This window comes from Coxiella-like endosymbiont (assembly GCF_030643785.1).
Lineage (GTDB): Bacteria > Pseudomonadota > Gammaproteobacteria > Coxiellales > Coxiellaceae > Coxiella.
Genome location: NZ_CP094378.1, coordinates 288358 through 403700, shown reverse-complemented (window position 1 = coordinate 403700; position 115343 = coordinate 288358). Strand labels below are relative to the sequence as shown.

Sequence of the window (115343 nt, the reverse complement as noted above, 5' to 3'; positions counted from 1 at the left end):
CGATAAGCGTACTGGGCCGCTTTAATTACGGCTTGTTTCGCCACACGATAGATCCGACTGCGCGCACCATAATAGCCTTTTGCTTTACTCAATATTTTTTTATGACGGGCCCTTGCGGTAACACCTCGTTTTACCCTTGTCATGTTATCTCTCCAGTATAAAAATTCTTAAAAGCAAGTCAAACTCTCAGCATTTTCTCAATTGCCTTAACGTCGCTTTTAGTGACTTGATGCAACTTGCGCAACCGACGTTTCCGTTTTTGCGATTTTTTTGTTAAAATATGATTATGATTAGCCGCAGCTCGCTTAATAGCGACTCGACCCGTTGTTTTAAACCGTTTCGTAGCTCCACGATTAGTCTTTAATTTCGGCATCACTCTCACTCTTCGTTTTATTACTCTCACCTTTGCCTTTCATGACCACCATTGTCATTTGGCGACCTTCCAGCTTTGGCTCTTGTTCGATAAGAATACTTCCTAAATTGCGCTTGACGCGATTTAGCAGCTGCAACCCTAACTCTCGATGTTGCATTTCTCGTCCTCTAAAACGCAAACTCACTTTTACCTTATCCCCACGTTCTAAAAAAGTTGCAATTTTACGCAACTTAACCTGGTAATCCCACACATCTGTTGTGGGACGGAATTTCACTTCTTTAAGGTGAATTAACCGTTGCTTTTTCTTTTGAGCTGCTTTTCGTTTGCTTTGCTCAAACTGATACTTACCAAAATTCATAATACGGCAAACGGGTGGTTTAGCCGTCGGAGAAACTTCAACTAAATCCAATCCTGCTTCTTCAGCGAGGGTTAAAGCCTGATCAATTTTCACGATCCCAATTTGCTCGCCCTTCTTGTCAATCAATCGCACTTCCGGGACACGGATTTGCTTATTAACGCGTGTTCGTTTCGATCTGATATGTTATCTCCTCAAATAGTTAAGTTAATGCTTAGTTAATTCTACCGACGACTTTCTGCTACGCTGATTAATTTCTGCCTGCAATTGGGAAGCAAACTTTTCTAACGTGAGACCAGTCGGCTTTTCATCACGTTCCAATGCGCGTATTGCGAGGGTTTTATCGGCGACTTCGCGGTTACCAATGATAACCTGATAAGGTAAACGCGCAATAGTGTGTTCGCGGATTTTAAAGCTGATCTTCTCATTTCTCAAGTCCGATATAGCCCTAATGCCCAGATTTTGAAGATTTTCTACGATTTCCTTGACATAATCGGATTGCTGATCGGTAATATTCATGACTACCACTTGAACAGGAGCTAACCAGAGGGGCAGTTTTCCAGCATACTCTTCTAATAAAATCCCTAAAAAGCGCTCAAATGAGCCCAATATAGCGCGATGGACCATTACAGGAGTTCTTTTAGAGCCATCTTCGTCAATGTAATGTGCCCCCAATCGTTCCGGCATCGAAAAATCGACTTGCACGGTGCCGCATTGCCACATTCGCCCCAAGCAATCCCGCAAAGAAAATTCAACTTTCGGTCCATAGAAAGCCCCTTCTCCTGGCAAGATCTTCCAATTCACACTCTTTTCGTCCAATGCTTTTGCCAAAGCTTGCTCCGCCTTAGTCCATACTTCATCACTCCCAACTCGCTTTTCGGGCCGGGTAGATAATTTATAAATGACTTCATTAAAGCCGAAATCGGCATAGACTTGATGCAACTGATCGATAAAAGCCAACACCTCGCCTCGGATCTGTGCCTCCGTACAAAAAATATGCCCATCATCTTGAACAAAACCGCGCAACCGCATTAAAGCATGTAAAGTACCTGACGGCTCATTGCGGTGGCAGGCACCAAATTCGGAGTAACGAATGGGTAAATCACGATAGCTTTTGATTCCTTGATTAAATATCTGAACATGGGCCGGACAGCTCATTGGTTTAATAACATATTGCTGGGGTTCCATCGACAATCTAAAAATATCATCGCCGAATTTCTCTAAGTGACCCGATTTATCCCATAACTTTGCTTCCATGAGCTGCGGAGTATTGACTTCCTGATAACCGTACTTGTGGGCGAGATTGCGAATATATTCACGCATTTGAAGGATAATGCTCCACCCTTTCGGATGCCAAAATACATTCCCCGGCGATTCCGATTGAAAATGAAATAAATCCATTTTCCTCCCGAGTACCCGATGGTCACGCTTTTCAGCCTCTTCAAGACGATGCAAATAGCTTTTTAAGGCTTTAGTGTCAGCCCATGCCGTTCCATAAATTCGCTGCAACATTTCGTTTTTACTATCGCCTCGCCAGTATACCCCTGCTAATTTTATTAATTTAAAAGCTTTCAATAAACCCGTACGTGGTATATGAGGGCCACGACAAAGATCAATAAAATTACCTTGCTGATAAGCCGTTACTATTTCCTCTACAGGAATATCACGGATAATCTCAACCTTATATTTCTCATTCATCCCTTTAAAAAGGGCTAAAGCTTCTTCACGAGTTAATACTTTTCGTTCCACTCTTAAATTAGCCTCTACAATCTCATGCATTTTTTTCTCAATTTTTTCCAGATCCTCAGGGTTAAAAGAACGTTCAAAAGCAAAGTCGTAATAGAACCCATCTTCAATTACTGGGCCAATAGTGACTTGGGCCGTCGGAAATAATTCTTTAACGGCATGAGCTAAAAGATGCGCCGCAGAATGGCGGATAATCTCCAGCCCTTCGAGATCTTTATCAGTAATAATTTTAAGAGAGGCATCTTCTTGAAGAAGATAGGATGTATCCACCCAGCAATCATCGACTTTTGCTGCTAATGCCACCCTAGCAAGCCCAGCACCAATAGACTCGGCGACTTCTTGAACAGTCACAAGTTCAGAAAATTCTTTTATGCTTCCATCCGGAAGTTTGATCACTGGCATAATAAAATCCTTATGGGAAAGTACGCAAGATGTTAACATCCTGCTATTTTTTTGACAATTTAAGACTTCGTAAAGCGTTAACCCCTTCTTAAGGCATATTTTTCTTTTTCTCAATTTTGGTTGGTTTTTTCTCATTTTGGAGGTTTCTCATTGAAGAAGTTCATTTTTTAGCTAATTTAAAAAATAAAATTCTCCTCACATTCATCATTGAATCGGAAAATAAGTTAAATTTCACTAATTTCAAGTTTATACTAGGCGTCATTACATGCGACCCTACCACATGTTTACAGATATAAACTAATACTCTTACTCTGCAAGAACTAACAGAACAAGAAAGAGAAGCATGAAAGGCAGTTATTGTCTGATTACAACAGGCCCTTGACGAAGGAGACTTATTGGAACTTCATTTTAATCTTACTAAAAATGGAGGGAAGAGAAATAGTGAGAAAAATCTATCGGGTTGAAATAGAATGAAGAGTAGTATGAAAGGATACCTATCAAGAATAGTTACAAAGAATTATCCAGCTCAAAGTACTTCAGCAAAAAAAAGAAAGTTTTATTAGAATTTGTAAGAAAACATACATTCTCCCCAAGTCGTTGAAGTAGCGGACGAAGAATGGAGCGGTTTGCAGAGTCAATTCGAAGAAGCTTTTAGGACAAAAATTCAGACCTTCCCTCAAGAATTGGCAGAAAATCAGACCGACGTGCAAATTATCTAATCGATCCTAGAAAAAGAGTCATTAGAGTCTCGCTTCTTCGATGACTATTCTATAGGGCTCTCTAATAGAGGATTTCTATGACATCAAAAAACAAATTAATAGTCTTTTGATAGAAGCAGAGAAATATGAAAGTAGGACCAAAAAGATTTTGTTCTCTTTGGAAGATAAAATTTTCTCTATAGAGAGTAGAATCGGATCCATTAAACTTATTAAATATGCCTAAAATAATGCCTAAAATAGATATTTTTATTTTCGTCAAGAAAAAATAGAAAAAGAGTTTTCTCTATCCATACTAAAAATTTTGTACCACAGAAACGTTTTCACTAAAATAGCCATACCCTTCATTATCGCCCATCTTTTTTCACAAATAATCGAGAAGGTAACTCCATTAACTGACGAACAAAAACGTGCGGAAACGATTCGGATTAGACTTGCGAAAGAGACTATCGAATGGCACAATCCGAAGGAACTTCGTTTAACACTAGGATGTGATGTTTGTGCATACTGGAAATTTAACTTTCATGTACCACGAATGGAAAGATATTCCTAGTTATTAAAGATTGTAATTGAAGTTACACTATTACGCCGAAAAGAAATTATTCACAAAAAAGTAAAAAATAATTCTTCATTATCCAAAAAAATGGACGAACTAATTACAGAATTATATCAGCCAATTTCAATTCCCTGATTAATGGATCATGAATTTCGATTGATGATTCAAAAATATATCGAACAACGCTTAGAGAGAGAACGAATGAACGCACGGGGAAATTTGTTACAGGCTATCAACTTCCCTATAGCTCTTTTTAAAATTCAAAAGAAGTAAAGGGAACTTCTTATTCAAGCAGAAATTTATCAACACGAACAACAAAAAGGAGCTTACAACAAAGAAAAGGAAAATTATGGAAAGCGAAAATCTGACGGCACAAGAAATGACGATTGTATAACGTTTATGGAGAACGAAGCGAAATACATGTTGGAATATTATATACATAGTGTCGAAGTAAAGAAAATCCAGAATTAAGAGAAGCTCATTTAGAAATGGAGGTAACTGGAGCTAAAATAACCGAGATATCATAGATACCCTTAGATTAGTGTCTTATAAATAGAGAGGATACTGATCATCAAACAAAAACACAAACTTTATTCAAAAACACAAACCTTATTCGCATATGCCCTAGAGCAGTATTCTCAATTACCCGAAAGCAATCGAGAAGAAAAAAGAAAGAGCATTTTTTAGAGAAAAATTTTTCGGCTTCTGCTTGAACACGGAAGCCAAGTTCGACCTAAAGTATTGAAAGTAATGAAGTTAGACTAGCACTTACTAGATTTAATACTAGGTTTTATTTATAAGCCCACACTCTACATGACAGCCATGCGTAAATACTTGCGAACTTATGTTCAAGAAAGCCAAAAACAAATCATAAGCTGGGAATGGCGCTTAAAGCACAGTTTAGAAATATGGCGTTCAAATAAGCCTAGCTTAGAAATAAAAGAAGAGCGTCGCTAAACGATCTAAACGATCCAAAAAAGGCTTCTTCCTTTCCTCACCTTATTGATCCCACAGCAAAATTTAACTTCATTGCATCAAAACCTATCAGAAAAGATTTAGGAAGAAAAAAATTTGGCAACTCGATCTAAAAATTTATATTTATTGATGAAATTAGAGAAATTAGAAACGGCTCGAAGGAATGGGAAAATTCTTAGGTATCTGCTTCCCAGCGTAGACTGCTTAAAACGGATTCGGGTTCTCAAACAGAGTTAGGAGAGATAAGGAGAATCACCTATGCGAATCGGTCTTGATTCCAATTTAGTCCAGGAGTTTAGTGTTTTCGGTCTTCCTTTTGGATCTTCGTTAGAAGAAGTCAAGAAGGCCTATAAAAACTTTAACTCTCCAGAACACTCCCGATAAAGTCTCTCTAGAAAAAAGAAGAAACCACCAAAAAGATAGCAGAACTTATTGAAAGCTATCGAATACTAATTGCTCACTTTACTCACTTAAAAAGAAAAATTCCACTATCAAAAATTAACAGAAATAACCAGAAATGTTTGAGACTCTCTTTTCAGAGATTATAGAGAGAGTATAAATTCGAACTATAAAAAGTTCAACAATTCCTTCATATTTTAAATATCTATCAAAAAACTGAATTAAAAAAATTTTATAAAAATTTTATTGTAATCTCGAGGAAGTTCTGAAAGATTTTCCAAAAATTTTCACGCCCTCTTTCCCGGAAGCTACTGAAAATAAGCCATCCCAACTTAATTTCCCACTTTTTTGTACTAATCGCTCAAAAAGTTCCATAAATAGTCGAGTAATTTCACGGCAAAAAAATAAAGGTCCTTAGGAAATTTATTTGCCAAATTTTATAAGAAAGTCTCCCTGCATACTTCAGTTTCGATCTGAAAAAATAGCGTATTTCGAGAGAGAGTCTAATTACTATATTTTAATATTCGGCGAATTAGGGATAGAAGCTTCTTTATTATGACGAACAATGCAAAGAACAAGTTATTCCAATTATCGACATTCCCTGGTCTTATTGAACAATTAAAAAATTTTCCATATAATTTTAACGAATCTCATCAAAAATTATGAAGCAAAAAAACTGAGACTGCCGCCTTAGTATCTTCTTACCACCGCTCTCACTATTTTCGATTTTTTAGCTCCTGAAGTTTTTTTCTGATCGCTTTCCTTCAACGCCTCCTGAAAAAGATCGCTTTAAAAAATAAAATTTTTTGATGATTAACGTTATAAATTCTACTAAATCCACCATTACGAAGTGGTAGATCATTTATATAATATATAACACGACCAATGAATCCATAACTCATCTTTATATAAATCAATATCAACAACGCCTGCAAAACGCTGAACGGAATCATAGTCTTTATGATCTTAATCGAAGCAAGGTTTTTTATTTCTCGTGAGATGATAGTCTTACACTAGCGATAGTGTTGCCCAACATTAAACAGCAATCTCTGAAATTTAAAAACAAAATCTCAGTCGACTCATTATTTTCAACCCAGAAAATAATTCAATAAAGACTTTTTGACGTTTTGTTTACAATAGCTATGATATTTCGTACCATTAGGTATTCGACTTTGATCTCAACGTCAATCATGGTTGTTGGATATCCAATCCCAACGTGTATGAACCTTTGTTCCACTATTTTAAACTAATCGACACGTTTTTTGAAAGTGAAGTTAAAGAAAAATCGAGTCAATATCTCGATAATTTTTCCAAAGCTATTGATGCTTCAATTTACCGAGAAATTTATCAATTACAAAAGCAGTAAAAAACTAGATAAGGTAAAGCTAAATCAATTAAATACTTTCCTTGAAAATGCTGTCGCTTTCATTAAAGCTGCCCTAGGAAATTATTTTTCTGATGGGTTATATAATGACATATTTAATATTGTTGATCCAAATTATTTAAAAATACTAGTAGTAAAATGGCTCGATCATAAAAAAATTTTAGAAGCTTTACGGACCTCTTTACAGAGATATCTCGATGAAAACTTAAATACTAAAGTTTACAAAAATATTAAAGATGCACTTGAGTCACTAAAAGATCAATTTGAATACTAACCTTTCTAGAACGAAATTAGAAGAAGAGATAAATAAAGAAAATAATCTTATCTTCAAAGAAAAAGTGTGAAATATATTAAATCAAGTAGATGCTGTTAAAAACCTAATTATAAAGAGTGAACTGAGGCTCTACAGTTAACTTCCCAAACGATAAAAAATAAAAGTAATGCTAATACGGAAAAATTGATTGAGTATGGAAATAAATTTCATAAAAATTTTTTCGACCATTGAAGAGATTAGGTAGGTTGTTGGCAGTATTTAGCGGTATAATAATGTTATTTAGCACTTTAATTAAATATACTTCAATAATCTTTCCTATTTTGATTCCTCCAATAGGTTTTTGATTAGGCTCTAGAATAGTGCTATAAGGCTTGGGCAGTTTAAGGCAGTTTAATATCAGCTGCTGGTCTTTTTTGCTCGATTTATAGATCTTTTCACCGAAAAGGTTTGTCAAAAGCCATTCTTGAGTTCGGAGAAGACATAAAAAACAAATGATGAGATCAGGTCTTTAATTATGACAGGTTTTTAATAAAAACCTGTCATAATTAAAGACCTGATCTCATCACATCACTTTACATAGAAAACAAACCCGCATTATTCTACGGTGTTTCTTGAATATTCTAACAGCTGCCCGGTCACACACTGAGTAAGTGGTTAGCCTTTAATCCAACTCAACAATATCTCCGTTGTTGATTATTGAATTAGTTTCGCCTTGAGTATTGCGGTACATGGAGGTCACCCCTGACATTTCATTTGCATACCAACAAAATTGCCAATAGGCGGTGCTGTCATAGCATTATTATTTATTTCTTTAGATTTGAAAAAATAAATTGATCGATTAGTGAGGCTCTGGATTTTGCAGGAAACCGCAAATAAATCCACGTACCATACTGTTCCTTTTTAACTAAAAATACGTTCTATATTTTCGTTCTATATTTTGATTCCCTGCCTTAACTACTAAAGGAAAAGCTATAAATGTAATTACGTATACAGAAATAAATAAAACGCATACAAATAGTATTATCCTACCGTTTATACCTATCGCAACGTTTAAAATAACACCCCGATACCGTCTATTTCTCTATATCCTTGTTAATTAATGCGTTTTTTAAAGCCTCAGCTTTAGTAAGTGTCTCTTCATATTCTGAAAGAGCATCCGAATCTAGAACAATTGCTCCACCCACTTGAAATGTAACTATTTGATCTTTAATAACATAAGTTCGAATAAGAATTGAAGTATCCATATTACCATCAAACCCAATATACCCCACACTGCCGCAATAAGGTCCTCGTCGTGTAGGCTCTAATTCTTCAATTATTTCCATAGCTCTTATTTTAGGAGCGCCTGAAATAGAACCTCCCGGAAAAGCCGTTCGTAATAAATCGACAGCCTGATACTGATTTTTTAGTTTTCCTTCAATAACTGATACCAAATGATGGACTGTCTCATAACTCTCTATCTGACAATACGCGGGAACATGAATCGAATTAGAAAAACAAACCTTCGATAAATCATTTCGCATTAAATCCACAATCATCGTATTCTCGGCACGATCTTTGATGTTCGTCGCTAGTTGCTGAGCTAATACCTTATCTTCCTTTGCATCATGCGAACGCTTAATAGTTCCTTTAATCGGCCTTGTTTCCACTAAACGATCTTGCATTTTTAAAAACCGTTCGGGAGAACTGGAAACAATAGCTGTGTCATCAAAACGAACAAAAGCTCCAAAAGGCGCAGGATTTATTGCACGAATTCGTTGATAAAGCGAAAATTCTGAATTATCTGGAAAAATACACTGGAATCTTTGTGACAAATTCACCTCAAAGATATCGCCGTCCAAAATATAATGACGACATTTCTCTACTGCTTCCATATATGTTTTTTTAGTAAAGTACCCACGAATATTATTTTCCATCACTGATGGTTCGTCAATTAATTGTCGAGTTTTAACATTTTCCAATTCCTGCAAACACCAAAAAAGACGTAACTGCGAACGACGTTTTCTTTTTTCATTATTTTTTTCAGGCAATCCGGAAGAAATAACCCATGCTTGTCGTTTAACATGATCAAAGGAAATGATTAAATCATAAAATCCTACTGCCAAGCGTGGATAACGCATGTCGTCCACAGCATAATCTGGTAAATTTTCCAAATTCCTTATTAAATCATAGCTAAAAAACCCCACCACCCCTCCTTGAAAAGGAGGCAACTCAGGGTTTAACGAGAGTGATAATGATTTTAATTTATTATTCAGAAACATAAAAATATTTTCTGTCGCAACCACCTCATTATTAAAATAAATTCTATCATCCCGATAAATAAGCGTAGCGAATGGATCTATAGCAATATAACTGTATCTTCCCAGTTTCGGATCAAATTTCATGCTATCTAAAAAGACAAAATAATTTAATTTGTGGAAAATCACAGCGTATTCAAATGGATCTCGATAAGGGATAGAAGCCCAACAAGGCTGCTCTGTATTCGACATTTTCTTTACCCTTGCTATAGTATAAATCACTAAAACCCACGAACCTTCGCTGGGAGCGGTGCAGCTAATTTGTTTTGTCTCTCGTATTGTGTAAAATCTTTCACACTATGATTCTGCTCATCGATAATTATGATTCCTTCGTCTATAACTTAGGTCGATATTTTGAGATCTTAGGCCATCCGATATTAATATATCGTCATGATAAAATCACCCTCACCGAAATAGAAACGCTTAAGCTCTCTCATATCGTAATCTCCCCGGGCCCTGGGGGCCCACTCAAACCGGCATTTCCCTTGATGTTATCAAACACTTCTCCCCTCATATTCCTCTTTTAGGAGTATGTCTGGGACATCAAGCTATCGGATATGCCTTTGGCGCACAGGTATGCCGTGCTCATTACCCCATGCATGGGAAAGCCAGTCAGATCTACCACAATCAACAATCTCTTTTTTTTAAAATTCCTAATCCTTTTTCCGCAGGTCGCTATCATTCGCTCATCATAAGCAAAAATCAGATCCCTGATTGCTTGGAAATTATGGCAGAAAGTCAAGAAGGCGAGATTATGGCGATTCGCCATCGTGTTTATCCCACATTCGGCGTACAATTTCATCCAGAATCTATTTTGACAGAACAAGGGCTCCAATTAATCGATAATTTCATTACTCTATCTTAATGAAGATTCTAATAAACAGCAATGTTGCCTCAATGGATTCACCAGTCATTCATAGTGATGACCGAGGATTTTTATTGGGAGATGGTTTATTTGAGACTATTAAAGTTGAAAAAGGGCATTTACTTTTCTTTCAGGAACATTACCATCGGCTGGCAGCTTCCGCTTTAAAATTAGAAATTTTTTTAAATTCTCCCTAATCGAACTGAAAAACCAATGCAAACAACTGTTAGAAATTAATCGAATATCGACAGCAGCTTCTCTTCGAATCACCTTGAGTCGAGGCCCTTCGCCAAGAGGGATTCAAGCACCTCTTAATCCATACCCTACCTTATTGATCACCGTTACACTTTCTAGCTCATCCCGTCCAATTTCGCCTACACTGTACGTTACAGATATTAAGCGAAATGAAGCTTCTCTTTTAACCCAATTAAAGAGCTTAAATTGTTTAGAACTCATATTAGCAAGACAAGAAGCTATTAAAGCAGGATATCACGAAGGTTTAATGCTTAATACGAAAGGTGCTATCACTGAAACAAGCATTGGAAATTTATTTGCTTTGATTAATCAAAAAATATTCACTCCTCGAATTGAGGACGGTCTTTTGCCTGGAATTACCCGAGATACAATTATCAAAATTGCCGCTCAAATAGGAAAACCGATAACTGAGAAAACCCTATATCCCGAGGATCTTTTAAAGGCCACTGAAATATTTCAAACCAATAGTCTTATTGAAATTCAATCCTTTTCCAAAATTAATGAACATCCACTTTTAACTAAGGAAAAGGCAACTATAGCCAATTTCTTTTTCGAACAGTATGAAGCCTATAAAGATAGGCATATGAAAATTAATCAAATTGAAAGCTAAGAAATTAGCTATCGCTAACTATCGCTAAATCGCCTTTTAGCCTTCCCAAAGGCTAATATAGCAAATGCTAAAATAACAATAAACAGTATTGTCCATTACAAGCAGATTTTTTCTTAGTAGCAGAGTTAACACGAATACCGTTACTAAGGTGATACTCATTGTTATAAAACTCATAATGGCCGATCCAATAGCTTTGTCTTCGTAACCAACTAACGCCATCACGCTCACACTACTGTAGGTCATTGGTAAACCCACCATAATAAAAAAAATGGAAATCATGAAGTTAAATACATTCATCCAATGAAACAAAAAACAAATAAACATTAATAGACTTTCAAAAATAGTACTTCCATAATCCAATGACATGACTTTATAAGTAGATAGTCGTTGACTGATTTTCCACCGAATAAGGTACCAAATGAATTACCTATACTGTACGGAATAAGCAGCAGCATCCCATAATGGGCCACAGGGTTAATCCAATTTCATCGATACCTATAAAGAGAGCGCGACTTGGCCACAATATAAATAAAAGTCGTCATTAGTCCATAAATAATTTAAAATAAAGCTACATGCCACGTAGTCAACGCTTGAAAATAACTACAAAATAGAGTTTTAATCTTAGAACCACGTGATTCCGGGTTATCAACGTTTCTGGTAACCGCGTAGTAATAAAAAAATAATAATACTGTAGCAAATCAAATAAAAATAGAAAAAACCAACCCAGATATATGTGTTTTAATAAAATCACCCAATGTGATAGCAAATGCGCGCATAAATGCATATACTAATACGATATAACTTACCATTGGACGAGTTTTTTCAGGAAAATAAAAATCATTAATAATCGTAAAATTAATAATCATTTTCTAAAATACGTTACGATTTTAAAACCAAATCAATTAACAAAAAGTGAATAGATGAATTATCTTAACACATATCCAATCACAAAAATAGTAATAAATTTCTGATTATAGCCATTTGAGACATGAAAACAATCACTAATATATAGCAATGCAGAACTAGTCAATACTGCTAATACAGAAGGAAAGCTAATCAATAAAATTAGAAATAGTAAATGGGGATTTTTTATATTTAACAGATATTTCATCAAGATACTCCAAATGACTATTAGCTGATAGTTTCACAAGAGAATAAATAAATTAAAATGATAATATAATTCTATAGTATTTTTCAATAGATAGAGAATTACTGAATCTTAGGGATTATAATAATCTAACAGGAATCTTTTTACATCCGAATTTTTGTGCTGGTAGAGGCTTACTTTCCAATACTATAAATACAGTTTCCTCGGTTCCTGATAGAGCAAAATAACATGGATAAAACATCTATCCCAGTTGATTCTTCCGATGATATTTTTTTAAAAAATTTTAATAAAATTTTAATCTTTATATCTTTCTTGTCTCAGGCGATGCCTAATCAAATGATGAGTGTAAAAAACCTCAGATCGGAACATATTTTTGATCTGATTATTTCGCTCAACACATAGGAGTATTGAGGGAAAAGAAATTATCTGTAAAAGGAGTTAGCTTCCACTATACGATAACGATCGTAACTTTGAATTAATTATAATTTAAGAAGATGAAGCAGTTATGAGTAGCCCCTCACCGAAGATGATTCTCAAAATTAATCGATTTTATAACGGATTGATACTTTATATTGCTATCAAACTCTTTTAATTAACTCTTCAACCAATAACGTCGTAGTATTTTATTTCAAGGTTTGGAAATGAACATCGTAAATTTCCATCACTATCTAAATAAAACTTCTTACGACAAAACTAGAAGACAAGATCAAAAACCCTCTTATTTAACTAAACGAGAAAAAAGTTATCTTTTTCTTTCTGGCCAATTTAAGTAGTCAAGAGATTGCGGATATACTTTACAAGCTTAAAGAAATAAAAATTTCTAAAAGCACTATCGACAGTATGTTTAATGATGAATTATATCCTAAATTCAATGTCCATAAGCCACCCTACTCTATATAAAATTTTACAAGAGATGGGCTATTAAAATAAAATCCCGAAGGAACTTTTAACCAGTTATTTGGTAAGTTTAAATATCTCAAAACCCTATTAAATACTTTGTTGTCTCAAGGTAAAAAATTCTAAAAAAATAAAAACCTACAGAACGATACAGAACGATAAAAATGTTGGGAGGCGAAATAATTTAATCTTTATGAGATGAAACTTTTAATCCTACTAAGCTGAAGTTTTATCCAATTTACTTTTAAATATTTATCTAATTCGAAAGGAGAAATAATAATTTTTATATGTTCTAATTTACTTTCTTTTATAAAGAAAGGTTGACTAACATGGTAGCTCAAATATGGATTCTCTAATTCATCTGGATTAATCCTGTGACACCCAATATCATCTCGAAGAAGCCATGACTGCTCCCTTAATAAAATCGTTTTAAATCGCATCCTCTATATTTCTTATTGGTATGAAATCGGTGATACATCAATCGAAAATTTAGAAGTTCTAAAAAATACACTGATTTTGCAATTAAATAAATCAAAAGCATATCCTTGAGATCCCGTATTATAATGACTTGACTGAAATTTTCATCTTATTTTTTCCATTAATTCACTTCTATTAACAATTTTTATTTCTTTAGATAGGACAATTTTTTCTTGAAAAATTTTTTCAATAATATTGAGATTACAATAGATAAAATGGGAATCAATCTATTCTGATCAAATTGTTTGACATCTTACCAAAAGATTATCAACTAACTAATTAAAAAAGCAGGCGACATCTTTCCGCAAATACATTAGAAGAAAAAATCTGTATCCGGAAGCAGCTTAGTGATGCCATCAAGTTTCCCAAGCAATCTTGTTGCTTCATTATTTTTTTAGAATAGGTAGACCGAACTTAAAGCCCTTTTTCAAGGGAAAGGGTGAGAAATAAATGCCTTAAAGGCTTGTGGCTGAGGAGACACATTGCTCCGATTGCTACAGTGCTCATAAAATTTGTTTTGCCTTTTATTCAGTAAAGAAAAATATATGAGTTTATTTATATATTATCTCAACAAAGGGTAAGCAAACTTTTATTAGACTCTTTTGAGAGGGAGTTACCGAGAGTCCTGCACCAAGATTCTATATCTTATTGATTTTTTTTTAAATTATAGGATGCTTCGGGCTAAACTGGTAGGCACGATTGGTATCGAACCAACGACCCCCACCATGTCAAGGTGGTGCTCTACCACTGAGCTACGTGCCTACATTGGAGGAATGTAACTTAGCATCAGATACAAATTCGTACAATACTATCTTCCCACGGAAACGCGAGAGATATAAGCTATGATGGAACAACCATTGTGGAGACCATCTTAAGAAGCTCTGACGCAGAGCCAAATAATGCACTTCATCTCTTTTATTAATACACGATTTTCTCTAAAAATTGAATATTATCCATAGCTCTATCGTTGGTTAATTGAATATCCAACTCTTTTTTGGCAGTCAGTTTAAGAATTTATTTCGAGAATTTTATAAAGTAAAAGCATCGCAAAAACCTAATGAAATACTAAAAAAGCGGCCCAGATGCAAGATACGAAATAATTTTTAGGAGCAAAACTCAATTTTTCTGAAAATTTATTATCTCTTTATTATCTCTAAGGGACCACCATCCCATCTTAATCTTTATTTCAGAGCAAGGCAATTTTGAAACTCTTGCTTACAATAAGCTTTTTAACAAGCTTTTTACGAAGTCGCTTATTGCTACTTTTCTACACCAAAGCCAGGTTAAACCAGGTGACCGTGTCGTTGGCTTTATGTCTAATCGGATTGAAACTGTTGTCGCTATGCTCTGGCGACTATCAGCATTGGCGCTATTTAGTCGGTCTGCTCCCCAGATTTTGGTTTGGAAGGATCGATCAATCATTGCGAGCAAACCGAACCAAAAGTATTGTTCGCCGTAGAAAGCCCTTCTTATAAGGATAAGACCTATCATCATTTAAAAAATTCGCCAATTACAAAATTCTCTACCTTCACTAATCCAGACTATTATTGTGTCTCAACCAGCGAAGAAAAATCAGCTCCTAAATCACTAAAATGGTGAATTTTATCCTAATTGCTTAAAAAATAATTACAAGAACTTTTTATTTTGAATAATTACCCTTTAATCGTGTGATTTGTATTATTTATTCTTCAGGATACCACTGGAAAACCTAAATGTATGGTACACAGTGCTGGCAGCACGTTAATTGAACATGTGAAAGAATTAATTTTACATACTGACTTACACGCTGAAAATCGCATTTTCTTTTATACCACGTGCCGTACCTTGGCTGGGATGTGGAATTGATTAGTCAGTAGTCTTTCTGTCGAGGCCACAGTCATTCTATATGATGGAGAGCTTTTTCATCTCACTCCTACAAACCCTTTTTGATTTAATCGACAAAATAACTATTTCTATTTTAAACATTGGAGCAAAAATTATAGAATCTGCTGAGAAATTAAATTTAAAATCTAAAAAACGAACCTTTTATCGAATTTAAAGACAATTTTAACTACGGGTTCGCCTTTATTACCGAAAATTTTGATTATGTGTATCGAGAAGTAAAAACAAATGTACAACTGTCATCGATTTCTGGGGTAGCGATATTATCTCTTGTTTCGCTTTGGGCAATCCTCTACTGCCGGTTTAGCAGGATGAATTGCAATATATTGGTCTCAGAATGAATGTAAAGATTTTTATGAAGAAGGCAAACCCGTTATCAACAAAAAAAGCGAATTGGTTTGTACAGCACCCTGTCCTGCAATGCCTATTTATTTTTGAAATGATCCATATAGAAAAAATATCAAAAAACTTATTTTGACAAATATTCCGACGTTTTGGCACACGAAGACGCTCAAATCACCAAACACAATGGAATGATTATTTATGGCTATTCCAACACAATCCCTCAATCCCGGTGGTGTTCGGATTGTTACAGCAGAAATTTAGAGTTGAAAAATTTGATGAAATCATCGATTGATTGGGAACTAGTCAGGATTGGCAAGGTGATGAACATATTATTTTATTCGTAGTTCTTCGTAAAAATAATTCTCTCACTGATGAACTGAAAGAAAAAATTCGAACAGTAATCTACAAAAATCTAACACCCTGACATATGTTCTAAAAAAAATTGTGAATGTTCTCGACCTATCTCGAATAAAAATCGGAAAAATAGTGGAATTATTAATTAAGAAAATTATTAATAGCTATTCAATTAATCTAGCCGCTCTCGAAAATTCAGAAATATTAAAATACTTCCAAAATCTTCTAGAATTGAATGAATAAAATTTCGGATAATTTATAGCATCTACGTAAAATCTAAGTTGTATTTTTTTATTTTTCATCCTCTCGTAAAGTCCGACGCAAGATTTTTCCAACTTTGGTCTTTGGCAACTGCTCATCTCAAAATTCAATTACTTTAGGAACTTTATAAATTGTCAGTTGATTACGAAAAAATTTTAGAACATCTTCTTCCATTAAGGATTCATCCTTCTTTACAATAAAAGTCTTAATTTTTGCGGATTTTTTACTAGGCACACTAATGACAGCTACTTCACGAATGATGGGAGAAGAAGACAGTACCTCTTCAATTTCATTAGGATACACATTAAATCGGGAAACAATAATCGTATCTTTTTTACGATCCAATAAATAAATGAAATAATTTTCATCCATTCGAACAATATCACCTGTAAAGAGTCATCCTTCTTTGTGAATCACTTTTTCGGTTTCATCTGATTCTTTCCAATAGCCTTTCATTACTTGCGGTCCACGTACACAAAAATCACCTTCCTCATCAAGGGATACTGCTTTATTTGTATCATTCCAAATGGACACATCTGTATTTGGAACCGGGAAACCAATACTATCGTTAAAAGATAAGTTTATGATCACTACGGGACTTACTTCAGTTAGGTCATAACCTTCTATAACTAATTGTGCCTGTTTTTTCAAACCACCTATCAGAAACTGATTTTTTGCACAGCTGTCCCACCGCCGATGATCACTTAATTTGGTTAAATCAACTCGAGAAAAATAAGAGTGATTTTAATAATGCATTAAAAATGCGTATTAATACGAACGAAAACCGTTCATGATCTCTTTTCTAATGTTTTAATGAAATCTTTAATATCCTGCGGATTGTAATCAATAAACATTTAGCACCCAAGCCCATAAAACAAAAAATAACAAACAGTCAACAAAAAATATGATTATAGTGATGAGAGTGTCGTTAAAGCAGTTTCTTGTTCTACAAACAAAGTCGTATTTACCCATACCAATGACTGAGCAACATTGGCCAGGATATTACGGTGAGTTAATATCCCCTCCTTTGGGAACGCCAGTTGTTCCTCCGGTATATTGTAAAAAAGCAATATTATTTCCCTTTGAACATCAGCTTTATCTAAGGATAGCTAAGCACTTTTTTATTGCTTCTTTGAAAAAAATTGCTCCGTCAATTTGCCATGATGGTACCATTTTCTTTATATAATTTTCTTTATATATTTTAAAACTAAATAGCAATAGGGCCTTTCTAGACAAAGCAATCACCCATTTTCATCACAATAATATGTTTGACATCTGCTTTTTCTAAAGCAGAAAAAAGAACATTCGCGAAATTTTCTAGCACAATAAGTTCCGTCACATTAGCGTCTTTTGATTGAAAAGCAAATTCTCGTGCAGTATAAAGTGGATTACAATTAACAACAACCAGTCCCGCCGCCCAGCGCGCCAAATATAGCAATTAGAAATTTCAACACACTAGGCAATATAATTGAAAAACGTTCACCTTTCTTTCATTTTAAGGTATTTTTGTAAGTAAGCAGCAAAATCTTGGTTTAAATTATCTAATTAATTGTAAGTTAAGGATACATTGAAATTTATAAAAGCGGTTTGGCTTCCAAATTGTATATAATAATCTTCCGATAACTCGTTGAATGAGCGATAATTTTTAACCTTTATGGTTTCGGGTACCCCAACAGAATAGGTTTTTAATTACTTTTTACCCATTAGTCTCTCCTTTGCTCCAAATCTGGATATTAATTCGTCCGACGCGAAATCATCAACGGCAATAATGCATAAGCTCATTGCATAAGCTCATTGCATAAGCTTCCTGCAACTATTTCGCTTCATCAGCTCTAATTATTGTTTTTTATTCTGCCATATCGGGTATTACAAAACTGCACTGCATTTTTATTTTTCTTTAAAAATAAATTTAATTCTTTTTGGATATTCTCATCTTCTTTCTGCTTTGTAGTTAAGATTTTACTTATTTGTAAAAACCATCATCTCCTCCTGAAAAACCACTTGCCCCACGTATTGAGGCGCAGGGCCTGTTCCATACATTAAAACCAATAGTAACTACAATGGACACTGAGATTTAAAAGCGCTTTAATAAATAAAAGCGCTTTAATAAATAAAAGCCCTTTAATAAATATAATAGCAAAAGCGCTTTAACTTTAATAAATATAATAGCGTCGAACCGATTTTTCGGGTAAAGTGTGTGTTTTTCCTTCTTCTTAGTATTTTAAGGTCTTGTTGGCAACACCCATTTTTTGGCAAATTCTCTCGAGATAATTGGGTCATTTCCCTCACAGCTTGGACACGCTTTGCTGGAGCTTAGCTGCTTATCCTTCACCTTTTCCATGATTGACTCCTCGGCTTCTACCCTCTTCCCTGTAAGGTAAGAAATATCTCACATAAGAAATAGTAAATATCTGTATGTACACCATTTGTACCAAATTTGGTTCAATATCGGAGACAAAACAAAAAAACTAATATACTTTTAATAAAAGCATTGATTGACCTCAAAAAAGGTTTGAGAGAACAGCTCACACAGGCACTGCCCTCAGACATGTACGGAGATGTTTACCACACATCACTTGACATATGTTTAGTATACTGCTTGTTGTCGCCTCATTTTTTAGGCGGTAATTGTTATCACGGAGGATAGGGATGATGCTACTTTTTCAGAAATTATAAAAAACCAGTTGCAAAAACTCCATATTCTACTCACTCGTAGAAGATAATTCGCTTATGCAGAAAATCCATCTTTCGTTCCTTAAAAATTTAAATTATACAGTGCGATTGGCCAAAGACGGCAAAACAGCCTTAGCTCTTTATCGAGACAATTACGACCTTATTTTTTAGACATTCAGTTAACCGATATGAATGGAATCGAAGTTTGTGAAATCATTCGACGGAAATTATAGCGCACATCGATTATCACATTAACGTCGGAAAGTGACCCAATTAAACAACGGTGCCTACCTCGTAGCTGGTATGAATGATTTCATTTCTAAACCAACCAATAAAGAAATATTAAAAAGAAAGCGCTTTCCTTTTGGATACCAAATTACTTAGCTTAATTTACAAAGAATTTCAGCCAGGTAACTTTCGGAGCTTAGGCGAATTTAGATAATTAATTTTTAATAATCGATAGCTGGGAGAATCCGCCATTTTTGGCAGATCTAACGCACGGTAAGCTTGGACTATAATCACCAAGCCTTTGATCGCCTCTGGCGAATCTTGAAAATGTTGTACTACGTACGTAGCGCGATTAGCAGCTGCTACATAAGCATGGCGTTTCAGGTAAAATTGGGCAATCATAATTTCGCGTTGGGCCATTAAATTATGAATATATTTCATACGTATCAACGCATCAGGAACATAAGGGCTTTGGGGAAACATATCTACAAGTGTAGCAAAAGCTCTATAAGATTCCTGCAAAGTACTTATATCGCGCGACGCAGGATTTACACCCGCTAATTTTTGTATCCAAGATAATCTTAAATCAAATCCAATAATCCCTCGCATGTAATAAGCATAATCCACATGATAGCCTCGGGGATATAACCGAATATAACGATCGGCTGCAACGATGGCTGAACCAATATCTCCATTTTTATAATAAGCATAAATAATATCGAGCTGAGCCTGTTGGGCGTGGGGACCAAACGGATAAATGGCATCCAACGCTTCAAAATTTTTGACGGCTTCTGAATAATTTTTTTCGCCAGAGCTTTTTCAGCAGCCGTAAATAATTCGATCGAGGTTTTCCCACGATACGCTTCGTAAGGAGAAGGATCGACGTCTTTTCCTGCACAACTCGTTAAAATGCAGAGATAAAGAAAAGTAAGAATAAAAAATAACTTTTTCATAAGTCCTTCTTCTTGTGCTGGCAATTATACAAACCCAGCCATTATAGAGCAACTCATTCTAGAACAAAACCGTAGTTTTTATATCTCTCATCTCACGAAGAATGATATGAGAAAGTAGATGAGGGTCAAGGCTTACTAGAATTTGATATCATCCGTCCATGAATTCCCAAAAAATTTCTTTAAAAGGCATCATTCCTACTGAATTAGTGGGAGTACGTTTTGACCAAGCTCTGGTTAAGTTATTTCCCGATTATTCTCGCTCCCAACTACAAAATTGGATTCGAGCCGGACACGTTCGCGTCGATGGCACTCAAAAAATGCTTACACGGGAAAAGGTACAAGTTGATCAACTAATTGAAATAACCGCATACCTTTCCCCCAGTGAACGATGGGTTGCTCAGGCACTGCCTTTAAACATCCTTTACAAGGATGAAGCATTACTTATTATTAATAAACCCGCAGGGCTGGTGGTCCAGCCTGGGGCCGGTATTATCAACCGCACATTAATCAACGCCCTACTTCATTATGATCCCCAATTAGCTATTCTCCCTCGCGCAGGAATCATTCATCGATTGGATAAAGACACTTCAGGGCTACTTGTAATCGCTCGTAATTTAACTTCCCATCATGCATTAACCAAAGCCATGAAAGCACGAAAAATTACTCGAGAATATGAAGCTATTGTAAAAGGCATACTTATTTCTGGTCGAACCATCAGTGCTCCAATTGGACGTCATTCGATACATCGCACTCGTATGGCCGTCCTCGACAATGGCCGAGAAGCAATCACTCATTTTCGCATTATTCAACGCTATCGAGCACACACGCACATTCGAATTCGGTTAGAAACGGGCCGCACCCATCAAATCCGTGTCCATATGGCCCATATTCATTATCCCCTCGTCGGAGATCCCGTCTATAGCAGTCACATCGGTGTTCCCGCTTTCCTTTCCAACTCACTCAAAGCCACTCTAAAAGCTTTTCATCGTCAAGCGCTTCATGCAACCACTTTGCAGCTATCTCATCCTTTGACCCAGAAAACGATGGAGTGGCACGCTCCTCTACCCAAAGATATGCTGAATTTATTAAAATCTTTAGCACAAGACAATGCCCATACTACCTAACTTTAATCTTTCCCGATTGGCCAGAACCCCCTTCCCCTCATACTAAAGCTGCCACTACTACTAAAGGTCTGCCACTACTACACCCATCAGAGGCAGGCAATTTAGCTCTTCATGTAAATGATAATCCCGTAATCGTCCAAGCGCGCCAACCGACAAAATTAATCCAATCCTTACAATTGCTCGCTGCCCTCGTGTGGCTTAATCAAATCCATAGCAACTAAATTATTTCTCTTAATCAACTACCTAATTCCCCTCCCACAGCCGATGCCGCTTACTGCAACGTTCCTTAACAAGTTTGTACTATTCTAACGGCTGATTGCTTACCAATTTTGATCACCGATACTAAAAGCTGTGAAGTTGCAGCTGTCCATGCGGGTTAGCGAGGTTTAGTGGCAGGAATAATTAACCATACCTTTTTAGTGTTTGAAGCTCTACCCAATGATTTGCTGGTATGGCTCTGGCCCGCTATCGGCCCCTGGGCTTTTGAAGTTGAAGAGGAGGTTCGGCAAGCTTTTCTTAATCGTCATACGGATTATCAAAGGGCCTTTACCGCCCATAAAGACGACCGCTGGTTAGCTAACATTTATCAGTTAGCTACCATCAATCTCAATCATTTAGGCATCTACCGTATTTACGGAGGTCAATTTTATATCTATTTCGATCACGAGCTTTTTTATTCTTATCGTCGAGAAAAAGGAGAAACCGCTCGAATAGCAACGGTTATATGGATCAATACTTAAGAAAGCCGTAAACTATAGCCCATTGAAATTCCCTAGTATCTTAAAAAAGTGGTGAGTGAGTATGAAAAAGTTAGTATGCGTTATTCTCAGTAGTATTGTCCTGGCACTTTCTCTTTTTCCTTTCAGTAGTTATGCACATTTAGCTCCCGACTTCAATAGCAACAAAGTAGTGTCCAGCCTTTCGTCTATGTTGAGTAAAGCTACTCCCAGCGTCGTTAATATCGCTGTGGAAAAACTCATTCCAAAACCAGTTAACCCATTCCAACCGGAAACTGATCAAGATTTAACTCCTACAAAAGTTCTGGGCGTTGGCTCTGGCGTCATTATTGATGCCAAAAAAGGTTACATTATTACCAATGCTCACATGATAAAAGACCAAAAAATTATGTTAGTAACTCTTAAAGACGGCCGTCGCTATCGAGCTAAAATAATCGGAAAAGACGAAGGATTTGATCTCGCTGTGATTCAAATTAATACAAGACATTTAACCCAACTTCCCTTTGGTAATTCCAACCAACTGAAAGTAGGGGATTTCGTGGTAGCTATCGGTAGCCCATTTGGGTTAACTCAAACGGTGACTTCTGGTGTCGTCAGTGCTTTAGACCGCCAAGAACCTCGTATTGATAGCTTTCAAAGTTTTATCCAAACGGATGCCCCCATCAACCCCGGTAACTCAGGAGGTGCGTTAATTGATTTACAAGGTCGGTTAGTGGGTATCAATACAGCGATTATCACACCCTCTGCCGGAAATATCGGCATCGGCTTTTCCATCCCTAGTAATATGGTCAAAAACGTCGCCGAACAATTAATTAAATATGGAAAAGTGGAGCGAGGTATGCTCGGAGTGACTGCCCAAAATATCACTCCTGAACTGGCTGATGCCCTCAATTTAAAACACAGCGACGGCGCTTTGGTGACTAAGGTCGTTGCTGGTAGTTCCGCTGAGAAAGCTGGTCTTCAAGTACAAGACATCATTGAATCCGTCAACCAGAGTCCTATTCATACTTCTGAAGAATTACACAATATACTCGGATTAGTACGACCGGGAACGACCATCCATTTAAGCGTACTGCGCAACCACAAAACCGAAAAATTAACAGCCACAGTAGCTGATCCTAAAGATGTACTCCTGGAACGTAAAATTCCATTTTTGGGAGGAATGCGGTTGCAGAAATTTAGTGATCTCGAACTAGATAGTACATTTTTAAGCGGTGTTTTGGTCACCAACATCGATGATGACAGTAACGGCGCATTATCTGGTTTACAGCCGGGGGATATTATTTTGAGCGCTAACAATCAATCAACTCCCACGGTAAGCGAATTAATGAATATTGCAGAGAAAAAACCTAAGCAATTACTACTAAAGGTAGCGCGAGGTTCCGGACAATTATTTTTAGTGATTCAGCCAACGCAGTAGCAGTAATTGATGAAAAGACGTACGAAACTTTTATGTGCCTTAGGTGCAGCGATTTGCGTGATTGTCGCTGTGAAGTTTTTGTATTTTCACATAAAAAACTAGCCGCCGCCGTCAGTTTGTCTCCCGTTTTGGTTAAATTAAGTAAAGTCCTTTAGAGATAACCAATATGCCTCTTACAGCCACAGAGACCGAGACTTTAAATGGCAAATAATCAGACAGACATCAGTCTCCTAAAAGTGGGGGGATATGTTACTAAAATAGCTTTCACACCAGGCACATTCATCAAAACCGGCTCGATCTTAAACAATAAGATGACGTAGCGGCTGCAGTATAGCGGCTGCACAGGCAGATTTAGAATTAAGTCAGTTGCAATTTCAACGCGTAAGCTCTAAAACAAGGTTTAATTCTGCAAGCCACGGCTCTACAATGACAAAGTTCCTCTAGACAAAGTCAGGCTCTTCTTAAAACCGATCAAATAGCTTTACAAGATATGACTACTCTAACGGCGCCTTTTAGTATGGCTATATTAGTGTAGGGCTATAATTGGAGCCAAATAATTTAGTTTAGGCGATTATGTGAGCCCTGGACAAAAACTCATAACATTGGTTGATCAACAAGAATTAAATCTTTTTTACAATTTACCAAGCCGATTTGCTCAGCAAATAAAATTGGATCAGTCGGTTTTAATCACGGCGGACTTTCTTTCAGGTCAAAGTTTCAAGGCTAAAATCTCAATTACGTCACTCCTTTTGTCAATACCAATTCTCAAATTGTCGATACCAATTCTCAAACCGTTGAAACTCATGCTTTGTTAAATAACGAAAAAGGAATTTTAAAACCGGGTCAATTTGTCACTGTTTCACAAACTTTAGGCATTTTAAAATTCTATCTTAATCCCAGAAAATAGTTTATTCTCGAGCCTAAAATGGCTACTACGTCTTCGAAGTTAAAAAAACAAAGCGGTTTCAGTACGGGTAAAAGTAGGCGCACACCTTTATGGAAAGGTGCAAATCATTTAAGGGTTAAAAAAGGCGACCAATTAACAACGGGGAAAAAGTGAAGATTGTCCAATAAATCTCTCCGAAATCTGTATTAAACGAACCGATCTTCACGTTAGTGTTAAATCTTGTCCTCATTGTAATTGGGATAATGGGATTTTAATAGTCTCAACATCCGCTTTTTTCCCAAATTCGAAAAAAATATTATCAAAATATTATCAATATTAAGACCTTTTACCCGGGCGCTAGTGCAAAATTAGTTGAATCGAGCATCACCACTCACTCCCCCTGGAAGAAGGGATTAGTGGCGTTCAAGGTATTGATAATTTGTTGTTATCCATTGGATTAGTGGTCAATGATACTATTATGTTAGAAAATATTTATCGCCATATTGAGAATAGTGAAAAACCCCTACTTCTATAATATAGCAGTGATTAAAAGAAGCAAAGAGATTACTTGCGCGGTGATGATCGCTATGACAATTACTCTCGCTGTCATCTATGTGTCTATTAGACTTATGCACAATCAAATCGCGAGTATTTTTCGTTCTTTTACCTTTATTCTGGCAGGCGCCGCCGTAATAATCTCCAGATTTATTACGCTTACTTTTTCACCGATGATGTGTTCTCGCTTTTTGAAAGTCGAAAACGCAGATCCTAAAGGCTATAGCATTTTTATTGAGAAATTCTATGAACGAATAGCGAACGGATATCAAAAAATACTCGGCAAATACTCGGCGCTATTTTAAATAAACGCGTCTTCGTGATCTTAGCTGCTGTTTTATTCTTGTGAGTAGCTTTTTCTTAATGAAAAAACCTATGTGGCCTTTATTCCTCCCGAATATATGGGGTTTGTCGTGGCGTAGGTAAGCCTCTACGTCTAGCGGCTCCAGCATCGATACGATAAATAATGAATTGTAGCAAGTAGCCGAAATTTTTGGTCAGTCGCCAGAAGTAACTTCAGTAGCAACAGTCGCTGACATAAAAGCAAAAGCGTTTAATTCTGTCTTTTTTTACCATGCTTAAGCCTTTTAAAGATCTCCACCGCAGCGTAGCGCAAGTAGCTACTATTTATCCAATCAAAAAATCCATCAAATTCTGGAAGTAAATTCTACCGCCTTCGCGCCTTCTTTTGGAGATTCGATGCAGCATCAACTTGAATTTGCCATTATGGGAGGAACCTATAAAGACCTCTATGCGTTCTCTCAAAAAATTATTAATTAAATTGCAAAATTACCCTGGATTCTAGACCGTCAAAGCAATATGCGATTTGACGGCTAACAATATGGATATGGCAGTTAATCGCGATCTCGCAGCCCAATTGCAAGTAAACTTCAAAGACATCGCCAATACGATGGCGGCTCTTTATGGGGGAAATAAAGTTTCAATCTTCGATACAAATGGCAAAACTTATAATGTTTATATGAAAGCACAAGAAAATGATTTACATAAGCCTATTTAGAGCATTGATAAATTTTATGTGAACAATTTACAAAATCATCTGATACCGCTCAGTAATTTAATTTCAATTCAGCCTATTCTCTCACAAGTCGCGTTACTGCATTACAATCGTCTCCGCTCTACTTAATTGTCCGCTCAACTTGCTCCTGACTACGATATGGGGACCCGTCAGAGAATTTTGCCTCAGGTTTTTTCAGAAGGCATTAAATACGCATATTTACGGGTCAAGCCCAAGATTTATTATGGGGCTTTTATTTTCTTACTCACTATCATATTCATTTATTTAGCACTTGCCGCCCAATTTGAAAGTTTCATTGATCCTTTTATCATTTTACTTACTGTCCCCACTCAGTATTGTGGGCACTATATCGCCTATTTGAAACTCATTTTTGGAACTTTAAATATTTATACCGACATTGAACTTGTTACTTTAATTGGCTTAATTTCCAAACACGGTATTTTAATCATCCAGTTTGCCAATCGGCTTTAGGAAAGAAGGCCTTGCTATGGAAATGGATCTCAGTCAGCGGCATCATCGGTTTGATTCTTTCTTTTGCCATTTGGACCGCGAGCTGGGCCAGATATTATACTTGGATAATAGGATTATTCGTGGATATCAATTTAATTTTCTTTGGGGTCTGCCTGAACATTGTTCGCTTCACGAGCTCAAGGAAAACAAAATGTTTAAGAATTTTTATTCTGAAATAATTAGTATAGCCTGATTACTCACCCTTATTACTTTAATTATTACTATTTTTATTTACCTTCTTTCACCTTTTTCGCAGATGGCACATTTGCTTTTTCTTTGCTATGAAACGTGTTAGCCGTTGTTTTTTTAACGCTAACTTATAACGCTAACTTATAAATCTCCGCGCGTGGGATTTTTACTTACTGTATTTTGTATTCTTACAGTAATTCGAATTCTAGGAATAAATAATTTATTTATTGCAGCCCACACCCCAATCCTCCTTATTTTTTGCTTCTAATAATTTTTTATATCGCCTATTAAAATGTCATTTATTTCGAAGTAAGCCAGAGGTTTCCTTACGGCATTCCCCGTCCGACTTAATGTCTTTGAATGGCATTTGACTTTTGTTCAGATCTATATTGGTTACGATTTAATTGATTATTTTGCAGAAAAATTATTTGCTGGATCGATCTCGTTTCGTGGAGATATAAAAGCTTTCATTGAACTAGAAATCGTAGATCCTAATTTTATTGTAACTTTAGCAAGGCCTTGCGAGCTCAGAGACGCTATAGCCATCGGACTCGGATTTTTCACTCGTCTTGGTTCCTTCGGAATTACTCTTTACCTCCTAATCGCAACTGTTTTAGGAAAACACTTTCATCATATGTAGAACATATTACTATTAAGTTTCGTTATAGCTGTACTAGGGGGCGTCGGGAAAATACCCTATTGACACAGACTGACGCAGCGTTTCAACAAAGATTTACATTACTGGCATGGATAAGAAAATTAATGGGGTTCCCTCAGGAACATCATCCCTCTTCAGTAAGAATTATTATAACTGTCCTCTTCGAACAGAACCTTCTGTCGCATACACATGGGAAGAAACGCGACGAATTTCTGCTCCCAATTGTGCTAGTTTTTCTTCAATACATTCATAGCCTCGGTCAATATGATAAATCCGATCGACTATGGTATTGCCTCGTGCCATGAGGCCCGCTAAAACTAACCCAGCTGAAGCGCGTAAATCTGTTGCCATAACTGGCGCACCGGTTAATTTTTCTTTCCCGCGAATGAAGGCTTTGCTGCCTTGCAATTTAATATCGGCCCCCATTCGGCGCAACTCGTGCACATGCATAAATCGATTTTCAAAAACAGTTTCGGTTATAACAGCATTACCTTGCGCAACCACATTAAGTGCCATAAATTGAGCCTGCATATCAGTAGGCATTTCAGGATAAGGAGCCGTATTAATATCCACCGCTTTGGGTCGTCGCCCTTCCATATTAAGGTCGATCCAATCATCTCCAATTTTAATCCGCGCTCCCGCCTCGTGAAGCTTTTCCAAGATAACCCTCAAGGTTTTTGGTAGGACGTCTTTAATTCTGACATGCCCTCGCGTCATCGCTGCGGCAACCAGGTAGGTTCCTGCTTCTATTCGATCGGGTAAAACGTGGTAACGCCTCCCTCCCGATAAGCGATCAACGCCATCGATAACGATAGTGTCTGTCCCAGCTCCGGAAATTCGCGCACCCATCTTATTTAAAAAATTAGCCAAATCCTGCACTTCAGGCTCACAAGCCGCATTATGAATGATGGTTTGACCTTCCGCTAAGCTTGCTGCCATAATGAGATTTTCTGTCCCTGTCACTGTAATTTTGCCTAAATTCAATTCCGTACCTTTTAAACGTCCGTCTACGTTGGCTCGAATAAAACCATCCACTAATTCCACATTGGCACCCAACACTTGCATCCCATCGATATGAACATCCACAGGCCGAGAACCAATGGCACATCCCCCAGGCAAAGAAACTTCTGCTTCTCCATAGCGAGCCAATAAAGGCCCTAGAACAAGGATGGAGGCACGCATGGTCTTCACCAATTCATAAGAAGCATGAACATTCTGAATAGTCGAACAATCCACTTCGATACTCATACGTTCGTCAATGGTAATTTGCGCCCCCATCCGACCTAACAATTCAATCATAGTAGTTACGTCATTGAGGTGGGGAATATTACTTAAGATAACTGGCTCTCCAATCAATAGCGTGGCTGCTAAAATTGGCAAAACAGCATTTTTTGCCCCTGATATCCGTATGGCCCCATTTAAAGGCACACCGCCTACAATAATTAATTTGTCCATGGCTATTCGATCCCTAAAATCTCTGTCATCCCACAAACGGCAGCGATCACCCGCAACGAGCTGGGGATCTTAATAAATCCAATGGATTTATTAAGTCGTTTTGCTTTGCGTAACCACGCCGTCATAACAGCCAATCCAGCACTATTACATTGATCTACGGCTTGAAAATCAACCAGAATGTCTTTCTCTTTTTCAATCCAGCGATCACCCCTTTTCCGCAAGGCCAATGCTGTCTCAAAAGTGATTGCGCCACTAACCTTAAATACGTTTGATGTCATTGAAATCTCCGGTTGTGGGCAACCAAACGTTCCAATAAGGCGGCGAGTCCTCCCTGAGCAAGTACTCCTGAAAATTGGGATCGATAACTTTGTATCAAACTGATTCCCTCAATGCTGAAATCATAGACCTTCCATTGGCGTCCATTGTTAACTAAATTATAGCTAATGGGAATTCGTTGACCATTTCGACGCAGGATTATGCTCTCCACATTTACTTCCTTTTGATTGGTTACCCTGGACCGCAGTGGACGAAACTTAATTTGCTCTTCATCATAAAAACTGAGCGCCATTGAATAAGTAGAAACGACCATTTTTTCAAATTCCCGAATAAACAATTTGCGTTGCGCAAGGGTAGCTGTTTGCCAATAATGACGACCAATGACATAGCTAGCCATTCGATCCACATCAATATGGGGAATCAATTGTTGATTAACGATCTGATTAATCAGTTGCGGATTATTCTTTAATTGCGATTGATGCTGCTGTAATTCAGCAATCATCTTATTCGCAATATCTTTTAAGGAAATAAGAGGAGAGGTAATCGCCAAGGCAAAACTGCAAAAGAATATTAACATAATAAAAATAGCATTTTTAATTAATTTTTTAAAAAAATTACCATAGATTCTTCTAGTAATCGCTTAATTATTCTCATATTGCTCTACCATTATTACAGAATAAAAAATTAAAGATTATTTTTTAAAATTATAAATAAATTGGCCAATTAAATTTTCTAAGATTAGTGCGGAATGAGTGGTTTTAATCCAATCATTATTTTTTAAATTGACTGATGCAAAACCCGGCATCAATTCAATATAATTCGCTCCCAATAATCCTTGAGTCAATATCGTCGCTGAGGTATCCGCGGGCAAGTTATTTATCTTTTTATTGATTTGCAGGACGACCAAAGCCCGAAAATTGTTCCTGTCTAAGGTAATTTTCATTACTTGCCCTACAGTAACACCGGAAATCATTACCGGCGCACGGACCTTTAAACCACCGATGTTGTCAAACTCAGTTTTGATAACATAATAATTTTCTTCGCCTAGGGATTTTAGTCCACTTGTTTTAAATGCCAAAGCTATTAACGCTAAAAACCCGGCAATCATAAAAAGGCCAGCCATAAATTCAATCATTCGATTACTCAAATTACCATCCCCCCATCATTAGAGCCGTCAAAATAAAATCTAAAACTAATACTATTGTAGACGAATAAACTACTGTTTTTGTCGTTGCTCGACTCATTCCCGCAGCATTTGGTTCCGAATAATATCCTTGATACACCGCGATCCAAGTAATAATCAGTGTAAAAACCATACTCTTAATCACACCATTCAAAATATCGCCACGAAAACTTACTACCGCCTGCATGTTCGACCAAAAGAAATTATCGTTCAACCCAAGCCAACCAACAGTCACTAAATGACCACCATAAACAGCCGTTAGATTAAATAAGAGTGTTAAAAGCGGTAAGGCAATTAATCCTGCCCAAAACCGCGGTGCAATTACCCGCCAAAGCGGATCCACTCCCATTGTTTCCATGCATTCCAATTGATCCGTAGCTCGCATAAGACCAATCTCAGCCGTTAAAGCCGAACCAGCGCGACCAGCAAACAATAGAGCTGTGATAACAGGACCTAATTCTCGAATGATAGTCAAGGCTAATAATTGTCCCAACTCCTGCAACGCGCCAAATTTTTGCAAAATATGATAGCCTTGCAAAGAGACAACCATCCCAATAAATAAAGCCGATAACAAAACAACAGCTAAAGACAGCACACCTACGCGATACAATTGAACAGCTAATAAAGGCCAAATTCTTAACCAACGCGGACGTTGCATGATTATTTGCAATAAAAAAATCCCGATTGTCCGATACGCTGACAATACTCAATGCCCAAGTGGCCCAAAGATTGAATTTGAACAATCACAACAATAAATCCTGTCGATAATTGGATGCGGGATAACGAAAGTGAACTGGTCCATCTGCAAAACCATTCACGAATTGTCGGATTTGAGGGTCTTGCGCCGTTTTAATTACTTCAGAAGACCCGCTGCCGATAATCTTTTCCATCAGCAATTACATAAATGTAATCTGCAATGGCGGTTACTTCCGTAAAATCGTGAGAAACGAGGACGCTAGTCATACCTAATGCTTTATGTAATTTACGAATTAATCTCAGCAAAATACCACGATTAATCGGGTCTTGCCCTGAAAAAGGCTCATCATACAACATTAATTCAGGATCGAGCATAATTGCTCGAGCTAAAGCCACTCGCTGAATCATCCCTCCAGACAATTGATTGACGAAGAGAGAAGTAGCCCCACGCAATCCCACTGACTCTAATTTCATTAAAACTAAATCTCGAATCATATCGTCCGGCAGATTAGTATGTTCGCGCAAAGGGAAGGCCACATTTTCAAATACATTCAAATCTGTAAAAAGGGCTCCTTGCTGAAATAACACGCCCATTTTTCGGCGTAATTGATTTAATTTGGAACGGGATAGAGAAAGGCTGTTTATTCCATTAATCTCAAGACTTCCTTCTAAAGGCTTAATTTGCCCACTCAATAATCGCAATAAAGTTGTTTTACCACTTCCGTTCGGCCCCATGATTGCCATCATCTTCCCGCGGGCGATTTCGAAATTAATTTTGTTGAAGATGAGATTATTCTTTCTGGAATAACTTAAGTTGCGCGCAATAATAACACCCATAAATACCGTGACTCATGTTATAACTTTGCCTATAATACCTAAACTCATACAGTGATTCATTAGTATTTTTCTTATGGGCGACAGTGAGAAATTTTACACACTTGGGAAAGCTGTTATTGCTACAGAATTGCGAGCAATCCAATTCTTACAAGGGCGCATTAACAAAAACTTTGCCACAGCATGTAAAACCATCCTAGCTTGCAAAGGACGGGTGGTTGTCTTAGGAATGGGCAAATCTGGGCACATTGCTCGAAAAATTTCTTCCACCCTTGCTAGCACAGGGACCCCTTCATTTTATGTTCACCCCGGAGAAGCCAGCCACGGCGATATTGGTATGATTACTGGAGAAGATGTCGCCCTTGTGATTTCTTATTCAGGCGATACTCCTGAAATTATTAATATTCTTCCTACAATCAAAAGATTAGGTATCCCTCTTCTTACTTTCACGGGCAAACTTCAATCCAGTTTAGCCCGTACTGCTGATACGGTCATCGATGTCAGTGTTCAGCAAGAAGCCTGCCCCCTAGGGCTAGCTCCTACTTCTAGTACTACGGCTACTTTGGTTATGGGAGATGCCTTAGCAATTGTACTTCTTGAAGCTCGAGGTTTCACGGCAAACGATTTTGCCCGGGTCCATCCAGGGGGCTCCTTAGGAAGACGCCTTTTGCTTCACATCGATGACCTTATGCATACTAAAGATCACATGCCGGCGGTAAAACCGGATTGTATGTTAGATGAGGCTTTGGTTGAAATTACTAAAAAGAGCTTGGGGATGACGGCTGTTATTGGCGACAATAATCGTTTAGTAGGGGTTTTCACAGATGGCGATCTGCGTCGGACATTAGATAAAGGTTACGATATTCACCGGACACCAATCAAAAAAGTTATGTCTAAAAATGGGATTACTATTCGCCCGAAACTTTTAGCGGCCGAAGCACTCAAAGTTATGCATGAATATAAAATCACTTCACTTGTCGTTACCGATGAAGAGCGTTACCCCTTGGGTGTCATCCATATGCATGATCTTTTACGCGCGGGGGTTATTTAGGGCGCATGGAAGTAGTGTCACTCGATAAATTTCGATACATCAAGCTCTTAATCCTTGATGTGGATGGAGTGCTAACGGATGGCCGGCTCTGGTATAGTACCGATGGAGAGGTGTTAAAAGTTTTTCATGTCCAAGATGGACTTGGAATCAAACGCTTGTTGCAAGCGGGTGTTGAGGTGGCGATTATAAGCAGTCGAGAAAATCAAGCCGTCTTTCGACGAGCGAAAGAGTTAGGCATTTCACACGTCTTTCAAGGTGAACGCGACAAGCGCATTCCTTATGAGGAATTGCTTTCTCAATTACAAATGGAGGAAAAAGAAGTAGCTTACGTGGGTGATGACTTGCCTGATTTGCCAATAATGCAGAGAGTCGGTTTAGCGATTGCGGTTGCTAATGCGATACCCGCCGTTCATTCATCAGCGCATTGGAGTACGACAAAACGCGGTGGAGAAGGAGCTGTGCGTGAAGTTTGTGATTTAATTGTCCCTTCAAGTCCAAGTCAGCCATGAATAAAAATGTTGGGTTTAGTTTAATTTTAATCGTTCTCGCTTGTCTTACAACGGCACTCATGTTTCCCAACTCCCTCCCTCACCACGAAAAGCTTCTAAAGCAACAATTAGACCGTCAACCTAATACTTTTATGCGTGAGATTGATTATTATCAATATGACGATCAGGGTGACTTGCACGGCCATTTAGTTTCCCACTTTATCGTTCACTTCCCCTATAAAAATTCTTTTCGTCTCATTTCGCCTCACTACCTTATTTACACTTCTCAACACGTGCCTTGGACTATTCAAGCTGATCACGGTAAAAGCCAAAATGGAATTGAATGGATTTATTTGTGGGACCACGTAAAAATTCACGAACCCTCTCAAGCAATGGAAGTAGAAACTACAATTACCACCCAGGATATGATTATCTTTCCCAGTCGCTCTTTTGCTCAAACAGATCAACCTGTTACCATTGTTCGTCCCGACTCCTTGGTTAAAGCCACAGGCATGACCGCCGACCTGAAAAAAGGTCTTATTCATTTACTTTCACATTCTCAAGGTGTTTATGAAGCGAACGCCAACCAACCTAAACACCATAAAGGAATAGTCACATAAAGGAATAGTAGACATTCTGAGAATAATAATGAATACCAAAATGGCCTTAGGGGCTTTATTACTGGGCATTCCAAGTCTGACCTTGAGTCTTTCTAGTGATCAATTTAAACCTTACTATTATGTCCGGGCTAGCGAGATCATTTGCCAACCTTCCGATCACATTACTATTTACAAAAAGCATGTATATGCTACCCAGGGGACTACCCAATTTTTTGAAGACAAGGTAACCGTCTACAACGATCCGCTTACAAATTGAATTGCTCGAATTGTCGCCATTGAGCGTCTCGTCCATTATATCACCCTTACCAACACGGATAAAGCTCCGCCTCTATGCAGAAGCTAATATCATCATTTATTATCTTCCCAAAGCCTCAGGTCAGGTAGTGTTAATTAAAAATGCTTGGATAACTCAAAATCAAGATATCTTAACTGGGTCGCATATCTGGTATGATATTAAAAAAACAAACCGTGATTTCTATCAATCCGGGCGAAAAAAAACACTACGACAATGGTGGTTGAACCGTAATAAGCCATGCCAACTTTAAGCGCTAAACAATTACAAAAAAAATACAAATCGCGCCAAGTGGTGAAAGATGTTTCGCTATCCATCAGCAACCAGATTGTAGGACTTTTGGGTCCCAATGGGGCAGGTAAAACTACGAGTTTTTATATGATGGTAGGTTTAGTTACTCCAGATAGCGGTGAGGTTTTTTTAGATCAGGAAAACATTAGCTTCTATCCTATGCATAAACGCGCCCGGTTGGGAATAGGTTATTTACCTCAAGAAACCTCTATTTTCAGAAAATTATCAGTAGCTAACAATATCATGGCTATCCTTGAGCTGCGTAAAGATTTATCCAAGCAGCAGCGCAAAGAGAAATGTGAATCTTTACTCCAAGAATTTCATGTCGAGCATTTGCGAGATACCCCAGGATACAGCTTATCAGGCGGAGAAAAACGCCGTGTGGAAATCGCGCGCGCTTTAGCTATGGATCCTAAATTTATTTTACTCGACGAACCTTTCGCCGGTATTGACCCCATTTCGGTTCTTGATATCAAAAAGATTATTATTCATTTACGAGAACGTGATATTGGAATTTTAATTACGGATCACAATGTTCGGGAAACACTGGATATTTGCGAGCGCGCCTATATTGTTAATGAAGGGAATATTATTGCCACGGGAACGTCCCAGGAAATATTAAACAACCAAAGCGTACGCGAAGTTTATTTAGGAAATGAATTTGATTTATAGAATTATCCAAAAAACCCAAATGATTAAAAATTAAGATGTTAATAATAAAAAAGGAGGTGTACTATGCAAATTCAAATGACTGGTCATGGCTTAGATATTTCACCAGCCTTACGTGAACTTACTGAAAAAAATTAAAGCGATTACATCCCTGTTTTGATGAAATCACTAATATCCATGTTACCTTTCATGTCAATAAAATTCGTCAGATTGCAGATGCCAATCTCCAATTACCGGGCAGCAAAATTAACGCTCAGGCGGAATCTGAAGATATGTATAAAACGGTCGACCTTTTAATCCAAAAATTGCAAATACAATTAGCAAAATACAAAGCTAAAAAAGGTGATCATCGATAATGTCATCCTATCCAAGCTCCGAAATCACTTCGTGGCTTTCTATTACTAACCATATACCCTTACATGCCAATTTTCTTGTCATTGATAAAGTAGGCGTTTTAATTATGGGCGAACCCAATATTGGCAAAAGCGAATTAACTCTCGCTTTGCTAGATCGGGGTCACCAAATGGTTTGTGATGATATGGTTGATGTTGTCTACCAAAATAATCAATTGATTGGTAATTGTCCTGCAGTTGCCTGCGGTTATATTTTAATTTCAGATGTTGGAATGCTCGATGTCTCTAAGCTCTTCGGAACCGATGCAATTATTTCTCACTATGGAATTAGTTTAATAATTACCTTAATCAAACCTGAGGATAAATTTGAAATTGTAGATCCCCTTAATCCTGTCCGCGAAGAGGAAACAATTTTAGGAGTAACCCTCCCTAAAATAATACTTCCTGTTTATGCAGGAAGAAACTTGCCCCTTCTAATCGAAACACTGGTACGCAATCAAGTCTTGAAAAAAGAAGGCTATGATTCCAGTGTTAATTTTAACAACCGTTTTAAATGAGAAAAAATAATACAATGATCCGAAAAAACCTAAAAATTATTAATAAGCTAGGCTTACATGCTCGAGCTGCCATAAAACTCACTAATCTCGCCTCTCGTTACCAAAGCGAAACCTTAGTCCGTTACAACGATCGTGAAGTCAACGCCAAAAGTCTCATGTGCCTTATGTTGCTCGCCGTCAACTGCGGCTCTGAAATCGAGCTTACCGTCACCGGGGATGATGAGAAAGAATCTGCCGCAGCGATTGAAGAATTAATTAATAAAAAGTTCGGCGAGGAAGAGTAAGCATTAACTACTCCCAAATTGGTCGGCGCCTATCGAACACATCATCTCAAGGGAGTACGTTATCCCGAGAGAGCACAATCACCCTAGAGAGAGAACACGTGATCCCGAGTATCAAACGAGGGATCTCCTAAAAATAGCAGGTATTTAGCGTGCTCTATTTTACACTGTGCGGGAAGAAGAATAAGAAAGCGAGTACATCTAATTTAATACAAGTGAAAGATCTTACTTACCTCTAATTACTTTCGGTGGTTCTAGCAGCATCTATCGCTTTCATTCCTCCCTGTGTTTGCACTTCTTCATTAAACGCATTATAGATCTGATGATTTTGTAACGACAGCGTTCGCTTTTGCACCCTCTAAAATTGGGAACGGTAATCATAATGACGATTTCCCACCTCCAGTAAGGAGAGGAGGGGGAAGGAGAGGAAAGAAGCACTTAAGGAGGAGAGGTCATCATTCGAATTACTGTAGCGGGAGCAGCTCATTCTGAATAAGGGTCTCTCGGGGCCCCCGGTGTGGGGCCGGGGCCCCCACGCCCTTCTTCAGTATTCATCTGCGCTGCTTGCTATAGCTCGAGCTCGCTCTTCTGCTGAAGCAAATCCTCTCTCTAACCTGCTTTCCTATTTTATGGAGATTAGGAGATCATTCCCCTGCGACGATCATCTGCTCTATTAAGATTGATCCGGTCTTGATACTGCTACGAGGATCGATATCGTTAGCGACCACTTGGATTTGTTTAAACATTTCTTTCAGATTACCCGAAATAGTAATTTCTTCAACAGGATGTTGAATTTCACCATTTTCAATCCAATAGCCAAAAGCCCCACGCGAATAATTTCCCGTTAATAAGTTAACACCTTGGCCCATTAACTCCGTAACAAACAAGCCTGTTTGCATTTCTTTAAATAAATCGATTAAGTCCTTATCCCCAGGGGTTATAAATAAATTAAACACTCCTCCCGCGTTTCCCGTAGTCTTCATTCCTAATTTTCTTGCCGAGTATGCGCCTAAAATATAATTAGTTAACATTCCATTTTCTACATAATTTATTTTTCGAGTTTTAACACCATTCTCATCAAAAGGTGCGCTGCCAATTTCGCCAGGTAAATGCGGCTCCTGATAAATAGTAATGAATTTAGGAAAGATCTTCTGATGTAATTGGCCACATAAAAAAGAAGCGTCACGGTATAAATTACTGCCTTGAATAGCCGAAATTAAGGATCGCCACATTCCTTTCGCCACAGATGCATCAAAAATGATAGGACATCGACACGTTGTTATTTTTCTAGCTCCTAATCGACGAATTGTCTTTTCTGCTACTTGTTGAGCAATAAGATCAATTGGCAATAATTTATCGGAACTACGGGCCAAAGTGTAATCATAATCGCGCTGCATTTGGTTGTTTTGCTCAGCAACCAAACTGCAACTCATACTATGAATGGTCGAAGGATAGTGACCTAAAAATCCGTGAGAATTTGCATAAATTCTAAAAGAATCATACGTATTCACTGTAGTGCCATCGGAATTTTTGATTCGAGGATCATATTTTCGCGCAACGGTTTCACATTCTATAGCGAGTTTAATAGCTTCTTTAGGGGTAATTTGCCAGGGGTGATAAAGCGTCAAATTGGGATAATCCAAGGCCATGTCCGCGGCGTCTGCTAATCCGGCATAAGGATCTTCCTGAGTAAATTGGGCAATAGTACAAGCTTTATCAAAAGCAGTTTCCATCGCTTTAAAAGATAAATCTGAAGTACTCGCACTACCTGTGCGTTGTTGATGATAAACCCTAATATCAAGAGAATTCTCACGATGATGCTCGACAGTTTCTACAGCCCCCAGACGAATATCTACCGAAAAACCCGTTTCGATACCTGCACTAATTTCAACTTGATCCACTCGCTTTTTTGCACGATCTAAAAGATGCAAGATATCGGATTGTAATTTTTCCTGATTGTTGGCCATGAAAATAAACAATAATTAATGTGTTTGAGTTCGTCGATCTTCCTTACGGGTTTTGCTCGATGTTTTCAACGGAGAAGTTTTGACAGGAGCTTCTACTTCGGGCATATGAATCAGCGCTAATTCAAATACTTGATCAATCCATTTTACGGGGTGGATTTTTAAACCATGAGTCACGATGGCCGGTATCTCCTTCAAATCTCGTTTATTATCCTCAGGAATGATCACATGTTTTATATTACCTCGGAGCGCAGCTAACAATTTTTCTTTTAATCCTCCAATGGGAAGTACTTCACCACGCAAAGTGATTTCACCTGTCATAGCAATATCAGCTCGTACGGAAATTCGCGTAATTGCTGAAACTAGAGCGGTGCACATCCCAATACCAGCACTCGGCCCATCTTTTGGTGTGGCACCCTCAGGAACGTGAATATGAAAATCATGTACTTGGAAATAATCATCCGGGACACCCAATCCCGTTGAGCGACTCCGTAACACCGTAGTGGCTGCGTGAATTGACTCTTGCATGACATTTCCTAAACGCCCGGTATGTAAGAATTTACCTTTTCCAGGCATTACTTGAGCTTCTATTGTTAAAAGCTCTCCTCCAAATTCTGTCCAAGCTAAACCGGTCACTTGTCCAATTTGGTCTTTTTCTTCTGCCAATCCAAAACGATAACGTTTTACACCTAAATATTTTCCTAAATTGCGGACGGTTATTTGACGCTGCTTGATGAGCTTTTCCTTTTTAGCTCGTTTTAATTTTTCTTTCGCTGTCAAAATTTCTTTAACGACTTTTCGACACAATTTTGCAATTTCTCTTTCCAGAGATCGAACCCCAGATTCTCGCGTGTAATACCGAATAATTTCATAAATCGCACCATCAGAAATAAGCATTTCTTTTCCTTTTAATCCCGTTAACTTAAGCTGACGTGGAATTAAATAACGCTTAGCGATATTCAACTTTTCTTCTTCTGTATAGCCAGCTAGTCGAATGACTTCCATCCTGTCTAACAATGGCGGCAGGATATTAAGAGAATTTGCTGTGGCAATGAACATAACATCCAAGAGATCATAATCCACTTCCAGATAATGGTCGCTAAAAGCGTGGTTTTGTTCCGGATCCAGAACTTCTAAAAGAGCAGCGGCGGGATCGCCTCTAAAATCCGCTGCCATTTTATCTACTTCATCTAGCATGAATAATGGATTTCGAACACCAACTTTTGCCATTTTTTGAATGATCTTTCCAGGAAGAGCACCAATATAAGTTCGACGATGGCCCCGAATTTCAGCCTCATCTCGGATGCCTCCTAAGGAAATACGAACAAATTTACGGCCTGTCGCATTTGCGATCGATTGTCCTAATGAAGTTTTACCTACTCCAGGCGGTCCAACTAAGCATAAAATAGGGCCTTTTAATTTTCGCACGCGCTGTTGTACGGCTAAATATTCCAAAATTCGTTGTTTAACTTCTTCTAATCCATAATGATCTGCTTCTAAAATTTCTTCGGCGAGCTTCAAATCTTTGCTGATTTTGGCCCGCTTTTTCCAAGGAACTTGAAGCAACCAATCTAGATAATTGCGGCTAACCGTAGCTTCCGCCGATATCGGCGGCATCATTTTTAATTTATTCAATTCAGTCATTGCCTTTTCTTTAGCTTCTAAAGGCATCCCAGCTTTTTCAATCTTTTCAAGAAATTGGTGTTGCTCATCAATAGGGTCACCTTCTTCTAATTCACCCAACTCTTGCTGAATGGCTTTTATTTTTTCATTTAAGTAATACTGGCGCTGGCTTTTTTCCACCTGTTGCCGAACTCGGCCTTGAACTCGTTTTTCAACTTCAATTAAATCCAATTCTTGAGCTAAAACTTTTTGTAAAACTTCTAATCGTTCTTTAACAGAGAGAATTTCGAGAATCTTTTGACGGGAATCTAATTTAATTGTCATGTGGGCTGCAATACTGTCAGCCAAACGGCCAGGATCATCAATACTTACTAAAGAGGGCAAAAGTTCCGGAGGAATTTTTTTATTTATTTTTACTAATTGTTCAAATTGATCAAGGACAGCACGAACCAACGCTTTCAGCTCCGTTTTATCGCTGTCTTCTGTGCCTTCTTCTTGTAAGAGTTTAATTTCAACCTGCAGATAATTTTCTTTTTTTCTAAATGAATGAGTCTAGTTCGCTCCGAACCTTCCACCAACACTTTAACGGTACCATCTGGCAATTGTAATAATTGCAAGACAGTAGCAATCGTTCCTATTTCATAAAGATCTTTTTGCCCAGGCGAGTCATTATTAGCATCTTTTTGGGCGACTAGAAAAACCCGCTTATCCTGCGACATGGCCATTTTCAACGCCTTGACCGATTCAGCCCGACCTACAAATAAAGGAATCACCATATGGGGAAATACCACGACATCACGCAATGGTAATAATGGTAATTCCAATTTTTCGGGTACTGCTTCTACCATTTCGTATCCTTTTATTATTGTTCTTGAGCTACCTTACGGGGAATTTTTTCTTTATCATAAATAAATAACGGCGGCGAAGTTTGATTAATAACACCTCCATCGATTACGACTTTCTTCAAACCAACGACGGTTGGAAGTTCGTACATCAAATCCAGTAGAGTATGTTCAACAATAGAACGTAATCCACGCGCCCCTGTTTTTCGCTGAATCGCTCGCTTAGCAATTTGCCGCAAAGCATCTTCACGAAAATCAATTTGCACACTCTCCAATTCAAACAATTTATGATACTGCTTAGCCAACGCGTTTTTTGGTTCTGTTAAAATGCGAATTAAAGCATCTTCATTCAATTCCTCCAAAGTGGCGATAACAGGCAGCCGTCCAACAAATTCTGGAATTAAACCAAATTTAATTAAATCTTCCGGTTCCGTTTGTTTAATTAATTCTGAAGTATTTGTGGAATCGTCTTTCGAACGTACCTCCGCAGCAAAACCAATACCACTTTTATCCGTACGATGCTGAATAATTTTATGCAAATCAGCAAATGCTCCTCCGCAAATGAATAAAATGTTGGACGTATCTACTCGCAAATATTCTTGTTGCGGATGTTTTCGGCCACCTTGAGGAGGAATAGAAGCAACCGTACCTTCGATTAATTTCAATAAAGCTTGCTGCACTCCTTCGCCCGAAACATCGCGAGTCAATGAGGGACTATCTGTTTTACGAGCAATCTTATCGATTTCGTCAATATAAATAATCCCCGTTTTTGCTTTTTCGACATCATAATTGCATTTTTGTAATAGTTTTTGAACAATATTTTCAACGTCCTCGCCCACATATCCCGCTTCGGTCAATGTAGTTGCATCTGCAATAGCAAAAGGAACATTTAATATTTTAGCTAATATTTGCGCTAATAAAGTTTTTCCAGAACCAGTTGGACCAATCAAAAGAATATTACTTTTACTAATTTCAACACCATCGTCCTTTTTAGTGTGCGAACTCAATCGTTTGTAATGATTGTACACGGCAACAGCTAATACTTTCTTAGCAAAGTCTTGACCAACGACGTATTCATCCAATAATCGATGAATTTCTGATGGTGTTGGAAGTTTTTTCTGAACCTCAACAGCATGAGCAATTTCTTCTTCACGAATGATGTCATTACATAAATCTACGCATTCGTTACATACGAAAACACCGGGACCTGCGATTAATTTGCGAATTTGATGCTGACTTTTGCCACAGAACGAACAATATAGAACTTGTGGTTTTTCTTCACTCATTTACTTACCTCACTACCTCTTCTGAAGATGGGGATCAAAATTACTTATTTCAATGCTAGGGTCGTTCCGTCATTATCGAATCAATTAAGCCATACTCCAAAGCCTCTTCCGGCGTTAAGAAATAATCGCGGTTGGTGTCTCTTTCAATTTGCTCAAAACTTTTTCCCGTATGTTTGGCTAAAATTTCCGTCAGCTGGTCACTGACTCGCTTGGTTTGTTTGGCATGAATTTGAATGTCAGTACCTTGACCTTTATATCCACCTAATACCTGGTGAATCATTACCAAAGAATGCGGCAAGCATTGTCTTTTTCCATGAGCCCCTGAGGCAAGAAGCAAGGCACCAGCACTGGCGGCTTGTCCAAAACATAAAGTACGTACGTCAGGCTTTACAAATTGCATGGTGTCATAAATTGCCATTGCCGAACTCACCGAACCTCCAGGAGAATTTATATAAAGATTGATTTCCTTAGAGGGATTTTCCGATTCCAAAAAAAGCATTTGCGCGATGGCTAAATTGGCCATGTGATCTTCAATGTGGTCAATTAGAAAAATAATTCGTTCCTTTAGAAGACGTGAATAGATATCATAAGCTCGCTCGCCTCGCGATGTTTGCTCAACCACCATGGGAATTAAGAGACTCATCATCAATCACCTTACTTGTTGTGCTTGTTGGACTACTTCCTCATAAGGTACGTCTCGTTCCTCAACTTCAAGCTGGTTCAATAGCACCGCTACTGCTTGATCTTCGAGAACAAACGATTCGACCTCGGCAAGCATCTTTTTATTATTATAATACCAGGCAACCACTTCCTCGGGCTTGGGATAAGCAGCCGCTATTTCCTCAATCCGCGACCTGATTTGCGCAGAGTCTGCCTGGATATCGTGTTGTTTGATTACTTCACCAAGCAATAAACCTAATACCACGCGTTTTTTTGCCCGCTCAAGATAAGGGTCCCGTGGCAGTTCTAATTTTTTAGCTTCGTCGGTTTTGCCCATCTGGCTTGCAATTTGTTGACGAGTCATATTTTGGAGGTGCTCAATTTCTACCTCAACCAACACTTCAGGTACTTCAATGGGATTACGCTCAACCAATTTATCCAAGACTGTCATTTTCAAGTTATTTTCAGCGTAACGGTAAACTTCTTTTTTGATATTTTCCTTCACCTTTGCTCGGAGCGCCTCTACACCCCCTCTTTAATACCGAGCTTTTCGACGAACTTATCATCCAAGGTGGGAAGTTCAGGCTCTAACACTTTATGCAGCTTTATCATAAAGGTAGCTGCTTTGCCTGCCAGATCTTCGCTTGGGTATTCCGTCGGAAAAGTGATGTCGATGGCTTTAGTCTCGCCCGTCTTTATTCCTTCAATTCCTTCTTCAAAGCCAGGAATCATGCGATGGGAACCCAGCTCTAATGGAAACTCTTTAGCACTTCTGCCTTCAAAGGCTTTACCATCAAGAGTGCCCTTAAAATCGATGATAACACGGTCTCCAGATTTTGCTGCTCGATCCGCTTCTTTCCATTCAGCGGACTGAGTACGCAATGATTCAAGCATGTTATCCACGTCCTTTTCAGACACGTTTATGTTTAACCGTTCTACCTTTTCACCTTCGAGGGTATTGAGGGTAATTTCGGGATAAATTTCATAATTAACGACATATTTAAGAAGCTGTCCTCGCAATACTTGTCCGAGCTCCACTTTAGGCTTACCAGCAATGTGTAAGTGATTTTCTTCAACAGCCCTCCTCAGAGTATCTACAACAAGCTCTCCCACTACCTCTTGAAGAATAGACTTGCCAAGCCGCTGCTCCACGTTCTTAAGAGGCGCTTTTCCGGGTCGAAATTTAGGCAATTTTGCCGTTTGGGCGACCTTTTTAAGCCTGTTTTGATAAGCTTTCTCGATATCCTCGGCTGGGACTGTGACCGTCAAACGCTGTTTCAATCCCCCAACCTTCTCTATTGATGACATAAAACCTTTCCCCATTTTTCTTCTCGAACCTGTTTTGAAATTCTACTATGAGGAGCTAAGTCTCGTCGATTTTTAGAAAGGCCTTACTCAACTAGACAATTTCAATATAGGTTCAGTGGTGTGAGAGGAGAGACTCGAACTCTCACAGGGATTACCTACTGGAACCTAAATCCAGCGCGTCTACCAATTCCGCCACTCTCACAGTAATTTCATATAGTTAAGTGAGCTATTGAACACTAAATACCATAGCGACTCAAGCCCCTTGGCAAAAATAATCCAATGCTAGATTTTGGCATTTATACTGTCATATAGACCAAACCAAACATCCTAGCGAAGTCTCGCCTGCGCCAAAAGAGTCTATCCCAACACTTTTAAGTTTATCATAGCCTTGCTTTATTCCCTTATTGGGCTTTCGCCGAAGGTAACAATATAAACCTAAGTCACAGACTGTTATGGCTTCCTTCAAGCCGTGCTCGTCAAAACTCCGCAAGAGTGGATCTTCCGTGTTAGTGTTTATGGCTATTTGGAATCTGTCAAAGCGAATGACGCCAAAATAGAAAGCAGCTCCATACCAACTTAATCAAGTCATCGGGCATGAACAAACCATGCCAATCAACAGATGGGCTTAACATCAAGTATTACTACCCTTCTTCGGCCCTCAACGGAAACAACGGAAACAGTGGAAAGATTGTAGAAGCCGGAGGAGAATCCCCGTCAATTATTGTTCATGCTCTTCATCTAACCGCCCTTTCTCTAGCCTTCAATATTACGGGAATAAAATTCTCTTCAATAATGGGTCTTCGCCGCTCGCGATAAATCCCCGTTTTCAATCCGCCTGTCCCAGCATCTCAGGAAATGGAAGAAAAGTCCGTCGGATTAGCGATTTGACGACATTACCTTCAGTTATTATCCTCAATCTCATTTTTCCTCTAACGGGGACAAATTACAGCAAGTAGGTGATGGTGATGTTGTTATTACTTACTATCCCAAAAATAGCTTCCAAGGAAATGGTAGACAGTTGGAAAGCTTCGATGGGAACTAGATTACCGCAGTCACATCGACTGTAGGGTTGCGGATGCCTATCCACTTACTCTCGTTCTAAGTCCAATAGAAATTTAATACTTTGAATGCCAATATCTAGGGCACGCTAAATAGCCTTTCCGATAAGTTCTTTATTGGAATGGAGAGGCCGTCTTATCCCGGACAATGTGGAGAGTATCGAACCCTACTTAATAATCTCACTTGGCTTTTGAAAGCCTTTTGAAAAGCGATAACTGTACAAATTGGCTAAGGTAAAAATAATAGAACTTTCCATTGCTGTGGCAAGTTACGCCACCTTTTCTTAATTGCTCCATATACTCCACATTTTCTCCTAATGAAGAATCACCAAACTCACACCGCATACAAAGAATCCATGCCATGGACGATACCGGTATGGATATACTTTTCTAAATCTAATTCTTTAGTAATTTTCAACGCCGTATTCACCATATTCAGCGATACCACAGAAAGAAAACTAATATCTAGATAACAACAAGAAGTATACTCATCCCGAACCGCTGTTGTGGCAATAACCACATCACCTGCTTTTAACTACTTGCGATTGCAATGAGCCGGACATACCAATTCTCAAGAATTGTTTAGCACTTAAATGGATAAGTTCGTTGACTATAATGTCAGTGCTCGGAAAGCCCATTCCTGTGGAAATAACTACCATCGCAATGGACTGTCCTGATGCTTGAGAACACCTAAATAAAGGTCATGATAAAGGTAAAGGTCATGATAAAGGTCATGTCCGCGTGGGTGGGTTTTCCACCCTCAATTTCTCAAAAGACCACCGTCCAATAAATTCCGTGCGCTCTCTCTCGCAAACCATATAAAATTACATACCGTTCGAGCCCTTTTTTAGCTTCAAAATCTGACTTTTCTGCATTTAAGTGGAGCGGGGCCCCCGCGCGCCAATTTCAGTTTTAGATATTAATATTCCTTGCTTGAACCTTCCCTTCCAACGGGAAGGATAATTTAATAATGCACCGATTGACTATAATTATCTAGGTTCTCTATTGAGAGTAAAAAAGAAGAGACGATTCGTCATTCGTTACTCGGGAAGATTAGTAGGATAACCATTTTAGGAATCGGTTTCGCTTGGCAGATTTGGGGAGCCACTTGTATCCCACCAATGTACAGCAAAATAGCAAAGGCTATTGGACTTCCAATAATCCCCCTCTAATAATCCTCTCCCGGTTGGAAATCTTATCGACCTACTCCTTATTCTTAGAAGCAAAAAATTTTGGAGGATCTGTATATTTTCTCCGCTAAAAAGCCCATTGTCTGCGTCTATAAAGTAAGCGATGGTCACTGGGTAGTTTATAATCCAGTGTTTATTATCCTTTTAATGAAGATCACAGTTGCGGTCTTCCCCAAGCAAACACTAAAGAACTGTCAATTCAACATCAGAAATAATTAAATAGCATTTATCGCGCATGAACAGCACAAAATAAAGCCATGCGATGACCAATAATAGAGGGCCCCGCGCGATTTTAGCTGCCAAAACACCTCCATAAGGGTTATTTTACTCGGTAACAGAATAAGAACTTCGAAAATCTGACTTGCCCCATATAATAATTCGGTTATTTAAACTTTTAATTAATAAAGCTTGAACGGTTTTAACCGAACCTGACTATAAATAGGAAAGAAAAATTCTTGTTGCAATTTCAATAAAAGAGTGTCAAGACAGTAAGCTTGCCATTGAATCCGTCGTGGCTACAAAGAACGACCCAGTACCGTAAGAAGTCTCTCCCACAAAAGTCAAAAAATTAATTAATAAGTGAAACCCACTTAATATATAAGTGAAACGCATTTAATAACAGTCCCTTCGGCTAACGAATAAATAAATTCCGGAGTTAGAGGAGGTGCAGGTAGTTTTCAAAAAACATCAGCTTCTTGTTTGACCAACTTTAAAATAAAGTTTGAGTATAAAGTGTGAAAAAGTAAAGCACCTGTGCTATCCATTTTTATGACATTTGATCGTTAATTGTAGTTGTCAGCACGGCCTGTTCCGCATAGGGCTTTATATGGGATTCCGCCTCAGGCTAACTACTTAACGTTCAATTGCTGACGCAATGCAATACCTCTTGATTTGGAGAAATTTCTATAGACGCACTAGCTTCATTCTAAGTAGTTACCTTAATCAGAAATCCCTCAGAAATCCCTTTAAATTGAGAATTATTTTACCATTACATTCGATTATTGTGCAAACTTTTATATCTGTTCTGAAATAAAACTCGTTTCCCTCACCTTTCAAGAAAATAAGAAACTTGTTATTCATGAAATTGCGGAGTCCTATTTTTTGACTTTAAAAATAGGACAGGAGTGAGGAACTTAACGAATAGAAAAAAATAGAAGATGTTTGACAAAGAAACAGGTGACAACTATTCTTTAATAATAGGTTATTGTCAAGGAAACTACCATGAGTATTACCCTATGGAAAATGATGCTCGACATTTTTCATGGATGCAGCAATCAACAAATTTTCGGAGTTTTTAGAGATGCCATTAATCCTCTTGCCGATGCACTAAGAACTGACAAACATAAACGTTTCGAATGGATCACCGTTCGCCACGAAGAAACAGATGCTTTCGCTGTTGGAACTCAAGCTAAATTGACTGGAAAACTGGGCCTTTGTGCAGCAGGAATGGTAGGACCCGGTGCCGTTCATCTTCTAAATAGATTGTACGATGCTAAACACGATTACGCTCCTGTGTTAGCCCTTATAATTCAGATACCGCAAAATGAAATTGGAACGGATTATCACCATAAAAAATTAATTTAGATCGGTTGTTCGACGATATCTCTATTTATTCTGTTTATAATGAAATTGTTATTACCCCTGAGCAAATTCCTCGTTTTAGGTTTATTAGCTTTCACAAACGACGTTAGCGCGTCAAGGGGTTGCTCACCTATCGGCTTCCCTCAGACATCGGGACCCTCCCCAAAAATTGAGTGATCTTTGGACTATCCTGTTTTTCAAGCGCATTTTAAACCACTTCTCCCAACATCCAAATTAGAATGATTTTAGCGTCGATAATATCGAAAAGAGTAGCCAATGCCTTTAATCGGCATGATAAAATTACTTTATTAATAGGATGGAGGCGCGTACGGGGTAATTTACAAGATCCTCACTTTAGTAGAGAAACTCAATTCTCTCATTGTCCATGCCCTTGAAGACAAAGCGATCATCCCTAATGAAAGCCCTTTTGGATGTGGTGGTTTAGGAATTCTGAGAGTACTTGCGGTGTCCCATCCTATAGAATTGTGTGACCTTATTCTCATGTTAGGAACAAATTTTCCTTACCGTATCGCGGCAGTTTTATCCTAAAAATAAAACTATTATTCAAATTGATACAGCAGCTGAACGACTCCGAAAACGTTGCAATGTAAAAATTGGGCTTGTGGGCGATGTGAAAAAACTGTCACAGCCCTACCCCCATGATTCGCCAAAAAAACACGATTCTCATTTAAATAAATCGCAGGAAAAAATTGCAGGAAAAACACCAAAAATGGGACTCTACTTTATTAAAACGGGTTTCTCATAGCGATAAAGATTACGTTCGCCCCCAAGCCTTAGCTCATTACATCGATCACTATGCTAGTGAGGAAGCTGTCTCTACCTTAGATACCGGTGACCCCATTATTTGTGGATGGATACGCCACATACAAATGAAAGGAAGGTGAGATTTTATTGCCTCTTTTAACATGGCCTCAATGGCAAATGCAAATGCTTTTGCTCAAGCCATTATTGGTTATTCAAGCGCTCACCGAGAACGTTCGGTAGTCGCCCTTTATGGAGATGGCAGCTTTATGATGCTTATGGGAGATTTTATACTGCGGTAACTTACAAACTTCCTATTAAGGCTTTTGTATTTAATAACGATAAGTTAGGATTAGTGCGGATGAAAATGGAGGTTGCCGGATATTCGGAATGAAGGTTATGTTGCATAATCCTAACCTCACTGAATGTGCTAAAGCAATGGGCGGCGAAGGTATCCCCGCGTGGAAAATCATGAACAGCTCAAAAATGCTGTAAAATAAGCTTTCGAAATTAAGGATGCCCATTGTATTGGTCGATGTATTAACAAATCCTAATGAACTTGTCACCCCCCAAACTTATGCCCACAAAAGCTTGGGATTTTAGTATTAGCAAAATCAAAGAACTTTGGACTGAACGTGAATAAGAATTTGAATTTTTAAACCTCCATTCGCATTCCCATTCCCTGTTGCTATATTTCTTTTAGAATCTAGAATCACAAAGGAGAATGGTTATGCCTAAAGTAACTAAAAACGAGGATCTCAGACAAGAATTCGCTAATTTTAGCGATGATAACTGAATGCAGTAAAAGCGAAGTTGAAGCGATGAAAGATAACCTCATTGCTCGGGGCAAATATAATTTAAATACAATCAAAGCAAAATGTAAAAAGAAACCCTTAGCCACAATAGATTATGCTTTTGGCGCTGGTTTATTAGCCGGTATAGTAAGTTGCTTATTGACCCGTAAAAAATGATGACAATCTTTATAATCGGCATTGTTCTCTTGTGTCTCGTTTGGATATTGGTACTGCTCGGCTTGGGATTTGTCATTGTTTCTCTTTACCTTTATCTGAGTATTCATTTGAACCACCCTGCCCTCGTTGCATTAATTTGCGAGCTTATCGTCCATGTATTCCCCTAATGTATTCGCATTAATAGACAAATATTTCGGAGTGAGTATTTTAGGACTCGAAGTGGTTGGATTTTTAGTAGGTTTTTCTAAAGAGATACGTAAAAAAGTTTGTGAACGATTTATTCGTTACACTTAAAAGCTATGCCAAATTACCTTAATAAAAAAACACATGGTGGAAAAAGTGAGGGGAGATAGGACGTCTCCCCTAAACGAAGGCTAGAGAAAGAATTTTATAAGCCAGTTTAGCTGCTAAAAAATCACAACTGTGAAAATGAGGAATGGGTGCTAATTCATTAATATCGGCGCCAATAATAGTCCCCACCTGGCTCGCTGCAGCAATAATTTCGAGCGCATCATTCCAAAATAATCCACCTGGCTCCGGCGTTCCAGTGGCAGGCATTAAACTTGCATCAAACACATCCACGTCAAATGTGAGATAAATAGGACGGTTTTTTAAGGGAGCAATAATTTTTTTTATATCCCAATTTTTCTTATCTTTTGCCCAATAAATATGAATTCGTTTTTGATTGACTTCAAAAAAGAAATTTCCTCCGCAGAAATATTTCGAATGCCAGCTGAAACAACTTCGATATTTGGATGATCTAAACAACGCCGAATTGCCGAGGCATGAGAAAAATGTTCGCCATGGTATCCATCGCGCAAATCTGCATGCGCATCAAAATGCAAAATTGCTAAATTAGGACACCGTTTAACAAACGGGTGGATAGAGCCTGCAGTGATCGAATGCTCTCCTCCAAAAGTAAAGGGAAACTTTTTGTCTTCTAGAACACGTTCTACTAACCCCTCCAATTGCTGCAATGCTTTTGGTATGTCATTTTCAATCTTGGGCTCTTCCAAAGTTACAATACCGATGTTACGGTAAGGCTCGTACCAAAGGGCTTCATCAAATAACTCCACTTCATGCGAGGCTTGAATGATCGCGGCGGGTCCCTTGGCAGTACCCCCGCCATAGCTCACAGACTGCTCCAATCCAAAGGGAATTATGACAGCCTTTGCGTTTTCATAACTCATGGCATCTTGAGGGTCCAAGCCTAAAAAAGCTTGTTTAGGAGGAAAGCATTTCATTATTTCGATTCCTCATTAAACAACCGAGCGTAACGTCGGCGCGACCGATCTTTCCAAAAACCTCGATGATAAGCATCGCTTGTTAATAACGGCAATACGGATGTAACTTCTGCATAAACCATCTGCTCATAGGCCGTATCTACTTTGCCCCAGGAACAGGCTTCTTTAAGGGTCGAACTGGAACACGCCCCATCGCGCACGTCTGCTACAGTTATTTGAATAGCATACTTATGCATATCTACCGACTTTCCAATAATTTCTGCGCAAACTACCATGTCTTGAACGAAATTTTTTGGAACGCCACCCCCGATCATTAATAATCCAGTTGTCCCTGCTTGAATTTTAATTCCCGTTAACTCACGAAAATCTCGGATGGAATCGATAGTTAAATACTTAGTAGGATTTTTTACTTGATGAAGTACCAATCCAAAACCTGCTGAAGAGTCGGTAAAAGCAGGACAAAAGATGGGTATATCATTTTCATAGGCCAGCTGAACTAACGAATCTTCTTTTTTGGCCTTTCCTTCCTGCAAAAAAGCACCCATAGCCTGAATAAATTCACGCGAGCTATAAGGACGAGGCTCAAGTCTATTAGCAATTTCAAAAATTGCATGATCACATCGTTGCAAATCTTCTTCATCGATATAGGTATCGTAAATTCGATCAATATATAAATCACGTAATTGCCGATCATCCACTGCCGACATACCTTGATAATGGCGAAAACCTAAGGCTTCAAAAAATCCATATCAACGATGCTAGCGCCAGTTGCCACAATGGCGTCCACCATATTGTATTTCACTAAATCGGCATATAATTTCATACAACCGCCAGCCGAAGTTGATCCAGCGATAGTCAAAACAATACTGCATTCCTTGTCTTGAAGCATTCGGTTGAAAATCTGCGTTGCCTTGGCAAGATCTCGAGATGTAAATGACATTCGATCCATCGCATCAACAATCGGACGGGCGTCAAAACGGGTAATATCAATATGTTCAACTGTTTGTTGTAATAATTCTTTTTTCAAAGAAGACGTCGGCAAGGTTTGATTTTTCATCAATGATTTCCTCACGGGTTAATAAAAATTAAGCAGCAATAACTTCAAGGGGTTCTTGCGTGATGTAGTCGTCCGAATACATCGTCATGAGAGGCTCATCCGAAATTAAAACAACGCCGTCTTTTTGCTTAAATCCATTGAATTTAGTAGATAAAGTTCGACCATAAGCACCCATCTGGCCGATTTCGATATAATCACCCTCTTGAATATCGTTAGGAAGATAGAAAGGACCCTTCATGTAATCCAAAGAATCACAAGTTGGACCGTAAAAACTAAAGGGTAAAAGATCTCTGTCCGTAGGACGATTTGAGCGCAACAAGTGCACTGGAAAAATAAAATGGGGAATACCAGCGTCAAAAAGGCTTCCGTAAGTGCCATCATTGATGTAAAGCATATCGTCTTTTCGCAGCTCGACATTCACTACTACAGAGGTGCTTTCTGCTACTATTGAACGACCTGGTTCGCAAAGCAATTCCAAATGAGGTCGGTTGTGAGCTATTTTCGCAAATTCTGTATGAATCGCCTCGAAATAAATATGCAACGCCGGCGGAATCATGCCCGGATAAATGGAGGGAACCCCCCACCTACGTTAAAATATTCAATTTCTACGCCTGCTTCATTAATTACCTTATCAGCCATTCGAATGGCGATTCGGTAGGCATCAGGGTGCATACACTGCGAACCTACATGGAACGTAACACCCAGCTTGTAAGCCACTTTCCTTATGGTTTTTAGTAACTCAGGGGCTTCGTGTAAATTAATGCCAAATTTTTTTGCCAAATTGAATTCAGCAAACGTATTTGGAATAGCAAGCCGTAAATGTAAGCAAAGGTCTTTAGCATTTTCAGTACAACGCGAAATTTTATTCAGCTCGTCTAAGCAATCGAGAGAAAAATGACGAACACCATAATTAAAATAAGCTTCGCGAATGGCGTAAGGCGATTTCACTGGATGCATGAAATAAAGTTCAGCCGAGGGAGCATATTCTTTGATGGTGCAAATTTCTTCATAGGAAGCCACATCGAACTCAGTTATACCGTGGGCATACACCAATTGGATAACATGTTGTTCAGGATTCGTTTTTACCGCGTATAAGATTCGTCCTTTAAATTGGGTGCGAAAGTAATTAACCGCGCGCCCTAGGGCAGCGGGCCTAAAAGCAAAAACAGGCTGTATCGGCCTGCTTTCAACGATGGAAGCAATGGTCTGAAGTTTCATTTCTGCATATAAAACCTATTCTAGTGATTACCCCAATATTTTCCGCTATCAATATATCAGATTAACCGCAATGTCAAATAAAATATCCCTTTCTCAACGATTATCGGCTAACGTCTCAGTTCTATGATTTACAGCAATAAGCGCTTTAGGGAGAAACTATGACTTTTGATCTAAGTCCACTCATCGTTTGTGATATTATCGTTCGTGCTCGAGAATTTTATGCTAAAGAGGGAGTCGTGATTCCGGAAAATGTCAAAGAGCCCACTGAAGCAGAAACTCAAAGTGGTTGGACAACGCATACGGCTGAACATTTGCTCTCGAAACCTCTAGTAGCGGATTTATCTGGAGATGGGACTGAAATATAACAACCTATTGTTGTGAAGAATGAACTGACAGGGAACCATGACAACCGCAATATTAAAGCACTCCCATTGGCACATTATCTTTACGACGACGGGTATTAGTTTTTTTACGGATACTTACGATCTTTTTATTTTTTTATATTTTTTTTATATTTATTATTGGTGTCGTTATCACTAATCTAATGCCGTTATGGTATTTGACAATTTCGCAGTTGGCTTTATTAATATAATGGTTCAGCTTTATCGGCATCGGCAGTAGGGGCTATTTCTTTTGGCTTATTATCAGATAAATTCGGACGTAAGCGATTATACGGAGTGGAAGTCACGATCCTGTTTTTTTAGGGCTATTCTGGAAGCTTTTTCTCCCTCTTACGTTTGGCTGTTAATCTCCTGAATAATTGTCAGCTTGGTCATCGGGGGAGATTATCCTTTGAATATGCTCTAGCCAAAAACAGGGATTTTTAGTGTTACTGGTTTTTGCCATGCAGGCTGTTGGTGGTTAGTGGCCCACTCTTGGCTTCGCTATTACTTCTTACCCCTTCCCCATTCATTAATTTGGCGAATTTTACTTGGTGTAGGTGCGATTCCAGCCGACTCAGTTTTTTATCTCTGCCGAAAAATTCAAGAAACGCCACATTATCTTCTTAAAAAATCCACTCGGGTCAGCCGTCAGTCGTGTAGTCCCGAATTTGATGGGATTTATTTAAAAAATTAAAAGTGAGCGTTTTTACCTCAATCTAAACAGAACCTATGAAAAAAGAAATGGTTTATTCATCTTGTTGGAACGGCTGGAGCGTGATTTTTATTGGATGTCACCTTTTACCGTAACAGTATTTATTCTGTTTTCATTCTCAAACACCTCAATACTTCTGCGACATTAATTGCTAATACTTTAACGGGGCTGATTTGATTTTTTTCTTTTTGCTGTTCCAGGTTACATTTTGGCCGCTGCCTATATCGACCGAATTGGTCGGAAATCTTTACAGATGTTTAGATTTTTAATAATCACTATTGCGTATGGACTTATTGCACTAATTTTCAATGTCGTCAACAACGTCCCCTTGTTCACCGTAGTTTTTGGAATCAGCTTCTTTTTTGTTAATGTCGGCCACAACACAACCATCTTTCTCATCCCTTCGGAAGTTTATCCCACCACTTTATGGGCATAGGCAAAGTGGGCGCTTTTATGGAAGCATTTTTCCTACCACATGTTTTAACTACATAGTCATGGACTGCGATACACCATGGTGGCTCTTCTGTCTGTTGAACGTAAGAACCTTTTAATTTTTATTTAAGTGTGTAGAATAAAACAAAAGCTAAAGAAGATAAGGCCTAATGATATCCATCTTAATTGTGGACGATGAACAACTCGTCCGAGAGGCCTTAAAGCTCTTATTGGCAGACGTTCCAGAAATAAAAGTAATTGCCGAAGCCGAAATGGGGGAGAAAGCGCTACAAGGAAAGTTCGCGAGTGGAAACCTAACATTATTTTGTTAGACTTTCATCTACTGGACGTAAATGATTTGCACATCGCTCAAGGAACTGAACAGAAAGAATTAATATAAGCCATCAAAGATGTTCCTATTAGGAAAAGGGTCATTGATAGTTGAATTGCTAATCAATTGCCAATATCTAGAACAACTTCTCGATCTATTAATGTTTTTCAAATTCTTTCAGACCAGGAAATGGAAGTGCTCCTTATGATGTATCACAAGGGGCCGAACTTGAAATTATTGCAGAAAAGCTTTATTTGAGTTCAAAGACGGTTCTATTTATCAAATTAATATATTCAAAATATTCAAAAAATTGATATTCAAAAAATTGGGAGTTAAAAATAACGCTGCATTGCTATTATTAGCAATGCGTCATGATTTAGGGATAAATGAGATAAGATATAGCGAAATGTTAAAACTTTATGATATTGTTGCACAATCAAACAACCAGCTTGTCTTAGAGTTTTTGATAAATATTTTTTTGGTAAATTGTTAGAAACTCCAGGGTCGTAAGGAGAAAAGAAAACATGATTCGAAGAACTTTGGATTTATCTACTTTATAGAAAGTTATCTTTTGTGTTGAATATAATCTTTCTCAATATAACATGTTCTACCGATTCTACCGAGGAATCGATTTCATCCATTATGCCCGTAGAGTCTCCCTCCCAGCGATAACTTTTAAAACCGAAACCAAGATCGGGAACATAAGTAGATGTTAAATTTAAGTAAAAATCGTTAACCCATTTGTGATCGAAAATGCTTTTTCACACAACTACATCTATACTGTATTCGATCTCCATCAACAAAGGAAAGGAAAGTTTTCTAAGCTAGAGATTTCCACGCCATTATTTCGAATTGTTCTTTTAGTGTATCGAAATCGACTTGATCATCGGGAATACTAACACTTTGATCATGAACTTGGGTGTCTTCTTCAACACCACCAAGTAAAATAAACAGACGACTCAAATTCTGCAAATCTTTTTCGCCCATTTGTTTCTTTAAAGCGCTCGTGATCTTTTTAGGCATGCGCCTCATTTTTAAAAGCTCTAAATGGCAGTTTATCTAAGAATATCACTAACACCAGTTATACATTGTAGCCAAATAGAATTAACAGTTTCTTAAGGGCATCTCTTGAAACAGTCAAAAATCTCTTAAAATGAGCGGAATTTTGAGTAGACGGCAAGGAGTGAGCAGATGTAGCAGATTGTTTCATGTAAACGACCGCTCTCAGCTACCTATCTGATAGCTTATTTCACTATCTCGAATATCTCAGCATTTCGGGAGAGGTGAAATGCTGTGAAGAATTTAGATTTACAGTAAATCATGGTTAATATCAAAATCCCTTTTAATTTTAACATACTTTATTCGTTATTTCAATTAAATTTTTAATTTCGGCGCAGAGTAATGCGCTGTAATTCGATTCGACTTGTGACCTAAAAGATTTTGTCGATCTTCTAATATCACTCCGGCTGCACGTAACCGTCTTCTAAACGTATGCTTGAAGTCATGCACTTGCAGTTAGGGCAATCCCCACGGTTGGCGTGTCTTTTTCCAAAACATACAATTTATTGACGTCATGGGTTTTTGTTTACCGCGAAATGGGTATGAAGACATATTCAGGATGAATACCGCGTACTTCTTCAACGACTTTCTTTACCAATTCATTCAGTATCACTAAACGGTCTTCACTGTTTTTCGCATTACTCTTAGGAATAATAAATACGCTGGTATTTAATTCCGGAATAGCCATCTCCTTCCATTTTAAGGCAATCGATATGCTTCCTGTTCACGACAACTGGTATTTACTTTATAAACAATGCCATTCGCTGTAAGTGCAATGGCAATACGGTAGATAGCCGATCTTGTTCCACCCACCCAACTTAATAGGTAAGGTTTGCGCTTATCATCTTTAAGTAATCGAAGTTGGGAGCAGCTGCCCAGCCACCACGTGTTAAACTATTTTTATCCACCCCACCTTCACTGGGCCGGCCAAATTAAGCATTTGTCCGACAGTTTGTAAAGTGGCATTAACGGTACGATTCTTCATACCGTCTTGCTGACGAGCATCAATCAAAGGTTGTAAAGATCCATGGTGGATCGCTTCAAGAGTGAGCCCACCGATGTAAGCATCTATCACTTTAATCCATCGTTTATCTCTCTTAGAGAAGTTTTAGATTGTTTTCATTTAAATAACGTTCGGTAGCTTCCGGCAGCTTCACGGAAAGTGTGCCTATGACGAGCTTCAAACACGATGCTTTGTCGAAGATAATCAATACGTTTAGATAAAATAAATTCTGCTTCAAGTAAATCACGAGTTCCTGTGCTCTCACGAATACGGTGTTCGAAGATTTGCTTGTCTATTTGTCAAATATAATGAGCGGACATTCGGGTAGAATAGTAATTGGAAGGATTATTATTGAAAAGCGAGTAGGCAAATATTAAAAAACAATTTAAGTGTTAAAAAGAATTTCATATCAAAGGGACATAGGTTTTGTGTTGGTTAAAAAGGGAAAATTTTGTTGGTCAAAAATAGTAATGCTCCTCCCCTTATTTGGGGAGGTTTTTTCTTTAACATTCATGACATGAATAGTTAGCTTTACTCCTCTATATTTTTCTCAACTATCTAACAAATAACTATTCATGGGCCAACAAATAACTATTCATGGGCCGTCACGGGTTCGAACCGTGGACCCGCTGATTAAGAGTCAGCTGCTCTGCCAACTGAGCTAACGGCCCAAATTTATTATAAAACCAAAAGGTTAAAAATACCAGGTTGCCGTTCTGTGTCCTCGGGCTTCCTGTGCGTAATTTTGGAAACTCAACCATAACGCCACCATTAATTAACGTCAAGGTTAACTACTTTAATTTCACCCAACAAATCGACCACATCGATTAATTCTTAACCTGCTAAGGAATAAGAGGAGACTATCCATGATAAAATGATCACACTTTTTGTCAAAGTGAAAGCCTCTTTTTAAAATTTTAATTGTTTACTTTCTCTTATGAATCGAGGAAAGATAAAAGAAAACAAACTCAGCAGTAGTTTTAATACTAATTTAATTATCTAAAGTGAAAATTTCCGATCCAGCTTGCTGTCATCCGCATCATACAATAACTGCTTCAAGCATACCTGGAAAAGAAGTGAATTCGCCAAATGGATATCGCAAAAAATATTAAGATTCCATACCCTATGTATTCAAATACGAACGCGCTGAAATTCAATTATACCTTTTAAACTGCATAAATTTACAAAGCAAACGAACCAACGTAATAAATCATTAGTCCAAGTGTTTAGCTCGATTATCTTAATAGCAATTTTGCCCCTTTAAAAACGATTGTCTGCACATAACTCGCCTACTCCATAATAAAAGGATCATAATAATAAAAAGGATTATAGTAATAATCCATCAATTCTTTTTGTACTTGTACATATCCTTACTCTCTATAAAAATCATGTTTTTCCATTACTAACAAATACAATAGTAATAAGATATTTAACAATGCTTTCTCTTTTCAAGAATTGATGCATTTTCACCAATGAGCTCTATCATCCCATCAATACTTCTTAAGAAATCATTGGTAGTCATGGACACTGCTATATCTGTAATTAAATCTTGAGAATTTCCTTCAGAGTGAGTCGTTTAGTCGTGTGTATATCAAACGCTTTTTCCAAAAAATAATTCTACTTCTTTCGATTTAATTAATTTAGGCTTCTGTCAGGTTGTCGTTCTATGAGAACTTTATTGAAAGCGGAAATGCCGGCTTTATCATCACTAAAGCCTAATTTCTTTGCCGCTTTGATTTGTGCTGGCAAGATAATACCAAAGAAAGTTTGCCATTTGCTAATTAATGAATCGTCAGAAGCTTTTATTGCTTCAAGCTCGTTCTACTGATCCTTATCTATATCGTCATATCAGATTTTTTATTCACGAAGTACAACCTCTCCTTTTCTTATCTAGGAAGGTTTGTTTCTATGATCTTCGACTAGGTTGCTGTTCCCACAGCCTGATTGATTATTCTAATCAATTTTTCATTATCCAAAAATATATGCTGTATTGTATCATACAATTCCATGATTATATAGCCTCCTTCTTTAGAAGGAAACCAGAAACGAGATCTACCATTCTAAATTACAAGATATCATTGACCTAGAGCCATAAATTCGTGATAAAATACAGAATCATCAATATCAACCCATTAATCTGTAAAAAAATAGTAATGATCAAAAAGGTCGCCTTTACAATGTATCCGGCTAAAAACCTAAATCAATCTCGAAATTTCTATGAAAATAAACTCCATTTAAAACCAACAAAAATATCGACCCAAGATGGCCTGGGTTGAATACGATCTTCCAGAAGGAGGTTGTTTTGTTATAACCAACTTAGCTCAAGATGTTTTTCCTAGTGCCAATTCTGGCAGAACGATTACTTTTGAAGTTGAGGACTTAGATAAACTGGTTAATCAAATTAAACCAGATGGTGTAACGTTTAAGCTCGATATTTTTTCATCGCCTGTGTTTGGCCCACTTCCAATAAACTATTAATCTCATTTTTTAACTAGATAATTAATTTCTTTGCTGATGACTCTTCGAAAAGATAAGCCGATTGATCTGCCCACAGAGACATAAATTCAGGGTTATTTTGTTCCACCGATGCTTTTCAAATAATTTTAGTTAATGCATTTTGGATGGGATAATCTGAAGAGTGCGCAATGTTACTATTCATTGATCGAATAAATTTATTACGGATTCCCAGTGCTAATTTGAGTGAGAAAAAAATTGTTAAAAAGATTGTTAATGTTGTATGTCATACTCGGATTTTATTAATTTATTTTTATACTCGAAATGAACTTCCGCTTCAGTACAAATTAAAAAAGCTGTTCCCATTTGAATACGATTGTTGTCTAATATTAATGCTACACAATACCTCTAACATCCATAATTCCACCAGCGGCGATAATAGGAAGGTTAATCTCGTCAAGCTAACTTGGGAATTAAAAAAATATATCGATGAAAGAATCAGCGGGTTTACCTATGAACGTTCCACGATTACTTCCTGCCTCATAAGATTGCGCGACGATAGCATCTATTCCTGATTTTTCTAATACTCTTACTTTCGAGAAAGAAGTTGCCTTTTCAAGTATTTTTATGGATTTTTCCTTTTCCTTTAAACTCTTTATCTAATAGTCGTCAGAAATTCTAAAATTAGAGAGTTTCATAGAAAAAAATATTCAATTTTGAATTTTTCTATCAATGAATTAGTGATTAAGTTAAATCCATTTTATTTCTGGATTATTTTAAAAATATATAAAATATTCAATATAATATAATGTCCTCGCTCTCCCTTATTGGACTACGAGGTATCACCACCTAAGAGAAATCCATATGATATCGTAACATTACAAAGATTTATTACAAAAGCACTTAGAATTAGAAAATGCCTACAAACTTGATGAAATCTTGACAACGCTATCTAAAGATTTTATTTTTGACGACAAAGCATTAGGGAAAATATTTTAGGGTAAAACAAAAGCTGCTAAATATTATAAATCTTAATAGAAAGCTTTTGAAATAACTGTTCATACGGAATTGCGTCATCATCCAGAGCCCGAATTAATAATTGTGGAGAAGTATTTTCAAGAAAAACATGTCGGTGATTTTTTAGTTTTTTTAGTTTAACGACAACGAATCAAGACATTGACATCCCTATTACTGTTTTTATTACGCTAAAGAACGTCTTAATGAGCAGAGAATGGTTTTATTTCAGTAAATTAAATTTTTTTCCCAATTTGGTAAATTCTAGAACTGGATTTCTAAATTGGGTTATGCTTATTAAAAATCCATTCTCACAATTTCCTCATTCTTTTTAGAAGAGAATAGCTAATTTTTATAAAAAAGTTCTCCCCTAAAAAAATAATAAAAAATCGGTAAATCGTTGAAAAAACAGAATGCTAATAAAAAAGAGAAAATTTAAAAAGTTTAGAACTTGAATAATGAGTGGATATTAATAATTGATTGACAGAGATTAACTAAGTAAAGTTAAACTATTTTCATATCCCCATCACAAATTTCTGACTTTCTAAATACGACCACTAAATGCTAGAAAAGCAAGTTGTCCATATCCAAAAAAAATATAAGCTAATTTCATTTCTAAAGAAACTTTTTTCTCTACAATCTAAATATCAAAACTAAAAAAGGAAACTAAATACTTTGCATAATAGCATATAAAGGATGATTTGTGTAGAGATCCAATCCAATACCTTAAATGGTTCGATTGTCATATACCATAAACTAGACCTAGTTTCTAATACATACTTCTGATACAAAATAACTAATAATTAAGGTAAGTAAATTAACAAATGGTTTAAGAGATAAAGTTTTATTAAATAACGCTTATAGTTGATTAACTCAAAAATTATGAAAGCGCTGGCAATGGTAACTGTGAAGCTAGGCTTTGTTAACGTGCAAAGAAGTAGTATGAATTTGGGAAGAATACTTTTTTTCCTAATATTAAATTTAATTTTAACATCCTGAAAATAAAAAATAAAGAATAAAATTAAAAATGGTTTAAGTAGAATTTGAATAGGTCCTAAGTTGTTAGGGTCCTATCCCCACATATTTTTAAGGATTACCATAGGTAAATAAATGGAGATTCTAGTGCTAATTATTAAATCCATAGACAATAAGATGATATAAGACAGATTAAGACAGTTGAAGTATATTGTTTTCCTCAAATTTCAATTTAATAAATTTAATAATGATAATTAGGTAAAAAAATTTTATATAAAGTTAACACTAAAGCAGCGCTATTAGCCGTATCAAAATCGGTTTTATGCTGAAGAAAGAATTGAAAAAACCAAGTAAAGAAACCAGTAGATAAATAGAAAATAGGCTTAGGGTCATCCCATAGGTATTTTATTCAGTATTTAAAGTAGTATTAAAATTATACGGATATGACTAAAAATTAAATTGTTATAACTACCGTAAGGAGCTTTTGTCATTAACCCTTGATTGAGGAATAGCAGATAATATAGACATAAAAAAATGAGTAGATAATATATCTTAGAAATAATTGTTATCTATTCTGAGTACTATTCTTTATTATTTCTTTCCTTAAAATCGATCGAATTTATTAAGTCAAGAAAGGAATGATATGCATTAACAGTGTTGAAACGATCATCACAAGAATGAAAGCACTATATCCTAAAAAATTTAAAAATTAAAAGAATATTTTTATAAAGAATATTTTTATTATGATTTGTATCCTTCTTCAGTAAGATTGAACCAAACGAAGTTAATAAAAAATTCCAATGCTAATTATTATTGTTTTCATTTCGTTCAAATAAAAGATTCCAGATAGATATCAACCCATGTAAATTATGGACTGAAAAAGATTGTTCCATCTTTCTTAACACAAAATCTATGCCGCAATCCAATTCGAATAATGATCCAGCACTGGAAAAACATTTTTTGATCAATTTTATAATTAATTTATTTTCTGGATACGAAAGATCTAATTAATATAGATACAACCCACCACCTCGCAAATATGGTCAAACTAATTTTTCTATGAAAAACTGTTTGCTCTTTTCTTTAACTTAATTTTTAATAACTCTTTATTTGTAATGCAGCAATTGATTAGAATTAGTTTTATTTTTTCTACAGAAAGTTTTTTTGCTCTATAAATTTGTATCTCAAAATTATTTTCCCACTTATTGGTTTCTGGCTGATCATAGTTAATGACAATCTTATTATTACAGAGTGAAATTCTTATTTTAGCACTTGGCATTATTGGCGAGCACTTAATCCGATTAATCAATGCAACAGAAAGGAAAAAACCTCTTATAATAAAAACATTAATGTAATTTTACGAAGCAACAATTTGATAAGGATCTGTCACTAGCTCGAATTCTTCTAGCGTGATCATGCAATTAATATTCAAACTGGCTGCTGCCTCATTCAAAATCTCCAAAGTCACGTAATTCGATCCATCATTGATCAACTGTCTGACAGCTTTACCCACTATGCGATGTGCCATTGTATAATCTAGATGATGTCGATGCATCAACATTTCTGCTAAATCGGTGTTATTAGAAAAGCCATTTAGTGCTTTTTGTTTCATGGTTTACTTTTTAACATCAAGCTGTGAGATTATTTTCGTAACCAAGTCAATTCCCTCAATAATCAAATCAATCGAGCGAGGCGATTCTCCGTAAGCAAATATACGATTATCGGGCTTCCCAGAACAGCCCTTCATAATTGAAGCAATGATAATGTCTTTTAAACCTTTAAAATAAACTAATCCATACGGATTCTTTTTCTGCCGCATAATGACGCTAGTTCTGTAATGTGTATTATCCAATTCAAAAATCCGATATCAACCATTGATCAAATTTGGAAATCTTCTATAAGTCTATTAATATTAACAGAAATCGCTACGAGATTAGAATAATTCTCTAATAGAATGTCGACACACCACATGGCATCCATGGCGTTCTATATCAATCTATCAAATCCTAGTAAATCTGCTAAACGTTGCCGATTAATTTTAAGACGAGAATTATTAACAGAACCACAACCAACAGGGCTATAATTTAAGGGATCAAAAGATTCTTCCAAACGTTCAAAGTCTCTCAATAGAAAAGATTTAAATATCAAAAGATAATGCGCGAAGATAGTAGGTTAGCCATATTGTAAGTAAGTAAGTAAGTAAGTAAGTAAAATCAGGAATTATAGTTTCAAGATTATTGGAAGCCTGTTCCAAAATTACTTCAGATAAAGCTACTAAGGATTTGGCAAGTCTTAATAATCGCTTTTTCATTGTTAAGAGGAGCCTTATCGTAGAGCATTTTCTTCTTGCTCGCCCTGTAGAAGCCATCTAGCCGAAGCACCAATTTGTTCTTTAAGGTAATGTTCCCGATTTTTATAAACTTCTCCAAAGGAAGAATCAAATAAATTTTCAACTAAAGAGTATTTATCCAGTTGAAGCTCAACCTTAGACATTCCATCAAACAGAATATCCCAATCATTAAATTCAAATTTATAAGTAGAATTTACAAGTAAAGATGATGCTTTCTTAGCTAATCCCATCCTATCGCACATGCCTCTTTGGCCTTTTATCATCTTAAACCCCATTAACTTCTAAGAATCTGTTGTGAAAATTTAAAAGAGTATTACTTCACAAATCTAACCTTAATGTTTCTAGTGAAATAATTTCATTCGGTACAATATTTCCTAGATTAACATTTGAACTAAACTCTTTAATAAACTAAGTTTGTTGTGCTTTTTGGGGAGCCTCAAAAATAAAATTGTTAAGTGAGGCAACTTGTAATATTCCTAGTTCTTTCGGAATTTCTTTAGAGGTGCGGAAACCCCCACTGTACCGCTTTTACGACCTTCAGTTACTATTTTGTATGCGCCAGCATATTCAAAATCTTTTATTTCTTGCGACCCTTTATAAGGGGCAACTACTATCTCAGCATCTTTACTACCAACTTCAGCGAGAAGTTTGAATGATTTTGAAAATTTTCAATAAACACTAACTTCTCTTTCAATGGGATACTAATTCATTATAAACTTCAATACAATCTACTTTCAACCTATGTAGCTAAAAAGGCGTATTGCTCTATTTGATCATGAATATAAAAATATTCAAAAAGTGTTCCACCAAAATAAACTGTTATTTCTGCTTCTCTAAGCAGACAAATTTTTTCTTCGAGATAAGGTACTAATAATCCTGTTCCCCACCCAAATTTTATGATGTCAATGCATTTTCCCGAAACGGAAATAAGATTTTTTTCATCTCATTTACACTCAACTCCTTGTCAAGGACATGGGTTATATCATTCACTCTCAGTTTTGATTCTTTGGCCGGTAAATTTAATGTAAATTATCATACTCTCCAGTAGTAAATTCAGTGTGTAGGTACATTACTGAAGTTATCCTAAATATCGCTGAAACCAAATGTAGCACACCAAATACGGGGATTATATCATCGAGATAACTCACTGTTTTACAGATATTCTTTAATTTGATGATGTAAATTTGCTTCTCTTTCATCAAAACGAAGATTTAATTTACCTACCCTTTAACGATTGTGCAATACAAATTACATTTACCTACAGACGACTTTCAAAAAAAATGGTGACATGTTATATTATGCAGAATTGGATATGGATACCAAGGTAACAGAAAGATTGTACTCAAAATCAATATAATTCAATCATCAGGATGATACAAAGTAGTTATCAAATTTAATGCGCCTTATTTTGCGCTCAATACGCAAAAGCGCATTGCAGAGAGGTTAAATCCTGAAAGGATCAAATCTGCTCCTTTCACCAATCTCGTTCAATCTAAACTGGCTGAATTAACAGCCGTTAAAAAGTTTTACTTACTCATTCATGCACCAGGACATTAGAAATAGCAACGTTACTGACAGACATCCAACCCGGTTATGAATACCATCCTGTCGATTGAAAAAAGATATGGTCTATTTGTTATTAAGAATGCTGTACAAGGGCTCTAATGGCAGATTAGCCAAGGGAAAGCACTAGGCTCAATTGGAAATATGGGAGCAATTAGCTTTTCCACCATACGAAAAATATTACTTCCGACCTTGGGGGCACTCTGTTGATTAATGACGAGCACCTGATTGAACGAGCAAAAATTATCTGTCAAAAGGGAATGAATCGTGAAGCCTTTCTTCAAGAGAAAGTAGATAAATATACTTGGATTAATATTGGTTCTTCTTTTTAATATTGGTTCTTCTTTTATAGTAAGCAAAGTGACAGCAGGAATTTTATATACACAATTTCACAATTTGAAGAAGTTAACAAAATTACTGAAAAGCGACGAACAATATCGGAATGATATCAGAAAGCATTTAAAGATATTGATTCTATTTGAAGACCTGTAGTTCCTCCTTACGAAACCCACAACGGACATATTATTATTTAATATTACATTACCTAGCAAAGAGAAAAGAACTTATTTTATAAATTACCTAAATAAACACGGCATCGAAAGTGTTTTCCGTTACATTCCTTTGTATTTATCACCTGCTGGCAAACTCTACGCCTTATCTGATTCCAATCAACTTAAAGTCACCGAACATTGTGCTGAACGATTGGTGTGATTACCGCTACATTACGCTCTAATAAATAGAAAGTGGAATATATCATTTCTCAAGTACTTAAATTTTTGCGAACATTTATTTCCGAACCAAACAAAAAATTTAGCCGATCAGCTTTCTGTTGAAATCTTATCTATCGTAAAAAGTAATCGCTTTATTTATACCCCGCTCTATCCTTTTATTATTTATTTATATAGGTTATCAACTTAGGCAAGAACAACAGAGAATTAGGTTCTGTTTGAAGGAAAACACACCAATTCTAGTTATTTTTTAAATAAGCAATATAACTTTTTTTCATCGAAATGATGAACAAAATTTTGAAGGTGAAAATCAATTAAAGACTCATTATTAAATACATAGGAATTATTCAGAAGCAAACTAACTATCTCTGTAATTTTCTCTTTTTTCTATGAACTAACAAAAATTCTCCGAAAAATAGAAGAATGAATTAAGTTCTTATTTTCCTAAGGAAAATCGCTACAATACGTATAATTGATTTTTATAAAAGTGGTTATAATATATTCTGTCAAGAAAGCTATAAAGATAATAAATTTATTAAATTTCTGAGAATCTACGCCTTCCTGTAAGAGATAGCCACAAAGCATTAAATAAAAGAGCTCATGAAAAAAATTCCATAATGGACCCATTATTGTTCACCAATACCTAATAGTCATCGCCTCCAGTGTATAGTCATCGCCTCCAGTGTAAGAATACAATTAAAGTAAAGGCGCCTAAAAGTGCCGATTATAAAGTCCCCAGGAAAATAATAAAACCAAGACTGCATAGCTAAATAAAATTTATGTTAGCGCATAAGTTATACAGAGTAAGAATAACAGGTCGATGAAGAAAGTAGTAAGAATTTTCTCCTATTATTAATAATAATTCAATAAAAAATACAATCCCTTTAATTAGAATATTATTATTTTTTTCATTGATTTGTAGGATAAATATAAGTTAATGATAAAAAGCTATAATAAAGGCAAAAAGTGGAATAAGGCAAAAAGTGGAATCTTTGCATACTGTAAGAAAGGAATGAGAAACTCACGTCCATATTCTATAGATCTTCGTAATAAATTCACCTTATCATAATTTGTGAGTTAGGAAATGAGTATTACTCTTAAAGAGATAGAAAAGCAAAGAAAAACTAATCAAAAGCACACCATAAAAAACCAAAGAACGGATTGCTGAGAACTTATCTTCTCTTAGGATCTTAGGACCGGAAAAAATAAAGCAATAACTAGGATGAATGGTGCAAGAGAAATGTTCGATAGTATCGCTAAAGAATAAAGCATTGCGCCCAATGAGAGCCAACTGTATTTTGCGTAAGAATGATGTGATTTAGATGAAACATGCAGATAGCAATAAGAAAGCATCAACATATAAACGGAAAGAACAGTTTGATAGCTAAAAATAAAAGTAGTCTGAGTATTGAGTAGAAAGGTGAAAGAAAGCGGCAACGTAAATGGAAGTGTCAATTTATTGAGCAAACAAAAGAAAAAACCAATACCGATAATACAGGTTGTGATAGCTTTAAGTTCTTCAAAAAATAGACAATTTTTAAATCCGAGCCTTATGTACAAGGCATTATAAAGATCTAAAAAAAACCATACCCAGAAATCAATCCATGTGCGAGCTGAGCCTAGGAATGAAGATAAAAGCCATGATCTGTACAATCGAAGCCTTTATCTGGAAGAGCATAAAACAAAAAATAAACGAGGTAGGCAAGAAAAATAGCCCAGCTTAAATACAAGAATGCTATCTTAAATACAAGAATGCTATCTTATTATAGGTTAAATCATCGATTTTTAATAGGTCTGCAGAGTCGTATTCCCATCAACCACATTAACTTGCATTTGAGTCATGGTAAAGCCTAATTATTGCAAAGAAACTGTGTCTTAACTGAAATTCATCCTCCAGTGAAGCATTGAGAAGTGGATTCTATTTTATGCACCTAACGTTGATTGTGAACGTTGAAACCTTGTCTTTAAACGATAATGCTGACACAATACGCTCCTATATAGTTAGCTAAGTACGGAGGCAAAAAAATCCTTCAGAAAATAAACTAAAATTTTAAGCTTAAGCAAACAGATCCAAAAGTAACCACTTTTAGATTAAAAATTTTAGGAATTATTTCCATACGTTACGTATATATTAGTATATATTAGGGAGAAATCAAACAGACAATGCTAAAAAAGCTTTTTAATACCTTAGAGGATTTCCTATCCTTAACAACCCACACCAAAATCTGGCTTCACTTAGGGTGGATGGACATTCGCCAACGTTATATGGGATCAGTATTAGGTCCGTTATGGATCACTTTAAATCTATCAATTTTTCTAGTAGCCTTAGGGATTGTATACTCTAGATTATTTCATCAATCACTACAAGAATATATTCCCTTCCTAACATGCGGGTTATTAGCATGGACTTTCATATCCTCGGTCATGATCGATAGCTGTGATATGTTTATCATGGCAAAACCTTACCTCTATCAAATCAAATTGCCTTTTACGCTATTCGTATATCAAACACTCTGGCGTAATATTTTGATTTTTCTTCATAATTTGGTTGTTTATCTAATGGTAATCTTCATCTTCAAAATAAAAATAACTAAATATGCTCTTTTATTTTTCCCTGGTTTTTTAATCGTTGCTTCTAATCTTATATTTATTAGCTTATTTATTGGTATAATTAGTACACGATATAGAGATATGCCTCCCCTAATCACGAGCTTGATTCAAGTATTATTTTTTATCTCTCCCATAACCTGGATGCCACATCTGGTTGAAAATGCTTCAAAAATAATTATATTTAATCCTGTGACATATCTTATTGACTTAATCAGGGCTCCGCTGCTTGGGGGTGCGCCACAAACCAATTCTTGGTATTTCGGATTGTCCTTTGTTTTAATAGGGTTTATTTTAGTTTCACTAATTTTCAACACTCAAAGGCACAAAATACCTTTTTGGTTATGATTTAGAAGATTAATAAAATGTCATCCATACACATAGAAAATCTTCACCTTGAATACCCTTTGTACGGGGTAAATAAACGTTCTCTTAAAAAGAGTATCTTAAACGCTGCTACAGGAGGAAAATTAAAACTAATAAATGGCAGTTCCGTGTCTGTAAAAGCCCTAAACGATATTTCTTTTTCTTTAAAACACGGTGATCGTTTGGGGTTAATAGGTCATAATGGTTCTGGTAAAAGCACTTTACTCAGAGTTTTAGCTGGAGTGTTTGCTCCAAAATTTGGGAAAGTTGAAATTGATGGTAAAGTCGCGTCCTTACTTGATATAAATATTGGAATACAACCTGAATTAAATGGTTATGAAAATATAAAAATTCGTGGAATGTTGTTAGGTCTTTCTAAAAAAGAAATAAAGTCTTTAATTCCAGATATTCAAGAGTTTACTGAGATAGGTGAGTATCTCGCCATGCCAATTAAAAAATATTCTACTGGTATGGCCGTTAGATTGGCATTTGCCCTTTCTACCATAGTGGATCCCGATATTCTTTTAATTGATGAAATTTTTGGTGCTGGTGATACCGCCTTTCAATTCAAAGCAAGAAAACGGATGGATAGTTTTGTTAAGAAATCGAATATCGTCGTCATGGCCTCGCATTCAAATGAAATTATAAAAACATATTGCAACAAGGTATTGTGGTTAGAACATGGGAATATGCGTAGTTTTGGAGGAGTCGAAATAATGGAAGACTCTAAAATAAGCACTTCTAAATTAGCCACAGTATCCTCATAAGATCGTGAGGAAAAAGACATGAATAGAAAAAAGCATTCGCTTCTGTTACTTTGTTATCTCGACCCACAAGGGATTGCCACAATTCCTGAAAATATAAACTACTTAAAAAGGTTTTCTAAATTTAATATTTATATATTGAATTTTTTTAAATATCAAGGACCTTATTACAAAATTCCTGCAGAAATAGATATTTCCCATTATAAGGGAATAGTCATTCATAATACAATATCCTATAATCTAGAAAATCTTCGCTACCTCGATAGCAATCTCAACACTCATTTTCGAGACTACCAGGGCTTAAAAATTTTATTTAAGCAAGACGAACAATTTAATACACGTCAAGTAGCAGAATACATTGGGCATAATAAATTCGATTTAATATTCACCTGCTTAAAAGAATTGGAAAGGCACAAAGCCTATCCTAAAGAAATAGTAGGTAATATTCAGTTTTATCAAATGCTAACAGGTTACGTCACCCCCAAAATGCGGCAATTGAGTTACCCTCTAGAGGGTCGCAAAATTGACATCGGCTATCGCGGATCAATTCAACCCTTGATTTTTGGCCAATTAGCTTACGAGAAGCGTAAAATCGGTTACGATGTACGAGTTCTTGCCAAACAAAAAGGATTAGTTATCGACATATCCAGTCGGTGGGAAGACCGCAAAAAGGGAGATGAGTGGTATAATTTTTAGGAAATTGTAAAGCCGTATTAGGCGTTGAGTCTGGAGCAAATATTTTTGATTTAGATGGTTCTTTAGAAAAGCGATTTTTAAAACTTAAATCCACTTATCAGTTGGAAAATGAAAATGATCCGGAAGTTGCTGAACGCATTCTTGAATTACTTGAATCAATTGGTGAGAAAATAGATTACAACCAGATATCACCTAGACACTTTGAAGCTGTTGCCACAAAAACTCTCCAAATCTTATATGAAGGAGAGTACTCAAATATTCTAAAGCCTTGGGTCCATTATGTACCTCTAAAAAAAGATTATTCTAATTTTGATGAAGTTTGTGATTTTTTCTCTTCTGATGAAAACAGAACAACTATCGTAGAACAAGCCTATCAAGATATTATTCTAAAACGCGATTATTGGATAGAAAATTTCGCCAAACACTTTGATATAGCAATAGATAAAATAGCAGAAAATAAAAATCTAAAATATACTATAAACATTAGATCAACAAAGCGTTCCAAGCATTTCTTGTTTCTGGATGCTGATGCTTCTTCAATCAAAAGCTATTTCTGCAAAATAAAGAAAAAGCTTTCCAATTTTGGAGCTATACATCTTCTTGCTATCAATAATCTCGGTAATGACATAGATGCTAAACAGATGCAGTATGGGACTCTTCGAATTACTGCACCCCACAACTGTGATAGACAAACTTGGTTAGAAATAAATGAAAAAAGATATTGTTCATGGCAGCTGGAACTTGTCAGGATTACTCTAATCGCGAATGCAGAAGAGAATTTAATATCTCAATTTTTAAAAACTATTGATGAGTTAAACGATTTTCATGTATTTGCCAATTATTTTGTGTATGTCAATTCTACTTTATTTTCCTTAGGTTGCCGTTTTCAAAATGTATCAGCAATTATTGCTTGTGATTTTGATGCTCTCCCTGCTAGGATAATGCTAAAAAATCTACTTAAAATACCTTTAATTTATGATATTTATAGACCATCTAATCCCTTAACGGATTTCCAATATCCAAACAATTTTTGGAATGACATGGAAAAATGCTTCCTTTCTTCCGAAGATTTAATCATCAAAGACAATAAGATTTCTTCACTAGAACTCATGAAACTGGGAAAAGTTCATAATAGATGTGTTGTGTTATTTCATTGTAAAAAATATAAATATTCATCTTTTAAACTTTCACTTAAAAAGCTTAAAGACTCAATAATTATAAAGAAGGAATCTAAATTTATTAATTATGCCAAACTAATCTGGCATAAATTCCCCTTATCAATACGCACAAAATTTGGTCCCTTAATAGTATCTCAAATAAATCGAATATTCAAAATTGAATTTGGAAATGAAAATCCCTGAACTTTTACAGCCATCAATCCCTCGCATATCCTTTTTTATCAAAAGTTAATGACAAAAGAAAATTACGATGCTCACTTCGGTAGAGCTAAATTCATTATCTTATCGCATCAAAGCATTTTGATAATAAAGACATCTCAAATATTGAAATTTCAGCGCCAAGATAACTACAATTTAATCGAATTGCTTTATTTAAAGCATCTAGCATCTAGTATATTGACATTGACCTTAAACAATCCTCTTAATGAGGATGGATGTACCGATAAACTGTTATAATTATAAATCATTACATGTACGGGGATCCCCGCCCGATTTCAACATTCTTTTGAATCGATTTAGAACTTTTTCTGGATTTTGTATATAGTGAATAACATGGGAACTATGAATATGATCAATTAAATCAGCCTCAAATGGTAACTTTGAAGAGTTCTCATCTAAGCGGACCTAATTCTACCTCTATATTTATTTACTTCTAATTGACTTTACTTCTAATTGACACCTTGCCTCTTCAAGAGAAGGGAATGAAACATCAGCATCTATTAGCTTTTTGGGTTTGGAATAATAGCCAAAACCAATTAAATCGTGATCAGGCCCACAAACAAAGTCTAAAATGACTTTATTGCCATAGCCTTTTACAGGCATATCAATTCTATATAAATTCTATACTATATAAATTCTATATAATTAGAATTGCATTATAATTATAATTCATTTAGAATGTTTCATCTTCTTTCCAGAATTTAGCACTTTTTCTATGTAATTTTTTGCTTAGGATAACATCTAATAACTCCCTTGTAACTTAATAGTTAAAGAAAAGTTTCCATTATTCACTCTATCTGGTTTCTAGGCGGCAAACAAGCTTCAAATATCGGGGACTTCTCATTACGAATCGATTCCACGATAAAACTTGCCTTAACAAGGATAAGACTGACACAATATGCCATTAAAATGATAAAATAACTCCCTAAATAAAGGAAAGTACTTACACAATTAAAATGAAATTGTAAAGTGGTGGGTCTTTACAAATTTTTTAAAAGATTTTCTATGTTAAATATTAAGGTAAATTTATTTCAAAAGCAAAAATTTTTGTTGTTCTTAAAAATTGTTTTAATGAGCATTACTCTGTCAATAACAATTAAATCCGTTGGATTGCCAGAAAAAACACCATTTTTATCCAAAGCAATATTGAACATAATTGAGAAAAACCCGAATACTATATACACCTACTATAAGAAATATGAAGCCACCTTTACTACAGCGTTAGGAAAACCGTTTTCTCAGTTAAATGATATGGGTCGAAAAATAGTTTTTGCAACTCTTGTGGCTTATAAATTAAAGCCTTATGGTGTCTGCTCACCCCCATCTTCTTCCCATTCTCTCCAGATAGACTTATCATGTTCATCTTTAGTTTGCTCAGATTATGTCAGGATAACCTATGAATTATATCGATTGCTGCATCCGATTGCTCCGATAAAAATAATATTTGTCGGTTGGAACGGCGGAATCATCGAAAATCATGTGCAAATTTTTACCAAATATACAGGAATCCCTTTACTTCTTGATCCCACTATCGGCCTCATAGCAAAAGCTACTTTTGATCAAGTTGCTTCAGGGCATAAAATTCCATCCGCCGAAATGATAAATTTCTATTCAAGAAATGATATCGACACGTTTTTTCATACCGTCATTGGAAGTCTAAACACTGGCAGCTATAAACCATCAGATCTTCTCTATTACTTCGAAAATTATCAATCTTTTCTTAATTCTACTGATAATAGAAACTATTGGGCAACCCCACAAGCAACTTCTCTACATATCCAATCTAAGGAATTGAATCAATACGGTCCTTACGCTTATTACATATCCCCTTTGAATTATGCGTCCCAAACAATGCTGAAACAACCTCTCGCGGAAGGGTGGAAGTCTGAATATTCTGCACTTAATCGCTGGTTTAAAGCTGAAAGCGCGATATCAATAAAAAATTTTAATCACTCTTTTTTAATAAAAACTAGCAATACAGCAATGGGTTATCAACTTATATCACCGACTTTTCAATTAAACCCAGGAACTTACTTTCTTATTTTAAATGGTCTCGTTTTAAATGGAGGAATTCGTATAGGTATGGCTCAAATGCAATGTGACAAAGCACCTAAAAACCAAACCCCTAGATGTAATGAAAAGAAATTTATCTCATTATACAGTTACATAGATAAGCAATTTGCTAAAAAGTCCAAAATTATATTTATCCCTATAGAATTGTCCCATACCTTAGATATTCGCTTAGTATTGTTAAATTTAACTTTAAAACCTCAATCTTCTCTATGGAAAATAAAATACATCACTATAAAAAAAGTCAAATAGAATCGTGCAACCTACAACCTAAGTTAAATGGCTAAATTTTTTTTGCCAGAAAGAAGAATTCATCTCAATTTAAGAGAAGTATGTTTCTTTTCTAAGTTATTTTTTAAAAAAGTTCTAGATAATAGAAAAAACATACATTATACTTTTGAAAAAGCTTCAAATTTAGACAAACACAGATTATGTGCGGTATCGCAGGGATCATATCTCTTAACAACATCTCACTTAATTCGGATTTCTTAATCGAGAAAATGAAGAATGCTTTGCTCCATAGAGGACCAGATGGTGAAGGAACTTGGTATTCATCTGACCGTCGTGTGTTTTTAGGTCATAGACGACTTTCAATTATCGATTTGACAAATCATGCTGCACAACCTATGCTCAGTCATGATGGTCGTTATGTATTGACTTACAACGGTGAAATTTACAACTATATAGAACTTCGTAAAAAATGTGAAAAAAGAAAAAGCATTTTTAATTCCAATTCCGACACTGAAGTTATTCTCGAATGCTTTCGTCATTGGGGACACAATGCTTTTTCTTTATTTATTGGAATGTGGGCCTTAGCACTATATGATTTGATCGAAAAAAAATTATTTTATCGAGAGATCAATTCGCTATAAAGCCACTTTATTACGGAATTGTTCAAAATAATTTATTTTTTGCCTCTGAACCCAAAGCTTTAAGAGCCGCTCATTCAACATTTAATGAAATTGACGATGTATCCATCCAACTTTTTATTGAAAATTCCTTTTTAGAAAGAAAGGATTGGACGTTTTTTAAATACATTAAACGATTTCCCCATGCACATTACAGTATTATCGATCTAAACAAACCGCTTGGAAAATTAAATTTTATTCGCTATTGGGCTCCTTCTCAAAAGATCAAAAAAATCTCCTTAAGCAATGCAGCATTAAATTTGCGTCATCTTATTATTCAAAGTATTAAACTTCATATGCGAAGTGACGTTCAGATAGGTTCTTGTCTAAGTGGCGGTATCGATTCTTCAACAATTGTCTCTATTGCTAGCGGCTTGCAAAAAGGAAAACCTCTTCAAACTTTTACTATCCATTATCCAAATCATACCCATCTTAATGAGTCTCATTGGGCAAAAAGAGTTGTTGAATTATCTGGAGCTATAGCAACATATGTCGAGCCCACCTATAAATCTTTTCAAAATGAATTATCTAAGTTAATTTCTATTCAAGATGAGCCTTTTGGAAGTATCAGCATTTTTGCTCAATATACGATTTTTAAACAAATTTCTACTTCCCAAACAAAAGTAATTTTGGATGGTCAAGGACCAGATGAAATGCTTGCAGGTTATCTAGGTTATCTACCTATTTATCTAAATTCTTTGCTGAATAAAGGAAATTATGTTCTTTACCGCCAAGAATTGCGAGCAGCAAAAAAGAGAATGAATATCTCCCTTGAGAAAAAATCATTCTCTAATTTTGTTAAATATTATCTAAAGACTAAATGCAATAATTTATTAAATCCAAATTTATCTATAAATTCTAAAAGTGAATTTGTTGATGAGTATGAACACAGATTATCTCAACTTAACCAGCCTCAAGGGGATTTTGAGGAGCAACTCAAAGATTTGGTTTGTGATTCAAACTTACCACAACTGCTCCGATATGAGGATAGGAATTCCATGGCATTTTCTATAGAATCTCGCGTTCCTTTTATTTCCAAAGACATCGTTGAATTTTGTTTATCCCTTCCTGTATCGCTTAGAATAAATAAAGGCTACACTAAAGCCGTTTTACGAGAAGCTATAAAAGGCATAGTCCCAGAGGATGTTAGACTGCGAGTAGATAAATTGGGTTTTCCTGCTCCGGAAGTCGATTGGCTAAAGAAAACATTCCAAATAAATATATCATCCACAGGCAGTCGAGAATGGAGAGAAATTATTACTTTAAAATGGAAACAATATGTCTTGAATGCGATATAGACTAATCAGAAAAAGAAATAGAATGACAATTAATCAAACCTTAGAGACACTGAAAAGTAAAATAGACAGCATCGTTATGTTCACCTGGTCTAATTGGCATACAGAAATGCGAAGCAATCGCTATCATTATTCAAAACGCTTATCGATCATAGCCCCTGTAATCTTTATTCAAGCTGATCTTGATAAACCGGCTTATAAGTTTGAAGAAACTGAACTATCTAATGTCATCTTATTGCATATATATAATGAATATGGTTCGATCCAAAATCAGTTACTTACCCAAGCATTAAAAGAAAAAAATATAAATTGGCCTCTCGCTTGGATTTATAATTGCAATTTTTGGGAATTCATCCATTCAACTTATTTTCCTTTTGTAGTCTATCATGCTACCGAAGCTTTTTATTCCGATGACGGTCCCGTAGCTTTTCAGAAGGAAACATCCTTATATAATCGGGACCAACTAGCATTAAAAGCAACCGATTTATTAATCTGTGTATCACAAGGTGTTCAAGAAAGCTACCATACTAACGGTAACTATATAGGTTCCTCTATTGTTATAAACAATGGTTGTGATTATCAATTTTATTCCTTATCTGCGCGAAAAAATATTCCAACACAAAAAAATATAGCTTTCTATCAGGGTAATATTTTTAACAAACTTGATTATGGTCTACTCAATCAACTCGTAAAGAGAATGAAGGATTGGCAATTTGTATTTTGTGGAAAAGTCGTTTTTGAAAATGATCAAGGTTGGAAAAATCTTATATCTCATGAAAATGTAAAATATTTGGGATTAATGCAGCTCGAACAACTTAGAGAAATAGCCTATCGATCAACAGTGGGGATTATTCCATTCGTGCAAAAAAACTTTATCAAAGTATCTTTCCCTCTGAAAACATACGAATATTTAGCTAGTGGTTTACCAGTGGTAAGCACACCGATTGATAATTTAATAAAAGAAGATAAAGAAAAAGTTATCCATTTTGCATCTAATGTAGACGGCTTTGAGAAAGCAATTCGTCAAGCTGGTAAAGAGCGTTTTGACAAGGACCTACTTGAAAAACGACTTTTAACTGCAAAAAGAACATCCTATGATAAACGATTCAAGCTGTGTGTTAATGCAATCGTACAGGGCCTGGAAGAGATAAAAATCCATCCTAAAACGATTGAAGATAAAAAATTAAATATATTAATTTTCTATTACCCAAATCCAAAGGGCCTTGAAAACATAAAAAATTATACTAAATTTATAAAACACAATGTTTATTTTCTTTCGAGTCAATTCGTAGTTCAATCCATTATTCAAGAGCCAGAGAGCCTTAATTTCTTTGATGGATTAGTTATTGATTTCTCAGCAATTCTTGCTAACCACTCCCTGACTATTTTCATGGAATATGCGAAGTCGCTTCAGAATTATCGCGGCTTCAAAATTCTTTGCCTCCGTGAACAAACATCACATTTTCAATCAAATTTAGAAGAGCTTATTAGACCCCATGTGAATGTTCTCTCTACTAAGAAAAATAAATCAATAAAATTCATTAAAAAATCCCCAATTGGAGAAATAAATCTTGGCACTTATAATAATTTAACAAATTATTTCCTTGCACTTTCAACTATGTTCAACAGAAATGTTCCTGCAAGAAGAATCTCTAAACCAGAAACAATTTATACTCATATTATAGATCTCTATTCCAGAACAAACAAAAAATTTTTTAGAAAAAAATATACATCCCAGGAATCATTAAAGAAATCTCTCTACTCAGCTATCCAATCGATAAAAAAAACAATGGAAAAATGAAAATTTTAAAATTAATAATAAAAAGACAAATTTTAAAAATGATCCAATATCAATTTGTTTCTAAGTTATTAAGGATAATTAAGCGAATTTTTCCCGACCCTTATAATAATCTAAAAAAATTTATAAAAACGCGGTTCGCTTTGGATTAAGCTCTATTTTTTTGAAAAATAGTCAAGTAAGTTTTAACTTATAGAGATAATCAGTATTATGAGATTAATACATTATTCATCCGCCCATAAACATCCTCAAACCGCACAATATCGTCTTCTCCTAGATAATGGCCACTTTGCACCTCAATCATTAATAAGGGTTGGTCACTGGCATTGCTCAATCGATGTTTGGTTTCTTTTTCGATATAAGTAGATTGATTAGAAAATAAACGAAAGCGATCTTCTCCATTAACAACTTCGGCTTCGCCGCTGACCACAACCCAATGCTCGGAACGACAATGATGTAACTGCAAGGAAAGCGCTGCGCGAGGATTAACCACTAAATATTTTACCTGATATCCCAAACCTGAAGCTAATTTTTCATAATACCCCCACGGACGATAAATTCGTTTATGCTCAGTAGCAACAGAATCTTGTTGCAACTTCATCTGTTCTACAGCAGTTTTTACTTCTTGGGCATGATCTTTATCAATCACCAAAATAGCGTCGGGAGTACTTACAATCACTTGATCCTTCACACCAATGACAACTACTCGCCTGCCTTCAGAACTAACTAAACAATTCTGGCATTTGCTCATCAGCACATTGCCATATTGGACATTACCCTCAGTATCAGGCTTCCCTGTTTCCCTAACCGCTGACCAACAGCCAAGATCATTCCATTGAGTGCAAAGCGGCAACATAATTGCCTTATTGGTTTTCTCCATAAGCTCATAATCAATAGAGCCTTCTCGACAGGAATTAAAATCTTTACTCACTCGGAAAAATTCAGATTGTTTCTTTGTAACTCGAAAAGCCTTTTGAGTTTCAATAAAAATATCATTGGCTAAATTTTCTAATTCAGTTAGGTACGTCTGAGCTTTAAATAAAAACATACCACTATTCCAATAAAATCTTCCTTGGGAAATGAAATTTTTTGCTTTTTGAAATGAGGGCTTTTCGATAAAGCGACTCACCCGAAATCCGGTTGCGAACGGGTCTCCTTTTTCGATATATCCATAACCGGTTTTAGGCGAATGGGGTTCAACACCAAATATAACAAGATGATTTTGTTCAGCTAAGTGAAGCGCTGTTTCTACTGTGCTTTTAAAAGCAACGTGATCACTTAAGTAATGATCTGAAGGTAATACGAGTAAGGTAGTAGGGTCTATATACTTGCAGACATATTGAGCAGCTAAAGCAAGGGCTGGAGCTGTATTTTTTGGATAAGGCTCTAAAATGTAATGAACATTCGTAAAACCAATGGCCTCCAATTGATCTCGACATAAAAAATAATAATTTTCATTTGTAACTACGATTAAATCCGAAATGCCAGAAACATATCGGGCTCTTTCCGCCGTTTTTTGCAGCAAAGATAGATCATCAAATAACTTACAAAATTGTTTTGGATAGCTTTCCCGAGAAACAGGCCACAATCGGCTCCCAATACCCCCAGCTAATAAAACAGGTATGATTTGCTTTTCCAAGTGTGTCCCTCCAGCAGGAGCTTAGGCCAACTAATAAGATCAGAAATGGGGTGGACGATGGGACTCGAACCCACGACAACCGGAATCACAATCCGGAGCTCTACCGACTGAGCTACGCCCACCATTAAGTCATTTACTTCATATCACAATTAATTATTTTTTACCCGGAGCATTACTCTGCCTTCAGTCCTCTGAAACGCGCCCGGCAGGATTCGAACCTGCTACCCTCAGCTTAGAAAGCCGATGCTCTATCCGAGTGAGCTACGGGCGCGCATACCGTTAGTTATAATCACGTAACCACGCTTGAGGGTCAAGTTTAAGTTGGAAATCAAACTCAAACAAAAAATCACCACGCAGTGATGCGTCGTCTCTCTTCCTAGCTTCTGAATCGGGGTAGAGGGATTTGAACCCCCGACATCCTGCTCCCAAAGCAGGCGCGCTACCAGACTGCGCTATACCCCGCGCGGGTCTTAAGAAAGAAAACATGATACTGTCGATGTTAAAATGCGTCAACAGAGATTCCTTGCTAAAGAAAACCTTATTTATTTTTTCAGGCAGAAAACCTTGCATAGACAATCCACCGAACATAAGACTTCTTTCGTATAAGGAATATCTGTTATTATTCAGCAACTGAAACTAAAGGGATGCCCCCTAATGAGTAACCTCCAGCGCCTTATCAAAAAGGCTTATCATAACAAAGACGAATTCACTAGCAACACTACTCCGAACAAAATTCGTGAAGCTGTACATCAAACTATAGAACTACTGGATCGGGGAGAAATTCGTATTGCTGAAAAACGTAACGAGCAATGGAGTACCAATGAATGGGCTAAAATGGCCATTTTACTTTATTTTAAAATCGAACCTCTCAAAACTTTTAAAGGGGGTTACGCTTCCTTCTATGATAAAATCCCTTTAAAGAACGATCACCAAGCGGAATTCAGTGAACAAGGGATCCGCATTGTTCCCCATGCAATCGTACGGAAAGGCGCTTATTTAGCCCGGAATACGGTACTTATGCCAAGTTATATCAATATTGGTGCCTATGTCGATTCAGGAAGCTTGATTGACACCTGGGCCACCGTGGGCTCTTGCGCGCAAATTGGAAAAAATGTTCATCTTTCTGGTGGTGCTGGCATTGGTGGCGTTCTCGAACCTTTGCAGGCGCATCCTACTATCATTGAAGATGACTGTTTTATTGGTGCGCGCTCTGAAATTGTAGAGGGCGTTATTGTTGAAAAAGGTGCCGTTATTTCCATGGGTGTGTTCATCGGCCAAAGTACCCCTATTTATAATCGACTCACCAAACAAATTACTTACGGACGAATTCCTTCTGGTTCTGTAGTTATATCGGGGAGCCTTCCTTCTCCAGAAGGAAATTACAACCGATATAGCACGATCATAATTAAACAAGTGGATGAAAAAACTCGAAATAAAATTTCCCTAAATGAACTTTTACGCGAAAATTAATATGAACGACACACTAAAACTTTTAAAACAACTCATCGAACGTCCTTCTATCACTCCCCATGACGCTGGTTGCCAAGACATTTTAATTGAACGCTTAACCTCCACAGGATTTCAATACGAACGTTTACCCTTTGCAGAAGTCAACAATCTATGGGCTTGGCACGGTAAAAGCTCACCGCTCATTATTTTCGCAGGCCACACTGATGTTGTCCTGCCCGGAGATGAAACACAATGGGTGTCCCCCCCTTTACTCCTACAGAAAAAAACGGATATCTTTATGGCCGAGGAGCTGCTGACATGAAAAGTGGGTTAGCCGCTATGGTTGTTGCCGCCCAAAAATTTGTTAAGCAATACCCCGATCATAACGGTACAATTGGATTCATCATTACCAGTGATGAAGAAGGCCCAGCAAAAAATGGAACGCGTAAGGTAGTGGAGTATTTACAAAAAAAGAATATAAAAATGGATTATTGTATCGTGGGTGAAGCCAGCAGCAATAAAACCTTGGGCGATGCCATTAAAATCGGCCGGCGAGGATCACTTCACGGTTACCTCACTATTTTCGGCAAGCAAGGCCATATCGCCTACCCAAATTTAGCTGATAATCCCATTCATTGCTGTTTTCAAGCATTTGATGTTCTATTAACAAAAACAACTTGGGATAAAGGAAATGATTATTTTACCCCTACTTCGTTGCAGTTTTATAATATTGAAGCAGACGGTGGGGCCGCTAATATCATTCCAGCAAAATTAAAAGCCAAATTTAATTTTCGTTTTGCCCCTATCCATTCTCCAGAAATACTTCAAAAAAATTCGAAACGATTCTCGACCAACAACAGCTCAAATATGAGATTCAATGGAACCTCTCCAGCCAACCTTTTTTAGCGGGAATGGCAAATTAGCAGCCATCACCCGTGAGACCATTAAAGAAATTTGCCAGCATGAGACTGAACCCAATACATATGGTGGAACTTCCGATGGCCAATTTCTGGCTGCTGCTGGTTGTGAAGTCGTTGAACTAGGGTCTGTCAATAAAACCGCTCATCACGTTAATGAGAATACTACCATTGCAGATCTCAATAATCTTTCTGAGATATATTTCCAGATCCTTCGGCGAACCCTTTCTTAATACTATTTTAAGATCAAATAGTTATATTACCTTTTAGACAAATTATGCGGAATTCCCGGAAGTAGGCTTTTTCAACTCAGACCACTTTGCAAAAAGGGGGATCCCTGGAACGTACCACACTACCGCAAACAAGATGAGTCCGCGGGGGACTAACTTATTGCACTTATCGGCATTCTAGTTTAATCTTGGATCACTTTCGCGTTATTGTGGGAATAACTGAGAAATAGGATATCTGGAACGTGACAGGAGGGGTGCTCGAGTGGTTGAAGAGGCACGACTGGAAATCGTGTGTACGCTAACCCGTACCGAGGGTTCGAATCCCTCCCTCTCCGCCATCTGACTAGTTATAATCTATTATATAATTATGGATGGAGACACCCCCCATCTATGGCCAATCTTGGCGCACAGATGGACGTTTTGGAATATGATACGATATGTATATGCTGAGTTCAGTGGCCACGGAGGTCCCCTTTCGTGACAGATTGCCGTAAACCCCGCCAGGCCCGGAAGGGAGCAACGGTAACGGTGGATTTGGTTGCCGGGTGTGGCTTTTGTGGCTACTTTTTTTAGGAATGGATTAATATGGTTCATCAAGTCTTAGCACGAAAATGGCGTCCTCGATGCTTTCAAGAAGTGATTGGTCAAGTGCCGGTTATTCAGACCCTAAGTAACGCTCTTAATCAACAATATCTCCATCACGCTTATCTATTCACCGGCACCCGGGGCGTAGGTAAAACCACTTTAGGACGACTACTCGCTAAATGTCTTAATTGTGAAAAAGGCATTACCGCTAATCCTTGCAATATCTGTAGAAGTTGTAAGGAAATCGATTCCGGTCGATTCCCAGATCTTTTTGAAGTAGATGCGGCTTCTCGCACCAAAGTAGAAGATACGCGAGAGTTACTGGATAATATTCAATATACGCCAGCGAAAGGCCGGTTTAAAGTATATCTAATTGACGAAGTGCACATGCTTTCAGGTCATAGCTTTAACGCCTTGTTAAAAACTTTAGAAGAACCGCCTAGCCATGTTAAATTCATCCTTGCCACTACAGAGCATCATAAATTACCCATAACCATCTTATCCCGCTGCTTACAGTTTCACCTCACCCCGCTCTTACCGGCCCAAATTACCACTCATTGTCAAAGCATCTTACAAAAAGAGAATATTGAATTTGAAAAGGCCGCACTCGATCTATTAGCTCGAGCTGCTAATGGAAGCGTTCGCGACGCTTTGAGTCTTTTAGATCAAGGGATAGCTTATGGGAATGGGAAGGTCCTTACAGCCGATATGAAGACTATGCTCGGAATCATTGAACCGACTTTATTGTTTGATATCCTAGACTCCCTTATCCGTAAAGAAGGAAAGGATCTGCTGAACTGTATCAACAAACTATCCCAACAAGGAGCAGATTTTTCTAATGCTCTTAGCGAATTATTGGCCTTACTTCACCAAATTGCGGTTATTCAAGCCGTTCCTGACGCCCAAATTGAAAACGATAATGAACAACGACTACGCCAACTAGCGAACCTCCTTCATGGCGAAGATGTGCAGCTCTTCTATCAAATTGGCCTATTAGGGCAACGAGATTTACCCTATTCTCCCAACCCACAAATGGGATTTGAAATGACGCTATTACGAATGCTTGCCTTTTATCCTGAATCGACGTCGCCAGCAATTAAAAATAAACCGTCTCAAAAAACCACCAGCTCAACGCACTCTTCTTCATCATCTAAAGAAATTCAATGGCATCATCTATTACCTCAATTAAATTTGACAGGCGCTGCTCTTGCTTTAGCACAACAATGCAGTTTCAACCGAAAAACTGAAACGCATTTGCATTTAACTTTAAATCCCAAACAAAAACCCTTGCTGCAAGAAAAACAGGTCCAAAGAATCTCAGAAGGAGTAAGTAAATATTTTAATCGATCCATCAGTGTGAAAATTGATATCAGCGAAAATTCCGGAGAAACACCCTCTGCCATCGTTGAAAAAGTAGCTCAAAATCGCCAGACGGAAGCGGAAAAAAGAATTTTAAATGATCATCAGATTCAACGAATAATGCAAACTTTTAACGCGACTGTTGTAAAGGAAAGTATTATTTCGCATGAAAAAAAGCATAAAAGACAGGATAAAAATGATAACTATCCAAATTGAGTGGAGGTATTTCAATGGCAACATTACCAGAAACCGATAATCGCCCTACTGGCAGACATCAAAAAACAGAATTATAGACATGCAACAACAGGTGCAGTAAAAAAGTTCGGATTACAATGACAGAGACTTATAATTTTGAAAATATTGAATTTAACGAGCGCGCATTACAAGGCAGGGTTAAGGAATTTAAATGGCGTATTCGCGAAGCCTGGAAAAATTTGAGCGAAGCTATTCAAAAAAACTACCCAATTCAAGACAATCGAACTTCTTCAAAATATGCGTATACCTGATGATATTCGCAATATTTCCATAGAAGAAGGTGGAAAAGGAGAAGGTGGTCGACAAAAAGCCATTACGGACGGAGTTCTACTAACTAAGAGAGAAATCTTTGTTTAGCCCACTGATAAAAGAGCTTATAACTTCGCTTCAAAGCTTACCCAGCGTGGGGCCCAAATCTGCGCAACGGATGGCTTTTCATCTTCTTGCAAAATCCAGACGAGCTAAGGGATTGGCTTTGGCTGAATCTTTACAATCCGCTATTAGCCAAGTGGGAGAGTGTCAATTATGCCGGATTTACACTGAGCAAGATGTATGTGACATTTGTGGTAATCCAAAACGTAATCCGACTCTCTTATGCGTAGTAGAAAGTCCAGTCGACGTAGCTGCCCTCGAGCAAACTCAGATCTATTCAGGTCGTTATTTTGTGCTTCAAGGACGTCTTTCTCCATTAGATGGCATAGGGCCCTACGAAATTGGAATTCCTATTCTCCTTGAACGCTTGCGGAACGAAACCATCACAGAACTCATTATCGCTACCAATGCAACTATGGAAGGCAAAGCAACGGCACATTATATTGCAAATCACATCGATCAGACTAAAATAAAGTGTTCGCGCATTGCCCATGGCGTGCCAATTGGTGGTGAATTGGAATACCTCGACGGTGGTACATTAAGTTACGCGTTCCATTCCAGAGTACCTGTTGAAAATTACAATTAAATTGAAGAGGCGACAATGATTGGTGGCAAATTTGATCTCGGTAATTTGATGAAAAATGCAAAAAAATTCAGGAGATGATGCAGAAAGCGCAGGAAAAATTATCGAAAATTGAAGTTACCGGTGAATCGGGTGCTGGCATGGTTCAAGTAACCCTTACAGCTCAACATGAAGTCATCAACCTTATTCTCTCTGACGAACTTCTAAAAGAATCAAAAGAAGTTATTGAAGATCTCATCAAAGCCGCTTTAAACCATGCCAATCAAAAAGTTATTAAAATTACTCAAGAAAAAGTAATGTCTGCCGCTAGCCTCTTTGGTAGCGACGAAGAAAGCGAAAAATAATTCCGTAATTGCTGAATTTTATCCCTCTTCTGTGCTACTTTTTTGGCGCAATCGGCAATTCTGCTTGTTTCGGATCATTTACTTTTTTAGCTTTTGGCCACACATTCAATACCGCTTTCATCAGTGTAGCTAAGGGAATGGCAAAAAATATACTCCAGAATCCCCAAATACCGCCAAAAACTAGAACCGATAAAATAATTACAATTGGATGTAGATCCATAGCTTCTGAAAAGAGAAGTGGCACCAATAAATTTCCATCTAAAGTGATAATTACAGCATAAACAATCATTAAATAAGCAAAATGCGCGGATAAGCCCCATTGCATTAAACCCACAACACTAATAGGAATAGTAACGATCACCGCGCCAATATAGGGTACAATCACAGACAACCCTAATAGCACCCCTACTAAAAAGGCGTATTGCAGTCCTAATAGCGCAAAAGCAATAACCGAAACAAAGCTAACAATAATTATTTCAATCACCCGCCCCCGAACATAAGCACCGATTTTTTGATTCATTTCGTGCCAGACAATTCGAATAAGTCCACGGCGCTCTGGTAAAAAACGGCTGAGCCAAACACTAATAGCTTCGCCATCTTTTAAAAAGAAAAACACGAGTAAAGGCACTAATACAAAATAAAGAATAATCTCAATAATGCTAGGGATAGAAGCTAGGGAAAGGGATAGAATAAATTGTCCAATTCGAGCTGATTGCTGATGTAAATAAACAGCAAAGTTGGTTAGCGGATCCGTCGGAAACAATTTGGGATAGTGGTGCATGAACTCAGTCATCCACGCTTGGCCTTTAGTAATAGCCCGAGGAAATTCATGTACCATGCTAACAAGCTGTTTCCACATTAACGGCAGCAAACCAAAAAGAGCAAGTACAAAAAGACCTAAAAAAAGAGATAGACTAGCGTGACCGCAAGCCAGTGGGGAACCCCCCCATTGTTCCAACCACCGCACCGGTGAAGCAAAGAGATAAGCAAGCACGACACTTATCACTACTGATAATAAAAATTTCCCGAAAAATTCAATTAACAAAAAACCAAAGACTAAGGTGAAAAACAAAGCCAATGCTTCGGGATCCGAAAAATGACGGACAAACCAATTAGAAATACCTTGCAAAATGGGATTTTTACTATTATGATTATGCATCAACTTCAATATTTCTTATACTTTCAATCATCATCATCGCTGCGTTTACGGCCTCAGCCCCTTTATTACCTCTCTCTCCGCCTGCGCGGGCAAAAGCTTGTTCTTTATTTTGCGTGGTCAAAACACCAAAAATAATGGGTATTTCATATTCCAAGGCTACTTGTTGACATCCTAAGCTTACTTGCTGACAGACGTAATCATAATGATTGGTCTCTCCTCGAATGACCGCACCCAGGCAAATAATAGCATCATAACGTTTAGTTTTTGCTACTTGTTTTGCCATTAATGGAATTTCCACCGCCCCAGGCACCCAAACCGTTTTAATCTGATTTTCTTTAACATCCAACTCCGCTAAACGAGACAAAGCTCCAGTTAATAATTTCCCTATCACTGGTTGATTAAATTGACTAACCACAATAGCGAATTTAAGTTGACGTGTCATTAATCGGCTCCGCTGTTAAGTTTAACAAGTGACCTAATTTTTCTCGTTTTGCTTTTAAATAACGAATATTATCGCCTATCGGGACTGCTTCTAAAGCTACCCGTTCTAAAACTTCGATTCCATAACGCCTTAAACCTGAAACTTTGTTAGGGTTATTGGTTAATAAACAAACTTTTCGCACTCCCAAAACCCGCAATATTTGCGCTGCCAACCCATAATCCCGCAAATCTGCTGCAAAACCAAGGTGATGATTCGCTTCTACCGTATCCAAGCCTTTTTCTTGCAAAGCATAGGCTTTTATTTTATTCCCTAAACCAATGCCACGACCCTCTTGGCGCAGATAAAGTAAAATTCCTCCACGATTAGAGATTTCATCTAAAGCGGCTTCCAATTGCCAACCGCAATCGCAGCGGGAAGAGCCAAACACATCGCCGGTTAGGCATTCCGAGTGAACACGTACCAGACAGCATTTATCACTTGACTTTTTCTGACTAATTAAAGCCACGTGTTCTAAATTATCGATCCAACTACGAAAGGTTTTAATTGTAAATTTACCTTGATTTTTAAGTGGCAACGTGGAAGCGGAAATTTCATCAATCAAAATTTCGTGATTAATGCGATGAGTAATCAAATCATGAATACTGACAAGCGGAATCTGATGGTGTTCGGCAAGGTGTTGTAAATCGGGCAAACGCGCCATACTACCATCTTCACTCAACACCTCACATAAAACAGCGGCTGGCTTCAATCCTGCCAAACGACACAAATCGACACTTCCTTCGGTATGCCCCGGCCGGGCTAAAACCCCTGCATCTTTCGCTTTCAAAGGAAAAATATGGCCGGGCATAACAATATCGTCAGGTCCACTTTTCTCATCAATCGCGATGCGAATTGTGCGAGCTCGATCCTGAGCCGAGATTCCTGTTGTGACATCATAAGCTCCTTCAATAGATATCCCAAAAGGAGTTTGATAACATGATCGATTTCGATCTTCCATCACCATCATAGGAATATTTAAACGTTCAAAATCGCTAGCCATCATTGGCAAACAAATTAAACCTCTTCCATATTGAGTCATAAAATTAATCTGCTCGGACGTAACGTGTTCAGCAGCGACAATCAAATCGCCTTCGTTTTCTCGAGATTCGTCATCAACCAGAATAACCATTCCGCCTTCACGCAAAGCCTTTAGAGCAGTTTCGATACTATCAAACGCTTTGTTCATTAGATATTATCTCCCGTGTTGTTTGAGCAGTAATTTTTGCTATTAAATCAAATTCGACATTCACCTCGCGCCTTATTACCAAATCTTTTAAATTTGTTCTCTCTAACGTGTGAGGAATTAACATCACCGAAAAGACATCTTTCATTACATGGTTAATTGTTAAACTCACTCCATTTATTGCTACACTGCCTTTTTTTATCATATAAAGTTGAGATTCTTCTGAAATACCATTAAAAACCATTCGGGCGAATTTAGTCTCTTCTTCTTTAGATACTAATATAATGGTTTGATCGATATGACCCGTGACAAAGTGGCCTCCCATTCGGTCCATTAATCGTAAAGCACGCTCCAAATTGACCTGATCGCCTATTTTATAAAAGCGCGCTGAAGTACGTGCTAAAGTTTCGGAAGATAATTCACAAAGAAAACCGTTCAATTTTGCTTCCACAACGGTCACGCAAACGCCATCCACTGCAATGCTTTCCCCAGGCTGCAAATTCAGAAATTGCGTCTCAACGTATACCACTGCCCGTTCCGATAACATTTTAATAGACTGTATTGCTCCGCAATGGTCAACAAGACCCGTAAACATAATCTCCACTCACTACATTAAAACAGATTGATATCTAAAACAGATTGATATCTACCAATCACAACCACACGACCAAAGGGCTTAATTACGGAAAGGAAATATATAAGTTTTCCAAACCTTCTTCCATTTGGACTTTAACCGTTGGCTCTGGAATTTACTATATGCCCCTTCCCAAACTGAGAGAAGCTCGCGCGCTCATTTTACAAAAAAATCACAGCAGTCGGGGGACCTTCACCCCGCCCTGAAGGTCTTTTTAGTAGTACAGTAACAAATCTGACTAGGAAGTCAACTATCGTTCTAAGCATTGCCTCAGCTAACGACCGCGGTGACTGGATGCAGGGACTGAAATGAAACTCTCTAAATTTAATTCAAAACTTGATATCGCACACAACATCCTGCCCAATTTGACGCCATTGAATGCGATGCTCTTGAAAATCAAAAGGGAATTGAAAAGCAGAGGCAGCTTGATCACCCATAACCTTAGGGGCAACATAAATTAAAGCGCGATGGATTAATCTTTTATGCAAAAAAGATTGAAAGCATTTCCCCCTGCTTCCACCCAAAGATCGTGAACTCCATCCGCTCCAATTGTACTTAAAACTTCATTAAGATCCAAACCTTCTTTGGTTCCAGTTACTCCGACACAACGGATATTTCTTTCAGCAAGGGATTGTTTACGCTTCTTATTAGCAGGTTCTTTATGAAAAACAACTAACTTTTCTGTCGTCTGATGGACACAGGCATTTAACGGTAATCGTAAATCAGAATCGAGAATATAAACCGGCTTTTTTATTGTCTCGTTGACAAGACGCACATTTAATTGAGGATCGTCTTGTAAAATTGTATTTATTGTCGTCAACAACGCATCACTTTTTTTCGAAATTCATGGGTGTAAAGTTTCAATTCTTCTCCAGTCAGAGCGACAGGTTTGCCTTTAATCCCCGCAATTTTACCGTCCAAACTAAGTGCTAATTTGATGGTTATCCAAGACCGTTTGTTAGCCGTCCAATAGGAATAACTTTTATAAAAGGATTTAATTTCAGGTATCTCCAACAAAAAACAATCAATTCCTGCTTGTTTTAGCGCTTGAGCCCCTTTATTAAAAACATTCGGATTAGGATCAGCCAAGCTATAATAAACTGATTTTATTCCAGTTTTGATAATTAAGTCAGTGCAGGGTGGTGTTTTTCCGTAATGGCAGCAGGGTTCCAAAGTAACATACAAATCTGCTCCTTTCACATTTTCACCAGCAGAATTAATAGCTTCTACTTCCGCATGGGGAAGACCGTTCCGCTTATGAAATCCTGTAGAAATAATTTTATTGTCTTTAACTAAAATAGCCCCTACCGCGGGATTTGGTGCACAAAATCCGCGCCGAATTTCGGCAAACTCCAATGCCTGTTTTAAATAAACTTCAGAATTATTCATGAGCTTCTAATAAACAAGGATTATCACTGAAAATAGCCCAACAACCCTTGGGCAAACAAACTTCGAGCGACATCTGCATCGTTAATAGTATAATAGTATAAACGAGTAAATAGTAAGAAGCTTGTAAATAGTAAGAGGCTTGTTTAATAGCTTTATCCTTTCTAGATTTAATTTCTTATAATTTAGATGAATTGATACGCATTGATGCATTTCCAACAATACTTGCCATTTCCTAGGCCAGGTATTACAAATATAATCTAGAAAAAATGATCGTCCTCTTTTCGCATTGCCTGCAAACAAGCAGACGAAAAACTGGAAATTAAAGGTTTTAGCAAATAATCCGGCCAGTAGGCTTTTAATCCCAAAGAAACTTGTTTTGCTAATTTCTCTGCGTCAGAAACAGTTGCTTTTACTTCAATATTAATTCCTAAATTTAATTCCGCTGCTTGTTTTATATATTCAATAAAGCTGGGTACACGTTCATGGATAAAATCCCTACTGAAACAACTGCCTGCCTCGAGCTCAGAAATATCTGCTTTCGTTAATTTAGTTGCTAAACCAGAGCCATTTGTGGTCCGCCTCAGCCAAGGGTCGTGCAAAATAATCGCCTGCTTATCTTTCGTCAAGCGCACATCTAAAGGCGTTCCCCGATGAGCAATTATTTTTGGCAAATTAAGCTGTAACAAAAAATTTCTCCTCTTACATATTACCAAAATCCTTGCTACTATTGGTGCACCTTTTTTCCAGGTTATTAAAGGATTTCATTTATGCCACAAGTACGTAAGCGAAATCATCCCACGCACGAAGGCTTGATACGTTATGCCCGAATGCTCGGCTTTGGTGACATTCATACTAAAATTGATCCCGCGAGTAGACTTCAAGCTATCATTGCTATTCACAGCACTAAACGGGGGCCTGCTATTGGTGGTTGTCGTTTCTACCATTACCCGTCGATGGGCTCAGCGTTAAAAGATGCTTTACGCTTATCCTATATGATGACCCTAAAAGCCGCTTTCAGCGATCTTCCTCACGGCGGAGCTAAGGCTGTCATTATGAAGCCCTCTGTCACTTACGACCGAGAAGCGCTTTTTCGTTCTTTTGGTGATTTTATTCATGACATAAACGGACGATACATCACAGCCATGGATATCGGAACAACGACAAAGGATATGGATATCATAGCTGAGCGCACACCCGACGTAATCGGTGCTGCAGGAACCGATAAAATTCAAGGTGATCCCTCCCCTTTCACTTCGAAAGGCGTTTTTCGTGGATTACAGGCCGCTGTTAAATTTAAATGGAATAGTGATAATTTAGAGGGCTTACACATCGCTCTACAAGGTGCTGGCAAAACCGCTTACTATTTAGCCGAACTTTTGCACCAACAAGGGGCAACCCTCACTATCTGCGATCCTAAGTCCGAAGCGACCCAACCCTTTGTGGATAAATTTAAAGCCACAGTAGTCTCTCCCGAGAAAATTTATGACGTAAAATGTGATATTTTCTCGCCTGCTGCTATTGGCGGTGTCATTAATTTAAATACACTCAACCGAATTAAGGCTCCCATTATTGCGGGCCCAGCTAATAACCAACTTGCCCATAGAAAATATGGTGTTATTGCTCATCAACGCGGATTTCTCTACGTTCCCGATTATGTTATTAATGCCGGAGGATTAATTCAAGCAGCTTCAGTGCATGATTATCATAACGTGGATGTCGCTAACAAATTAATCGAAAAATTATACGACCGTCTTTTAGAATTATTTAACCGTTCCATTAAAGAAAACAAACCAACCACCGAAGTAGCCGATTTAATGGCTAAGGAAAAACTTGCTGTCGGGAATTCTTATTATCTGGAGACGGTATGACACCCAAAATGACCACTGTTGCCAACTTTGCCGTTCGATATTTACAGTTTCTCGATGCGAACAGTCACCCTACCCAGCCTTTTCCTGAATTTGTAAATCCTGATGCTCTGTTGCATCTTTACCGTCAGATGGCTCTCATTCGCCACTTCGATAATAAGGCCGTTAACCTTCAACGCACCGGAAAAATGGGTACCTACCCTTCTTCTCGAGGGCAGGAAGCAGTGGGAGTTGGCATGGGAAATGCCATGCAAGCCGAAGATATTTTTTGCCCCTATTATCGGGATCAAGGAACCTGTCTCGAACGAGGAATAAAATTATCGGAATTTTTAACTTATTGGGGAGGAGATGAGCGAGGTAGCAATTACTCTAATCCTAACGTTAAAGACGATTTTCCTAATTGTGTTCCTATTGCCGGACAACTTTTGCACGCCGCTGGAGTTGCCTATGCTATTAAATATCGAAAACAACGTCGTGCTGTAGTAACGATTTGTGGAGATGGCGGAACTTCTAAAGGCGATTTTTACGAAGCAATTAATCTAGCTGGGTGCTGGCAATTACCGGTGGTTTTTGTGGTCAATAATAATCAATGGGCTATTTCGGTAGGCCGTAATCAACAAACCAGTTGCCAAACTTTAGCCCAAAAAGCCATCGCCGGAGGGTTTAATGGGTGGCAAGTAGATGGTAACGACGTCATTGCTGTCCGTTATTCTGTTTCTAAAGCTCTAGAAAAAGCACGGGTAGGAGGTGGCCCCGCATTAATTGAGGCCATCACTTATCGTTTGTGTGATCATACCACCGCCGATGATAAGAGCCGCTACACCCCTTCCGAAGAGCTAAAAATAGCTTGGAAACGCGAGCCTATCGCTCGGCTTGGCTATTATTTGGAATCTCAAGGACTGTGGTCGCGAAACCAAGAAACGGAATTGCAAATGGAATTAGCCAATGAAGTCGATCAAATCGTGAAGGAATTTTTAAATAAGCCACTACCTAAACCGACAGATATGTTTGACTATCTCTATGCGGAACTACCAAAATCGCTTAAAAAACAACGTAATGAGCTTATCAGAGAAGAAGAATGACCTATATTACGTTGGTTGAAGCAGTCAATCAAGCGTTGACCTATGAAATGGCGAAGGATGATTCGGTTATTGTGCTAGGAGAAGACGTTGGTATCAACGGCGGGGTTTTCCGCGCTACCGTAGGATTGCTCGAAAAATTTGGACCAGAGCGAGTTTTAGATACACCATTAGCTGAAAGTATGATCGCGGGGATTTCAATAGGAATGGCGGCTCAGGGCCTAAAACCTGTTGCCGAATTTCAATTTGAAGGATTTATTTATTCTAGTTTAGATCATATTTTGAGCCATGCAGCGCGATTGCGGAATCGAACCCGAGGTCGATTACATTGTCCTATTGTTTATCGCGCTCCTTTTGGCGGCGGTATCCATGCTCCAGAGCACCATTCAGAAAGTATGGAAGCCCTGTTTGCTCACATTCCGGGATTAAGGGTCGTTATTCCTTCTTCTCCCGCTCGATCTTACGGGCTGTTATTAGCTTCTATCCGTAACCCTGACCCTGTTCTTTTTTTAGAACCAAAGCGGATCTATCGTTTAGTAAAGCAAGAAGTTCCTGATGATGGGAAAGCGCTTCCCTTGGATCAATGTTTCATTTTGCGTGAAGGATCTGATGTCACACTCATTACGTGGGGAGCCATGATCAAAGAGACTATGGAAGCGGCGAATCAACTGGCTCAACAAGGTATCGAAACAGAGATAATCGATGTTGCCACCGTAAAACCGCTGGATATGGATACTATCCTGTATTCTGTAGAAAAAACAGGGCGTTGTGTGATCATTCATGAGGCCCCATTAACCGGCGGAGTTGGGGCGGAGATTGCAGCAAGTATTGCGGAGCAAGGCTTACTCTTTTTATTGGCACCCATTAAGCGAGTAACGGGATATGACACTATAATGCCCTATTTCCAATTAGAAAAAAATACATGCCCAGCACCCATCGGATCGTTAAAGCGGTACAGCCGTTGATGGAGTTTTCTTAAATGAAAGTTTTTAAATTACCAGACCTTGGAGAAGGCTTGCCTGATGCCATAATTCGTAAATGGTACGTGAAAGAAGGCGAGGAAGTGGCTGTGGATCAGTCGCTAGTCGCTATGGAAACTGCAAAAGCACTTGTAGACGTTCCTTCTCCCTTTGCCGGTAAAATTGAAAAATTATTTGGCGAGCCGGGAGATATCGTCAAAACGGGTCACCATTTAATTGGTTTTGAGGGAGAGGCTGAAGAAGTAACCTCTCAAGACGCTGAGACAGTCGTTGGCGCCATTGAAACCAGTGAAACTGTCTTAAAAGAAGCAGCTACAGGCATTACTGTTCAAAAATCCGAAGAAAAAAACGTTGTTAAAACAACGCCGGCGGTGCGAATGCTGGCTAAGCAGCTTGGAGTGGATCTTTCCACCATTAAATCTCATGGTAAATCTCAAGGGGAAATGATTACTGCCGACGAAGTTAAGGAAGCCGCTCAATTACAAAAAACTTCTTCGAAAAGCGCTCCAATCGAAGGAGGGCTTACCTCTTTATCCAATGTGCGACGTGCAATGGTTCTCAGCATGAACCAATCCCATCGAGACGTCGTTCCTGTTAGCTTAGTGGATGACGTAGATATTCAGTCCTGGGAGGGTCAACAAGATATTATGATCCGGCTAATTCGAGCTATTCAAGAGGCCTGCAAAGAAGTTCCCATCATGAACGCTTATTTCGATGGCGAGGAAATGGGCTATCAAATAAAAGAAAATATCAATATCGGGATAGCAGTCGATACCCATCATGGCTTATATGTCCCGGTTTTAAATGATGTTGCCCATCGAAACGATAACGAGTTACGCCAACAAGTGGATCGATTCAAAGAGATGGCCCAAACCCGAAGCTTTCCTTCCGAAGACCTTCGTAGTGCCACAATTATGTTATCCAATTTTGGGACTTTTGCAGGGCGCTATGCAAATCCCATTTTACTGCCACCCATAGTTACTATCATTGGTGTCGGTCGCATAAGGAAACAAGTAATGCCTGAAAATGGCCAGCCTGCAATTCATAGAGTATTGCCACTCTCCGTAACTAGCGATCACCGATTGATTACAGGCGGAGAAATTGCGCGATTTTTAAAAGTATTAATTGATTCGCTAGAAAAAGCCTGATTTTAACTCAAGGCTCAAAGTAGAGTAGCCGAGAGCCTAGATTTTGCAAACTTACGGTAGAGTATTGTAAACTTACAGCTGCTTCTAATACGTAAACACTATGACAAGACACTATATCCAGTGAAGGCCGCCTATCATGAACCTCTCGAAGAATTAACTTCCCACACACGTATTTATGCATCAAGATCAAGCCATTTTATTTCTCTAATGGAAGAGTTAGAAGCTCTGCATTGGTATCAAAAACGCCTTTGATATCTACCTCGACGAAGAACTGAAAGCAATATTAGCCCATAATCGGGATGAAGAAAAAGAGCATGCCACCATGGTTCTAGAATGGATTCGGCGTAATGAATGACCCCCAGGTTTTGATAAAGAATTGCGAGAATATCTTTTTACGATAAGCCTATTGTCGATATTCATTCCAAGGATTAAGTCATTTTAGCGTAAGTATTTTGCAATTGCTTAATCTCTTGGAGCGCCGGCCCCCGCCTTGAATCAGTTATCGATCTCTGCAGGGCAAGAGGAGGGGTGTGGTCTCGTCGCAGTTTAATTTCAGTACCCTCTCTAAAAGACTAAAGGCCAGTTTCAACCGCGGTATAGTATAGGGCAAATAACATAAACCACCACCATGTAAACGATGGAAAAGCTTAAGCAGATCAGTCCTGTTGTTTTCTTGATACAACTTTTACAAGACTTCCTCTTGAATTAACAGTTCGTTTATCAAATTTTTCAAAATACTTTAATTAATTTTTCTTGATATGCTTTTTTAATCTCCTCATCAGCATGAGAAGTTAAATCAATAATGAGTGGTAGCATTTCGAGTTTGTTCGCGAATAACTCGAGCAATATTCAAACCATTCTGATCCGGTAATCCAATATCTGTATGGATGAGATCAAAAGATTGGACCTTATTAGCTTCTAAATCCTCTTTTCCAAGTTTAACTGCGAAAGGTTGATAACCAAGACTGGTTAGCTTTTCTTTTACTACATATTGTGTTGGTAAGGATCGTCTTCAATCACTAATATGCGCACAGAAAATAGCTGCGATTCCTGAATAATTTCTTTAGCAATATCAATTTCATCTAGATCTTCAAAATTAATTGAGCTTTGAGAAATTCTTATAGGAATATGACAGGCAAAAGTGCTACCGACGCCAACTTGGCTTTGAATCTTTATTTTGCCCACTCGAATTGTTCGGGGTATAGTTCAACAATATAAAGTCCTAATCCAGTCCCATGATATTTATCAGTCCTAGAATATTTATTTTTAAAATAAGGAATCAATCGCGTAAAAAGTTCAAAAATTTTATCGTCTCTATTTTCCAGGTACACCAAATACCAGTATCTAAGATATCAATTTTTAAGTTAATCTGATTTTCTCTCAAGTCCTCTAAAAAGAAAGATACTGTAATTTTTCCCTTATTAGTAAATTTAATCGCATTAGATAACAAATTTAATATAATTCTATGGATCAAAGCCAATTGGCTACAACATTAAAAGGAATCGATGAATTATAATGGGTTTCAAGCTTCAGATGTTTGACTCCTATGGAAGGCATCATGAGTTCGATCAATTCATTTAACAATAATTTAGAACTAAAATCTACTCCTTCCTTAATCTGGAAGTTGCTTCTGTTCAGTTTTAGCAATGTCAATAATGCCATTTAAGAATTCTAATAATTGTTTGCCTGATTGCATAATATAATCGATACTTTTTTGTCTCTTGAAATCATAATCGGTTTTACCAATAAGTTCTGGAGCCGAGCGTAAACGGGAGGTTTTCACCCTAAAATCATTACAGCCCAAATATCGGCCTTGACGATGTTTCCAATAGAAACTTCCAGAAGTGCAAGCCACTATATTTCGCAGAAAAATCTCGATGTTTTTTCTTTTCCAAAAAACACCTTAAATAATTTTTTTCCTAAAAATCCCTCCATTTCCCTATTTTCCTTATAGTATTTTAATATTAACGGCCCATTCGAGGGACAGTGTTCGAAGAGACTGTCAGTTCAGACGGTTCAATAAAAATCCATTTTGGGTTTTTCTATAACAAAACGAAATATTGCAGCTTTTATTTCATCTTCGATTGTCTTACAAAATTTTGCGCCAACTCTGAGTTCTGATTTCTGCGTATGTGATCATATAAAAGTTCAGTTTAGCCATACGGACAGATGATAATTTCTTCAGCATACGTCATTCCCGCATTAGAAAGTGCTTTAACCTGAAGGAGACTTAATCCCATCAACCCCTGCGTTGTCAACAATATTCCTTGAGAGGATACACTGTGCATAGGCTTTACACCACGGAAATTGATGGGATTACCACCATTTTTACTAAATATCCTGGCATCTGATTCATTTATCATCGCAACGTCTGCATGAATATCCTTTGGGATAAAAACGCCACAGCCTTTAGTAAAAGTTTGTATTAATTTCAAAATCGATAAGAAGAATTCTTTATCTCCTGAAGACAAACTAAAAAGCCATTTAGGTGTTTGACTATACTGAACAACCTCCTGCACAACATTAGATTCGGTAATATCTTTTGAAGTACACCTAACCACAATCGTTGAATGCGCAAACAAATTAGAAAGACTACTTAACTTAGTAATCCCGGAGGGCAACTCAATCATAAGCTCTAGCTTCGTATCATACACCAGGACTTTATATTTCTTTACCATCTCTACCATCTCTAAAGCAAATCGTTTCCCCATCTCACCAAATCCAGCCACACCAATAAATTGGCTTTCTTCGACAGCGATCTGAACTACTTGAGGATATTCCCCATTTTTTAGCGGCAACAGCTAGCAATGTTGAGAATAGAATAAGGGATACATCTTAGATTCATCTTAGATTCATCGCCAGAGGCGGTCAATTGAGCGCCGATGATAAATTTGGATAATTTTAATACTTCACTGAGCATATAAAAGGGGTATTGTAAATGTGATAATCTCTTATCCCAAGCACACCATACTCCCCTACCTATGACGTCGTCGATACCGTCCCATTGGGGAAGTGGCTGTAGTGGAAATAATATGAAATCCATTTTTTTCAAGTTGTTCCAAAAACCCCCGGATAAGTAGAATATGGCTTGCCGAGAATAAACACATTTTTACTTTTTAATCCATAATTTTTAACTAATAATTCCAAGAGCTGCCAGTTTGTTTCAAGAAGATTTAGGAAATAATTACTACCATATCATTCAGCTCTAGCTGCCATTTAAATTTGGCCATCATCCCTTCCAGGGTTTTAACGAAATCAAAATCATTTTTCCTTTATTAGAAGTACCGATCCGAGGTGGGGAAAAAATAGTTGGCGATAGAAAAATTTCGGACTTTTATTTTACTAGCTTTAATGATTATTGACAGAGGAATTCACAGAAAGCGTCGATATCTACTGTTAGAACATAATTCCAAAAGGATTGAGTGGATAGGCAGAATTATTAGTTAGAGAAACAAAATAATTCATTAAAAGATTGCAGTGCAAGTATCCTTTCAACGCTATCATTTTTACTTACCCTAATAAAATAAAACTCAACATTCCTTATTATCTCCTTTCATCTTCCTACAGAAGATGAATTTAGAATCCTTTCTCCGTGCTTTTAGTTAATTAGCATCCCGAATAAATTATTCGGTAAAAATAATTAATTATTAATTCTTTCATTGTGATAAAAAATAGTAAAATAAAAATTTAAATTTATAGAATTAAATGCTCCTGAGAATCCACTACATCTAATAACTCACTATTCCACCTATTATTAGGAAATAAACGAAAATTATTGTTAACTAAAACGTTAGCAGCACGTAAATCTACACACTCAATTGTATTAGTATCAACGTGCTCTTGAATATTCTGATTATTTAAAAATTGCAAATGAGACCATAATATCAAAACCACAGCCGTTAATACACCTGCCAGCATGATATTTGCTAAATTTCCTGAATAAGAAAAATATCCGTCTTGAAACGACGTCTCTGCAATAAGTTTGAAACCGAGGCCTGTGAAATAGCTTGAGGCCCCAGCTATTCTTGTGAGAAAAAATAATTTTGTCCTACTCCAATAATTTCCTTTTCTAAGGTTTTTTAAAATAGAAATAATTGTTTTCATCAACTGTTCGGGGAATTGATTAATATTCTTTCCATAAAATAAAGTGGTGAGGAGCTTTGCTAACCCCCAACATGATTGAAGATATATTTTGATAATGATGGTCCGCCCCTATCTAGATTTGGGTAGAAGTTTCAATCCCCTGAACAGTTAGGCAGCCAATTTAAGATAATAACTATCGATGATGAAAGACAAAGTATTTTCCCAATTAGAGAAGAAATGCCTATCAAAATTCTCTCCATTCTCTTTTTGGGTAAATTAGGCCAATGGTTCTCGACGTGCTTCAAAAATTACTCCACAGATTCCTGAACGTTTCTATTTCTTATTTCTACCCCAAAATTAAAATCATTTAATAATAATTCGAATTTTTTAAATACCTAGAAGAGTCATTTTTATCACAAAGAGAAGAAATAAAAACTAATGTACTTGCGAAACAGGTAGCTTTATAAACTAAAAAACTTATAAAAAACATACTACCTCACCAGGAACACTTAAAAAGGCTTTTCGATCCATTTCTGCAAAAATAATCCTTGTTAATAACGACCAATGAATATAACCATCTCGCCCAAACTAAACCGATCCTCTTTTCTTACGTTTCTACAACGCAGTAAAGAACTAGAGATTAACACTACAAGTTTTAGCAGATCAATAACAGCTTTTTCTGAAGCAGAAAATAACGTTTATTTAAAAAAGAGTACTGCTTCAAAAGTAATTAATGTAATCGAACCATAAGAAAGCTCCCACTGACTTAATTCATTTAAAAGCTTGATTAAATTCTGGGTAGATTGTAAACCTCCAGCTCGTTCAGCATTAACAATCAACTAATGCATTCAAAACGGAGGTAAGTAAACCAACAGCCAAAAAAACTGCACTCTCGGCAAACGTAGAAAATTTAATATTTGGAATAACCTCCTGAAGAAATAAGAAAGGACCAGCACGATCTATAAGACCTAAAAAATCTAATGTCATAACCATTCTCCTTTTGATTATTTCTAAATCTAAAAAAATTATGATGTACCACACTACAAATAATGATCAATACAATCAATTTATCCATGCCCGCGCATTGCAGAACATCTGAATCTACGGACTCATTTTATTTCATCGTTTTAGATACCAAGAAAATTGAATTGTACTAAAAACTCGTTCAAAATGAGGCATAAGAATAGTTATTCGACCATCCGGGGTGGTAAGACCTGTGATTCCAGCTGAACTACTATTGAGATTCGCAGCATAATCGATGGTAGGAATTTCGCGAGGATCAATAAAACGCAAAGTAATAAGTTTATTTTTTTATTCGCTGCTTTTTCCGCTTCAAATAAAGCACTCCCTTCACCATAAAAAACTACAATAGAAAGATGACTACCATTCATTCCTTGGAAAAAATGCTATCAAAACCCGAAAAATAAAAATCGGAAGCCATTTCTCGATGAACATTACTTCTTTGCTCACGTAAAATAGTAACCCGTGGTCGAGCTCCTGCGTTAATGCAGGGAAGTGAAACATTTTCGTTATTATCAAAAGTAATTTCTGCTATAAGATCGGGGTGATCTTTATTTAATAATTTATCAAATTCATGTTTAGCGCAATCCCGATTACCTCGTAAGGCCTGCAACCGATAACTTGTCTCGCTCCACCATCGATGCAGGACGCTACGACTTTCCTAAAAAATTTTTTCTTCTTGGAAATTTAAAATAAATTCATCCGCTTCATTTAGCTCCCCAAGTATGTGCGTATATATTTTTAATTTGTGTTTTTCTAATATTGTTAATACATCCCACAACATTTTCTTTTTTAACTTAAATAACAGCCCCTAAATCCTCATTGTGTGATTGTGTGGAAGGGGGGTTTACTACCTAATGATTATAACTCAATGGTAATTCCCGTGTGAGCGGCAAAAGCTATTTCGCATAAAGTTGCTAATAACCCTCCATCGGGAACCTCCATCGGAACAATCGTGATAAGCTAATAATAATTTTTTACGGCTGAGCGTTTGAATCGCTTGAAAAAATTATGTATAAGAAAAGGGTCATTAACATCAGGCAGTTGATCTCCTGGCTCATTATAAACTTGAGCTAAACAAGAACCTCCTAATAAATGGGCTCCTTTGCCCAAATCAATGAGCAACAATTGAGTCTCGCCCACATCGGTTTGCAATTGTGGGTAAGGGTATGGAGCACATCTATCTAACAGACAGGTGGTGCTGTTACCGTGTAATAATTAAGGAAAGCGGGTGACACCACACTTTGCTTTTGGTTGACGTCTTACCAAGAAGAATGTATAGATAAGGAATCCTTACCTACTGTATACAAATTCCCAACGCGAGATATAGTTCTTTCGCAACGGCTCGAACGGCTTCATATAAATTGCCCTCTCCTGGAAAATTCGCTGCTGCCATCTAATTCGCCGACAAAACTACTTGGGAAATTTTATCAACAGACGCAGAAGCTATCTTGGTGATGGCTTCGCCGACCACCATTCTCGCCAATGCAACAGGATTCATCATCGCAAGGGCACTCGTTCACCCATGGCCAAGGATTGGCCTTGATAACCTACAAAACTATTCGCTATCACTGCCACATCCGCCACTGGCACTTGCTAAGACCCAACCACTTGATTGTGCACTAAGACCTTCTACAGAACGATCGCCAATAGTAATTAAAAAACTTTTATCGGCCACACCAATCGAGGGATATTGTAAAATACCTTTAATAGCTTCGGCCTAATCTATCCGTAGTATCGAAAGGCGTGGTTCTAGGAGGATCGTCGCCGATCTTCTCGCTACATAGGTGACATGCCATCAAACAATGAGGACAACGGCACATCAATAGGACGAGTATGAAAATAATTGTCATTCACTTCCAATTTTTTTCTGCTGTTTAGCATAACCCGACTGCAAAAGGACATCGCTCACGTTCAGCAATAACGCGAAATATCTCTAGCGATTCTGATTTAATAGCTAAAACAAATCGTTCCTGTGCTTCACTACACCATATTTCTAAGGGCGTCATTCTAGGATCAGCATTCGGAACTATCCCGCAACTCAAATTCTCTCCCCACATTCGATAGCTTCAATCAATTCTGGAAAGGGATTTGATAACCCCACCAGTCCCCATATCATGAATACTCAAAATAGGATTTATTTTCTCCCAGAGAAACACATCCATTAATCAATTCTTGTGTGTCCAACGTTGCATTTCAAGATTCGAAATGTTGCACGTATGCAAAATCCAATGTCTCGGTGGCTTCCTTGCTACTTCGAGAAATGGAGATGCGAAATGAAAAACCCCGTTAAACCTGCTTGACTTTGCGCACCACGACCTTGTTGCCGCCTCATCCGGAATTTCTCCTCCATTTCCTGTTGCTGCTCCCACAAAAGGAGATATAGCAGTAGGGTGATTTTATGTCATTTCTACTTTCAAAACGGGATGCAGACATTTTTTTACTTTCATTTTTTACTTTCATAATGATGCGTAAGATGGTTAATTTCAAGAGAAGTGTGACTGGCTCAACCTTTGATAATTGCCGCATTATCCCGATACGCCACAAGTACTTGTTTCGGATTTACTTGATAAGTATGACGAATCATTGCAAATAAAGATTCTTCTTTTAATTGTCCATCGATTCGCCACTTCGCATTAAAAATTTTATGTCGGCAATGCTCGAAATTTACATGAGCAAACATCATTAATTCAACGTCCGTCGGATTTCAATTTAATTGATGAAGCGCTCCAATTGCTTTCGCTCTCCAGGGTTTAAAGGGTTTTCACATTCAATAAAATAGCCATAAATCGCTTCGACAGCGCTGGCCTTAGGTTATTTTTGTTGGAAACGTTGGAGGACTTGTTGTTGACGAAATGGAGTTATAAACCTGGGAACTTTACAAAAATAGGATATCTGAATCTAAGCTTATAATCCCCATCAAGCTCTCCTTTTGAAAAAAGGAGAGAAATAAAGAAATTATAAGATCCCTAAGAGGGGTTGGTCAGAATTCCTCTTTTTTCATGAATGGAGGAATTTTTTTATTTTTTATTTACAGAAATTAAATTCACCTTAAAAATCAGAGTTTCATTAGGTGCAATTGCGCTTGGAGCACCTTTATCCACCATAAGCTAATTGGGGTGACACATAAATTCCCACATTGCACCGGGTTTCATAGCACCGGGTTTCATATGAATCAATGCTTCTTACCATCCTTTAATTACATCCTTTACTGGGAGGGAATGTTGCAGGCTTACCCACGCTTTCAAGAGCTATTAAATACAGCACCCATCTAATATCGACCTTCATAATTAACAGTGACCATGTCATTGAAAGCAGGACTTTCGCCTTTACCTTCTTGTAAGATTTTGTATTGCAGAGCATCAGCTAGAGTTTTTACACCAAGTATTTTTATTAGCGGCAAAAAAGGTTGCCCTTTTTAAGCATTTTGTTAAGCTCTTTTTTTCATCTGAGTCTGCAATTTTTGTATCGCTTGCTGTTGGAATTGTTCTAAGGTAGTGTGCATTTCTTCGTCAGTCATTTGCGTTTTTTTACCCGAATAACCGTCGCTTACGCCTAGGGAGAAAATTTGAGGGTTGATTTTAATTTCATGTTTTTGAAAAGCTTTTCCGGTCACAACCCCCATGGAATAACTTAACTTATCCTGTTCCGTAGTTAACGACGTTGCTGCTTGCACGGTTGCACCGGCAAGCAGAGTGATTCCTAGGAAGGGTAAAATCAATGGTTTCATTGACTGTCTCCCAAATTTTTGTTTTTAGTGAGGTACATCTTAACAAGAAAAAGCTTTGAATTCAAATTCTTACCTTGAAGACAACCTTTTTAATCCACGCTCCCTTTACTCATATAAAGTTAATGTTGAATATTATTGGTCTTCCATCGCCATCAAAGAGGCGTTTCCACCGACGGCTGTTGTGTTAACCGTCAACGTACTTTCTACGCAATAACGAGGCAAATAATGCGGCCCACCGGCTTTAGGCCCTGTGCCGGATAACCAGCTTCCCCAAAAGGCTGAACACCTACGACAGCCCCAATCATATTGCGATTGACATAAATATTACCTGCATTAATACGACGCTGAATATAATCTATCGTTTCATCGATACGGCTCTGGATGCCAAAGGTGAGCCCATATCCTAAACCATTAATATCGTCTATCACTTTATCCAGGTCCTGGCGACGATATCGCAGAACATGTAAGATAGGTCCAAAAACTTCGCCTTTAATCAAGCTTAAGCTAGAGCTAGATAATTCATAAGCTTGGGGAGCTACAAATGTTCCATGAGTTGCTGCTAGGGGCAAATCAACTTTGTAAATTAATTTCGCTTCTTTTTGCATAAAAGCGGCATGTTCTTGCAAAGTTGCTTGAGCCTTAGCATCAATAACGGGTCCCACATCGGTGGTTAATAACATGGGATCCCCTATTTTAATTTCGGTCATCGCACCTACTAACATTTTTATTACATTATCGGCAATATCATTCTGAACATATAAAATGCGAAGAGCAGAACAACGTTGGCCTGCGCTATCGAAAGCAGAAACAATCACATCTTGAACTAATTGCTCGGGCAGTGCTGTCGAATCTACTATCATGGCATTAATACCAGATGTTTCTGCCACAAAGGGGACGATGGGGCCAGGTCGATTAGCTAATGTTTTTTGAATATGACGGGCAGTATTGTCAGAACCCGTAAATATAATTCCGCTGATTTTGGGATTTTCAATTAATGTTTGCCCTACAGTTCCTCCAGGACCTGGCATTAATTGTAAAATTTCTGTAGGCACACCCGCTTCGTGAAATAAATGAGTGACCTTAGCTGCTGTTAAAGGTGTTTGTCCCGAGGGCTTGGCAATTACGGCATTCCCCGTTACCAACGCTGCAGCGATTTGTCCTGTAAATATAGCTACCGGAAAATTCCAAGGACTAATACACAAGATAATACCGCGACCATTCATTCGCAGTACATTGTTTTCTCCAGTGTAACACGGCAACACTGTATCATTTAGCTGTTTTTCGCCCTGCTCGGCATAATAACGACAAAAATCAATAGCCTCGCGGACTTCCGATAAAGCATTTTGGAGAGTCCTTCCCCCTTCACGCACAATCAAGGCCATTAATTCGGCTTGATGTTCTTCTAACAAGTCCGCCATTTTTCGCATGATGTTAGCGCGCGCGTCCACCCCTTTCTGATTCCAGTCGGGGAAAGCCGAAGACCCTATTATAATGGCTTTTTCTACATCGGATTCATCTGATAATTCAATCACACCAATCTGGCGTCGATTATCGGCCGGATCAAAAACAGCTTTACCCTTTTTAATCTCACGTAAGAATGGAGATGCTTGCCACGTTTTTTCTAGTGCATTATGGATCGATTCAGCTAGAGGTTTTAATTCCGCATAATTGCTTAAATCTCTTCCTATTGAATTTAATCGCGCATTAGCAAAGAGATTCCTAGGCAAGGGAATCTTAGGATTAGGAATTTCCCCCAACGTCTCAATTTTTTTAATCGGACTTTCGATCAGGTGGGAAATTGGTACCGTTTTATCCGCGATTCGATTGACGAACGAATTATTAGCTCCATTTTCCAATAATCGCCGAACGAGATAAGGCAGCAAATCTTCATAATACCCTACCGGCGCATAAATTCGGGAGGGCAAATTTAATTTTGTAACGACATAATGATGTAAAGCCTTACCCATACCCTGTAGATTTTGGAACTCAAATTGGTAATCCTCATAACGAGGATCCATTAATGTTAAAATCGCTGCAACCGAATAGGCGTTATGAGTAGCAAATTGCGGATAAAGAGCGTCTTGAGCACTTAACATCTTCTTTGCGCAAGCAATATAAGAAATATCCGTATTCACTTTCCGCGTAAAAACAGGGTAATTGATCAATCCTTCCATTTGAGCTAGCTTTATTTCGGAATCCCAATAAGCCCCCTTCACCAGACGAACGGAAATACGGCGTTTTTGTTGGCGGCTCAATTCAATTAACCACTCAATTAATGGCAAAGTGCGCTTTTGATAAGCTTGGACAGCGAGACCAAGACCTTCCCATCCAGAAAAAGCATTATCTGTGAATAATCCTTTGAAAATATCCAGCGACATATCTAATCGATCGGCTTCTTCCGCGTCAATAGTCATGCCAATTTTCTGTGCTTTTGCATGCAGAGCTAATTCTTTTACGCGTTCAATTAAAAAAGGTACTGCTTCTTCGCGTTTTTTAAAATCATAGCGAGGATACAATGCAGATAATTTAACTGAAATACTCGGCGCTTCGTAAATGTTTTTTGTATCGTGACTTTTTCCTAAAGCGCTAATGGCATGATAATAGGAATCATAATATCGATCAGCATCGTTCTGCGTTCGTGCCACTTCGCCTAACATGTCGTAAGAATATCGAAAACCCTCTTTTAAAGAGATCTGCGAGCGCTTAATAGCCTCTTCAATAGTACGGCCTAAAACAAAATGCTCGCTCATTAATTTCATTGCTTCACGGATTGCTTTGCGAATAATAGGTTCGCCACTTTTGCAGATGAGATTACTCCAAATGGTTTTGAATTGTCCGTTTTTTTCTTTTTTAATATTTTTCCTGAAAGCGCTAATCCCCATCTGGCAAAATTCACAAAGGCGGATTCACTCGCACCCACATATTTATTCCATTCCGCACTAGTCAATTTATCTCGAATTAATAAATTTTCAGTTTGTTTATCTGGTACGCGTAATAAAGCTTCCGCAAGACACATTAATAAAATTCCTTCTTCGGTGGAAAGGTCATAATGCATCATAAAGCCTTCGATACCACCCTTCTCTTTTTCCTTTTCCCGCACAGCGATGACTAATTTTTCTGCCCATTGACTCACAGCACGTTCAATAGCTGGGGTAAAATTAATCAATTCCAATAATTGCTTTATACGAGCAGTTTCATCCATTCGATAGGCTTCATTTAATGTCGGCCGTATCCAATTAGGATCGAATGGTTTCTCAAAAAAAGTTGAATTATATCGGTCATGTCACTCCTCAACCTTTAGTTTTTCTCAAAACGTCTAATGCTCGCTTGAAATTCTTTTTCCGCCGCATCTTTATCCTCCCAGCCTTTCACTTCGGCCCATTTATTAGTGGGCTCCAAATCTTTATAGTGTTCGAAGAAATGGGTGATGATATCGAGTAAGAAAGGGGATACATCTTTAATAGATTGAATAGATTCATATTCTCTACAGGCTTTAGCGAGAGGAAATGTTAAAATTTTGCTATCTTCCCCAGCTTCATCTTCCATTCGCATCAAACCCACAGCTCGAACACGCATCAACGTTCCGGGCTGTAAGGGCACTGGCGTCATTACTAACACATCGAGGGCGTCACCATCTTCCGCTAGGGTGTTTGGTACGAATCCATAATTACAGGGATAGCGCATGGCCGTAGGGATAAATCGGTCAACGGTCAAAAACCGAAATTCTTTATTGTATTCATACTTAACTTCACCCCCGTTCATAGGAATTTCAATAATTGTATTAAAATCATTGATATCCTTACCTACTGAAACCGTAAGTGTCATGACCACTCCTTACTAAATGAAGAACGGCCGATAGTATATCAGGTTTAAAAACCCGATGAAGTAAAATCACAAACAATCAGCATATCAGCCGGAGGAATCACTGAAAACTCCAATTCCATTTAAGTTTTCATTTCCAGTATGATAAGCTTCTTCTCTAAAGATTGGGATTTGTCATGCAGTAAAAGAGCAGACAACAATCGAGAGCGCGATCTGAATTTTTCCAACCTTCTCCTCAGTCCGAAGATTTAGAATTTCCTCCTCTAATTTTCACTCCTGAACAATTGGAAAATTGTATTTTAGAGTTTATTCAGCAGCCTGATGAACTAATCAAAACAAAATTAGCGCTCTTATTCGTCATCCCTGACTAGACTAATTTTGGATTAATTATTTTGCTAACTCTCTGTGTCCGTTTAAAAATCCATCGACTCAAAACACAACGCGATGATATCGCTGACTCTCGAAATCCGTTTGATATTTCGGCAGGTCAATATTGTTATATTCAATATCAGCATGCCGACACCGAGAAAAAGAAACGTCAGTGGTTAATCTGGGCGAAATTTTGGAGATTATCTTTGTATGGATCGGCTCAATATGAGAGATTTAAAAACATTCAAAAATCTTGCACTCGAAAATAAAGAAATAATCGAGGATCAAATTTCAGTAACCTTGGAGCGAGCCCAAAGAACAGCCAATCTGCATAGAACTGCTGACTATAGTTTATTAGCAGTGACATATTTTCGCCTGGGTAAATTCTTTAACTAGCGTCTTTCAACTATGTATTCTGAAGTACAAATCTTTGCCGATTCTTAAGCTCAATTCCCTAATTTCTATAGTTTATTTTCTGACCCAGCAAAAGGTTAATTGATTTCTTTTTATTACGAATCTCTACGAATACCGTAACTATTTAGTTAGAGGAAAAATGTGAAGCCATCAATCCATAATGCCACTATAGGAAAAGGTCTCTTTGAGCGGTGTGGTGGGTGGCGCGATATTCAGAAATAAGAGGATTAAGTCAATTGCAGAGTGAGCTCATAAGTCAGTTGGAATCTGTTTGTTTCCCAAAATCATTATTGATTCAGCATTGATTCAGCTACAAAAATCCTTAATTCTGCCCTTACGTGTGCTATTACACAGGGTAAATAGACTGCTTAACCGCTTATATTAATATCCTTAAACCTATTACAAATGACAAACTCACCTTCGGAGCCGAATACAACAGACCCACCCGCCGTCTCTAGTCATGCTTCACTTTTACGCGGATGACACTAAAGTGTAAAATCAAACGTGCTTAGGGAGCATATATTTTTCGATTTTAATTTAAAACGCAAGAATGCTTCTTTTTTTGATGGTCTTTCTGCTAAAAGGATATGGGTTGGTCTATATCGCCTCCATTATGTAAAAAAACAATAAGCGGATTCTGTTTTGAATTTTTTATAATATAATTCACCAACTGATTGAAAAATATTGAATTTTTTAAATACAATATTCATATCGCATCTTTACTGATTTGAAATTGCTTAGTTTATTTTATTTTAAAAATTAGCAAAAAATGCTATCAATCAAATAATAATTAATTATAATAATTAATATTAACACTGGCAAATGTTCCAAATTCGGAATTGGATAATTTTTGATAGATGGTAAAATTTTAATTGTTCTTCCAAAAAATTACTCTGGTGCGTTTTTAACCGATATCTCAAAAACAACACCAAACAAAATCCACCATCCCGCTAATGCATTCGATTCAGATATATGATCAAACGATGGTGAAAGTATACAGCTAGCAGTGAATGCTAATACCATTTAAGTGGATGCAAATTAAGCTGATATTTGATATATCCTTTATCAGGATTATTTATATCACCATAACAGTATCGTTCTAGCACTCTGATAACAAGCAATGGTCACTTTAGAAATTAAACGCCTAGGCAACCTTTTTCTTTTTCTTTTTCTTTACCGTGCAACCTAATGATTCAACCAACATCGATTAATACCACTAAGGTATTTAAACTAATCCCCTTCTCTTTTTGCCTGTTTAACCAATCGATAGTGTTTTGATTTTGGTACTCTTGCTGAACCCATTCCCCACTTTTGGACTCTAGTTAACCAGGACTGGGTATTTTTCTGCCTGATTCTTTGGCGGCAGATAGCCAATCTTGAAGAATATCTTAGTCATTTTCAATGACTTCTTCAATAGAATTACCATCAGATATACACAATTTGGAAGATCAGGAACTCTATTAGAAATCCGTCGCCCCCTTCATTAGATAGAAAGCTGGCGAATCGTAAAAGTATATTCAGGAATTTTTCTCATTTTCTCATTCTTCCAGCAAATGGAGTATGGAAAATGATTTGTAACCTTCTGTTTCTCAATATTTTTTCAGAAATGATCACTCTTTGCTGAAATTAAATTAACCACGCTGTCTTAAGAGGTTGGGTGAATAATCTCTATGGCAATTCCTATACGCTTAAAAATAGACCAAGCAAACTCGCTCTTAACCCACAGTAAGACTGCTCGACGGGCACTGATGAACCTGGTTCCGATTTTACCCAAGCTCGTCGTTAACCTTTCAGCGGTGGCTTCTAGAGTCCAGTGGGTAAATCTATCTCCCTTGGGACCCAATTCCCACAAAGAAAGAGCTAATCGATCCGGCACCTTGCGAGGAATTTCACTCTTCCCATCATTTTTCTTGTGACTTACAAAATCTTCAGAATTAATTATTGTGGGCTAACTTCATTGTGGGCCTAACTTCGCCTACTGGTTTATACGCTTTTTAATTAGAGTTCTAGACTTTTCTGAGAGAATATGTGGTCTCGATAGGTAAATCGAGAAGCTTCAAACGTTCAGAATACACTTGAAATTTTGGATCGGTAAAGTTAATGGTTATTCTTTCTCCACCAGCGTTCGTATCGAGAAAAACGATAGAACCATTTCCCAGTTCCAGTGCATAATTTTCAAGCCATAATTCCAGAGTAGTCATTGATGCCTCTTTCTCGGTAGTCTCAACTTTCATTGAGCTACCAGCAATTGCGATTTTCACTAATGGCACAGACTTTTACCTCACTAAATAAGGTTTTAAAACGTTATTCGTGATAAATCCGTGATAATTCTGGAAAGAAGGTATCTTTTCGTAGTAAAAAAGCTATAAAAATGGGTTCGAAAAGGAAAACTCTAATGGTTTGCCAATACATCCTGTAGAATTATCTCTAACAGAGTCTTATTATCAGTCCAGTTTAACAAAACTATCTTAAGGATTTCTTAAAAATATTGAAAATTTCAGAGATTTAAGTAATTTTTTGATCAATTTCATGCCGTGAGGCTCACGGTGGGAGGCGATAATCTCTTCCATTTCATATGTCATTGCTTTCTTAAAGAAAGAAGTTCGGCCAAATGTTCAGAAATTAACATTGCATATCAAGAAAGAATCCTAATTATTATAAAGTTTTTTCGGCGCGGGGTTCTTATATTTTTCTTCAAAATTTTCTAACGGGCCTATTTTAAACCAACCGGATAAATCAATATTTTTAATAGACGAATCTCTAAAAAAAAGAGATACAAAACTCTATTGAGAAATAATCTAACCCACTCAAAAAATCCTCGTTAGAAGTTTGATACTCATGGCAATGATATAAAAGATCATTAAAAATTCGGCCCCGCACCCCTATTAGATTCACTATCGTCGAAAGCTTTTTTCAAATTATTTTCAACAATTACTAAGGATTTCTTATAAAATAATCAATAATTCATTTATTTTTCTCTTTATGCGACCGAAGAAATATAACAATCGATACTTAAGATTAAATAAAAATTCTTAATGCGATACTAAGTTGAAAAACGCTTTTAACAGCACCACCACGTGGATTAAAAGCTCCAAAAACGAAAATATTCCTCTAATATCAAAACAAAATATCGGTCTCCCATGCTTGTCCTCGGAAGGCCGAAAGGGGTGTTTTATTTGTCGTGTATGAAGAAAATTACTAACGACGGGCTTGGAAAAAATTTTTTAGCACATGAGCACATTCATCCGCTAAAATTCCGCTTGTCCAAGAAATGCGATGATTAAGCCGTGGTTCATTTAAAAGTTGAAAAACGCTTTTAACAGCACCACCACGTGGATTAAAAGCTCCAAAAACGAGACGCTGAATTCTAGCATGAATCATCACGCCAAGGCACATTGCACAGGGTTCTAAAGTGGTATAGAGAGTCGTGCCAACTAATCGGTAATTACGGAGATTTTTTGCAGCCTTGCGGATCGAAAGTAATTCTGCATGAGCCGTAGGGTCGGTTAATCCAATAGGATGATTAAATCCCTTTCCAATAATTTCATTATCTTTTACCAAAACTGCACCCACCGGCACCTCTTGGTTTTTTCAGCTTGCTTCGCCAAGAGAAGCGCTTGCTGGATAAAAAATTCATCAATCATATACCAACATTCTATAATAATGTTCCAGTGAAAAAGAACCAGAACTAAAATCCTTTCCTGCTGTGGGAAAAGTCAATTGAAACTGATTTTTTAAGGAGCTAGAACTTCAATAAGAGTTGAGTATAATAAGCCATACTATAACTTGGATAGGAAACGACAAAACGACAAGATGATTAAGACCTATTTAAAAATTATCTTTCTTAAAGCGCCTTTTTTACTCTTTTTATCGGGTTGTCATACTATTTCATGGTTTAGGCCAAGATTTACAAGCTGGCGGCAAAGCTATAAGTCATTCAGACTAAAAATTTGAAAAATAATTAATTTTATTTATTTTTAACAAAACTCATTTTTCCAGAATCCTCCAAACGATCTTCTTTTACATTTTTTCAATCCGCCTCATTTAGTTTCTTTCGAATCATTTCTTACAAATTGTGCTCAGTTACTTGATTTTTTGAAATTTTTCCAAATTACCTCTCTCCATTCTTAATTAGAATAGTGGATCTCCCTTTTATCAAAGCTCCAAATTCGCTGTAGTGGAAAGCTCCTATGGCGAACAAACTAATCAAGAAAAATAAGCAAAGCTGAGCCCGCTATCGCTTCTAAGAGCGTAAGTGGCCGTCGGAGGATGGTACGTCTTAAAACTGCACCGCGGGTAATGATGATTAAAACAAAATCGAACGCTGTTTCAAAATTAAATCGCTTATTGCCCATACGAAACAAAAAAATGGGATACACAATAAATAATTAGGATTCTTATAAGAATGTAAAGAATGCTTTTATCAAAGTTGATTTTGCTAATATAATATTGCTAATATAATAAAGTAATACTGCGATCCCTCTTCAGCGTTAATATGGTTCAGGGGTATCATATTGATTTATGACTGTCTCCTTCAGTCATCTAATGGCAAGATGAACCGGTTCCATTAGCCGATGCCAATGAGCTAAAATGCCTATATATGATTTAATTGGCAAAAAATGCCACTATTACGCTCCTTCGGAATGGAGGAGGGCGCTTAAGAATAGCGATGAAGAAGATTAAAACGGCCGTAATTGGTGTTGGCTATTTGGGCAAATATCATGCAGAAAAGTATAAGTATGCTGCTTTACCGCATTCAGAGCTTGTGGCCGTTTGTGATATCGACCCTGAACGGTGTCGTTCAAAAGCCAACGAATTAAACGTTAAATCCGTAATCAATTACCAATCTCTCCTTGGCCTTGTGGATGCAGTCAGCATTGCAGTTCCTACCCCTTTGCATCATAAGGTGGGACGCTTTTTTTAGACAATGGGATCCACGTTCTATTAGAGAAGCCCATTGCTACTTCTTTGGAAGAGGCCGACGACTTAATTTCTGCTGCCCAGAAAAATAAGGTCATCCTCCAAATTGGTCATCTCGAACGTTTTAATAGCGCTGTCAAAGCGGTAGAATCTCAAATTTCTAATCCTCGGTTTATTGAATCGCTGCGTCTGGCTCCCTTCAAATTGCGAGGCAGTGATGTCAATGTAGTGTTAGATTTGATGATTCACGATATCGACATCATCCAATCTATTGTGAAAGCGGATATCCAAAATATCTCTGCGAGCGGCGCCTCCGTGCTATCTCCTTATATTGATATTGCCAATGCCCGTATTGAATTTAGCAACGGATGCGTGGCCAATGTAACGGCCAGCCGTGTAAACCTTAAAACCGAGCGCAAACTTCGAATTTTCCAGCATGATAACTATATTGCTATTGACCTCGATCATAAAAAAATCGCTATCCATCGCAAAGGAACTCAAGAAATGTATCCAGGCATTCCTGAAATCACCCGCCAAGTTAAGCGGTTCGAAAAAGGTGATGCGTTGCTTGATCAAATATCAGCGTTTCTGGATTCTATTATCCATAACAAACTTCCTCTAGTTTCTGGAGAAGAGGGGAAACGGGCTTTGGCGACAGCTTTAGAAATTTCATTAATTGTGCGACGAACTAACGAACTATTTCCAATTTCTTCAATCGCTATCTCTTAAAATGAACACTCATTCAAAACAGATTTTAATCATAGCAGGTGAGGCCTCAGGAGATTTACTTGGCGCTCATCTTACAAAATCACTGAAATTCCTTGATCCACAACTGAAAGTGGCTGGTATGGGCGGAAAAAGAATGCGTGAGGCAGGAGTTGATATCTTTATTGACGCCGAAAAACTAGCAGTCGTTGGAGTATCAGAAATAATTTCTCAATTGGGTGATATACTTGCGGCTCGCCAGTGTCTAAAAAATCGCTTTAAGATCGAACGACCTGATTTAGTAATTTTTATTGATTATCCAGGCTTTAATTTACATATGGCTAAACAGGCTAAAAAAGTAGGAATTAAAGTTCTTTATTATGTAAGTCCGCAAATATGGGCATGGCGATATGGT

General features: G+C 37.4%; 97 protein-coding genes, 7 tRNA genes, 1 other RNA gene and 18 pseudogenes (2 of these 123 only partly in view). 56 read left to right on the top strand and 67 right to left on the bottom strand.

Translation table 11 applies throughout. The annotated features are described in order from the left end of the window. The 4 genes in view from rplT to thrS are tightly spaced (at most 35 nt apart) and all read right to left on the bottom strand, a layout consistent with a single transcriptional unit that may run on beyond the window. A protein-coding gene (gene rplT, locus MRH55_RS02085; protein WP_304985823.1) for a 50S ribosomal protein L20 crosses the window boundary here: on the bottom strand, positions 1-143 show its 5' end (the start). It extends 217 nt beyond the left edge of the window; the window shows 143 of its 360 coding nt (coding positions 1-143); its start codon is at positions 141-143; its stop codon lies beyond the left edge, outside the window. Between the two features lie 35 nt (positions 144-178). Then, on the bottom strand, positions 179-373 hold the full coding sequence (rpmI, locus tag MRH55_RS02080; RefSeq protein ID WP_304985822.1) for a 50S ribosomal protein L35: 195 nt from the start codon (positions 371-373) through the stop codon (positions 179-181). Then, positions 354-911, bottom strand: a complete 558-nt coding sequence (infC, locus tag MRH55_RS02075) for a translation initiation factor IF-3 (protein WP_304986087.1) — start codon at positions 909-911, stop codon at positions 354-356. Before infC ends, rpmI begins: the two co-directional genes overlap by 20 nt. Before the next feature lie 24 nt (positions 912-935). Next, positions 936-2876 carry a threonine--tRNA ligase gene (gene thrS, locus MRH55_RS02070; RefSeq protein ID WP_304985821.1) on the bottom strand — a complete coding sequence of 647 codons (1941 nt, stop codon included), beginning with the start codon at positions 2874-2876 and terminating at the stop codon, positions 936-938. 1410 nt (positions 2877-4286) lie between these two features. On the opposite strand from thrS, the gene MRH55_RS02065 reads away from it, so the two are divergent. Continuing rightward, positions 4287-4421, top strand: a complete 135-nt coding sequence (locus tag MRH55_RS02065) for a hypothetical protein (RefSeq protein ID WP_304985820.1) — start codon at positions 4287-4289, stop codon at positions 4419-4421. Between the two features lie 2423 nt (positions 4422-6844). Then, on the top strand, positions 6845-7180 hold the full coding sequence (locus MRH55_RS02060) for a hypothetical protein (RefSeq protein WP_304985819.1): 336 nt from the start codon (positions 6845-6847) through the stop codon (positions 7178-7180). A gap of 1073 nt (positions 7181-8253) precedes the next feature. On the opposite strand, the gene pabB is transcribed toward MRH55_RS02060, so the two are convergent. Further along, a complete protein-coding gene (gene pabB / locus MRH55_RS02055) occupies positions 8254-9669 on the bottom strand; it encodes an aminodeoxychorismate synthase component I (RefSeq protein WP_304985818.1) in 1416 nt (471 codons plus the stop codon). Positions 9670-9776: 107 nt separating this feature from the next. Here pabB and MRH55_RS02050 point away from each other — a divergent pair. The 3 genes and pseudogenes from MRH55_RS02050 to MRH55_RS02040 all read left to right on the top strand — a co-directional run bounded on the left by MRH55_RS02050 (position 9777) and on the right by MRH55_RS02040 (position 11207). Then, positions 9777-10342: pseudogene (locus MRH55_RS02050) on the top strand (anthranilate synthase component II). A gap of 32 nt (positions 10343-10374) precedes the next feature. Further along, entirely contained in the window at positions 10375-10539 is a 165-nt protein-coding gene (locus tag MRH55_RS02045) for an aminotransferase class IV (protein WP_304985817.1), read from the top strand. Further along, positions 10512-11207 carry an aminotransferase class IV gene (locus tag MRH55_RS02040; RefSeq protein WP_369421473.1) on the top strand — a complete coding sequence of 232 codons (696 nt, stop codon included), beginning with the start codon at positions 10512-10514 and terminating at the stop codon, positions 11205-11207. The genes MRH55_RS02045 and MRH55_RS02040 overlap by 28 nt, the downstream gene beginning before the upstream one ends. Before the next feature lie 36 nt (positions 11208-11243). On the opposite strand, the gene MRH55_RS02035 is transcribed toward MRH55_RS02040, so the two are convergent. The 6 genes from MRH55_RS02035 to MRH55_RS02010 form a co-directional block, all read right to left on the bottom strand. Then, positions 11244-11573, bottom strand: a complete 330-nt coding sequence (locus tag MRH55_RS02035; RefSeq protein WP_304985816.1) for a hypothetical protein — start codon at positions 11571-11573, stop codon at positions 11244-11246. Between the two features lie 2803 nt (positions 11574-14376). Beyond that, a tRNA-Val gene (locus MRH55_RS02030) sits at positions 14377-14451 on the bottom strand. A gap of 2178 nt (positions 14452-16629) precedes the next feature. Continuing rightward, positions 16630-16902, bottom strand: coding sequence for an AMP-binding enzyme (locus MRH55_RS02025; protein WP_304985815.1), 273 nt, complete (start codon positions 16900-16902; stop codon positions 16630-16632). 24 nt (positions 16903-16926) lie between these two features. Then, positions 16927-17181, bottom strand: coding sequence for an AMP-binding protein (locus MRH55_RS02020; RefSeq protein WP_304985814.1), 255 nt, complete (start codon positions 17179-17181; stop codon positions 16927-16929). A gap of 577 nt (positions 17182-17758) precedes the next feature. Continuing rightward, the gene (locus MRH55_RS02015; RefSeq protein ID WP_304985813.1) at positions 17759-17959 is read right to left on the bottom strand and encodes a hypothetical protein; all 201 of its coding nucleotides are present in this window, start codon (positions 17957-17959) and stop codon (positions 17759-17761) included. Positions 17960-19605: 1646 nt separating this feature from the next. Then, positions 19606-20199 (bottom strand): outer membrane protein assembly factor BamD, encoded by a 594-nt coding sequence (locus MRH55_RS02010; protein ID WP_304985812.1) that lies wholly within the window; start codon positions 20197-20199, stop codon positions 19606-19608. Between the two features lie 343 nt (positions 20200-20542). Between MRH55_RS02010 and rluD the strand changes: the two genes are divergently transcribed. The 7 genes and pseudogenes from rluD to MRH55_RS01975 all read left to right on the top strand — a co-directional run bounded on the left by rluD (position 20543) and on the right by MRH55_RS01975 (position 27481). Next, positions 20543-21508, top strand: a complete 966-nt coding sequence (rluD, locus tag MRH55_RS02005) for a 23S rRNA pseudouridine(1911/1915/1917) synthase RluD (protein ID WP_304985811.1) — start codon at positions 20543-20545, stop codon at positions 21506-21508. A gap of 329 nt (positions 21509-21837) precedes the next feature. Next, positions 21838-22248: pseudogene (locus tag MRH55_RS02000) on the top strand (purine nucleoside phosphorylase YfiH/LACC1 family protein). A gap of 61 nt (positions 22249-22309) precedes the next feature. Beyond that, positions 22310-23665: a Do family serine endopeptidase gene (locus tag MRH55_RS01995; RefSeq protein WP_304985810.1), complete on the top strand. Its 1356-nt coding sequence runs from the start codon at positions 22310-22312 to the stop codon at positions 23663-23665. Between the two features lie 1464 nt (positions 23666-25129). Further along, positions 25130-25411, top strand: coding sequence for an efflux RND transporter permease subunit (locus tag MRH55_RS08000; RefSeq protein WP_439647884.1), 282 nt, complete (start codon positions 25130-25132; stop codon positions 25409-25411). Between the two features lie 521 nt (positions 25412-25932). Further along, positions 25933-26124 carry a hypothetical protein gene (locus tag MRH55_RS07995; RefSeq protein WP_304985809.1) on the top strand — a complete coding sequence of 64 codons (192 nt, stop codon included), beginning with the start codon at positions 25933-25935 and terminating at the stop codon, positions 26122-26124. A 126-nt stretch (positions 26125-26250) separates the two neighbouring features. After that, the gene (locus MRH55_RS07990; RefSeq protein ID WP_304985808.1) at positions 26251-26613 is read left to right on the top strand and encodes an efflux RND transporter permease subunit; all 363 of its coding nucleotides are present in this window, start codon (positions 26251-26253) and stop codon (positions 26611-26613) included. Positions 26614-27208: 595 nt separating this feature from the next. Next, positions 27209-27481: a DoxX family protein gene (locus MRH55_RS01975; protein ID WP_304985807.1), complete on the top strand. Its 273-nt coding sequence runs from the start codon at positions 27209-27211 to the stop codon at positions 27479-27481. Between the two features lie 165 nt (positions 27482-27646). Here MRH55_RS01975 and murA read toward each other — a convergent pair whose 3' ends face one another. The 6 genes from murA to MRH55_RS01945 form a co-directional block, all read right to left on the bottom strand. Next, positions 27647-28954: a UDP-N-acetylglucosamine 1-carboxyvinyltransferase gene (gene murA / locus MRH55_RS01970; protein WP_304985806.1), complete on the bottom strand. Its 1308-nt coding sequence runs from the start codon at positions 28952-28954 to the stop codon at positions 27647-27649. A gap of 2 nt (positions 28955-28956) precedes the next feature. Continuing rightward, positions 28957-29232, bottom strand: coding sequence for an STAS domain-containing protein (locus tag MRH55_RS01965; protein WP_304985805.1), 276 nt, complete (start codon positions 29230-29232; stop codon positions 28957-28959). Next, the gene (locus MRH55_RS01960) at positions 29229-29807 is read right to left on the bottom strand and encodes an MlaC/ttg2D family ABC transporter substrate-binding protein (protein WP_304985804.1); all 579 of its coding nucleotides are present in this window, start codon (positions 29805-29807) and stop codon (positions 29229-29231) included. The genes MRH55_RS01965 and MRH55_RS01960 overlap by 4 nt, the downstream gene beginning before the upstream one ends. Positions 29808-29921: 114 nt before the next feature. Beyond that, positions 29922-30365, bottom strand: a complete 444-nt coding sequence (mlaD, locus tag MRH55_RS01955) for an outer membrane lipid asymmetry maintenance protein MlaD (RefSeq protein WP_304985803.1) — start codon at positions 30363-30365, stop codon at positions 29922-29924. A gap of 13 nt (positions 30366-30378) precedes the next feature. Further along, positions 30379-31071 carry a lipid asymmetry maintenance ABC transporter permease subunit MlaE gene (gene mlaE, locus MRH55_RS01950; protein WP_304985802.1) on the bottom strand — a complete coding sequence of 231 codons (693 nt, stop codon included), beginning with the start codon at positions 31069-31071 and terminating at the stop codon, positions 30379-30381. Between the two features lie 200 nt (positions 31072-31271). Further along, positions 31272-31946: an ABC transporter ATP-binding protein gene (locus MRH55_RS01945; protein WP_439647883.1), complete on the bottom strand. Its 675-nt coding sequence runs from the start codon at positions 31944-31946 to the stop codon at positions 31272-31274. Between the two features lie 73 nt (positions 31947-32019). Between MRH55_RS01945 and MRH55_RS01940 the strand changes: the two genes are divergently transcribed. The 9 genes from MRH55_RS01940 (at position 32020) to MRH55_RS01900 (ending at position 36548) form a co-directional block, all read left to right on the top strand. Beyond that, positions 32020-32994: a KpsF/GutQ family sugar-phosphate isomerase gene (locus tag MRH55_RS01940; protein WP_304985801.1), complete on the top strand. Its 975-nt coding sequence runs from the start codon at positions 32020-32022 to the stop codon at positions 32992-32994. Positions 32995-32999: 5 nt separating this feature from the next. Continuing rightward, complete coding sequence (locus MRH55_RS01935) at positions 33000-33503, top strand: KdsC family phosphatase (RefSeq protein WP_304985800.1); 504 nt, start codon at positions 33000-33002, stop codon at positions 33501-33503. Then, positions 33500-34102: an LPS export ABC transporter periplasmic protein LptC gene (gene lptC, locus MRH55_RS01930; protein WP_304985799.1), complete on the top strand. Its 603-nt coding sequence runs from the start codon at positions 33500-33502 to the stop codon at positions 34100-34102. Before MRH55_RS01935 ends, lptC begins: the two co-directional genes overlap by 4 nt. A gap of 28 nt (positions 34103-34130) precedes the next feature. Continuing rightward, positions 34131-34358 (top strand): hypothetical protein, encoded by a 228-nt coding sequence (locus tag MRH55_RS01925; protein WP_304985798.1) that lies wholly within the window; start codon positions 34131-34133, stop codon positions 34356-34358. A 19-nt stretch (positions 34359-34377) separates the two neighbouring features. Next, positions 34378-34647: an LptA/OstA family protein gene (locus MRH55_RS01920; protein WP_304985797.1), complete on the top strand. Its 270-nt coding sequence runs from the start codon at positions 34378-34380 to the stop codon at positions 34645-34647. After that, the gene (gene lptB / locus MRH55_RS01915) at positions 34635-35357 is read left to right on the top strand and encodes an LPS export ABC transporter ATP-binding protein (protein WP_304985796.1); all 723 of its coding nucleotides are present in this window, start codon (positions 34635-34637) and stop codon (positions 35355-35357) included. The genes MRH55_RS01920 and lptB overlap by 13 nt, the downstream gene beginning before the upstream one ends. A 161-nt stretch (positions 35358-35518) precedes the next feature. Further along, positions 35519-35710 (top strand): ribosome hibernation-promoting factor, HPF/YfiA family, encoded by a 192-nt coding sequence (gene hpf / locus MRH55_RS01910; protein ID WP_369421471.1) that lies wholly within the window; start codon positions 35519-35521, stop codon positions 35708-35710. After that, complete coding sequence (locus MRH55_RS01905; protein ID WP_304985795.1) at positions 35710-36264, top strand: HPr kinase/phosphorylase; 555 nt, start codon at positions 35710-35712, stop codon at positions 36262-36264. The genes hpf and MRH55_RS01905 overlap by 1 nt, the downstream gene beginning before the upstream one ends. A 14-nt stretch (positions 36265-36278) precedes the next feature. After that, positions 36279-36548, top strand: coding sequence for an HPr family phosphocarrier protein (locus MRH55_RS01900; RefSeq protein WP_304985794.1), 270 nt, complete (start codon positions 36279-36281; stop codon positions 36546-36548). A gap of 641 nt (positions 36549-37189) precedes the next feature. Here the strand turns inward: MRH55_RS01900 and pmbA are convergent. The 7 genes and pseudogenes from pmbA to MRH55_RS01860 form a co-directional block, all read right to left on the bottom strand. After that, positions 37190-38512, bottom strand: a complete 1323-nt coding sequence (pmbA, locus tag MRH55_RS01895) for a metalloprotease PmbA (protein WP_304985793.1) — start codon at positions 38510-38512, stop codon at positions 37190-37192. Between the two features lie 15 nt (positions 38513-38527). After that, positions 38528-40980 (bottom strand): annotated as a pseudogene (gene lon, locus MRH55_RS01890) (endopeptidase La). Between the two features lie 14 nt (positions 40981-40994). After that, on the bottom strand, positions 40995-42260 hold the full coding sequence (gene clpX / locus MRH55_RS01885; protein ID WP_304985792.1) for an ATP-dependent Clp protease ATP-binding subunit ClpX: 1266 nt from the start codon (positions 42258-42260) through the stop codon (positions 40995-40997). 55 nt (positions 42261-42315) lie between these two features. Beyond that, positions 42316-42903, bottom strand: a complete 588-nt coding sequence (gene clpP / locus MRH55_RS01880) for an ATP-dependent Clp endopeptidase proteolytic subunit ClpP (RefSeq protein WP_304986083.1) — start codon at positions 42901-42903, stop codon at positions 42316-42318. A gap of 6 nt (positions 42904-42909) precedes the next feature. Then, positions 42910-44243 (bottom strand): annotated as a pseudogene (gene tig / locus MRH55_RS07605) (trigger factor). 101 nt (positions 44244-44344) lie between these two features. Continuing rightward, positions 44345-44430 (bottom strand) — tRNA-Leu (locus tag MRH55_RS01865). Positions 44431-45620: 1190 nt separating this feature from the next. After that, positions 45621-45806 (bottom strand): nucleoside phosphorylase-I family protein, encoded by a 186-nt coding sequence (locus MRH55_RS01860; RefSeq protein WP_304985789.1) that lies wholly within the window; start codon positions 45804-45806, stop codon positions 45621-45623. Positions 45807-47697: 1891 nt separating this feature from the next. Here MRH55_RS01860 and MRH55_RS01850 point away from each other — a divergent pair. The 6 genes and pseudogenes from MRH55_RS01850 to MRH55_RS01830 all read left to right on the top strand — a co-directional run bounded on the left by MRH55_RS01850 (position 47698) and on the right by MRH55_RS01830 (position 50084). Beyond that, positions 47698-48060, top strand: coding sequence for a thiamine pyrophosphate-binding protein (locus tag MRH55_RS01850; protein WP_304985788.1), 363 nt, complete (start codon positions 47698-47700; stop codon positions 48058-48060). Positions 48061-48393: 333 nt separating this feature from the next. Next, positions 48394-48606, top strand: coding sequence for a hypothetical protein (locus tag MRH55_RS07600; protein ID WP_369421469.1), 213 nt, complete (start codon positions 48394-48396; stop codon positions 48604-48606). 161 nt (positions 48607-48767) lie between these two features. Next, positions 48768-48962 carry a thiamine pyrophosphate-dependent enzyme gene (locus MRH55_RS01845; protein WP_304985787.1) on the top strand — a complete coding sequence of 65 codons (195 nt, stop codon included), beginning with the start codon at positions 48768-48770 and terminating at the stop codon, positions 48960-48962. Between the two features lie 21 nt (positions 48963-48983). Continuing rightward, positions 48984-49213 (top strand): annotated as a pseudogene (locus tag MRH55_RS07595) (thiamine pyrophosphate-dependent enzyme). 391 nt (positions 49214-49604) lie between these two features. Next, positions 49605-49790, top strand: coding sequence for a hypothetical protein (locus tag MRH55_RS01835; protein ID WP_304985785.1), 186 nt, complete (start codon positions 49605-49607; stop codon positions 49788-49790). A 153-nt stretch (positions 49791-49943) separates the two neighbouring features. Further along, the gene (locus MRH55_RS01830; protein ID WP_304985784.1) at positions 49944-50084 is read left to right on the top strand and encodes a hypothetical protein; all 141 of its coding nucleotides are present in this window, start codon (positions 49944-49946) and stop codon (positions 50082-50084) included. 69 nt (positions 50085-50153) lie between these two features. Here the strand turns inward: MRH55_RS01830 and speB are convergent. The 3 pseudogenes from speB to MRH55_RS01815 form a co-directional block, all read right to left on the bottom strand. Then, positions 50154-51034: pseudogene (gene speB / locus MRH55_RS01825) on the bottom strand (agmatinase). Next, positions 51034-52094: pseudogene (locus MRH55_RS01820) on the bottom strand (1,9-bis(guanidino)-5-aza-nonane synthase). Before MRH55_RS01820 ends, speB begins: the two co-directional pseudogenes overlap by 1 nt. Before the next feature lie 25 nt (positions 52095-52119). After that, positions 52120-53309 (bottom strand): annotated as a pseudogene (locus MRH55_RS01815) (type III PLP-dependent enzyme). 158 nt (positions 53310-53467) lie between these two features. On the opposite strand from MRH55_RS01815, the gene MRH55_RS01810 reads away from it, so the two are divergent. The 3 genes from MRH55_RS01810 to MRH55_RS01800 all read left to right on the top strand — a co-directional run bounded on the left by MRH55_RS01810 (position 53468) and on the right by MRH55_RS01800 (position 55168). Further along, entirely contained in the window at positions 53468-53674 is a 207-nt protein-coding gene (locus MRH55_RS01810) for a hypothetical protein (protein ID WP_304985783.1), read from the top strand. 938 nt (positions 53675-54612) lie between these two features. After that, entirely contained in the window at positions 54613-54840 is a 228-nt protein-coding gene (locus MRH55_RS01805) for an MFS transporter (RefSeq protein WP_304985782.1), read from the top strand. Positions 54841-55006: 166 nt separating this feature from the next. Further along, a complete protein-coding gene (locus MRH55_RS01800) occupies positions 55007-55168 on the top strand; it encodes a helix-turn-helix domain-containing protein (RefSeq protein WP_304985781.1) in 162 nt (53 codons plus the stop codon). A gap of 818 nt (positions 55169-55986) precedes the next feature. Here MRH55_RS01800 and MRH55_RS01795 read toward each other — a convergent pair. The 4 genes from MRH55_RS01795 to MRH55_RS01780 form a co-directional block, all read right to left on the bottom strand. Next, positions 55987-56199 (bottom strand): hypothetical protein, encoded by a 213-nt coding sequence (locus tag MRH55_RS01795; protein WP_304985780.1) that lies wholly within the window; start codon positions 56197-56199, stop codon positions 55987-55989. A 553-nt stretch (positions 56200-56752) separates the two neighbouring features. Next, entirely contained in the window at positions 56753-56914 is a 162-nt protein-coding gene (locus MRH55_RS01790; RefSeq protein ID WP_304985779.1) for a hypothetical protein, read from the bottom strand. 201 nt (positions 56915-57115) lie between these two features. Next, positions 57116-57301, bottom strand: coding sequence for a hypothetical protein (locus tag MRH55_RS01785; protein WP_304985778.1), 186 nt, complete (start codon positions 57299-57301; stop codon positions 57116-57118). 526 nt (positions 57302-57827) lie between these two features. After that, positions 57828-57900: transfer RNA gene (locus MRH55_RS01780), tRNA-Lys, on the bottom strand. 1591 nt (positions 57901-59491) lie between these two features. Between MRH55_RS01780 and MRH55_RS01775 the strand changes: the two genes are divergently transcribed. Next, positions 59492-59707: a VOC family protein gene (locus MRH55_RS01775; RefSeq protein WP_304985777.1), complete on the top strand. Its 216-nt coding sequence runs from the start codon at positions 59492-59494 to the stop codon at positions 59705-59707. Between the two features lie 3322 nt (positions 59708-63029). Here the strand turns inward: MRH55_RS01775 and MRH55_RS01770 are convergent. From MRH55_RS01770 to MRH55_RS07580, 7 genes are all read right to left on the bottom strand, one after another. Then, a complete protein-coding gene (locus MRH55_RS01770; protein ID WP_304985776.1) occupies positions 63030-63284 on the bottom strand; it encodes a hypothetical protein in 255 nt (84 codons plus the stop codon). 3 nt (positions 63285-63287) lie between these two features. Continuing rightward, positions 63288-63491: a hypothetical protein gene (locus MRH55_RS01765; protein WP_304985775.1), complete on the bottom strand. Its 204-nt coding sequence runs from the start codon at positions 63489-63491 to the stop codon at positions 63288-63290. Between the two features lie 318 nt (positions 63492-63809). Next, complete coding sequence (locus tag MRH55_RS01760; protein WP_304985774.1) at positions 63810-63983, bottom strand: hypothetical protein; 174 nt, start codon at positions 63981-63983, stop codon at positions 63810-63812. Between the two features lie 14 nt (positions 63984-63997). Then, positions 63998-64285 carry a hypothetical protein gene (locus MRH55_RS01755; protein ID WP_304985773.1) on the bottom strand — a complete coding sequence of 96 codons (288 nt, stop codon included), beginning with the start codon at positions 64283-64285 and terminating at the stop codon, positions 63998-64000. Positions 64286-64340: 55 nt separating this feature from the next. Beyond that, on the bottom strand, positions 64341-64391 hold the full coding sequence (locus MRH55_RS07590; RefSeq protein ID WP_369421467.1) for a hypothetical protein: 51 nt from the start codon (positions 64389-64391) through the stop codon (positions 64341-64343). Positions 64392-64498: 107 nt separating this feature from the next. Further along, positions 64499-64636: a hypothetical protein gene (locus MRH55_RS07585; protein ID WP_369421465.1), complete on the bottom strand. Its 138-nt coding sequence runs from the start codon at positions 64634-64636 to the stop codon at positions 64499-64501. Between the two features lie 125 nt (positions 64637-64761). Next, complete coding sequence (locus MRH55_RS07580) at positions 64762-64920, bottom strand: phosphosulfolactate synthase (protein WP_369421463.1); 159 nt, start codon at positions 64918-64920, stop codon at positions 64762-64764. 871 nt (positions 64921-65791) lie between these two features. On the opposite strand from MRH55_RS07580, the gene MRH55_RS01750 reads away from it, so the two are divergent. The 5 genes from MRH55_RS01750 (at position 65792) to MRH55_RS01730 (ending at position 72107) form a co-directional block, all read left to right on the top strand. Then, positions 65792-65917, top strand: a complete 126-nt coding sequence (locus tag MRH55_RS01750) for a hypothetical protein (protein WP_304985772.1) — start codon at positions 65792-65794, stop codon at positions 65915-65917. 2559 nt (positions 65918-68476) lie between these two features. Then, entirely contained in the window at positions 68477-69268 is a 792-nt protein-coding gene (locus tag MRH55_RS01745) for an ABC transporter permease (protein ID WP_304985771.1), read from the top strand. A gap of 17 nt (positions 69269-69285) precedes the next feature. Further along, on the top strand, positions 69286-70053 hold the full coding sequence (locus tag MRH55_RS01740; protein ID WP_304985770.1) for an ABC transporter ATP-binding protein: 768 nt from the start codon (positions 69286-69288) through the stop codon (positions 70051-70053). Positions 70054-70188: 135 nt separating this feature from the next. After that, positions 70189-70746: a hypothetical protein gene (locus MRH55_RS01735; protein WP_304985769.1), complete on the top strand. Its 558-nt coding sequence runs from the start codon at positions 70189-70191 to the stop codon at positions 70744-70746. A 101-nt stretch (positions 70747-70847) separates the two neighbouring features. Next, positions 70848-72107, top strand: coding sequence for a hypothetical protein (locus tag MRH55_RS01730; protein WP_304985768.1), 1260 nt, complete (start codon positions 70848-70850; stop codon positions 72105-72107). Positions 72108-72380: 273 nt separating this feature from the next. Here the strand turns inward: MRH55_RS01730 and MRH55_RS07575 are convergent, their stop codons facing one another. Further along, complete coding sequence (locus MRH55_RS07575; RefSeq protein ID WP_369421461.1) at positions 72381-72491, bottom strand: methyltransferase domain-containing protein; 111 nt, start codon at positions 72489-72491, stop codon at positions 72381-72383. 75 nt (positions 72492-72566) lie between these two features. Beyond that, the gene (locus tag MRH55_RS01725; RefSeq protein WP_304985767.1) at positions 72567-72746 is read right to left on the bottom strand and encodes a hypothetical protein; all 180 of its coding nucleotides are present in this window, start codon (positions 72744-72746) and stop codon (positions 72567-72569) included. 402 nt (positions 72747-73148) lie between these two features. Here MRH55_RS01725 and MRH55_RS01720 point away from each other — a divergent pair, with 402 nt between their 5' ends. The 4 genes and pseudogenes from MRH55_RS01720 to MRH55_RS01705 all read left to right on the top strand — a co-directional run bounded on the left by MRH55_RS01720 (position 73149) and on the right by MRH55_RS01705 (position 78217). After that, positions 73149-74465 carry a hypothetical protein gene (locus tag MRH55_RS01720; protein WP_304985766.1) on the top strand — a complete coding sequence of 439 codons (1317 nt, stop codon included), beginning with the start codon at positions 73149-73151 and terminating at the stop codon, positions 74463-74465. Between the two features lie 179 nt (positions 74466-74644). Beyond that, a pseudogene (locus tag MRH55_RS01715) lies at positions 74645-75090 on the top strand (asparagine synthetase B family protein); the annotation flags it as partial. Further along, positions 75082-76419 carry an asparagine synthetase B family protein gene (locus MRH55_RS01710; protein WP_369421459.1) on the top strand — a complete coding sequence of 446 codons (1338 nt, stop codon included), beginning with the start codon at positions 75082-75084 and terminating at the stop codon, positions 76417-76419. The pseudogene MRH55_RS01715 and the gene MRH55_RS01710, both read left to right, overlap by 9 nt. A 22-nt stretch (positions 76420-76441) precedes the next feature. Further along, the gene (locus MRH55_RS01705; protein ID WP_304985764.1) at positions 76442-78217 is read left to right on the top strand and encodes a glycosyltransferase; all 1776 of its coding nucleotides are present in this window, start codon (positions 76442-76444) and stop codon (positions 78215-78217) included. Positions 78218-78422: 205 nt separating this feature from the next. Here MRH55_RS01705 and MRH55_RS01700 read toward each other — a convergent pair whose 3' ends face one another. From MRH55_RS01700 to MRH55_RS01685, 4 genes are all read right to left on the bottom strand, one after another. Then, on the bottom strand, positions 78423-79853 hold the full coding sequence (locus MRH55_RS01700) for a mannose-1-phosphate guanylyltransferase/mannose-6-phosphate isomerase (protein WP_304985763.1): 1431 nt from the start codon (positions 79851-79853) through the stop codon (positions 78423-78425). Positions 79854-79899: 46 nt separating this feature from the next. After that, positions 79900-79975 (bottom strand) — tRNA-His (locus tag MRH55_RS01695). Positions 79976-80050: 75 nt separating this feature from the next. Beyond that, positions 80051-80124: transfer RNA gene (locus tag MRH55_RS01690), tRNA-Arg, on the bottom strand. A gap of 117 nt (positions 80125-80241) precedes the next feature. Then, positions 80242-80315, bottom strand: a tRNA-Pro gene (locus MRH55_RS01685). 192 nt (positions 80316-80507) lie between these two features. Between MRH55_RS01685 and dapD the strand changes: the two genes are divergently transcribed. The 8 genes and pseudogenes from dapD (at position 80508) to MRH55_RS01645 (ending at position 85947) form a co-directional block, all read left to right on the top strand. After that, positions 80508-81323, top strand: coding sequence for a 2,3,4,5-tetrahydropyridine-2,6-dicarboxylate N-succinyltransferase (gene dapD / locus MRH55_RS01680; protein WP_304985762.1), 816 nt, complete (start codon positions 80508-80510; stop codon positions 81321-81323). A gap of 1 nt (position 81324) precedes the next feature. Then, a pseudogene (gene dapE, locus MRH55_RS01675) lies at positions 81325-82452 on the top strand (succinyl-diaminopimelate desuccinylase). A gap of 245 nt (positions 82453-82697) precedes the next feature. Then, positions 82698-82787 (top strand) — tRNA-Ser (locus tag MRH55_RS01670). Between the two features lie 124 nt (positions 82788-82911). Further along, positions 82912-83009, top strand: an RNA gene (gene ffs / locus MRH55_RS01665) — signal recognition particle sRNA small type. A 25-nt stretch (positions 83010-83034) separates the two neighbouring features. Continuing rightward, positions 83035-84609 (top strand): DNA polymerase III subunit gamma/tau, encoded by a 1575-nt coding sequence (dnaX, locus tag MRH55_RS01660; protein WP_304985761.1) that lies wholly within the window; start codon positions 83035-83037, stop codon positions 84607-84609. Positions 84610-84707: 98 nt separating this feature from the next. Further along, positions 84708-85005: pseudogene (locus MRH55_RS01655) on the top strand (YbaB/EbfC family nucleoid-associated protein); the annotation flags it as partial. Then, positions 84998-85606: a recombination mediator RecR gene (gene recR / locus MRH55_RS01650; RefSeq protein ID WP_304985760.1), complete on the top strand. Its 609-nt coding sequence runs from the start codon at positions 84998-85000 to the stop codon at positions 85604-85606. The pseudogene MRH55_RS01655 and the gene recR, both read left to right, overlap by 8 nt. Positions 85607-85621: 15 nt before the next feature. Next, a pseudogene (locus MRH55_RS01645) lies at positions 85622-85947 on the top strand (YbaB/EbfC family nucleoid-associated protein). 34 nt (positions 85948-85981) lie between these two features. Here MRH55_RS01645 and MRH55_RS01640 read toward each other — a convergent pair. From MRH55_RS01640 to MRH55_RS01610, 7 genes are all read right to left on the bottom strand, one after another. Next, the gene (locus MRH55_RS01640) at positions 85982-87106 is read right to left on the bottom strand and encodes an AI-2E family transporter (protein ID WP_304985759.1); all 1125 of its coding nucleotides are present in this window, start codon (positions 87104-87106) and stop codon (positions 85982-85984) included. After that, positions 87099-87548 (bottom strand): 6,7-dimethyl-8-ribityllumazine synthase, encoded by a 450-nt coding sequence (gene ribH, locus MRH55_RS01635; RefSeq protein WP_304985758.1) that lies wholly within the window; start codon positions 87546-87548, stop codon positions 87099-87101. The genes MRH55_RS01640 and ribH overlap by 8 nt, the downstream gene beginning before the upstream one ends. Beyond that, on the bottom strand, positions 87532-88773 hold the full coding sequence (gene ribB / locus MRH55_RS01630) for a 3,4-dihydroxy-2-butanone-4-phosphate synthase (RefSeq protein WP_304985757.1): 1242 nt from the start codon (positions 88771-88773) through the stop codon (positions 87532-87534). Before ribB ends, ribH begins: the two co-directional genes overlap by 17 nt. Continuing rightward, on the bottom strand, positions 88757-89365 hold the full coding sequence (locus tag MRH55_RS01625) for a riboflavin synthase (RefSeq protein WP_304985756.1): 609 nt from the start codon (positions 89363-89365) through the stop codon (positions 88757-88759). The genes ribB and MRH55_RS01625 overlap by 17 nt, the downstream gene beginning before the upstream one ends. A 511-nt stretch (positions 89366-89876) precedes the next feature. After that, on the bottom strand, positions 89877-90227 hold the full coding sequence (locus tag MRH55_RS01620; protein WP_304985755.1) for a RibD family protein: 351 nt from the start codon (positions 90225-90227) through the stop codon (positions 89877-89879). Beyond that, entirely contained in the window at positions 90221-90793 is a 573-nt protein-coding gene (ribD, locus tag MRH55_RS01615; protein WP_304985754.1) for a bifunctional diaminohydroxyphosphoribosylaminopyrimidine deaminase/5-amino-6-(5-phosphoribosylamino)uracil reductase RibD, read from the bottom strand. The genes MRH55_RS01620 and ribD overlap by 7 nt, the downstream gene beginning before the upstream one ends. A gap of 257 nt (positions 90794-91050) precedes the next feature. Further along, complete coding sequence (locus MRH55_RS01610; protein WP_304985753.1) at positions 91051-91479, bottom strand: glycerophosphodiester phosphodiesterase family protein; 429 nt, start codon at positions 91477-91479, stop codon at positions 91051-91053. A 32-nt stretch (positions 91480-91511) separates the two neighbouring features. On the opposite strand from MRH55_RS01610, the pseudogene MRH55_RS01605 reads away from it, so the two are divergent. The 5 genes and pseudogenes from MRH55_RS01605 (at position 91512) to MRH55_RS07985 (ending at position 96220) form a co-directional block, all read left to right on the top strand. Then, a pseudogene (locus MRH55_RS01605) lies at positions 91512-92661 on the top strand (Leu/Phe/Val dehydrogenase). Next, the gene (gene pdhA / locus MRH55_RS01600; RefSeq protein ID WP_304985751.1) at positions 92658-93740 is read left to right on the top strand and encodes a pyruvate dehydrogenase (acetyl-transferring) E1 component subunit alpha; all 1083 of its coding nucleotides are present in this window, start codon (positions 92658-92660) and stop codon (positions 93738-93740) included. Before MRH55_RS01605 ends, pdhA begins: the two are co-directional and overlap by 4 nt. Beyond that, a pseudogene (locus tag MRH55_RS01595) lies at positions 93737-94716 on the top strand (alpha-ketoacid dehydrogenase subunit beta). Before pdhA ends, MRH55_RS01595 begins: the two are co-directional and overlap by 4 nt. Further along, the gene (locus MRH55_RS01590) at positions 94717-95865 is read left to right on the top strand and encodes a dihydrolipoamide acetyltransferase family protein (RefSeq protein WP_304985750.1); all 1149 of its coding nucleotides are present in this window, start codon (positions 94717-94719) and stop codon (positions 95863-95865) included. It abuts the pseudogene before it with no gap. Positions 95866-96094: 229 nt separating this feature from the next. Then, positions 96095-96220: a ferritin family protein gene (locus MRH55_RS07985; protein ID WP_439647905.1), complete on the top strand. Its 126-nt coding sequence runs from the start codon at positions 96095-96097 to the stop codon at positions 96218-96220. Between the two features lie 629 nt (positions 96221-96849). Here the strand turns inward: MRH55_RS07985 and MRH55_RS01585 are convergent. From MRH55_RS01585 to tadA, 16 genes and pseudogenes are all read right to left on the bottom strand, one after another. After that, positions 96850-97050 (bottom strand): hypothetical protein, encoded by a 201-nt coding sequence (locus MRH55_RS01585; RefSeq protein WP_304985749.1) that lies wholly within the window; start codon positions 97048-97050, stop codon positions 96850-96852. Between the two features lie 427 nt (positions 97051-97477). Next, a complete protein-coding gene (locus tag MRH55_RS01580; RefSeq protein ID WP_304985748.1) occupies positions 97478-97720 on the bottom strand; it encodes a hypothetical protein in 243 nt (80 codons plus the stop codon). Between the two features lie 298 nt (positions 97721-98018). After that, complete coding sequence (locus tag MRH55_RS01575; protein WP_304985747.1) at positions 98019-98663, bottom strand: NAD(P)-binding domain-containing protein; 645 nt, start codon at positions 98661-98663, stop codon at positions 98019-98021. 895 nt (positions 98664-99558) lie between these two features. Beyond that, a complete protein-coding gene (locus MRH55_RS01570) occupies positions 99559-99969 on the bottom strand; it encodes a hypothetical protein (RefSeq protein ID WP_304985746.1) in 411 nt (136 codons plus the stop codon). Positions 99970-100776: 807 nt separating this feature from the next. Continuing rightward, positions 100777-100935, bottom strand: a complete 159-nt coding sequence (locus MRH55_RS01565) for a hypothetical protein (protein WP_304985745.1) — start codon at positions 100933-100935, stop codon at positions 100777-100779. Between the two features lie 132 nt (positions 100936-101067). Next, entirely contained in the window at positions 101068-101241 is a 174-nt protein-coding gene (locus MRH55_RS01560) for a phosphoribosylformylglycinamidine synthase subunit PurQ (RefSeq protein ID WP_304985744.1), read from the bottom strand. A gap of 94 nt (positions 101242-101335) precedes the next feature. Further along, entirely contained in the window at positions 101336-101581 is a 246-nt protein-coding gene (locus MRH55_RS01555) for a hypothetical protein (protein ID WP_304985743.1), read from the bottom strand. A 350-nt stretch (positions 101582-101931) separates the two neighbouring features. Beyond that, a complete protein-coding gene (locus MRH55_RS01550) occupies positions 101932-102111 on the bottom strand; it encodes a hypothetical protein (RefSeq protein ID WP_304985742.1) in 180 nt (59 codons plus the stop codon). Positions 102112-102364: 253 nt separating this feature from the next. Continuing rightward, positions 102365-102540 (bottom strand): annotated as a pseudogene (locus tag MRH55_RS07980) (hypothetical protein). Positions 102541-102845: 305 nt separating this feature from the next. Then, on the bottom strand, positions 102846-103028 hold the full coding sequence (locus MRH55_RS01545; protein WP_304985741.1) for an AIR synthase-related protein: 183 nt from the start codon (positions 103026-103028) through the stop codon (positions 102846-102848). Between the two features lie 446 nt (positions 103029-103474). Continuing rightward, positions 103475-103654 (bottom strand): hypothetical protein, encoded by a 180-nt coding sequence (locus MRH55_RS01540; protein WP_304985740.1) that lies wholly within the window; start codon positions 103652-103654, stop codon positions 103475-103477. Positions 103655-103988: 334 nt separating this feature from the next. After that, positions 103989-104698 (bottom strand): annotated as a pseudogene (locus MRH55_RS07570) (FKBP-type peptidyl-prolyl cis-trans isomerase). 203 nt (positions 104699-104901) lie between these two features. Beyond that, positions 104902-107900: pseudogene (gene putA / locus MRH55_RS01525) on the bottom strand (bifunctional proline dehydrogenase/L-glutamate gamma-semialdehyde dehydrogenase PutA). A gap of 95 nt (positions 107901-107995) precedes the next feature. Next, positions 107996-108523 (bottom strand): inorganic diphosphatase, encoded by a 528-nt coding sequence (gene ppa / locus MRH55_RS01520; RefSeq protein ID WP_304985737.1) that lies wholly within the window; start codon positions 108521-108523, stop codon positions 107996-107998. 2786 nt (positions 108524-111309) lie between these two features. Beyond that, entirely contained in the window at positions 111310-111573 is a 264-nt protein-coding gene (locus tag MRH55_RS01515) for a hypothetical protein (RefSeq protein WP_304985736.1), read from the bottom strand. A gap of 928 nt (positions 111574-112501) precedes the next feature. Further along, positions 112502-112882, bottom strand: coding sequence for a tRNA adenosine(34) deaminase TadA (gene tadA, locus MRH55_RS01510; protein WP_304985735.1), 381 nt, complete (start codon positions 112880-112882; stop codon positions 112502-112504). Between the two features lie 301 nt (positions 112883-113183). Here tadA and MRH55_RS07565 point away from each other — a divergent pair, with 301 nt between their 5' ends. From MRH55_RS07565 to lpxB, 3 genes and pseudogenes are all read left to right on the top strand, one after another. Beyond that, positions 113184-113249: an entericidin A/B family lipoprotein gene (locus tag MRH55_RS07565; RefSeq protein ID WP_369421615.1), complete on the top strand. Its 66-nt coding sequence runs from the start codon at positions 113184-113186 to the stop codon at positions 113247-113249. Positions 113250-113972: 723 nt separating this feature from the next. Further along, positions 113973-114952 (top strand): annotated as a pseudogene (locus tag MRH55_RS01505) (Gfo/Idh/MocA family protein). Position 114953: 1 nt separating this feature from the next. Continuing rightward, positions 114954-115343 carry the beginning of a lipid-A-disaccharide synthase gene (gene lpxB / locus MRH55_RS01500; RefSeq protein WP_304985734.1) on the top strand. The gene runs 747 nt beyond the window's last position, so only the first 390 of its 1137 coding nucleotides appear in the window; it begins with the start codon at positions 114954-114956; its stop codon lies beyond the right edge, outside the window.

Excerpts from the sequence above, each read along its gene's own strand:
- pabB (WP_304985818.1), bottom strand. The coding sequence starts at position 9,669 with ATGTCGAATACAGAGCAGCCTTGTTGGGCTTCTATCCCTTATCGAGAT.
- thrS (WP_304985821.1), bottom strand. The coding sequence starts at position 2,876 with ATGCCAGTGATCAAACTTCCGGATGGAAGCATAAAAGAATTTTCTGAA.
- ribH (WP_304985758.1), bottom strand. The coding sequence starts at position 87,548 with ATGACACGTCAACTTAAATTCGCTATTGTGGTTAGTCAATTTAATCAA.
- MRH55_RS01640 (WP_304985759.1), bottom strand. The coding sequence starts at position 87,106 with ATGCATAATCATAATAGTAAAAATCCCATTTTGCAAGGTATTTCTAAT.
- MRH55_RS02025 (WP_304985815.1), bottom strand. The coding sequence starts at position 16,902 with ATGGATGAAAATTATTTCATTTATTTATTGGATCGTAAAAAAGATACG.
- MRH55_RS01935 (WP_304985800.1), top strand. The coding sequence starts at position 33,000 with ATGGAAGTAGTGTCACTCGATAAATTTCGATACATCAAGCTCTTAATC.
- rluD (WP_304985811.1), top strand. The coding sequence starts at position 20,543 with ATGAATTCCCAAAAAATTTCTTTAAAAGGCATCATTCCTACTGAATTA.
- MRH55_RS02065 (WP_304985820.1), top strand. The coding sequence starts at position 4,287 with ATGGATCATGAATTTCGATTGATGATTCAAAAATATATCGAACAACGC.
- MRH55_RS01755 (WP_304985773.1), bottom strand. The coding sequence starts at position 64,285 with ATGATAAAAGGCCAAAGAGGCATGTGCGATAGGATGGGATTAGCTAAG.
- MRH55_RS01625 (WP_304985756.1), bottom strand. The coding sequence starts at position 89,365 with ATGTTTACGGGTCTTGTTGACCATTGCGGAGCAATACAGTCTATTAAA.
- dapD (WP_304985762.1), top strand. The coding sequence starts at position 80,508 with ATGAGTAACCTCCAGCGCCTTATCAAAAAGGCTTATCATAACAAAGAC.
- mlaD (WP_304985803.1), bottom strand. The coding sequence starts at position 30,365 with ATGATTGAATTTATGGCTGGCCTTTTTATGATTGCCGGGTTTTTAGCG.
- ribD (WP_304985754.1), bottom strand. The coding sequence starts at position 90,793 with ATGAATAATTCTGAAGTTTATTTAAAACAGGCATTGGAGTTTGCCGAA.
- MRH55_RS01900 (WP_304985794.1), top strand. The coding sequence starts at position 36,279 with ATGATCCGAAAAAACCTAAAAATTATTAATAAGCTAGGCTTACATGCT.
- dnaX (WP_304985761.1), top strand. The coding sequence starts at position 83,035 with ATGGTTCATCAAGTCTTAGCACGAAAATGGCGTCCTCGATGCTTTCAA.
- MRH55_RS01540 (WP_304985740.1), bottom strand. The coding sequence starts at position 103,654 with ATGATGTTTGCTCATGTAAATTTCGAGCATTGCCGACATAAAATTTTT.
- MRH55_RS01960 (WP_304985804.1), bottom strand. The coding sequence starts at position 29,807 with ATGTTAATATTCTTTTGCAGTTTTGCCTTGGCGATTACCTCTCCTCTT.
- MRH55_RS01830 (WP_304985784.1), top strand. The coding sequence starts at position 49,944 with ATGTATTCCCCTAATGTATTCGCATTAATAGACAAATATTTCGGAGTG.
- lptC (WP_304985799.1), top strand. The coding sequence starts at position 33,500 with ATGAATAAAAATGTTGGGTTTAGTTTAATTTTAATCGTTCTCGCTTGT.
- MRH55_RS01760 (WP_304985774.1), bottom strand. The coding sequence starts at position 63,983 with ATGAAAAAGCGATTATTAAGACTTGCCAAATCCTTAGTAGCTTTATCT.
- MRH55_RS01725 (WP_304985767.1), bottom strand. The coding sequence starts at position 72,746 with ATGCCTGTAAAAGGCTATGGCAATAAAGTCATTTTAGACTTTGTTTGT.
- rpmI (WP_304985822.1), bottom strand. The coding sequence starts at position 373 with ATGCCGAAATTAAAGACTAATCGTGGAGCTACGAAACGGTTTAAAACA.
- lptB (WP_304985796.1), top strand. The coding sequence starts at position 34,635 with ATGCCAACTTTAAGCGCTAAACAATTACAAAAAAAATACAAATCGCGC.
- MRH55_RS01590 (WP_304985750.1), top strand. The coding sequence starts at position 94,717 with ATGAAAGTTTTTAAATTACCAGACCTTGGAGAAGGCTTGCCTGATGCC.
- MRH55_RS01945 (WP_439647883.1), bottom strand. The coding sequence starts at position 31,946 with ATGGGTGTTATTATTGCGCGCAACTTAAGTTATTCCAGAAAGAATAAT.
- MRH55_RS02045 (WP_304985817.1), top strand. The coding sequence starts at position 10,375 with ATGGATTCACCAGTCATTCATAGTGATGACCGAGGATTTTTATTGGGA.
- MRH55_RS01770 (WP_304985776.1), bottom strand. The coding sequence starts at position 63,284 with ATGAAACAAAAAGCACTAAATGGCTTTTCTAATAACACCGATTTAGCA.
- MRH55_RS01545 (WP_304985741.1), bottom strand. The coding sequence starts at position 103,028 with ATGTGGGGAGAGAATTTGAGTTGCGGGATAGTTCCGAATGCTGATCCT.
- MRH55_RS01810 (WP_304985783.1), top strand. The coding sequence starts at position 53,468 with ATGACTTTTGATCTAAGTCCACTCATCGTTTGTGATATTATCGTTCGT.
- MRH55_RS01790 (WP_304985779.1), bottom strand. The coding sequence starts at position 56,914 with ATGGCTATTCCGGAATTAAATACCAGCGTATTTATTATTCCTAAGAGT.
- MRH55_RS01705 (WP_304985764.1), top strand. The coding sequence starts at position 76,442 with ATGACAATTAATCAAACCTTAGAGACACTGAAAAGTAAAATAGACAGC.
- clpX (WP_304985792.1), bottom strand. The coding sequence starts at position 42,260 with ATGAGTGAAGAAAAACCACAAGTTCTATATTGTTCGTTCTGTGGCAAA.
- MRH55_RS08000 (WP_439647884.1), top strand. The coding sequence starts at position 25,130 with ATGATCGCTATGACAATTACTCTCGCTGTCATCTATGTGTCTATTAGA.
- ribB (WP_304985757.1), bottom strand. The coding sequence starts at position 88,773 with ATGAACAAAGCGTTTGATAGTATCGAAACTGCTCTAAAGGCTTTGCGT.
- clpP (WP_304986083.1), bottom strand. The coding sequence starts at position 42,903 with ATGAGTCTCTTAATTCCCATGGTGGTTGAGCAAACATCGCGAGGCGAG.
- MRH55_RS01940 (WP_304985801.1), top strand. The coding sequence starts at position 32,020 with ATGGGCGACAGTGAGAAATTTTACACACTTGGGAAAGCTGTTATTGCT.
- MRH55_RS02060 (WP_304985819.1), top strand. The coding sequence starts at position 6,845 with ATGCTTCAATTTACCGAGAAATTTATCAATTACAAAAGCAGTAAAAAA.
- MRH55_RS01995 (WP_304985810.1), top strand. The coding sequence starts at position 22,310 with ATGAAAAAGTTAGTATGCGTTATTCTCAGTAGTATTGTCCTGGCACTT.
- pdhA (WP_304985751.1), top strand. The coding sequence starts at position 92,658 with ATGACACCCAAAATGACCACTGTTGCCAACTTTGCCGTTCGATATTTA.
- MRH55_RS01835 (WP_304985785.1), top strand. The coding sequence starts at position 49,605 with ATGATAACTGAATGCAGTAAAAGCGAAGTTGAAGCGATGAAAGATAAC.
- MRH55_RS01720 (WP_304985766.1), top strand. The coding sequence starts at position 73,149 with ATGTTAAATATTAAGGTAAATTTATTTCAAAAGCAAAAATTTTTGTTG.
- mlaE (WP_304985802.1), bottom strand. The coding sequence starts at position 31,071 with ATGCAACGTCCGCGTTGGTTAAGAATTTGGCCTTTATTAGCTGTTCAA.
- ppa (WP_304985737.1), bottom strand. The coding sequence starts at position 108,523 with ATGACACTTACGGTTTCAGTAGGTAAGGATATCAATGATTTTAATACA.
- MRH55_RS01740 (WP_304985770.1), top strand. The coding sequence starts at position 69,286 with ATGTCATCCATACACATAGAAAATCTTCACCTTGAATACCCTTTGTAC.
- MRH55_RS02035 (WP_304985816.1), bottom strand. The coding sequence starts at position 11,573 with ATGTCATTGGATTATGGAAGTACTATTTTTGAAAGTCTATTAATGTTT.
- MRH55_RS01565 (WP_304985745.1), bottom strand. The coding sequence starts at position 100,935 with ATGACATTAGATTTTTTAGGTCTTATAGATCGTGCTGGTCCTTTCTTA.
- MRH55_RS01775 (WP_304985777.1), top strand. The coding sequence starts at position 59,492 with ATGGCCTGGGTTGAATACGATCTTCCAGAAGGAGGTTGTTTTGTTATA.
- MRH55_RS01965 (WP_304985805.1), bottom strand. The coding sequence starts at position 29,232 with ATGACATCAAACGTATTTAAGGTTAGTGGCGCAATCACTTTTGAGACA.
- MRH55_RS01745 (WP_304985771.1), top strand. The coding sequence starts at position 68,477 with ATGCTAAAAAAGCTTTTTAATACCTTAGAGGATTTCCTATCCTTAACA.
- MRH55_RS01850 (WP_304985788.1), top strand. The coding sequence starts at position 47,698 with ATGAGTATTACCCTATGGAAAATGATGCTCGACATTTTTCATGGATGC.
- MRH55_RS01800 (WP_304985781.1), top strand. The coding sequence starts at position 55,007 with ATGATATCCATCTTAATTGTGGACGATGAACAACTCGTCCGAGAGGCC.
- MRH55_RS01570 (WP_304985746.1), bottom strand. The coding sequence starts at position 99,969 with ATGAAAACAATTATTTCTATTTTAAAAAACCTTAGAAAAGGAAATTAT.
- MRH55_RS01765 (WP_304985775.1), bottom strand. The coding sequence starts at position 63,491 with ATGCGGCAGAAAAAGAATCCGTATGGATTAGTTTATTTTAAAGGTTTA.
- MRH55_RS01795 (WP_304985780.1), bottom strand. The coding sequence starts at position 56,199 with ATGAGGCGCATGCCTAAAAAGATCACGAGCGCTTTAAAGAAACAAATG.
- pmbA (WP_304985793.1), bottom strand. The coding sequence starts at position 38,512 with ATGGCCAACAATCAGGAAAAATTACAATCCGATATCTTGCATCTTTTA.
- MRH55_RS01925 (WP_304985798.1), top strand. The coding sequence starts at position 34,131 with ATGAATACCAAAATGGCCTTAGGGGCTTTATTACTGGGCATTCCAAGT.
- MRH55_RS01905 (WP_304985795.1), top strand. The coding sequence starts at position 35,710 with ATGTCATCCTATCCAAGCTCCGAAATCACTTCGTGGCTTTCTATTACT.
- murA (WP_304985806.1), bottom strand. The coding sequence starts at position 28,954 with ATGGACAAATTAATTATTGTAGGCGGTGTGCCTTTAAATGGGGCCATA.